General features: G+C 33.0%; 95 protein-coding genes, 1 pseudogene and 1 riboswitch (1 of these 97 cut by a window edge). Of the genes and pseudogenes, 23 read left to right on the top strand and 73 right to left on the bottom strand.

The features are described 5' to 3' along the window. Positions 1-127 precede the first annotated feature (127 nt). The 3 genes from EHE19_RS05965 to EHE19_RS05955 all read right to left on the bottom strand — a co-directional run bounded on the left by EHE19_RS05965 (position 128) and on the right by EHE19_RS05955 (position 4,539). Entirely contained in the window at positions 128-898 is a 771-nt protein-coding gene (locus tag EHE19_RS05965) for a TIGR00266 family protein (protein WP_137698244.1), read from the bottom strand. A gap of 452 nt (positions 899-1,350) precedes the next feature. Then, positions 1,351-2,370, bottom strand: a complete 1,020-nt coding sequence (gene pdxA / locus EHE19_RS05960; protein ID WP_137698243.1) for a 4-hydroxythreonine-4-phosphate dehydrogenase PdxA — start codon at positions 2,368-2,370, stop codon at positions 1,351-1,353. Positions 2,371-2,844: 474 nt separating this feature from the next. Further along, entirely contained in the window at positions 2,845-4,539 is a 1,695-nt protein-coding gene (locus EHE19_RS05955) for a DUF262 domain-containing protein (protein ID WP_137698242.1), read from the bottom strand. A gap of 326 nt (positions 4,540-4,865) precedes the next feature. On the opposite strand from EHE19_RS05955, the gene EHE19_RS05950 reads away from it, so the two are divergent. The 3 genes from EHE19_RS05950 to EHE19_RS05940 are packed head-to-tail and all read left to right on the top strand — an operon-like array spanning position 4,866 to position 8,129. Next, on the top strand, positions 4,866-5,249 hold the full coding sequence (locus EHE19_RS05950; RefSeq protein ID WP_137698241.1) for a GntR family transcriptional regulator: 384 nt from the start codon (positions 4,866-4,868) through the stop codon (positions 5,247-5,249). Continuing rightward, on the top strand, positions 5,246-6,145 hold the full coding sequence (locus EHE19_RS05945; RefSeq protein ID WP_137698240.1) for an ABC transporter ATP-binding protein: 900 nt from the start codon (positions 5,246-5,248) through the stop codon (positions 6,143-6,145). The genes EHE19_RS05950 and EHE19_RS05945 overlap by 4 nt, the downstream gene beginning before the upstream one ends. Next, on the top strand, positions 6,120-8,129 hold the full coding sequence (locus tag EHE19_RS05940) for a DUF6449 domain-containing protein (RefSeq protein ID WP_190530486.1): 2,010 nt from the start codon (positions 6,120-6,122) through the stop codon (positions 8,127-8,129). Before EHE19_RS05945 ends, EHE19_RS05940 begins: the two co-directional genes overlap by 26 nt. A 207-nt stretch (positions 8,130-8,336) precedes the next feature. On the opposite strand, the gene EHE19_RS05935 is transcribed toward EHE19_RS05940, so the two are convergent. The 3 genes from EHE19_RS05935 to EHE19_RS05925 are packed head-to-tail and all read right to left on the bottom strand — an operon-like array spanning position 8,337 to position 10,298. Next, positions 8,337-9,071, bottom strand: a complete 735-nt coding sequence (locus EHE19_RS05935; protein ID WP_137698239.1) for a hypothetical protein — start codon at positions 9,069-9,071, stop codon at positions 8,337-8,339. Between the two features lie 10 nt (positions 9,072-9,081). Further along, the gene (locus EHE19_RS05930) at positions 9,082-9,933 is read right to left on the bottom strand and encodes an ABC transporter ATP-binding protein (RefSeq protein WP_137698238.1); all 852 of its coding nucleotides are present in this window, start codon (positions 9,931-9,933) and stop codon (positions 9,082-9,084) included. Next, on the bottom strand, positions 9,930-10,298 hold the full coding sequence (locus EHE19_RS05925) for a GntR family transcriptional regulator (RefSeq protein ID WP_137698237.1): 369 nt from the start codon (positions 10,296-10,298) through the stop codon (positions 9,930-9,932). The genes EHE19_RS05930 and EHE19_RS05925 overlap by 4 nt, the downstream gene beginning before the upstream one ends. A 571-nt stretch (positions 10,299-10,869) precedes the next feature. On the opposite strand from EHE19_RS05925, the gene EHE19_RS05920 reads away from it, so the two are divergent. Beyond that, a complete protein-coding gene (locus EHE19_RS05920; RefSeq protein ID WP_137698236.1) occupies positions 10,870-11,865 on the top strand; it encodes a zinc dependent phospholipase C family protein in 996 nt (331 codons plus the stop codon). Positions 11,866-11,981: 116 nt separating this feature from the next. On the opposite strand, the gene pfkA is transcribed toward EHE19_RS05920, so the two are convergent. Next, entirely contained in the window at positions 11,982-12,956 is a 975-nt protein-coding gene (gene pfkA, locus EHE19_RS05915) for a 6-phosphofructokinase (RefSeq protein WP_483313999.1), read from the bottom strand. Between the two features lie 251 nt (positions 12,957-13,207). Further along, a complete protein-coding gene (locus EHE19_RS05910; RefSeq protein ID WP_137698234.1) occupies positions 13,208-14,104 on the bottom strand; it encodes a phosphatidylserine decarboxylase in 897 nt (298 codons plus the stop codon). A 1,055-nt stretch (positions 14,105-15,159) separates the two neighbouring features. Here EHE19_RS05910 and EHE19_RS05905 point away from each other — a divergent pair. Then, positions 15,160-16,566: a stalk domain-containing protein gene (locus EHE19_RS05905; RefSeq protein WP_137698233.1), complete on the top strand. Its 1,407-nt coding sequence runs from the start codon at positions 15,160-15,162 to the stop codon at positions 16,564-16,566. Positions 16,567-16,789: 223 nt separating this feature from the next. Here EHE19_RS05905 and EHE19_RS05900 read toward each other — a convergent pair whose 3' ends face one another. The 4 genes from EHE19_RS05900 to hcp all read right to left on the bottom strand — a co-directional run bounded on the left by EHE19_RS05900 (position 16,790) and on the right by hcp (position 21,364). Further along, positions 16,790-17,464 carry an RloB family protein gene (locus EHE19_RS05900; RefSeq protein WP_137698232.1) on the bottom strand — a complete coding sequence of 225 codons (675 nt, stop codon included), beginning with the start codon at positions 17,462-17,464 and terminating at the stop codon, positions 16,790-16,792. Next, complete coding sequence (locus tag EHE19_RS05895; RefSeq protein ID WP_137698231.1) at positions 17,461-18,708, bottom strand: AAA family ATPase; 1,248 nt, start codon at positions 18,706-18,708, stop codon at positions 17,461-17,463. The genes EHE19_RS05900 and EHE19_RS05895 overlap by 4 nt, the downstream gene beginning before the upstream one ends. 316 nt (positions 18,709-19,024) lie before the next feature. Next, on the bottom strand, positions 19,025-19,339 hold the full coding sequence (locus EHE19_RS05890; RefSeq protein WP_137698230.1) for a hypothetical protein: 315 nt from the start codon (positions 19,337-19,339) through the stop codon (positions 19,025-19,027). A gap of 195 nt (positions 19,340-19,534) precedes the next feature. Next, positions 19,535-21,364, bottom strand: coding sequence for a hydroxylamine reductase (gene hcp / locus EHE19_RS05885; protein WP_137698229.1), 1,830 nt, complete (start codon positions 21,362-21,364; stop codon positions 19,535-19,537). Between the two features lie 208 nt (positions 21,365-21,572). Between hcp and EHE19_RS05880 the strand changes: the two genes are divergently transcribed. The 4 genes from EHE19_RS05880 (at position 21,573) to EHE19_RS05865 (ending at position 26,915) form a co-directional block, all read left to right on the top strand. Then, the gene (locus EHE19_RS05880) at positions 21,573-22,262 is read left to right on the top strand and encodes a Crp/Fnr family transcriptional regulator (RefSeq protein WP_137698228.1); all 690 of its coding nucleotides are present in this window, start codon (positions 21,573-21,575) and stop codon (positions 22,260-22,262) included. 633 nt (positions 22,263-22,895) lie between these two features. Beyond that, positions 22,896-24,656, top strand: a complete 1,761-nt coding sequence (locus EHE19_RS05875; protein WP_137698227.1) for a hypothetical protein — start codon at positions 22,896-22,898, stop codon at positions 24,654-24,656. Positions 24,657-24,749: 93 nt separating this feature from the next. Further along, positions 24,750-25,184: an acyl-CoA thioesterase gene (locus EHE19_RS05870; protein WP_137698226.1), complete on the top strand. Its 435-nt coding sequence runs from the start codon at positions 24,750-24,752 to the stop codon at positions 25,182-25,184. A gap of 276 nt (positions 25,185-25,460) precedes the next feature. Then, positions 25,461-26,915, top strand: a complete 1,455-nt coding sequence (locus tag EHE19_RS05865) for a condensation domain-containing protein (protein ID WP_137698225.1) — start codon at positions 25,461-25,463, stop codon at positions 26,913-26,915. Positions 26,916-27,392: 477 nt separating this feature from the next. Here EHE19_RS05865 and EHE19_RS05860 read toward each other — a convergent pair whose 3' ends face one another. The 4 genes from EHE19_RS05860 to EHE19_RS05845 all read right to left on the bottom strand — a co-directional run bounded on the left by EHE19_RS05860 (position 27,393) and on the right by EHE19_RS05845 (position 31,145). Continuing rightward, the gene (locus tag EHE19_RS05860; RefSeq protein ID WP_137698224.1) at positions 27,393-28,154 is read right to left on the bottom strand and encodes an SDR family NAD(P)-dependent oxidoreductase; all 762 of its coding nucleotides are present in this window, start codon (positions 28,152-28,154) and stop codon (positions 27,393-27,395) included. Continuing rightward, positions 28,151-29,206: a 3-oxoacyl-ACP synthase III family protein gene (locus tag EHE19_RS05855; RefSeq protein WP_137698223.1), complete on the bottom strand. Its 1,056-nt coding sequence runs from the start codon at positions 29,204-29,206 to the stop codon at positions 28,151-28,153. Before EHE19_RS05855 ends, EHE19_RS05860 begins: the two co-directional genes overlap by 4 nt. Positions 29,207-29,217: 11 nt before the next feature. Next, positions 29,218-29,436 carry a phosphopantetheine-binding protein gene (locus EHE19_RS05850; RefSeq protein ID WP_137698222.1) on the bottom strand — a complete coding sequence of 73 codons (219 nt, stop codon included), beginning with the start codon at positions 29,434-29,436 and terminating at the stop codon, positions 29,218-29,220. A 245-nt stretch (positions 29,437-29,681) separates the two neighbouring features. After that, positions 29,682-31,145, bottom strand: coding sequence for a condensation domain-containing protein (locus tag EHE19_RS05845; RefSeq protein ID WP_137698221.1), 1,464 nt, complete (start codon positions 31,143-31,145; stop codon positions 29,682-29,684). Positions 31,146-31,576: 431 nt separating this feature from the next. Here EHE19_RS05845 and EHE19_RS05840 point away from each other — a divergent pair, with 431 nt between their 5' ends. Further along, positions 31,577-32,191 carry a class I adenylate-forming enzyme family protein gene (locus tag EHE19_RS05840; protein WP_171003607.1) on the top strand — a complete coding sequence of 205 codons (615 nt, stop codon included), beginning with the start codon at positions 31,577-31,579 and terminating at the stop codon, positions 32,189-32,191. A gap of 180 nt (positions 32,192-32,371) precedes the next feature. Here the strand turns inward: EHE19_RS05840 and EHE19_RS05835 are convergent, their stop codons facing one another. The 5 genes from EHE19_RS05835 to EHE19_RS05815 form a co-directional block, all read right to left on the bottom strand. Beyond that, complete coding sequence (locus EHE19_RS05835) at positions 32,372-33,943, bottom strand: condensation domain-containing protein (RefSeq protein WP_244648341.1); 1,572 nt, start codon at positions 33,941-33,943, stop codon at positions 32,372-32,374. Between the two features lie 272 nt (positions 33,944-34,215). Beyond that, positions 34,216-35,157, bottom strand: coding sequence for a transketolase family protein (locus EHE19_RS05830; RefSeq protein ID WP_137698219.1), 942 nt, complete (start codon positions 35,155-35,157; stop codon positions 34,216-34,218). After that, entirely contained in the window at positions 35,145-35,981 is an 837-nt protein-coding gene (locus EHE19_RS05825) for a transketolase (RefSeq protein WP_137698218.1), read from the bottom strand. Before EHE19_RS05825 ends, EHE19_RS05830 begins: the two co-directional genes overlap by 13 nt. A 368-nt stretch (positions 35,982-36,349) precedes the next feature. Then, complete coding sequence (locus tag EHE19_RS05820; protein WP_137698217.1) at positions 36,350-36,763, bottom strand: VOC family protein; 414 nt, start codon at positions 36,761-36,763, stop codon at positions 36,350-36,352. A 213-nt stretch (positions 36,764-36,976) separates the two neighbouring features. Then, positions 36,977-37,861 carry a DMT family transporter gene (locus EHE19_RS05815; RefSeq protein WP_137698216.1) on the bottom strand — a complete coding sequence of 295 codons (885 nt, stop codon included), beginning with the start codon at positions 37,859-37,861 and terminating at the stop codon, positions 36,977-36,979. A 525-nt stretch (positions 37,862-38,386) separates the two neighbouring features. On the opposite strand from EHE19_RS05815, the pseudogene EHE19_RS05810 reads away from it, so the two are divergent. Continuing rightward, positions 38,387-38,521: pseudogene (locus EHE19_RS05810) on the top strand (IS3 family transposase); the annotation flags it as partial. A gap of 110 nt (positions 38,522-38,631) precedes the next feature. On the opposite strand, the gene EHE19_RS05805 reads toward EHE19_RS05810, so the two are convergent. From EHE19_RS05805 to EHE19_RS05755, 11 genes are all read right to left on the bottom strand, one after another. Next, positions 38,632-41,169: a class I SAM-dependent methyltransferase gene (locus EHE19_RS05805; protein ID WP_137698215.1), complete on the bottom strand. Its 2,538-nt coding sequence runs from the start codon at positions 41,167-41,169 to the stop codon at positions 38,632-38,634. A gap of 11 nt (positions 41,170-41,180) precedes the next feature. Further along, a complete protein-coding gene (locus EHE19_RS05800) occupies positions 41,181-42,098 on the bottom strand; it encodes an FkbM family methyltransferase (protein WP_137698214.1) in 918 nt (305 codons plus the stop codon). Between the two features lie 429 nt (positions 42,099-42,527). Beyond that, complete coding sequence (locus EHE19_RS05795; RefSeq protein ID WP_137698213.1) at positions 42,528-43,883, bottom strand: effector binding domain-containing protein; 1,356 nt, start codon at positions 43,881-43,883, stop codon at positions 42,528-42,530. Between the two features lie 124 nt (positions 43,884-44,007). Next, a complete protein-coding gene (locus tag EHE19_RS05790) occupies positions 44,008-44,463 on the bottom strand; it encodes a hypothetical protein (RefSeq protein ID WP_137698212.1) in 456 nt (151 codons plus the stop codon). Positions 44,464-44,543: 80 nt separating this feature from the next. Continuing rightward, on the bottom strand, positions 44,544-44,708 hold the full coding sequence (locus EHE19_RS05785) for a hypothetical protein (protein ID WP_171003606.1): 165 nt from the start codon (positions 44,706-44,708) through the stop codon (positions 44,544-44,546). After that, the gene (locus EHE19_RS05780) at positions 44,674-44,928 is read right to left on the bottom strand and encodes a hypothetical protein (RefSeq protein ID WP_137698211.1); all 255 of its coding nucleotides are present in this window, start codon (positions 44,926-44,928) and stop codon (positions 44,674-44,676) included. The genes EHE19_RS05785 and EHE19_RS05780 overlap by 35 nt, the downstream gene beginning before the upstream one ends. Positions 44,929-45,296: 368 nt before the next feature. Further along, positions 45,297-46,070 (bottom strand): response regulator transcription factor, encoded by a 774-nt coding sequence (locus EHE19_RS05775; protein WP_137698210.1) that lies wholly within the window; start codon positions 46,068-46,070, stop codon positions 45,297-45,299. Next, positions 46,063-47,787 carry a cache domain-containing sensor histidine kinase gene (locus EHE19_RS05770; protein WP_137698209.1) on the bottom strand — a complete coding sequence of 575 codons (1,725 nt, stop codon included), beginning with the start codon at positions 47,785-47,787 and terminating at the stop codon, positions 46,063-46,065. The genes EHE19_RS05775 and EHE19_RS05770 overlap by 8 nt, the downstream gene beginning before the upstream one ends. 95 nt (positions 47,788-47,882) lie before the next feature. Next, positions 47,883-49,538: an ABC transporter permease gene (locus EHE19_RS05765; RefSeq protein WP_137698208.1), complete on the bottom strand. Its 1,656-nt coding sequence runs from the start codon at positions 49,536-49,538 to the stop codon at positions 47,883-47,885. Further along, entirely contained in the window at positions 49,535-50,638 is a 1,104-nt protein-coding gene (locus EHE19_RS05760) for an ABC transporter ATP-binding protein (RefSeq protein WP_137698207.1), read from the bottom strand. Before EHE19_RS05760 ends, EHE19_RS05765 begins: the two co-directional genes overlap by 4 nt. Positions 50,639-50,894: 256 nt before the next feature. Next, the gene (locus EHE19_RS05755) at positions 50,895-51,983 is read right to left on the bottom strand and encodes an extracellular solute-binding protein (protein WP_137698206.1); all 1,089 of its coding nucleotides are present in this window, start codon (positions 51,981-51,983) and stop codon (positions 50,895-50,897) included. 326 nt (positions 51,984-52,309) lie between these two features. Between EHE19_RS05755 and deoC the strand changes: the two genes are divergently transcribed. Beyond that, positions 52,310-52,978 carry a deoxyribose-phosphate aldolase gene (gene deoC / locus EHE19_RS05750; protein ID WP_137698205.1) on the top strand — a complete coding sequence of 223 codons (669 nt, stop codon included), beginning with the start codon at positions 52,310-52,312 and terminating at the stop codon, positions 52,976-52,978. 87 nt (positions 52,979-53,065) lie between these two features. Beyond that, complete coding sequence (locus tag EHE19_RS05745; protein ID WP_137698204.1) at positions 53,066-54,256, top strand: phosphopentomutase; 1,191 nt, start codon at positions 53,066-53,068, stop codon at positions 54,254-54,256. Positions 54,257-54,503: 247 nt separating this feature from the next. Here EHE19_RS05745 and EHE19_RS20045 read toward each other — a convergent pair whose 3' ends face one another. From EHE19_RS20045 to EHE19_RS05725, 4 genes are all read right to left on the bottom strand, one after another. Continuing rightward, positions 54,504-54,947, bottom strand: a complete 444-nt coding sequence (locus EHE19_RS20045; RefSeq protein WP_342343341.1) for a Fic family protein — start codon at positions 54,945-54,947, stop codon at positions 54,504-54,506. Next, entirely contained in the window at positions 54,947-55,123 is a 177-nt protein-coding gene (locus tag EHE19_RS20040) for a hypothetical protein (RefSeq protein ID WP_342343340.1), read from the bottom strand. The genes EHE19_RS20045 and EHE19_RS20040 overlap by 1 nt, the downstream gene beginning before the upstream one ends. A 780-nt stretch (positions 55,124-55,903) precedes the next feature. Then, positions 55,904-58,948 carry a type III restriction-modification system endonuclease gene (locus EHE19_RS05730; protein ID WP_137698203.1) on the bottom strand — a complete coding sequence of 1,015 codons (3,045 nt, stop codon included), beginning with the start codon at positions 58,946-58,948 and terminating at the stop codon, positions 55,904-55,906. 18 nt (positions 58,949-58,966) lie between these two features. Then, positions 58,967-59,569 (bottom strand): restriction endonuclease, encoded by a 603-nt coding sequence (locus EHE19_RS05725; RefSeq protein WP_205314728.1) that lies wholly within the window; start codon positions 59,567-59,569, stop codon positions 58,967-58,969. Between the two features lie 111 nt (positions 59,570-59,680). On the opposite strand from EHE19_RS05725, the gene istA reads away from it, so the two are divergent. Then, positions 59,681-60,973, top strand: a complete 1,293-nt coding sequence (gene istA, locus EHE19_RS05720; protein WP_190530273.1) for an IS21 family transposase — start codon at positions 59,681-59,683, stop codon at positions 60,971-60,973. Continuing rightward, entirely contained in the window at positions 60,966-61,718 is a 753-nt protein-coding gene (gene istB, locus EHE19_RS05715) for an IS21-like element helper ATPase IstB (protein ID WP_190530271.1), read from the top strand. Before istA ends, istB begins: the two co-directional genes overlap by 8 nt. A gap of 46 nt (positions 61,719-61,764) precedes the next feature. Here the strand turns inward: istB and EHE19_RS05710 are convergent, their stop codons facing one another. From EHE19_RS05710 to EHE19_RS05650, 13 genes are all read right to left on the bottom strand, one after another. Continuing rightward, positions 61,765-63,060, bottom strand: coding sequence for a site-specific DNA-methyltransferase (locus EHE19_RS05710; protein ID WP_137699064.1), 1,296 nt, complete (start codon positions 63,058-63,060; stop codon positions 61,765-61,767). Further along, on the bottom strand, positions 63,053-64,858 hold the full coding sequence (locus EHE19_RS05705) for a hypothetical protein (RefSeq protein WP_137699065.1): 1,806 nt from the start codon (positions 64,856-64,858) through the stop codon (positions 63,053-63,055). Before EHE19_RS05705 ends, EHE19_RS05710 begins: the two co-directional genes overlap by 8 nt. 15 nt (positions 64,859-64,873) lie before the next feature. After that, the gene (locus EHE19_RS05700; RefSeq protein ID WP_137699066.1) at positions 64,874-65,545 is read right to left on the bottom strand and encodes a DUF4391 domain-containing protein; all 672 of its coding nucleotides are present in this window, start codon (positions 65,543-65,545) and stop codon (positions 64,874-64,876) included. Between the two features lie 10 nt (positions 65,546-65,555). Next, positions 65,556-68,780 carry a helicase-related protein gene (locus tag EHE19_RS05695; protein WP_137699067.1) on the bottom strand — a complete coding sequence of 1,075 codons (3,225 nt, stop codon included), beginning with the start codon at positions 68,778-68,780 and terminating at the stop codon, positions 65,556-65,558. A gap of 17 nt (positions 68,781-68,797) precedes the next feature. Further along, positions 68,798-69,067, bottom strand: a complete 270-nt coding sequence (locus tag EHE19_RS05690; RefSeq protein ID WP_244648339.1) for a DNA-binding protein — start codon at positions 69,065-69,067, stop codon at positions 68,798-68,800. Between the two features lie 385 nt (positions 69,068-69,452). Then, positions 69,453-70,001, bottom strand: coding sequence for an NADH peroxidase (locus EHE19_RS05685; RefSeq protein WP_137699068.1), 549 nt, complete (start codon positions 69,999-70,001; stop codon positions 69,453-69,455). A gap of 785 nt (positions 70,002-70,786) precedes the next feature. After that, on the bottom strand, positions 70,787-72,064 hold the full coding sequence (locus EHE19_RS05680) for a DUF445 domain-containing protein (RefSeq protein ID WP_137699069.1): 1,278 nt from the start codon (positions 72,062-72,064) through the stop codon (positions 70,787-70,789). A gap of 175 nt (positions 72,065-72,239) precedes the next feature. Further along, complete coding sequence (yihA, locus tag EHE19_RS05675) at positions 72,240-72,905, bottom strand: ribosome biogenesis GTP-binding protein YihA/YsxC (RefSeq protein ID WP_137699070.1); 666 nt, start codon at positions 72,903-72,905, stop codon at positions 72,240-72,242. Positions 72,906-73,517: 612 nt separating this feature from the next. Further along, positions 73,518-74,483 (bottom strand): ABC transporter permease, encoded by a 966-nt coding sequence (locus tag EHE19_RS05670; protein WP_137699071.1) that lies wholly within the window; start codon positions 74,481-74,483, stop codon positions 73,518-73,520. 193 nt (positions 74,484-74,676) lie between these two features. Then, entirely contained in the window at positions 74,677-75,861 is a 1,185-nt protein-coding gene (locus tag EHE19_RS05665; protein ID WP_137699072.1) for an ABC transporter permease, read from the bottom strand. Further along, a complete protein-coding gene (locus EHE19_RS05660; protein ID WP_137699073.1) occupies positions 75,851-77,398 on the bottom strand; it encodes an ABC transporter ATP-binding protein in 1,548 nt (515 codons plus the stop codon). Before EHE19_RS05660 ends, EHE19_RS05665 begins: the two co-directional genes overlap by 11 nt. Before the next feature lie 419 nt (positions 77,399-77,817). Continuing rightward, a complete protein-coding gene (locus EHE19_RS05655) occupies positions 77,818-78,957 on the bottom strand; it encodes a BMP family lipoprotein (RefSeq protein WP_137699074.1) in 1,140 nt (379 codons plus the stop codon). Positions 78,958-79,191: 234 nt separating this feature from the next. Continuing rightward, the gene (locus EHE19_RS05650) at positions 79,192-81,024 is read right to left on the bottom strand and encodes an AMP-dependent synthetase/ligase (protein ID WP_137699075.1); all 1,833 of its coding nucleotides are present in this window, start codon (positions 81,022-81,024) and stop codon (positions 79,192-79,194) included. 649 nt (positions 81,025-81,673) lie between these two features. Between EHE19_RS05650 and trhA the strand changes: the two genes are divergently transcribed. Continuing rightward, on the top strand, positions 81,674-82,318 hold the full coding sequence (gene trhA / locus EHE19_RS05645; protein WP_137699076.1) for a PAQR family membrane homeostasis protein TrhA: 645 nt from the start codon (positions 81,674-81,676) through the stop codon (positions 82,316-82,318). Positions 82,319-82,350: 32 nt separating this feature from the next. On the opposite strand, the gene rbr is transcribed toward trhA, so the two are convergent. The 4 genes from rbr to EHE19_RS05625 form a co-directional block, all read right to left on the bottom strand. Continuing rightward, entirely contained in the window at positions 82,351-82,926 is a 576-nt protein-coding gene (gene rbr, locus EHE19_RS05640; RefSeq protein ID WP_137699077.1) for a rubrerythrin, read from the bottom strand. A 327-nt stretch (positions 82,927-83,253) separates the two neighbouring features. Next, positions 83,254-84,015, bottom strand: a complete 762-nt coding sequence (locus EHE19_RS05635) for an amino acid ABC transporter ATP-binding protein (RefSeq protein ID WP_137699078.1) — start codon at positions 84,013-84,015, stop codon at positions 83,254-83,256. A gap of 58 nt (positions 84,016-84,073) precedes the next feature. Beyond that, the gene (locus EHE19_RS05630) at positions 84,074-84,706 is read right to left on the bottom strand and encodes an amino acid ABC transporter permease (protein WP_137699079.1); all 633 of its coding nucleotides are present in this window, start codon (positions 84,704-84,706) and stop codon (positions 84,074-84,076) included. A gap of 248 nt (positions 84,707-84,954) precedes the next feature. Then, a complete protein-coding gene (locus tag EHE19_RS05625; protein ID WP_137699080.1) occupies positions 84,955-85,782 on the bottom strand; it encodes an amino acid ABC transporter substrate-binding protein in 828 nt (275 codons plus the stop codon). Positions 85,783-86,068: 286 nt separating this feature from the next. Between EHE19_RS05625 and EHE19_RS05620 the strand changes: the two genes are divergently transcribed. From EHE19_RS05620 to EHE19_RS05605, 4 genes are all read left to right on the top strand, one after another. Beyond that, a complete protein-coding gene (locus EHE19_RS05620) occupies positions 86,069-87,136 on the top strand; it encodes a M23 family metallopeptidase (RefSeq protein WP_244648338.1) in 1,068 nt (355 codons plus the stop codon). A gap of 333 nt (positions 87,137-87,469) precedes the next feature. After that, complete coding sequence (locus EHE19_RS05615; protein WP_244648337.1) at positions 87,470-88,285, top strand: polysaccharide deacetylase family protein; 816 nt, start codon at positions 87,470-87,472, stop codon at positions 88,283-88,285. 535 nt (positions 88,286-88,820) lie between these two features. Beyond that, positions 88,821-89,138 carry a hypothetical protein gene (locus tag EHE19_RS05610; RefSeq protein ID WP_137699082.1) on the top strand — a complete coding sequence of 106 codons (318 nt, stop codon included), beginning with the start codon at positions 88,821-88,823 and terminating at the stop codon, positions 89,136-89,138. A gap of 19 nt (positions 89,139-89,157) precedes the next feature. Next, positions 89,158-89,631: a GNAT family N-acetyltransferase gene (locus tag EHE19_RS05605; RefSeq protein WP_137699083.1), complete on the top strand. Its 474-nt coding sequence runs from the start codon at positions 89,158-89,160 to the stop codon at positions 89,629-89,631. Between the two features lie 186 nt (positions 89,632-89,817). Here the strand turns inward: EHE19_RS05605 and EHE19_RS05600 are convergent, their stop codons facing one another. The 5 genes from EHE19_RS05600 to EHE19_RS05580 form a co-directional block, all read right to left on the bottom strand. Next, the gene (locus EHE19_RS05600; RefSeq protein WP_137699084.1) at positions 89,818-90,636 is read right to left on the bottom strand and encodes a MetQ/NlpA family ABC transporter substrate-binding protein; all 819 of its coding nucleotides are present in this window, start codon (positions 90,634-90,636) and stop codon (positions 89,818-89,820) included. 57 nt (positions 90,637-90,693) lie between these two features. Further along, positions 90,694-91,353, bottom strand: coding sequence for a methionine ABC transporter permease (locus EHE19_RS05595; protein WP_137699085.1), 660 nt, complete (start codon positions 91,351-91,353; stop codon positions 90,694-90,696). Beyond that, complete coding sequence (locus EHE19_RS05590) at positions 91,343-92,362, bottom strand: methionine ABC transporter ATP-binding protein (protein WP_244648336.1); 1,020 nt, start codon at positions 92,360-92,362, stop codon at positions 91,343-91,345. The genes EHE19_RS05595 and EHE19_RS05590 overlap by 11 nt, the downstream gene beginning before the upstream one ends. Before the next feature lie 329 nt (positions 92,363-92,691). Next, a complete protein-coding gene (gene larE, locus EHE19_RS05585; protein WP_137699087.1) occupies positions 92,692-93,519 on the bottom strand; it encodes an ATP-dependent sacrificial sulfur transferase LarE in 828 nt (275 codons plus the stop codon). Between the two features lie 215 nt (positions 93,520-93,734). After that, positions 93,735-94,412: an MBL fold metallo-hydrolase gene (locus EHE19_RS05580; RefSeq protein WP_137699088.1), complete on the bottom strand. Its 678-nt coding sequence runs from the start codon at positions 94,410-94,412 to the stop codon at positions 93,735-93,737. A 507-nt stretch (positions 94,413-94,919) separates the two neighbouring features. Between EHE19_RS05580 and EHE19_RS05575 the strand changes: the two genes are divergently transcribed. Beyond that, on the top strand, positions 94,920-95,144 hold the full coding sequence (locus tag EHE19_RS05575; protein WP_137699089.1) for a hypothetical protein: 225 nt from the start codon (positions 94,920-94,922) through the stop codon (positions 95,142-95,144). 111 nt (positions 95,145-95,255) lie between these two features. Here the strand turns inward: EHE19_RS05575 and EHE19_RS05570 are convergent, their stop codons facing one another. From EHE19_RS05570 to fba, 12 genes are all read right to left on the bottom strand, one after another. Further along, a complete protein-coding gene (locus EHE19_RS05570) occupies positions 95,256-95,657 on the bottom strand; it encodes an IS66 family transposase (RefSeq protein WP_483313996.1) in 402 nt (133 codons plus the stop codon). A 71-nt stretch (positions 95,658-95,728) separates the two neighbouring features. Then, a complete protein-coding gene (gene tnpB, locus EHE19_RS05565; RefSeq protein ID WP_137699309.1) occupies positions 95,729-96,082 on the bottom strand; it encodes an IS66 family insertion sequence element accessory protein TnpB in 354 nt (117 codons plus the stop codon). Next, the gene (tnpA, locus tag EHE19_RS05560; protein WP_190530278.1) at positions 96,076-96,411 is read right to left on the bottom strand and encodes an IS66 family insertion sequence element accessory protein TnpA; all 336 of its coding nucleotides are present in this window, start codon (positions 96,409-96,411) and stop codon (positions 96,076-96,078) included. Before tnpA ends, tnpB begins: the two co-directional genes overlap by 7 nt. A 325-nt stretch (positions 96,412-96,736) precedes the next feature. Further along, on the bottom strand, positions 96,737-97,528 hold the full coding sequence (locus tag EHE19_RS05555; RefSeq protein WP_137698449.1) for a DUF3226 domain-containing protein: 792 nt from the start codon (positions 97,526-97,528) through the stop codon (positions 96,737-96,739). A 3-nt stretch (positions 97,529-97,531) separates the two neighbouring features. Continuing rightward, positions 97,532-98,596 carry an AAA family ATPase gene (locus EHE19_RS05550; RefSeq protein ID WP_137698448.1) on the bottom strand — a complete coding sequence of 355 codons (1,065 nt, stop codon included), beginning with the start codon at positions 98,594-98,596 and terminating at the stop codon, positions 97,532-97,534. Positions 98,597-98,817: 221 nt separating this feature from the next. Beyond that, positions 98,818-100,515, bottom strand: a complete 1,698-nt coding sequence (locus EHE19_RS05545) for a vWA domain-containing protein (RefSeq protein ID WP_137698447.1) — start codon at positions 100,513-100,515, stop codon at positions 98,818-98,820. A gap of 421 nt (positions 100,516-100,936) precedes the next feature. Beyond that, the gene (locus EHE19_RS05540) at positions 100,937-101,680 is read right to left on the bottom strand and encodes a hypothetical protein (protein ID WP_137698446.1); all 744 of its coding nucleotides are present in this window, start codon (positions 101,678-101,680) and stop codon (positions 100,937-100,939) included. A gap of 363 nt (positions 101,681-102,043) precedes the next feature. Beyond that, the gene (locus EHE19_RS05535) at positions 102,044-104,632 is read right to left on the bottom strand and encodes a glycoside hydrolase family 44 protein (protein ID WP_137698456.1); all 2,589 of its coding nucleotides are present in this window, start codon (positions 104,630-104,632) and stop codon (positions 102,044-102,046) included. A 297-nt stretch (positions 104,633-104,929) separates the two neighbouring features. Then, positions 104,930-105,529, bottom strand: coding sequence for a TetR/AcrR family transcriptional regulator (locus tag EHE19_RS05530; RefSeq protein ID WP_244648335.1), 600 nt, complete (start codon positions 105,527-105,529; stop codon positions 104,930-104,932). Between the two features lie 114 nt (positions 105,530-105,643). Then, on the bottom strand, positions 105,644-106,156 hold the full coding sequence (locus EHE19_RS05525; protein ID WP_137698445.1) for an HD domain-containing protein: 513 nt from the start codon (positions 106,154-106,156) through the stop codon (positions 105,644-105,646). Further along, positions 106,107-106,829 carry a putative ABC transporter permease gene (locus tag EHE19_RS05520; protein ID WP_137698444.1) on the bottom strand — a complete coding sequence of 241 codons (723 nt, stop codon included), beginning with the start codon at positions 106,827-106,829 and terminating at the stop codon, positions 106,107-106,109. The genes EHE19_RS05525 and EHE19_RS05520 overlap by 50 nt, the downstream gene beginning before the upstream one ends. A gap of 435 nt (positions 106,830-107,264) precedes the next feature. After that, positions 107,265-108,200 carry a class II fructose-1,6-bisphosphate aldolase gene (gene fba / locus EHE19_RS05515; protein ID WP_137698443.1) on the bottom strand — a complete coding sequence of 312 codons (936 nt, stop codon included), beginning with the start codon at positions 108,198-108,200 and terminating at the stop codon, positions 107,265-107,267. Positions 108,201-108,501: 301 nt separating this feature from the next. Between fba and EHE19_RS05510 the strand changes: the two genes are divergently transcribed. Both EHE19_RS05510 and pflB read left to right on the top strand, forming a co-directional pair. Beyond that, the gene (locus tag EHE19_RS05510; RefSeq protein ID WP_137698442.1) at positions 108,502-109,749 is read left to right on the top strand and encodes a 6-phosphofructokinase; all 1,248 of its coding nucleotides are present in this window, start codon (positions 108,502-108,504) and stop codon (positions 109,747-109,749) included. 188 nt (positions 109,750-109,937) lie between these two features. Next, positions 109,938-110,017: riboswitch (ZMP/ZTP riboswitch) on the top strand. Positions 110,018-110,101: 84 nt separating this feature from the next. Beyond that, positions 110,102-112,327, top strand: a complete 2,226-nt coding sequence (pflB, locus tag EHE19_RS05505) for a formate C-acetyltransferase (RefSeq protein WP_137698441.1) — start codon at positions 110,102-110,104, stop codon at positions 112,325-112,327. Between the two features lie 140 nt (positions 112,328-112,467). Here the strand turns inward: pflB and EHE19_RS05500 are convergent, their stop codons facing one another. From EHE19_RS05500 to EHE19_RS05490, 3 genes are all read right to left on the bottom strand, one after another. Further along, positions 112,468-113,040 (bottom strand): nitroreductase family protein, encoded by a 573-nt coding sequence (locus tag EHE19_RS05500; protein ID WP_137698440.1) that lies wholly within the window; start codon positions 113,038-113,040, stop codon positions 112,468-112,470. 916 nt (positions 113,041-113,956) lie between these two features. Further along, on the bottom strand, positions 113,957-114,784 hold the full coding sequence (locus EHE19_RS05495; RefSeq protein ID WP_137698439.1) for an ABC transporter substrate-binding protein: 828 nt from the start codon (positions 114,782-114,784) through the stop codon (positions 113,957-113,959). Between the two features lie 210 nt (positions 114,785-114,994). Continuing rightward, positions 114,995-115,343 carry the 3' portion of a hypothetical protein gene (locus tag EHE19_RS05490; protein WP_137698438.1) on the bottom strand. The gene runs 167 nt beyond the window's last position, so only the last 349 of its 516 coding nucleotides appear in the window; the start codon falls outside the window, past its right edge — the gene reads right to left on this strand; it ends in the stop codon at positions 114,995-114,997.

Here is a 115,343-nt window from a genome sequence, read left to right as displayed (position 1 = left end):
ACTGGCGTTGTGCTAATTTTATAATGAGTCATACAGATAGTTTTAAAGTACTCAATTACATATAATTCCGTACATACTTATCTAAATGGGCTACTTCCAAGATATTTGTTTAATTTGTAAAAGTACATTAATATTTATTGTCTCCTCCGAACAGACCTCCAAGTATTCCTCCGCCAATTCCTCCAACACCTGATTGCTGTTCACGGCGTACAGAACTTGCTGATGTCAGCCTGTCTGCAAGCCTTGCTAGTGGTAAACTCTGTAGATAAACAGTTCCTGGGCCTGTCATCTTTGCAAGGAATACTCCTTCACCACCAAACAATGCATTCTTGAAACCTCCTACAAACTGAATATCATAATCCACTGTCGGTGAAAATGCAACTAAACAGCCTGTATCAACCTTCAAAGTTTGACCTGGCATAAGATCTTTTCGAATAATGGTACCTCCTGCATGAATAAAAGCCATTCCATCACCAACTAATTTTTGAAGAATAAATCCTTCTCCTCCAAAGAAGCCTGCACCCAGTTTCCTGGTAAAAGCAACTTCAACCTCCACTCCATTTGCACAGCACAGGAAAGCATCCTTTTGACACAAAAAGCTTCCACCAACACTGGCTAAATCAATAGGGATTATCTTTCCAGGATAAGGTGCTGAAAATGCTACATGCTCTTTTTGTGTACCCGTATTGTAAAAGGTAGTGATAAAAAAGCTTTCTCCTGTAAGCATTCTTTTGAAGCCTTTAAGTGCGCCACCCTGTGTTGATGTTTGCATCACTATATTTTGGTCAGTGTACATCATTGCACCAGCTTCTGCCCTAACACCTTCCGAGGGATCCAATTCAATCTCAACAATCTGCATATCATCCCCGATTATTTTGTAATCAATTACGTCTCCCATTTTAACCTCCTACGCCAACTTATGGCAAAATATATTGAATTTTTCGCGTAAAACCTCTGCTTTTCAAAGGCACGCATTTTTATTTTTTTATTACTTAACCCTACAAATTTAAACGTACATATTTACTGCACAATATAGAAAAACTTTGTAAATATCATGTATCCGAAAAGCGCTGTAGTTACTAAAAAATGTTTATCTAGCTGATGCTTTTATTAATCCTGCAAATTTTTTAGCATTCAAAAAATAACATCTCAAAAAGCATATATATTAATAATATACGAAAGAATTTAATTACTGTCTGTATTTTTTTAACAAAATGTAGACATTGTTGCACAACAAGGAATAATATAATCAACAGTAAGTTGCTTAATGGTACTTCCCGTGCATTATAATCTATGCGGTTCAAATTGCGTTTACTGTTCTTAATTACAATAAGATACCGGACTAATATATTATTTTTTTTCTCTCTTTACCCATCTTGAATATGATTCTGAATATTTTCCAGCCAATAAAATTGCCTCAACCATGCTTACCTCACTAGCAATGCCCTTACCTGCTATATCATATGCAGTTCCATGATCTACAGATGTCCTCAAAAACGGCAGCCCAAGCGTAATAGCAATTGTTCTTTCAAAATCCAGAGTCTTAGTTGCAATGTGTCCCTGGTCATGATAGAGAGAAAGTACAGAATTATACCTTCCCATTAATGCTAAATGGAATACTGAGTCAGCTCCTACAGGGCCTTCTACTTTATACCCTTGTTCCTTGGCAGCTAATACAGCAGGTTTAATAATTTCATCATCCTCTGTTCCAAACAGGCCATTATCTCCGCTATGAGGATTAAGTCCTGCCACAGCCATCGTGCCTTCATTTACACCGAGACTTCTTAAGGCTTCAGTACACCTGTCTATGTAGTCAAGTAATCTTTCCACGCTCACCATATCACATGCTTGCTTTAGTGATACATGCCGGGTAAGAAAAAATACTCGCATTCCTCTCACTTCAAACATTGTCAGGGGATCCTTTGTATTTGTAAGTCCTGCAAGTATTTCGGTATGCCCAATAAAGTCAACATCAGCAGCCTTTAATGCAGGCTTGTTTATTGGTGTAGTTGCAATAGACGTTATTTCATCAGAAAGCGCCATTTCAACACTTGTTTTAATATATTCATAGGCAGCACGTCCATTTTGTGCCTGAACAGTGCCGTATTCAAATTGTTCAACATCAATGTTATTTAAATCAATAATGTTTATTGTATTTTTGTTATAAATTCCTTTTTTAGCAGATGTAATTATGTTCATTTTTGAATCTGCATTACATATTTGAGCAGCTTTTTTTATTATGTTAGCATCGCCAATCACAAGGGGATTACATGTCTCATATATTTTTTCGTCTTTTAATGCCTTTACAATTATTTCAGGGCCGATACCTGCCGGGTCTCCCATAGGTATTCCAATAATAGGTTTTGTCATATATTTCTCCATTCCGCAAGCTTATTTTGGGTTGTAAAATTGACTAAACTTTATTTTTTATTATATCATTGATGTTTATATTTCAGAATTGTTATTACCTTTTTCGGTACTGTATTTAAATAAAATCAAAAAAAGCATTAAGCACTAACTTAACACCTTTATTGACTAATCCTGATTCAATTCATATTATGTTGATTGTTTTCTCAGTTTTATAAAAAAATACACTTCATTAAGGATTTATTTTTAATTAATTTTTGTGTTTCATAAAATGTAATTCATTAGCTTTAACAACGATTCTATCCTTACAATAGCTTCTTTTATATAAATCATTACTCCAACATATTTCACTACTACTCTTATAAAGATCCCCTTAAACATTTTTAATTATGATAGGCCTAGGCAAGTATATATTATCTCATTATGTTATATGTATCAAAAAACAAAATATGCCTGCCTAGTATCAAACTTTTGCTATTAGCTATAATATATATCTAATATTCTATTTAATTGTTTTACTTGTCTTGATTGAATTGATGAATGATTCCATATGGAATAATCTTTAATTTCTCTTGTTATCTCAAAATCAGTAATTCCATTTGAATAATATTTTATAATTTTTTCTTTAAAATCAATATTATTAGCAGCAGAATTCTTTTTTCTGCTGAGTAGAACCAAATTACCTAATTTATGTGTAAGTTCATTTCTCGAATTAGAATCAAAGGTTCTTGTCCATTCACTATCTTCTTTTGGATTTTGAGGTAAAACGTGTTCTACACTAACAGTACCTTTATAACATTTATTTATATTACTATTTTCACACAAATATAAATCTAGCCTTAATAAAATATATTTACAAAACTTCATTTTATAAAAAAGGCTATCGTTTAATAATCTTTGTACTTCATTCTTATAATCATTCAAATCAAAAACATCATCATTAAATACTTCTTTAGCATTCTTACTCTTTTCTATGACTTGAAGTATTCTATTTGTTTCTACTATTCGTTTAGTTGTAGTTATTCCTATAATCCAATTAATGACATAGGACTTTTCAAGAATTATTAGAAAGTTGTATAAATTACTTTCTTCTGGATATTTAAGTGCAAAACTTATAAAAGCTACCATCCAATCTGAAAAAGGAATGAAATCACGCATTATTGAAATTAAATTATAAAATTTAACTTCAATATTTGTAGATATCCCAATATTGGCATTAAGAATCCGCTCTTTATAAATGTTCGCAACTTCATCTAGATACTGTATATATTCTTCTCCAGGTTCCATAATACCATTAAAAATCATTTGATTATATTCATCCACAATATTTTTTCTAGGCTTTTCTTTTATAAGTATTGTCCTTATAAACCCAATTAATTTATCTAATTCATCCCTGCCTAAGTCTTCCTCAATCTGTTCCCAAGACATTTGATATCTCTTCCTATTATTTTCTTTAACTGCAGATAAGTTTGCACTTTTCAGTAAATCACTTGTTGCTAAAGGCATACCTCTGTCATTAAGGACTGAAAAAAGTCTGAAAGCAGATGTAAAATTACCAGTTTTTACATAAACCAAAACACAATTGTTAAGAATATATTTTATCATATTACTTAACAATTTTTGATTTACAGCTCCATCGATATAGAATTTATTTCTAAACACCTCTATAGCAGTCACAATCCTTTGTTGTGGCTCTGATAAATTATTCTTTATAGTAGCCTTCTTCGTTCCTTCTTCCTCTAATACATACTTTCTAAAAAAATCTTTTTCCCTATCTCTTACATGTATTCGTACTTCTTCCTTCGTTCCCATATATTCATTTTCTTTTTGATATATTTTTTCTTGTAATGTTGCTTTAGCCTGTGTACTATTTGTTAAATCTCTCATAACTGCTAAAAGTATAGTTATTGTAGTTAGCCTTTGCTGTCCATCAACAATATCATATATTCCACTTCCATCTAGATTTATTTCATTAACCTGCAAAATAACACTACCTAAAAAATAATTATCCTCTTCACTTTCTAATGACTCCTTTATATCTTCAAACAATTGATCAAAATTGTCATTCTCCCATGAAAATTGTCTTTGATACTCAGGTACCCTAAATAAAAACTTAGAGTCAAATAAATCCTTAACTAGTATCTCTTTAGCTTCAATTTTATTATCGAGCAAAATATCATCTCCCTTTGTACCATATTTATTTTCTTTCAATATATAACATAATTATATCCATATGCTTATTTATATGTTTAATTCTTCAAAATATTTTAAATTCCTCTATAATTGTTATTATTTATTTTAATTTTGTTGATTTTCATTGCTAGTCTTTAATTTATATTTTTTGATTACTTTCTTAAAAATTTTTATTAGTGGGTGTAATAAATTAACATCTTATTTTAATAATTAAGTATATTGACATCCCCATCATTTGGCATTATACTAATACTGTACTAAGTGTACTATTACTATTAATACAGTTAAAAATTAAGGAGGTGCCTATGATTCAATTAGATTTCAAAGACTCTAACCCTTTATACGAACAGATAAAGGATAAGATTAAGGAATTGATTATCAGCGGTGCTGTCAAGCCAAATGAAAAAATTCCATCTGTACGAGAGCTTGCGCAAATGCTTACAATCAATCCCAACACAATTCAAAAAGCATACAAAGAATTGGAAGTTGAAGGCTGTATCTATTCCATAAAAGGAAAAGGCAACTTTATTGCCCCACTCGATAAAACTTCTGTAGAAACACGACGAAACGAACTATTTGCACAACTGGTCAAAACAACTGAAGAACTGATATACCTTTTAACCACTGAACAAACTGTTATTAATGTAATACATGATACTTACGCAAAAAAGGAGGCATCAAAAAAATGATAGATGTTAAATCACTAAGCAAGTCATTTGGCGATTTTAAAGCTTTAGACCAACTTGATATACATATCAAGGAAGGCTCTGTGTACGGGCTTCTCGGGCCAAATGGCTCAGGTAAAACTACACTTATAAAGCATTTAGTCGGTATATACAAAAATGAATCAGGTACCATTACCATAGATGATAAATCTGTATTTGATAACCCTGAAACAAAAGCAAAAATTGTTTATATATCTGATGACCTATTTTATTTTTCTCAATACAGTATAAAGGAAATGGCAAACTTCTACGCAAGCATGTATCCCACATGGAGCTGGGAAAGATTCAATACCTTGAAGCAGGTATTTCCTATTGATATTAAGAGAAGAGTGACAAAACTTTCAAAGGGAATGCAAAAGCAGGTTGCCTTCTGGCTAGGAATCTCTGCTAAACCAAAGGTTATGATTCTCGACGAACCTGTAGATGGCCTTGACCCTGTTATGAGAAAAAAGGTTTGGAATCTGGTTTTACAGGATGTTGCTGAATATGGCACTACTGTATTAGTTTCATCTCATAACTTACGTGAATTAGAAGATGTTTGTGATCATGTTGGAATCCTATATAAGGGTAAAATGATGGTTGAACGAGAGCTTGACAATATGAAATCTGACATTCATAAAATACAGGTAGCCTACACAGGTGATGCTCCGGCAGATATTTTTAAGGATGCCGAAATTTTACATCATACTAAAAGTGGAAGTGTGTCGCAATTCATTGTTAGAGGCAGCAAAGAAAGCATTCTTTCAAGAGTTAAATCAACTAATCCAGTAATTATGGATATTCTCCCACTTTCTCTTGAAGAAATATTTATTTACGAATTAGGGGGTAAAGGCTATGAAATTGAAAACATCCTCATTTAAAAAGGGATTAATAATAAGCGATATTAAAAGATTTTGGTGGGTTAGTGTTTTATACGCTTTAGCACTATTTTTTGTAATGCCCTTCAATCATTATATTCAGCACATAAATGATAATAATAATTCTCAATGGCTTAAGGATTCTATTGAAAGAGAACTACTTTTTAATGGAGGCTCAAGTCAAGTTTTCCTTCTTGTAGTACCAATTGCTATTGGGGCCTTAGTTTTCAGATATATGCAAAAAAATCGTCAAGTATCCCTATATCATAGCTTACCATTAACAAGAACAGCTCTATATTTTAACAGTATTTTATCTGCAATAATTTTATTTGCTGCACCAGTATTTTTAAATACAATAATAATGCTGCTGATGAATTGCTTTAGCTCACTGTCAGACATTTATTCTGTTGCACTGATATTCATCTGGTTAGGTTATACGCTTCTCTTTGGTATTATGTTTTTAGCCATGTCCGTATTTGTAGGAATGTTTACAGGCAGTTCTATTGCACAGCTGGCTTTTGTCTATATACTTAATCTGCTTCCTTTGTACTTATCAGAATTTGTAAGAGTAAATCTTCGTGGCATGCTATACGGATTTGATACTTATTCAAACAGAAATTTTTACTATGATATGCCAATGTTCAGAATGTTTAACATAGATGATTATGAATCCTCTCAGCTTGTGATAACAATTGTTTACATTGTTGTTACTATAGCATTACTTATTGGCGGACTATATGCCTTTAAAGTCAGAAGACCAGAGACTGCTGGAGATATAATTACTTTTAGACCTATTAGACCAATATTTATTTATGGCTTTGTTACATGCGCAACTCTTTTTGGTGGAGCTTACTTTTTAGGAATAGGAAATGAAAAGTTTTCATTTGCAGTTGTAGGGTATTTTATAAGTTCGCTAATTGCATATGTTGTAGTTCAAATGTTAACAAACAAATCCTTTAAGATTTTACACACCTATAAGGGATATTTAGGATTCGCACTGGCTTTAGTATTATTGATATTAGGTGTACATTTTGATGTTATAGGCTATGTTAACAAGATTCCAAATCCAGACGAAATTGAAGAAACATATATCGGATACAATATTTATTGGTTTGAACACAAGGATGATCCAGACTTTAATGAAAACAATTATGGTAATAGTGATACAACTCTTTATAAAGATATAAAAAACATTGAAAACGTTACAAAATTGCATCAATATGTCCTTGACAACAGAAATAACAATGGAAACAATCAGTACATCGCATATAAGCTGAAAAACGGCAAAAGATTAATTAGAAGATATTCAATAGATACTATCACTCATGCTTCAGTTCTTGCTCCAATTTATGAAAGTGATGAATACAAAGAAAATAGATTCCCTATACTTTATCAGGAAGCTGAAGATATAAAATATATAGAATTAAACGACCGACGCGCAGCTAAAAATCCACTTATTGTTTCAGATAAAACTCAGCTAGAAGGATTTAAAACAGCTATTAGAAAGGATATTAAAACTTTAGATTATAAGGATTTGATATCATCTCCAAATGAAATAATCACTATAACTATTATTGATACAAAGAATAAAAATATTACTTACGCACTGAGATCAGATTATACAAATACTATTGATTGGTTGAAAAAAGAAGGCCTTTATGATCAAATAATTATAAAACCAGAAGATATAGAATATATTACCCTTCAGTCAATGGATTATAAATATGATTATACATTTAATTCTTACGTAAAAGTGGAAAGTATAGAGTCATCCACTGCTATTGAAATAACTGACAAGGCACTAATCAAAGAAATTTTAGAATATCCTACTGACGAGGTATATAAAGACAGTTCTTCGTCATATTTGGTTATACTCAAGGGTAGTTTAAACCATCACTATTATGATTATGTAGTAACCTTTGGCGATAATATTTCCAAGGAATTACAAAGCTATTTGGATAAGATAAAGCCTTTAGAAGAAAAATAGTTAGCATCTAAGTATACTAACGTGATAGTTTAATAGTCAGATATTTTAGAGTTGTGAAATTAATAAAGTACCAGTTGTTATATCCTGCAAAGTAATGCGCCCCCATAAGTTAAAGTTTTAGTCCTAACTTATGGGGGGCTGTTCAAAGGATTAAACATCTGGTACTTTTTTAATAACTTAACTTTCTTATACTGCAGCATTTTTGTTTTACTCTTTCACAGGTGCCTTTCTAACCAACAAATATGATAATCCTGCCACTATAGCAATTTCTAATACAATAATTATTACATTCACAATAGGATTACCATTTCCATCTATCAAAAATTTTATTGCAGCTGTAAATTCATTAATATATCCAATCTTATATAAATAACTAGCTAACATTGGAAAACCAATTATAAAAAAAGACGGTACACCAACAGATACAATTATTTTTAGTATCTTAGACATTCTATAATATAAAGTAGTAATTAAATATCCTATAACAAATGCTAGTAAATTAACTGTTGCATTCCATAAAAAGCTCATTATCGTAATTAGAAATTGAGAAGATTCCACTGTAAATTGATTAAAAAGTTGATAAAACATTGGACGATAATTCATAAATATATTTATTATATTTGTAGATGCAGTATCAATGAAAGCCATCCCTGCAGATATAATAACTGAACTAATGAGAAATCCATAAAACTGAGTTTTTCTGGTTATTCCATTAGTGGATAAATACAAGTAAATTTGCTTGAAGGAGTTTAAGCCGCACACAAACAAGAAAATTGCAGAAGCCTCAGCTCCACTAACAAAACCGCTAGTGCCAATTCTTACAAGTCCAGTTTGCCGCATAAAAATAAGTAAACCCATTAATGCAGCTATAACAATATAATAAACCATTACCCCATATCTTATATCATAAAGATTATACTTAACTACAGATTTTAGTCTCATTTTATACCTCCTAAGAATTCGTCATATAAATAAACAATTTTTGTAAATCTAATTTTGATATTTCCAATCCTTCAGGAACACTGTTTTGATCAAGCTTTTCCATGAGGTAAGCAGTTTTTAGCCCTCCAAGTACATCAGTTCCTAATACATTTTTCCCAGCTATAAATTTATCAACTGCAGCCGCCCCACCTGAAACACAAAAGCCTTTTGAAAGTATGCTTTCAACTGAGTCATTCATAATTATCTTCCCATTTTTCAGAACTATTGCATTCTCTATTATATCTGCAGCTTCTTCAATCAAATGTGTTGAAATAATTATTGTTCTAGGGTTTTCACTGTAACTTTGAATGAGTTCTTTGTAAAATAAATCTCTATGGTTGGCATCAAGGCCAAGTACAGGTTCATCTAACAAAATAACTGGTGCATTACAGGATAATGAAATAATAATCTTAAAAATGGATTTATATCCTGTTGAAAGAGATTTTATCTTTTTATTAGTTTTTAGTAAAAACTTCTCACTCAAAGCTTCTGCATAATTAATATCAAAATCCGGATAAAATTCTTTACCCCACCTAAAAGCACTTTTTACAGTCATTGAATCTGGATAGAAGTTTTTTTCAGTCATATAATAAATTTTTGATAAGGGCTTATCATTTTCTATCACATTATCACCATCTACCAATATTTCTCCCTCTGTAGGAAAAATCTTGTTTGTTATAAGATTTAGTAATGTGGTCTTTCCTGCACCATTTCTTCCTAATAGCCCGTATATTTTGTTTTTCTCCAAAGTTATAGATACATCTTCAAGAGCAGCTATATCTCCAAATTTCTTCGTAATATTTTTTATCTCTATATAACTCATTTATCAAACCCTCTTTCTATCATTTTTATTATATCTTCCTTAGATATAGAAAGCTTTTTAGCTTCAGAAATTAGTGTATTAATGTATGAATCAAAAAAAGTTACTTTTCTCTTGTCTAGAATTTTTTCCTTTGCTCCTGTTGCTACAAACATACCTAACCCCCTCTTCTTATATACAATACCCTCATCAACCAATAAGTTTATTCCCTTCAGCGCCGTTGCAGGATTAATCTTGTAATTTACAGAAATCTCAGTTGTAGATGGAATCTGTGTTTCCTCATCATATACTCCTGAAAGTACAGCATCCTCTATCCCTTCAGCTAACTGGATATAAATTGGCTTATCTTTATCAAAATCTATTTTCAAAATATCACCTCCACATTTTTATTCAAAAACATTATATGTGTTAATTGGCCATTTGGTTAATTACTTATGTAACTAACTATATAACTAATTAAGTCCATTGTCAATAGTCTTTAATAATTTTGAACCAGCTAATGCATTATCAATTGCTTTAGGATTTGATTTAGTATCGCATAAAGAAACGGAAATTGATGAAACTAAAACAAACTAGAAAAGAAGCAAAATTAAGTATATAGTTTTTAAGCAGCCAAAGCAGATGAGAAACATAAACACACCTAAATATCCGCATGTACTTATTTAACACTTAAAATATTAAGTCAACTTTCTAATATAAGTATGTAACTGCAATTTCCCACTGTAATATATGAAAACAAGTTGTTCTATTTATTCTATTGTAAAAACAGTATTTAGTGGAATATTTTGGTCAAATTATAGATATAGTAATATTTAGCTGATATAATAAATGTATTTAGACATAATAAATATAATAAACTTATGGAAAAATAAAATAGTATATTTTAACGTTAAGTTAAACTATGCTAAGGAGTATTTCTCTAATTATAGGAGGGCACATATGCCAAATATAGTAACTCATTACCTTTGTGGGTTAGAGGCTATTAAAAATATAGAAAGTAAAAAATGCAAAGAGCTTATTGGCAAATTTCAAAATGTATTTAACTTAGGAACTCAAGGCCCTGATATAATGTTTTTCCATGAAGTTTGGCCCTGGCGCAAAAAAAACTTTCCCTCTAATATTGGACACATTTTGCATACTACAAAAGTAAATTTATTTTTCAAGGCAATTATTGAATATATACTTAAGCAAAATGAATATACCAAAAGTCTGCTAACTGTATATTTTATGGGTTTCTTATGCCATAACTGCATGGATAGCCTAGGCCATCCATATATTTATTACAGATCAGGTTTCAAAACGCATCTAAATACAAATGAAAATCTGTTTATTTGCTATCATAGAAAATTTGAAACCTCTATTGATGTATTAATGTGCGACATGCTTCTAAATAAGAAAGTTCATGAAATAAATCCTTACAAGCTTATTGATGTGGCCCCTACAGAACGGAATATAATTAGCGAAATGTACGAAAGCGCTATTAAATCAGTTTATGATATTCAAATTCCAAAAAAGGAAATTGTCAAAGCCATTAAAGACATGATTTTTGTAGAAAAGCTATGTAAGGACACCCATGGGATAAAGCTAAAAGCAATTGGATTATTAGACTCTATAATATATGGATTTCCTCTTTATTCAAGTATTATCTTTCCCCTGAAGCTAACTGACGGACTTGATTATTTGAATCTTGAGAATTCAGAATGGTGTATGCCCCATGACGAAAATATAAAAAGCAGACTCTCATTTATTGATCTTTTCAATGAAGCATACCAAAGGACTCAGAGATTCTGCGATGTCTTATACTCTGCTATATTTAATAATACTTCTAGCATATCATATGCTTTAAAACTATTTGGAAATACTTCCTATCTCTCAGGAGTAGATTGCAATATTTCTGCCCCATTTAAATATCAGAATTTAATTTTTAAAAATTAGAAATAAAAGAATTTAGAAATCCACATTTTAGCATAATAAAACACCCTTAATAAAGATATACTACCTAGCTAAAGCATATCTTTATTAAGGGTTATTAGTTTTGTACATAATCTTAATTAAATAGATAAAATTTCAACTAATCTAAGCATTTCATGGTCAATATCCTTAGTCATTGAAAGAGCCTCATCTATATCTATATCAACAATTTTAGCTTTTTCAACACACATTACTCTATTATATACGCCATCCTTAAGCAGTTCAACTGCCTTTACTCCCATGGCACTAGCCATTACCCTGTCTCTGATTGATGGACTTCCACCTCTTTGAATATAACCAAGTACTGTACCTCTAGTCTCTATACCAGTAAGGTCTTCTACCTTCTTTGCCAATTCAAGAGCTCCACCAATTTTCTCAGCAACACCTTCTGCCAAGATTATAATATAGTTTTTCTTACCGTTATTACGTCCTTGAACTATTCTCCTAATAATATCCTTATCAAAATCGAACTGTTTTTCTGGAAGTAAAATTACTTCTGCACCTCCAGCAACACCTACATTCAGTGCTATGTGACCAGCATGTCTGCCCATAACCTCTAGCACACTACATCTTTCATGTGAATATGCAGTATCCCTGATTTTATCAAGTGCATCCTGAACTGTATTCATTGCAGTGTCATAGCCAATTGTATATTCAGTGCTGGCTATATCATTGTCAATAGTGCCAGGAAGCCCCATGACCTTCATTCCATATTTGCTGAAATCTCTAGCTCCTCTATAGGAACCATCTCCACCAATTACAACAAGAGCATCTAATCCAAAGGCTCTTGACAGCGACATTGCCTTTTGCATACCCTCATCTGTAGTAAATTCTTTGCACCTAGCAGTCTGCAATATTGTCCCGCCACGGTGAACTATATCAGAAACACTTCTGGCGTTCATTTCAAAAATATCACCACTGATTAAACCATTGTAGCCTTTTCTTATTCCAAACATTTTAATTCCATAATATATTCCAGTTCTAACAACTGCTCGAATAGCAGCATTCATACCGGGTGCATCTCCGCCGCTGGTTAAAACTCCGATTGATTTTATTTCGCTCATAACAACCTCCATAACCCTTACTTACATCAACAAATTTTATATTCGTAATGTCTCAATCAAATTATATAAATGCTGCATCTCCGTTGAAGCCGCATAAGCAACATAGTTTATCTATATTGCATTTTTAAATACAAAGCCTTTGTATATTAAATCCAACTGAATTTATTATAAACCAATATAAAACTATTAACAACAAAAAATCAACCTATTTCTAGAGCACAAAATTTGTATAATTTGTATAGTTAACTGTTTGAGTATTTTTTCCCGATAGCTTCACCAGCTGAAACTTTTGTTTCAAAACCATTACTTGTCTGATTTATGATATCCATATCTATCACAATTTTATCCTTCTTAAAAAACAGAAGAATTGTTGAACCACCAAACTTAAAATACCCTTTTTCCTCTCCCCTTATTACTCTAGAGTCAGGAACGTAAGTCTGAACTATTGAGCCAACAGAAGTTGCTCCTACTTCAACATATAAAACTTCACCAAAGTTGTCCGTCTTGAATATGCTATATTCTCTCTTGTTTCTGCAGAATAACTCTGGGATTTTCCTAAGGGCCACAGGGTTAACAGAATAGTATTCACCCTTAATCCTTTTTGTACTGCTGCAAACACCGCTGTCAAAAAAGTGAAATCTATGATAGTCTACTGGGCAAAGCCTCAAAATCATATATGCTCCGCCGTCATATTCTTTTGCTAAATTTTCATCAAGCAGCAAGTCTGAAAGACTATAACTCATACCCTTTATTTGTATAATATCTTTATAGTCAATGTTATTCCATGCCTGTAATCGTCCATCACCCGGTGATAAAAGTTCATTTTCTGGCTTGTCAAAGCTTCTAGCTACAGGCTTTAATTTTCTTGAAAAGAAATCATTGAAACTGCTATAGTCATCAAGCTTATTTTCACATTCCTCTAAATCAATTGAGAAGTTCTTTGCAAATTTTCCTATACTTCTCTTGCTCAACCTTAGATCACAGAAGAAGCCTGTTAGTGCAGAATATATTTTTCTCTTCACTAACAATTCAAGGCCTACTTTGCCTGCCTTTGATGTGTATAAGGCATTAAGGAGTGCGCCTCCTGCCACATTTTCAGTTTCGTATTCTCCTGTTTTTCTATTATATATTTTAATCATATATCTCCTAAATAATTCTGTTTGACTTTTTAAATACACGCGTTGTGCTAATTATTATGAACAGAGTTTGCAGATAAACTACTTTGCTTATACTGGTACGCGAGTACAACTTAGATAAATGGGGTACTTGGTTAAAGATATTTGTTTGAATATGTTGGTGAAGAATAGTTAATTCTACCGTAAAACCTACACGATGTAAGTTTTAGCGAAACAATGAAGCATGGATGCTGAACGTGAGCAACGGTATAATTAAATATGATGAACCAATACAAATTCAACAAATATCTTGGGAGTAGCCCATTTATCTAAGTTAGTGCGGAAGTACCAGTAAATAGTACTATAATTTACTCTGCAAGGTTTATAAAATAATTAACACAACCATTTAAATTCGTATATAACTAAACAATATATTTTTGTTATCAATATATATGCAATTATAAATTTCTCTAAACCATTTTTCAATATATTTTCTTATGCTTATATTTCTCCTTTCAAATTTAGTTTAGCCATTATGTATTATGCTTTTACAATTTACTTTGTCTATAATTAATATTAAATCTTATAATATAATTCCAAAATAATTCATTTAATTAATACTCTTGTGTTTCCACTTTTATGCACCAACATAATCATTGTTGTCCATTTCACACACTTAGCAACCTACACGATTAGCAACATTCCCTAAAATATAAGCATTTACGACACTTATTCTTTTTATATATACAGGATATAACAGAAATTATTTCTAAAAATCGTGGAGATTATATATTAAATAGTATATAATCGAATTGTAAATATTCTGTTTTAAAGTAAATAATCAGCTTTTTAAGTTGAAAATTGCATGTATTATAGCATTGCAAATGAAAAGCTAAACAATTAAGAATTAGTTGGTAAAAGCTTATGTTTTTTGTGGCTAAAATTCACCATGTAAACGCCAGCTATAGTTTCTGATTATTTCAACAGCAAGCCTTTTATACGTTTGAACAGTGACAAGCATTTCATGCGGGAATGTTGAAGCAATCAGGATATTACTATTTTTTTTGGAGGAGGCTAAAATGAAAAACAAATCCTTGATAGCAATGGGCTTAGCAATTTTGTTAGCAGGAGGTTCTGTAATTTCTTCCTATGCTGCAGTCAAAAGTGATGAGGTAATTTTACTTAACATTGGTAAGCCAAATATGTTGGTTAGCGGAATTGAAACAGCTATTGACACAGATACTAAAGTTACTCCTGTATTGGTTAATAACACTACTTTAGTCCCCATACGTGCAATAATTGAAGCCTTTGGCGGACAAGTCAGCTGGGACAGCAAAAGTAAAAAAGTAACTATTACATACAATAAAAATAAAGTTGAGTTATGGCTTAATAACACATCGGCTGTTGTAAATGGTAAAAAAGTAACAACAACTATAGCACCAAAAGAGATTAACGGAAGAACTATGGTACCTTTAAAATTTGTTTCAGAAAATCTTGGTTTATGCGTAAACTGGGAAGGCACTACTAAGTCAATTTCTATAGGCTCACCTACTGATTATGTAGCTAGTTTTGGCAGTGAGAAAATTAATAAAGCTGAATTTTATATTTACTTAAGCAACGCTAAAAACTATCTAAAAAATTATATGGCTCAGTATGCAGGAACACTAACCATAGAAGAAAATATATGGGATACAGTGATAAACAATAAAACAGCTGCAACCTTAGCTAAAGAAATGGCTCTTGATTATTCAAAAGAGCATGCAATCTTTTTAGCAAGAGCTAAAGCAAATAATACTGTTTTAACTTCTGAGGAACTTTCAAAAATTGATAACTCAATAGAACAAATTATTATGCAGGAGGGCAGTAAAGAAGCCTCAGAGAAAAGCTTAAAGGAATTTTATGGTGTTAGCTTAGCAGAGTACTCTCAATTCTTAAAGGATTATGAATTGGCCAACAAAAATTTACAGGCAGAATTACGTAATCTTCCAATATCAGATGATGAGATTTTAAAGGCCTATGAAAGTAATAAAGCAGGCTATGATAAGGTTACTGTAAAGCATATTTTATTTATGGCTGATTCAAGTAAAAGTGCTGAAGAACACGAAACAATTAAGAAAAAGGCTGAAGATATTTTACACAAGGTAAATGCTGGAGAAGATTTTGCTTCTCTTGCAAAGGAGTATTCAGAAGATCCAGGTTCTAAGAATACTGGCGGAGAATATACCTTTGGCAGAGGTGAAATGGTAAAGGAATTTGAGGATTGGTCTTTCCAAGCTAAAGAAGGCGATACCGGTATTATAAAAACCTCTTATGGATATCATATTATGAAATTTGTAAAAAGAAGCACTTTTGAAGATGTAAAGGAATCTATCCGCACACAACTCATAAATAATGCGGCTGACTTATATATTGATAAGCTAGTTACAGAATCAAAGTATGTTGTTGTTAAAAACAATAGTGTTTATGAATCAATTGAAGTGAAATAGATAGAATATCATTAAAAGGTTGTTGCAAAGCAAGAAATACTCTATATCTACAAGCTAACGGCTTGCTTAAATAGTGTTCAATTGCTATTTCTAGCAATATGTCAGCGGTATATAGAAATTGATTTGCAGCAACCATTTGTTATTTATTGGTAGTTATAATTCAAAGTTCATTTATATTTTATGGTATTTTTTTGTGGTTTTAACTCAAAGTTCAATCATATTCTTAAAGATATTTCTGCAATTCCTCCACCAGTTCATATACCCTTGTAGCTGGGCATCTCTTTGATGGAGGTAAATCATTATATGATTCATACTGACGCCTGGCTCGCTTAATGGCGATATTAGTTTTGTCCATTAATAAATCATATATGTTTTTAAGATTCTTTTCATACCCACATTTTTGTCTTAGAATTTTACGATAATGTTCTCGTCCATTGTTTACCTCTAACTCTTGAAAGTGCAAGACAAACCATAGTTCAATACATTCATTTGACCAAGCTACTCTATATTGTCTATTATCTTTTTTGTCTTCAGCGCTATACTGTGTATTGTCAAAATCATCAAGAGGGAAATCATCTTTATCATACATTAACCATACTACAGCAGCTTGAGGGAAATCACTCTCAACTACTTTCCTTGCATATTTTAACAAGCCTCTTGTATTTCTTCCTGTCCCTTTGACAATTATCCTATCTCCTGATGATAAATCCGAAAATTTTGAATTAATTGCTTTTGCCAATCCTGAAATGTAGTTAGGTTCAGTCTCTTTCCCTTCGCTAACAATGTATATGTAAGGCGGAGGATCATCAAGCAATTCTTTTTTCCGTTTCTGCATTTTTGCATTAATTCTTTCTTGATTTTTCTTTTGTTCACTTGCCTTTATTGGTTTGAGGCTCATTCTTTTGTCCCCCAATCCAAAATTTTTCTTATATATGGGTCTGCCCCATAACGACCTTCAAGATATTGCTTTCCATAAACCTCATCATTTTTAGGTTTTTGACCGTTTTCCTTTTTAAATGAAATAAGAGAATATAATTTTGATGCGTTTTGAGGGTTTAAGGCACAAAACCAAATCTCATCCCTTCTAAATACCTCTGGAATCATTGTTGTAATATCGTGAGAGGTAAGCAATAGCTGTGCTCCTTTTTTATTACTCTTTGGATCTGTAAACAATTCAATAATATATCTAAGCAATTTAGGATGTAATTTTGCATCTAATTCATCTGCAACCATTAAAGTTCCTTCATCCAAACAGTCCAAAATCTTAGCTAAACAGCTAAAAAGCTTTCTTGTTCCACTTGACTCTTCTTCAAAAAGAATTTCATAAGTTTCTCCATTTTCAAGTGTATGCTTGGTATATATTTTTTCAATATTTCCATCACTATCCTTCTCAATACGAAAGTCTGAAATGTTTATATCCATTTTTTTTAACATTTGAAACATCAGTGATCTATCCTTATTAGTCTTTGGAATGATTATTTGCCGGTCTTTAATAGGGTTATCATAATCTACGAAATTTATATTCATAAACCAAGAAACAGCTTCATCAACTGACTCAATATCATAGTTTATAGCCACATGTGAAATCAATGGCATAGTATTATTAACTTTTTCAACTGCTATACCCTCTAAATCTTCACCTAAAACGCACTCATTTTCCGAACGTTCAAATATAATTGATGCGTCCTTTTCTCCAACAATTTGCATATAAAGGTTTTCTTTAATAATCTTATTCTGCAAAATAGAAAGTTGATATTTATATTGCTTGTTTTTTGTTCGAAACAAAATATCAAACGCTATAGGTGTATATTGACACTTTGAATCAAATTTATGATATTTATTTTTAAAATCAATATCTGAGAACTTTTTTATAATTGCATCATTTGTAGAATCATTTTCATACATTTGCGATATAATTATCTTCTTTAGTACAAAAGCCCTTAAGTAGCCTAAAGCTTCTAAGACAGTTGATTTACCTCCACCATTTGGTCCATAAATCGCAATAACTGGTAAGAACTTTTCTCCATCAATTTTATCAATAATTATGCTGTCAAGGTTATCCTTAATTGATTCAGCTGTAAAGTCCAAAAAAGCCTCTTTTTTGAATGATTTAAAATTTGAAAATAAAAATTGACTTAACAAAGTATTAGCCTCCAGATATAATTTGAGATTTTTTCTCCATTTTTAATATATTATATCCATATTACTAAATATATATTTAAATTTCAATAAATTCTTGAGATATTTCCTCAATTTTATATCGAATTGCATTTTATCCTGTTCAAGAGTATATGCACTATTACAAAATTATAAAGTCATGTCCGCATAAAGAACATATATTATTTGTTACGCAATAAAAGACTCTCTACCTAGAATTAATCTAATTAGAGAGTCATCTTTGCTATTTAAATATGTCTATGGCGCTATAGTAATATATAATTCATTTATATACTTCTCATTAACTATGCCTTAATATTAACTTATGAATATCTATAAAAACATCTAATTTGTCAGATGATGAATGCTTTCCTATCTCAATAGACGTTACATCTTCTTTACCATATATATCTGCAAGATCAAATTCTAGTACAATATGAACTTCGTCATTAATAGTTGGATATAGACCTATTCCCTTTTCAAATTGAGCATTTCCAATCTTTTCCCCAACTAAATTAACAGTTAAATATCTTGACCCAACATTTATTTTCAATTCATTATCAACTAACTTAGAGGGTGTATTACTTACTGAAGAAACAAGTCCATAAGATATCACATTTCCATTTGGTATTTTAACAAATGTCCCAATTTGTCCAATTTTATAGACACGCCCCTCAATTATTGGGCTACTTGTTTAATGTTCATCTAATTCAAAATGAAAGACTCCCCACTTAGTATAAATCTAATTAGAGAGTCTCCATAAAAATACTTATTATTTTAAGTATATTATCAATTCATATTTGTCTGTTTCTTAGTTTAACTTTTTTAGCAGTTCCTCAACATCCAACCCATGCACTCTGCAAGCATCTTCTAATGATTCAGCTTGTGATGAAGGGCAGCCTAGACAATGCATTCCTGCTTCTATTAATACTTTTGCATTATCAGGATTTGCTTTTAAAATATCGCCAATTATCATATCTTTTGTAATAGCAGTCTTTTCCTCACCGCCTAAAAACATTTTGATATCATCTTCTACATTTGTTATTCCGCCAATTCCAAAGTTATCAACTAACACCTTCGCCACATTTGGTGAAAGGAATGCTGGTAAAGTTGGTCCTAAGTGAATATTCTTTACTCCCAAGTATAGAAGTGAAAGAAGAACGATAACAGCCTTTTGTTCATACCATGCAATGTTGAAAGCGATAGGCAGCTTATTAATATCATCAAGTCCAAATACTTCCTTAAGTTTAAGTGCTATTACTGCCAAGGAGTATGAATCATTACATTGTCCTGCATCAAGTACTCTTGGTATTCCGTTAATGTCTCCAAGTTCCAGCTTGTTATACTTATATTTTGCACAACCTGCAGTCATTATTACAGTATCTTTTGGAAGTGCTTTTGCAAAGTCAGTGTAGTAGTTTCTAGCCTTTTGACGTCCATCACAGCCCGCCATTACAAAGAATTTCTTGATAGCACCTGATTTTACTGCATCTACAACCTTGTCAGCCAATGCTAAAACCTGATTATGAGCAAAGCCTCCAATGATTTCTCCTTCTTCTATTTGTGTAGGTGTTGGACAGTTTTTCGCCATTTCTATTAATGCAGAGAAATCTTTATGACCACTCTCGTCCTTTCCTATATGAGTACATCCAGTGAAGCCTGCTGAGCCTGTTGTAAATAATCTTGCTTTATATGACTCCTTTGGAGGTACAATACAGTTTGTTGTCATAAGAATTGGTCCATTAAAGCTTTCAAACTCTTCTTTTTGCTTCCACCATGCATTTCCATAGTTACCTACAAAATTGCTGTACTTCTTGAATTTTGGATAGTAGTGAGCTGGCAGCATTTCTGAATGAGTATATACATCAACTCCTGTGCCCTGTGTTTGTTCAAGCAGCTGTTCTAAGTCCTTCAAGTCATGTCCGGAAATTAAGATACCTGGGTTTTTACCTACACCAATATTAACTTTTGTAATTTCAGGATTGCCATAGGTTGAAGTATTTGCAGTATCTAGAAGTGCCATACCATCCACACCAGTTTTTCCTGTTTCTAATGTAAGTGCTACTAAATCATCGGCACTTAAGCTATCATCTAAAGTTGCAGCCAATGCCTTCTGCATAAATGCATTTATTGCATCGTCGTCATAACCTAATTCGTTAGCATGTTTCATATAAGCTGCCAAGCCTTTATTTCCATATATAATAAGTTCTCTAAGGCTTCGTACATCTTCATTTCCTGTTGCAAGAACTCCAACTGTTTCAGCTTTTGCATCTAGTTCCTCTTTTGTAGTACCATTCCACAATGCCGCTAGATGCAAGCTTTCCTTATTAGTTACTTTATTCAATAGAGTTTCTTTGATTTTTAAAGTATCTAGCACTCTTTGATAAATTACATCATTATCGAAGTTGGCATTTGTAATTGTTGTGAAAAGGTTTAGTGTAATGTGATGATTTACTTCTGGTGAAACACTTTCTCCCTGATTTCTTAGTGCAGTTGTAACAACACTTAAGCCTTTTGTAACATAAATCAATAAATCCTGAGTTTTAGCAAGTTCTGGTGACTTTCCACATACACCCACATTGGTACATCCTGTGCAGCCTGCAGTTTCTTGACATTGATAACAAAACATTTTATTTTCCATAATAACCTATCTCCTTTATATTTTTATTGTAGTTGTTTTTTTTTTGCTTGATTTGATATGCTTAGTATAATAGAATAAGTTATATTATGATGTAGCTATAGATACAAATAATAAAAAATTAGAACAAATTAACAATTTTTTTGGAGGTGAACTTGATTCTCATTTTTACATTAATAAAGTTTAAGTAGAATGGGAACAGCCTATAAATATGGAGAATTATGCTTCTATATTATCAAAATGTACATTATTTAAGGGCATTGCAAATGAAGATCTGGAGCAATTGTTAACCTGTCTAGGTTCATATACAAAGAACTACAAGAATGATGAATATGTTTTCTTCGCAGGAAATGAAATTAATCATATAGGAATAATTTTATCAGGTCAAGCAGAAATTATTAAAGAAAACCTTGCTGGTAACCGTCATATAATGGCTTTTCTAAGCCCTTCTCAGATTTTTGGTGAGGGAATTGTTTGTACTTTAAAACGCATATCTCCTGTTACTATCAGAGTTAAAGAAGATTCAAAAATTCTATTTATTCCATATGAGAGAATTACCAAGAGCTGTAGCAATTCCTGCAACTTTCACATTCAGATAATTCAGAATATGATGATTATTCTTGGTCAAAAAAATTATACTCTGAACACTAAAATTGAACTTCTTACTCTAAAAGGCATGAGAGAAAAAATTGCAGCTTACCTTTTAAATGAAGCTAAAGAAAAAAATAGCATGAGTTTTCAGATTACTCCTAATAGAAATGAACTAGCTGAATTTCTCAATGTCTCCCGAACCTCTATGTGTCGCGAACTTGCAAAAATGAAGGAAGAAAATATTCTCGACTACTATCAAAATTCTTTTAAGATTCTGTCCATTGAAGCTTTGAAGGAGTGTTTAACTTAAATAGAAGTTGCACAAAATGGGGTTGCTGCACTCGCGTAGTTTTTGTCAAAAAGTTATCAGTATACATAAATTTTTGATTTGCAGCAGTCCCTTATTCTTTCTACTACTAATTTTGAGTTTACATAAACGCTTCTGTAGCTTTCACACATTCATCCATTGATAGCAGCTCATTGTCCAACGTATATCTGGACTTTTCATACTAAAGTTAAATTATGCACAATGAATGATTAGATTAGCCAAATCTGCTAATTTAATCATTCATTTTTTTATTTCCTCTGTCTTCCTAATTGTAACACTTGAGTATATTATTCATATACTGTTATTGTAGGTCTGCCTAATTTTGAGTTTAAGAACTTTTTAATATATAACGAGGCTTAAATGTACCCCTCTTCTATTAGTGTCGGGTACTGTTTTGGTTTTCTAGACGGTGAGAATATATTACGCCTCGTAAAAACGCTACTATTGTAGTGAAATTCTTCAAGATGTATTGATTTTTTCTGCAATGGAGTAATTTCATTTTAATCTAGGCACTATATTGGGTTAGTATATGTGAAGTTTATAAAAAAGAAGAAGGAGCATGTCCATTCCATTTCTTTAATAAATTCACTGTTATGAGGAGGCTGGATAATATTTATGGATACTAGAAATAAAACTAGTGCTGCTGATAATACCAATCCTTTTGAAATTCTATCTAATTTTTATAAAGACTTTAATATCATAGATGCTGAGTTTTATAAAAACAATATAGAAGCTTTCAGTAAGTATCGGGAAAACATTTTTGAAAATATTATGAAATACTATGATAATTTATTTATGATAATTAATGAATTGGTCCAACTAAACAAAAACACTTTTCATGCCTCATGCTCTAAAGGAAATAACTTTTTTACTTCAGAAGCAACCTCAAATGAGGATATATCTGCTTTTGGGAAAAATTTATCCGATGCAGATGAAGAAGAGTTTATACCCTCTATTGAGGACCAATCTTCCGATATAGATGAAGCTTCCGAGGATGATAGCGACGAAAACCTTGATATATTTCCTGCAAGCGGACATGATGTATTAAACCATCTTTCTCAGATTAACATGCCTTTTTTACAAATTCAGGCCATATTAAATCTTGACGGTAGATTGAGTTTAGAGAAAATAAATAAAGCAATAAGACTATCTCTCGATGTAGAGCCAGTCTTTGGCTGCAAATTTGTTGAAGGTCACCCACCCTTTTGGAAACGATTAGATAACCTTGACCAAATAACTTTTTGCTCAATTGAAGAGACAGATAATCCAGATGAAGCTGTTAAATTATTCATACAGAAACCATTAAATGTTGATAGTGATGCTAACATAAAAGCTAAACTAATTCCTTTAAAAGACCATGATATATTAGCTTTGAAAATTAATAATGCATGCTGTGATGGAACCTATGCAAAGGAATATATACAGCTTTTGTCAAATATATACTCCTGTATCGAGCAAAAGGGTGTTGATTTTAAAGCTGAATCCCGTATAGACACTATGGTAAATGAAAGTGCATTATATGAAGAATTAGGTAAAGCGCACCCTGAACTTAATTGGAATCAAATGTTGGATTTCCCTAAAACCATGTGGGCCTTCCCCTGGAGAAACAGCGGAAGAGATGAGATTCGTTATGCTATTAACAGAATTACTCATACCAGCTTGGATTCACTCAAACAATATGGTAAGTCCAGAGGCGCAACATTAAATGATTTAATATTGACCTCATTTTATAGGGCAATGTTTAAATTATCTAAGCCAATATATGGTATTCCAATGGATATCACCTTTAAAACAGACCTTCGAAGCTACATCGACGATAATAGAAGCCGATTAGCAAGAAATTTTACTGGAAGCTTTATAACTAGTATAGCCAAAATTTCAAATGAATCCTTTGAAGGCACTTTATCTAGGGTTGTAAGAGCTCAAGCTGACGTAAGAGCTCAAACCGAAAACTCCACACATCGTATCTCAAATAGCAGCAGACCAACTGGTATTAGTGGTGCTGTCGGTGAAGAATATCTCGGAAAGACTTGTTATTCCTATTTAATTAATTATTCTGAGCGACTTTCTAAATATTCTGAAATTTATAGAAGTCAGCCTTATTATGTTGGAAATATATGCTTTCCTGAATTTTATGATCTAGGAAGCCTATCAAGTGCATTAATTAAATTTGGAGATACTATCGTGTCCGATGCATATTTATTGCCTCCTGCTATACGCGCTCCAGGATTCATGCTTTTTTCCAATTCATATAACGATGTATTAACATTATCAATAGGCTATTACAAGGATTCTGTCAGTCATAAGGATATGGAAAGTCTTTTAAATGCAATTGAAAAAGAACTTCTACGAGCATGTTCCTGTGAGAAAGATTAATCTTAAGATAATACTTAACTTGCAAACATAGAGTTTAAGGTGCGAAAAAGCAAACCTAATACCTTTTGAACAGGAGGTGTACAGTCCATAACCATGATAAGTAGAACTTCCTTTTTAGTTAGCTTTTTTGATGTAGACTTAATGGGTATAGTACATCATACAGTTTATCCTAAATGGTTTCAAACTGGTAGGAGAGATTTTTTGGTTAAAGCAGGTATACCCCATTCAAAGTTCAATTCTTTGGGATTATATCTTCCTCTTTCACATTTAGAGTGTAAATATAAAAGCCCTGCAAGATTCGGATATGAGATAAGTGTAACGACCTGTATTACCTTCGTCTCGTGCGTGAAGATTATGTTTGAATATAAAGTGCAAAACAACATAGACGGAAAGCTTTTAGCAACAGGTACTACTGTACATGGGTGGACAGATATAAATGTTAATCCAATTAATATAGAAAAAAACGCACCTGATATTTATTCATTACTTCAGACACTAGTTGTTGACAAAAATAAAATTAACATTTAAGACCATTTAAAGCCACTAAAAATCATTTAAAAATAATTTAAGGCACATTTTTAGCCTAGAACATGAGAACGCAAAGTTACATGTCGTACATTTATAATCTTTGCATTTTTGAGTAATTTTCTGAAGCAACAGTACATTTTCAAGCCACATAAACACAGTGGCTTTGATTGTGTATCTAAAATAGTACTATAAAAAAGATAGCATACCTCAAAGGGAGCAAAGGTTATCAAAAAAGCTTTCCTAAACTTTGCTCTAAAATGAGGCTTGGAGGTTAATATGAATGATCTGTTCAAATACAATATAGATTTTTATAACAAAACCGTTGATAGCATAGCTAATTATTATAAATATTGTGGTAAAATGTTTGAAAATTTTATGTCTGCTTACAATTTCCCTAATAGGGCAACAGAAACTAAAGGCACTTTTCCTGCTAATGGTCATGACATTTATAATTATGTAGCACGTTACAACACCTCTAATCTCCAAATTCAAGCAATTTTAAAATTAGACGGAAAAGTAGATTTGTATAAATTAAAGCAGGCAGTAAAATTATCAATAGAGACAGAACCTGTTTTTAAATGCCGATTTATAGAAGATACTAAACCCTATTGGAAGCCTTTAGATAATATCGGAATAATCAAGTTCCTTTCACTTGAGGAAACTAACGATATAGACCAATCCATATCAAATTTTATTCAAAGTACTTTTGACATAGATAATGATCCTATGTTGAATATTAAACTAATGCGCTGCGAGGACTATGATGTTATTGGTTTAAAAATAAATCATGCTTGCTGTGACGGTTTAGGCACTTTGGAGTATATTCAATTGCTTTCTGACATATACAATAAAATCGAGCATGATAATGGAGCTTATATACCTGTGCCCAGAATCGCAGGCAGAAAGGATCAAGATAGATTGTTCTCAGAACTAGGAATTACAAATCAAGATTCATTATTTTTACCAGGGTCTGACATATCCATACCTATGTGGTCATTTCCCTGGGAATCGTGCAGTTCAAACATAGCACGTATGTCTATTCTCAGATTTCCACATGGCTATATTGATGTAATAAATAAATGTTCCAAAAGCAAAGGGGTAACAGTTAATGATTTCATTCTAACTGCATACTATAGGGCTATGCTTAAAATGGGCCAACCAATTTATGGACTTCCTATGGAAATCCCAATTACAGTTGACTTACGCCGTTACCTGCCTAACCACAAAACGCAGGCAATAAGGAATTTTTCTGGTTCAGTAAGTACCAAACTCACAATGACGATGAACGAGCCATTCAATGAAACCTTACAGAGAGTTTCTGATGTGATGAAGGAAATTAAGCAAGGATATCCTGGACTCCAAAGTGCTCTTGGTCTTGAACGTATAGAAAAGCTGAAATATCAAGAAACACTTGCTTATTATCAAGCTTGGCAGGAAACTAAGAATTCGCAAAAATATTGTCCTATTTATTGTGGTGATAAATGCGTTCCTACCCTATCTAATTTAGGCTGTATCTCAAAATCACTAATTAAGTTTGGCAGTCGGTCTGTAATAGATTGCTATCTTCTGCCTCCAGCTATCCGTGCACCAGGCCTTTTATTGATGGCATGCACCTATAATTCTGTTTTAACACTTGCTGCAGGATATTATAAAGGTACAGTCAGCAAAGAAAATATTGATATGCTGCTTAATAAAATTAAGGATGAACTTATTGATGGATGTGAATATTAATCCTGTTTAATGGAATATAAAGCAAAAAGCAGTTGCAAAACAACATTTTATGTATACCGATAACTTATTAAAAATTGTATTCGAGTGTATTATATATCTAATTGCGAAACTCGGTAGAAATTGATGCTAGAAATAGTAGGTGGAGAACAAATATTGCAGCCGACACAGCGGAAGTCAGTAGCTGTGAGTATTAACCCGAGACAGGATGCCTTGTGTTATACGGTCGGCGGAAGTGCTTGTTCTGCACCGTAATTATTTCGGCATCAATTTCGGGAGCGAGCAATAGATAATACTGCACGGGAGTACTATTTAATCAGTTTACTATTGATATATACTATTTCTTTTTTAGTAAAACTAGGGCATACAGAAAATGCTGTTTTACAATCCTTCTAATATATTAATCAGCATTTCTCAAACAAAAAAGACATGCAACCCAACATGTCTTTTTTATTTCAAAATAATTATGTGTAACAGTTCCTAATGCGCTAAGTATCCACCATCAACCACCATAGACGTACCTGTAATGAATTTTGCTGCATCGCTGAGCAAAAAAGCCGCTGCTCCAGCAACATCATAAGTGCTGCCCAAGCCCATAATCTGTCTTTTCTTTAAGTCTGCTTCAAAATTATTATTGTTGACAATTTCAACTAAGCCGTCATATATTTGAGTTTTAATCATACTAGGTGCAATAGAGTTTATTCTTATATTTCTTGGCGCCAGTTCAACTGCCATTGCTCTTATTGCACTATCAACTGCTCCCTTGCTTGCACAATATGCAGATAGACCTCTAGCCCCAACTCTGCTGGAAATAGAGGATATTGCCACTATGCTGCCTCCATTATCGTTATACTTTCGCTTTGTAAAATGCTTTACAAGCTCCATAAAGGCATAAAAATTAATTGTCATGATATTCATTAAATCTTCAAGCTTTAAGTACTGTATAGGAACTGTGCGGGATATTCCTGCTGAATGAACAATTCCATTAAGCTTTTTATCTCCGCTGAATATGTTATCAAACATTCCTTCAATGTCTTTTAAATTGTTTAAATCAATTATATAATAGGAATGATTACCAGGCTCCAACTCATTATAAGTCTCTTTAAGCTTTTCTTCATTTCTGGCAACCATAATAATGTTAGCTCCAAGTTTGCTTAAATATATAGAAATACCCCTTCCTATACCTGATGAAGCTCCAGTAACCAATATATTCTTACCGCTTAATTCCATAGGGTTTATCAATTTTCATCATCCCCATTAAAATAATAATTAGTATAAATCATTGGAAGACATATAGACTTTTTCATCTCCAAATATATTCCTCCATAGGATAATCCTACACCAAAGCCACACATTACAAGCTTTATACTATCCTCAGATGTATCTTCTCCCAAAGCATCAACAAGGGTCAGCGGAATGGACTCACCACTTGTGTTTCCATATCTGTCAATAGAGATAGGCACCTTTCCCAGAGGAATACCCAGCTTATTAGATAAATGCTTAATAATAAATAAATTTGCTTGATGGAATACAAACATATCCACATTATTTTTATCTATAGAGTATTGCGTCATAAAATCAGATAAACCCTTTTGTACATCAGTTATTGTAAAGTTAAAAATGTCAGAACCATTCATAGCCAATTCGTAATCTGATGATTTCATGTTTGTTTTACTTCTGCTTCTTGCATGACCAGCTGGAACCATTATGCATTTATAACCGCTGCCCTTTGTCTTTAAGAAATATTTAATCTCCTTTCCCTCCGACCTTTCCAGAGCCGTTGCAGTTCCACCATCACCAAAAATCATTGCAGTTCCGCTGTCCTTAGGATTTATTCCATAATTACTGGTATCACCAACAAGCAGAAGAACCCTATTAATATTCTGAGTTGAAATCATGGTCGCTGCCTGCCATATTCCATATACATACGCAGAGCATCCAAGATTTATATCAAAAGCAATACAATCTTCACTTAGTCCAAGTCTGTATTGAAGAACACATGCAGTTGCAGGTACAGCATAATCAGGAGTTTGGGTAATCAGAATCAAAGCATCAATTGATGAAGGATCCCAACCCAACCTTTCCATAAGATTTTTAGCTGCAACATAACATAAATCTGAGGTACACTGCTCATCAGCTGCTACGTGTCTTGTTTTTATACCTGTCATATTTATAAATTTTTTTACTTTATCCTCTCCAAATACGGAAGCATACGTTTCATTCCTTATAATTTTCTCAGGCACTGCACATGCTATACCTTTAATTTCAACATTTCTTATTATCCCGTCAGCCAACTATTTGCACCTCATTCCATTCTATCAATTATATCCTTTACGGTTTTGAACTTTTTAATTTCTTCAGTTTTAACATCCTTACCAAAAACACTGTCAAACATAGCAATAACAGATATAACCGCCATAGAATCCCATTCACCTATACTATTTAATTCTGTAGTTTCCTTTAAGGTATCTTTTTCAACAAGTAGCAATTCCTCTAATAAATTAATCTTCTCTTTAACTGTCATACTAACCTCCACTCCCACTTTAGAAATAAAAATAATATTATAGTAGCAGATTATCTACCCTACCACTTTAATCAAGATAAATTAGTACTGCCATCTGAGCTTTGGAGAAAACCTGCTTATATAGAAAGCCTCGGCTTATGAACTCAAGCTCTGATTTGTATTGCCAAAGCTTTTTTTGTTATGCAAACTATACTTTGGTTATGTTTACTTTTATAATATATTCTTATTTATGGAAATGTGTGAACTCAATAACTGCAACTTTGAATCAATTCATCCCTAATTTTATTTAGGAGTTTCTCAATATTAGTTCTTTGAACTGAGGGCTTATAATAACCTATTGACAAAGAAATTATTTCATTATAGGTGCTAGCCACAATTAATATTCCAGGTGCGCGTATAGCTGGAGGAAAACAATACAAATCGTTTACAGTGTTTTCTCCGAATTTAATTAAAGACTTTGACACATAACCAATATTCGATAATACTGGTGAACACCTATTTAATACAAAAAAAGGATTCTGTGCAATCAAGTCCATAATTTGAGATAACGCATTAAAATAAGCACATATTTGGTGAAAATTCATTTTTTCAAGATACTCTACTCTTATTGCATTTAATAAGCTAGGATGTCTATTTTTAAAATTTTTTGTAGCTTCCATAACTCTAGATAATGTTTCTTCAAATAATTCATTAGCTTTTCTGCTTATTTTTAATGTAATTCCACTTGAAAAATTCCTTATTGCTTGTGCTTTTTTATCAGGGAGATACCTGCGTAAATCAGTCGTAATAGCAACATCCATTGGTATACCAAATGGAGGCTTTGATATATCAAACATCGCCCTATAAATTGCTGTAAGCAGCAAGTCATTAATTGTTGCACCTTTTGCTTTAGCATAAGTATTTAATATGTCCAAAAAGCCATGAGGAAGGCTACATGTAATAAAACCTGTATCCCCTATTTTGATATTGTTCCACGGAAATTTCCATGTAGTTAAAGGTATTTGTTGCAGGAGGGTATATGAATCCATAGGATTAAATTTACTAAGTGTGCTTAATAAATTGTTGTGATCTTTTCTGTCCCTCATACTTGGTTTAGAAACAAAATCATCCTCCTCATTGGTTATGCGGGTATAAATATTTGAAAGTAGTTTAATATATTCCTTTGCACCAACTCCATCACAGCACACATGGTTAATTTTCAAGCCTAAAGTATCATAATTTTCAGAACGAATTAGTTCTATCATAATCATTGGGTCTTTATCCATATCCATTGGGCTTTCTAAAAATTTCTGAATGCTCTCTTCAGGATTATCTGTCTCCTTCAGTGTACAAAACTTAATATTATCAATATCCTCGAACGGCTTCCAATGAGGCGGATTACTATTAACAAATCTACATCCAAAAACCGGCTCCACATCAAATGATAATCTTACAGCTCTTTCAAGCCTTTCAAAATTTAATTTACCATCGAGCTTCATAATTATTTGAATCTGAAAGCTTGCCATACCATACTTAGCGAGATAATTATATATATCATACCCATTGGCTGGTATAGTTTCTGGATTATTAATTGTACAATTGTATGCTGGTATATAAAATTTGATATAGTTCTTATACATCTCTTTAATGTTCTCAAAATAATTAGATATGGCTTCTTGAAACTTTGGAAATTCAGTTTTAGTGTTATTGCTTTGCGTTTTGTTTTCCATCTCTATCTCTCCAAATAAAAAATTTTCTGCTAATTCGTAGCTGATAACTATAATTATTCAATCCCATATTATGTATCCTTTAATATATCTGTTACAATATCAGCTCTTAATTATAAATAGCACATGCCTGTATTTGGTACAAGAGCGCAAAATATATACCTTTCATTAAGAACCAAAAAGTACTGTGGTTTTCATAAATTTTGTAGCGCAATTTTTATAATAGCAGAATATATTGTTATGTAGACATAAGGAGCCTATTGTAACAAAGTCTATTATATTTCTCCAACTTCAATAGCTCCTTTGCAGACTAGGTTACTAAAATTTACATTGCGTATACTTTTCATAGCAGCTTTGTAAACAATATTCAAAATATTAATATAACCCAAAGGAGAATATTATTATGGCAGAAAAAGTACATAACACAATATATGATGTTCTGGACAATACCAAATACCGAAGCTAGAATAATTGATAAGGATACTGGTGCTGACAGTCAGGAAGGGCAATTGGGAGAACTAATTATCCGTAGTCCCAATTGTATGCTTGGATATTACAAGAAGGAGTATGAAACAAGTCAAGCTTTAGATAAAGATGGCTGGTTACATACTGGTGATTTAGCAAGTAAAACTACTGATGGCTTCATTAAAATTGATGGAAGAATAAAAGATATTATTATAAGGGGTGGCGAAAACATCTCACCTACTGAAATCGAAGTAGCTATGTGTGAAGTAGATGGTGTCTTTGATGCAAAAGTTGTAGGAGTATATGATGAGGTTATGGGTGAAAAAATTGCTGCTGCTATAATAAGCAACTCCAATGTGGAAGATTTATGTCAACAAATAGAAACAACCCTAGAAAACAAAATCTCTAGAAATAAGATGCCCGAATACTACTTTAAAGTCGATTCTTATCCAGTTAATTCAAATGGTAAAGTGGTTAAAAATGAATTAAAAAAAATAGTACATAGATTAATAGCTGAAAATAAATTCAAAGAGCGAGAAAGCTGTTTGCATAATAGCAAGAGAAAATACAGGTTATATCAATAACCACAAATACATACTAGCGAAGAAAAAACAATCGTGGTACTTATTCGTGTCGTTTTAAAACAATAAAGCTTGCTGAAAAATTTTGAACATATATGAATACACGCTTTAGTAATTTCACTTAATCCATATATTCATTCAGCAAGCTTTTAACTAACTAATTCATGCAACCATTTTTTCTCTTTATTGTATTGGTGAACATCCTTCTATCAGTTCATCTCTAATTTTATTAAGAAGACCATCCATATCAGATTTCTTAACTGAGGGCTTATAATATCCTACCGCTAATGAAATTATTCCGTTATAGGTGCTAGCAACAAGCAAAATTCCAGGTGCTCGGACTGTAGGTGGTAAAATATAAGCATCAGTTACTGTATTCTGACCAAATTTAAGTAATTCTCTTGATATAAAACCAACATTTGAAAGTGTAATGGCACATCTGTTGAAATTAACATAAGGATTTTTTGTCGCTAAATTTATAATTTGAGATAATGCCTTAAAAGCAGAACTGATTGGGTCAAAATCTATCTTTTCAATTATTTCTAAGCATTTTACTGTCATATAACTAGGGTGCCTGTTTTTAATATCTTTAGTTTGAATCATTACTCTAGACAAAGTGCTCTCAAATGATTCATTAGGTCTCCTATCTATTTTCAAAGTTACCCCACTTGAAAAATTTCTTATAGCCTCGGCCTTATTATCAGGAAGATACTTTCTAAGGTCAATGGTAATAGGGACATCCATTGGTATGCCATAAGGCGGTTTTGCTATTTCAAACATAGCTCTGTAAACAGCAGTCAGGATTAAATCATTGATTGATGCTCCTTTACTTTTTGCATAAGTGTTAAAAGTATCTAGGGAACCATAAGGAAGTTTGCATATTGAAAACCCTAAATCACCTGTTTGTAGATTCCTCCATGGAAACCTCCATGTAGTTAATGGTATTTGTGAAAGCGGGTTCCAATTTGTATTTGGATTACATTTACTAAGTGCATCTAATAATCTTTTATGGTCCTCCATACTGCTTACTCGTATATCGGAAGAAAAGCTATTGTCACCACTATCAATACTAGAATAAATGTCTGACAAAAGCCGAATATACTCTTTGGCCCCAGCTCCATCACAGCAAACGTGATTTATTTTTATCCCTAGAATATCACTTGCATCAGAACGTATAAGTTTTACAATAACCATTGGGTCCTTCATCATGTCCATAGGACTTTCTGAGAAACTCTGAATAGCTTCATCAGTATTATTTGTCTCTTCTATAGTGCAAAATTCAATGTTATCAATATCTTCATACCGTTTCCAATATAGCTGTTTGCTTTCAATAATATGGCACCCAAAAACTGGCTCTACATCAACCGATATCCTTACCGCTTTTACCAAATTATTAAAATCTAATCTGCCATCTAGCTTCATTATGGCTTGAATTTGGGAGCTTGCCAAATCATATTTGGCGACATAATTGCATTTATCATATGCATTAACTGGTATAGCATTAGGTATACTTCTCTCATATTTATTTTTACAATCATCATTTAGTTCTTTTATGCTATCCTCCACGACTGCCCTTTGGCACAATAAACAATTAAATATTCGTGGAGGCACACTGCCATTATTACTACTGCATCTAGACTCACTTAAGCCATTATGTCTAGAAAACATCTTTTTTATAGCCTCATAATAATTGGATAAAAACTGTGGGGACTTTGAGGATTCAGCTTTTGTGTTATGATACAATTTATTACCCATATCTATTCTCCACACTATATTTTTGAATTATTTTGACTAGAATATATGCTGGAATATATCATGATAGTCAAATAATATTATATATTATGTAATCTAGAGGATAACTGTTACTTTGTAAATATTATGTAAATCTAATTATAAAAATAGCACCCCAAATGCTATTTTGTGAAAAGTACCCCCTTCGCTGGATTTTATCCAATAAAGGGGGTACTTTTCAGTGTTTAAACATTAGAGTGCATATAAAATGTTTTTTTATTTGTCAGTTTTCATTGTTATGCTAAGAAGTCCTTTATCTTCTTATAGATTCCTTCTGCATCAAGACCATATTTTGCAAGTAGTTCTTTAGCAGGACCTGACTCGCCAAATACGTCATTTATACCAATTTTCAATACCTTTGTAGGTACATTGGCAGCCAAGCAATCGCATACAGCACTGCCCAATCCACCTATAACAGAGTGCTCTTCTACTGTTACAATTTTGCCTGTTTCTTTTGCTGCCTTAATTATTAATTCTTCATCTAATGGCTTAATTGTATGAATGTTAATCACTCTTGCCTCTATTCCCTCAGCTGCTAATTTTTCAGCTGCAACTAAGCTTTCATAAACCTCAAGACCTGTTGCAATTATAGTCAAGTCTTTTCCTTCTCTTAATACAATACCTTTTCCAAGTTCAAACTTATAATCAGGATTATCATTAATTACAGGAACTGCTAATCTTCCAAATCTCAGATAAACAGGTCCTTCGTGATGATAAGCAGCCTCAACTGCTGCCTTTGCCTCTATATCATCAGATGGATTAATAACAGTCATTCCAGGTATTACCCTCATTAATGCAATATCTTCATTACACTGATGAGAAGCACCATCTTCTCCAACTGAAATACCTGCATGAGTAGCACCTATTTTAACATTTAAATGCGGATAACCAATGGAATTACGTACCTGTTCAAAGGAACGCCCTGCTGCAAACATTGCAAAGGTACTAATAAATGGAACCTTGCCCGCTGCAGCTAATCCAGCTCCAATTCCTGTCATGTTTGCTTCTGCAATACCGCAATCTATATGACGTTCAGGGAATACCTTCATAAATGTATCTGTTTTAGTTGCACCAGCAAGGTCAGCATCTAAAACCACTAAATTATCATATTTGGCTCCTAATTCAGCCAATGCTTTTCCATAACTTTCTCTTGTAGCAATCTTCTTTATTTCTGGCATAGTTCTTCACCTGCTTTCTCCAATTCTTTCATTGCAATTTCATATTCCTCATCATTTGGAGCCTTACCATGCCAGCTAGCCTTGTTTTGCATAAATGAAACACCTTTTCCTTTAATACTTTTTGCAATAATAACTGATGGCATGCCTTTTGTCTCTCTAGCCTCTTTAAAAGCTGCTTCTAAGGAATCAAAATCATTTGCATCTGCATTAATTACATGAAAATTAAAGGCTTCAAATTTCTTATCAATAGGATATGGTGAACAAACATCACTAATGCAGCCATCTATTTGTAAATTGTTATTATCAACAATTACTACTAAGTTGTCTAGCTTTCTGTGTCCAGCAAACATTGCAGCTTCCCAAATCTGGCCTTCCTGAAGTTCTCCGTCTCCTGTGAGGGCATATACACGGTAACTCTTGTTATCCATTTTTGCAGAAAGCGCCATTCCAACTGCTACTGAAAGGCCTTGTCCCAATGAACCACTTGACATGTCTACTCCCGGAATGTGCTTCATGTCAGGATGTCCTTGAAGATAAGAACCAACATGACGTAAAGTTTTAAGATCCTCTACTGGGAAAAATCCCCTATTTGCTAATGTGGAATAAAGCCCTGGAGCCACGTGACCTTTTGATAAAACAAAGCGATCTCTATCTTCTTTTTTAGGATTCTTGGGGTCAATATTCATTTCTTTAAAATATAGATATGTAAAAATATCTGCTGCTGACAAAGAACCACCGGGATGTCCGCTCTTTGCATTATACACTGCTGTTACAATTCCTTTTCGGATTTCATTTGCCATTTTTTGCAATTCTAATTTTTCCATATGTATGTCCATGTTCATTTTACATAAAATATAAGTATGACATGAACTTGGCACCTCCTATAAAAGTATTTTCATTTATTTCCATTTTCGTTACTCGTCAATGGTTTTAGTATAATAATATTATTATATAATGTCAAACAATAAATATAGTAAAAATTAAGAATTTATTAGTAAAAATTAAGTTAATTTTCAGCTTATTATATTTGCATAGTCTATAAGTGTTTAATTTAACAATTGTTTGTTGCAAAATAAAGCAGGCACCACTTTGTTTCATATATTATTATTCAGAAAATAAAGAAATAGGGAAATTGAAAAAATGGTCTTAAACTTATAAGACCATTTCAAATAACTTTATGAATAACAAATTCTCAGCCCTCGTAGCTGAACTGCCATCCTATTCCGAATTTATCTATCAAGAAACCATAACATTTACTCCAGAAGGTTTCCTGAAGTTCCATTTGTACCGTTCCACCTATTTTTAGCTTATTGAATATTTCTTTGATTTCATCAGTATTCTTACTGCTTATAATTAGGTTAATGTTGTTTCCTAAAGTAAAGGGCATACCCTGCGGAACATCGGAAAACATGATTTTACTTCCTTTAATATCGAGGAAGGTGTGCATAACAAGATTTTTGGTATCTTCAGAGCCCGGCATTTCTGGATTAGATGGAGCATCACCAAAAGTCATAATTTTTTGTTTTTCTACTCCGAACACTTCTGAATAGAAGTCTACAGCTTCGCGGCAATTTCCTCTAAAGTTGAGATATACATTTATAGCCATTTTCTATACTCCTTTTACTAATGTTATTCTGACATAAATCTTCATTCTTATTTTCCCAATATCCTTTATAATTATGTCAAGTAACATACCATTTAACGTCCTACGTCTCATTTGGGCATAAAAAATTAGAAAGCAATTAATGGATAACCTATGCTTCACACATGTACCAACAATATAACAAAGTCAATATTTCTACTCATACTCCTTCGTACATCAATTCTTTTTGAATACTTTATCAAGTTTTAATTCTGATATTAAAGTACCGAGTAAAATAAGTACGCAGCCTATAAGTGTATGCAGCGATATTTTTTCTGCTATGCTTTGAGAATTAGGTATTAAAATGAAAAATATAAATCCAAAAACAGGCTCAAGGGTAAAAATCAATGCAGCTCTAGTAGGTGATGTGAATTTTTGTACTACAGTTTGTCCGGTATAAGCTAGTGCTGTACCTAGTACACCTGTTACAAAAATTGTAATAACAATATTAAGGTTTATTGTGAATGGCTTAAAGTCTATATAAATCCATGAACCTATACTTAGTATTGCTGAAAAAACAACTTGTAATACTCCCAACAGAACTGGATCTTCATTATTTGTGAATTTATCAATAAATATAATTTGCATTGTAACACATACGGCACAAAAAAGAGTTAATACCTCACCTATATTCACCCTGAAATTTAAACCGCCTGAAACAAAAAATAAGCCTATAAGAGCAAAGGCTACCCCTATAACAGAACTCCTAGAAGGTTTCTTTTTTAAGAGTATAGACGAAACTATAGGAACCATAACTACACTAAGACTTGTGATAAATGCAGAGTTAGGTGCAGTAGTATAATTTAGCCCTATCACCTGTAAAGCTAAAGAGCCAAATAGCATCAGCCCGATAACAAACCCCTTTAATATTGATGCTTTACTTAATTCTTTTAGCTTCTTATGAAATATAATTAATAATATAATTGCAGCAGTAGAAAACCTCAAAGCAAGGAATGCAAATGTAGGTATATCGTCTAAGATATTTTTCATTAAGGTGAATGTTGAACCCCAAACAGCTGTAATAAATATCAAAAATAAATCTGCTTTTAATTGTTTTGTCACTTTGTCACAACGCTTTCATTTTCAATTTATAGAGCCCATATTAATATGTGATGATTGAGTTTATTATAGTATAATTCTTTGTATTATTCTATATTTTATAGGGTTATCAAAAATAATCAAGGATCAGCCGCTATTAAATCATTGTTCAGCAAAAAGCTTATGCTTTACAGAAAAATTTAAATCATACATGAATACTGATTTTGAGGTCTCATTAACACAAAAATTTTGTATAATGAAAACTTCAAGAGAAGTCAATACTAATCTAATATAAATAAGTAAATTGATTAAGTATTTTGAAGGTTTCAAATCCTATTATTCTTTTATGGATGATAAAAAAGAGATAAAAAATTATGACGAAATTAAATCCTGAACCAATAAAAGCCCCGTAGGGCTCTTATTGGAAAAATTATAGAAAAAAAGAAAAAAAGAATCTTGCTTCTATAATATACCATATTTTGTATTTTTTATCCAGTGTTAATTAATTTTTAATAAATTTATTAAAAAATTCTAAACGTTGTAAAATGAAAACATGTATCTATAGAATTTTTTATTAAAGAAATTGATTCCTATCTCCGTTGGTATAATGAAGATAGAATTAAAATATCTTTGGGTGGGATAAGCCCACTTCAATATAGGCGTAGTCTAAGAATAGCAGCTTAGTCCAAGAAAACGTCCCCACCCCCAGGCCATATCAGAATTTACTTTTTCATTTAATCCTACAGTTTAGAGAGAATATTTAAGCACTGATTAATATAACTTTCAGCACCATTCTATATTTTCTTTTTAACAACAAACATACAATCTTGAATATCGAATTTTCTATGAACCATCCTTAACTTTTTTAATATAAAAAAGTTAAAATATTTATCTCTTAAGCAAAGCTTGTCTATTAAACAATGTTTCGGTTTAAAAGAATGATAAACTTTATCCTCTTTTACCCAAAAACCTTCTTTCTTTAACTTTTTCTTTAAATTGCTGATTACAAACCTATGTGTAGGCAATATTTGCAGTCCATCTACTTGATTTGTGCATAGATTATTAAAGGTCAATCCTGATATATTATTATATTTTTTATCCCTGTATGCACAATATTTTCCACCACTATCATTTATAGTCCTAATGATGTAGTTTGGAAGCTCTGCGAATTTTCCTTCTTTTTTTCTTTCCATTTCTATCTTCCAAACTTTGTTTCTAAAAAGGGGCTTTAATACAATATCCTCTTCATTCCATAATTTAAATGGAAATTTATTATGGTCTACAATAGATAATTTTTCTTTATTCGGTAGTTCAGAAAAATTACGTTCTGTCATAAATATTCTAATCCAATCACTATCATATCTTGCAAAATAGCAAACCTCACCATTATATTCAATAAACCATCCATCTATTATTTCTGAATCTACAACAAAATCTGGATTATGTTCTACATCTTTAAAAAAAGTATCCCTCACTGAAGATGGAACCTGTTTCATTAGTAATACTTCTTTATTTTCGATTTCAACTTCAACTGTGTCCTCACTATTAAGAATAAGTGAATAATAAGCTTCTGTTTTATATATTGATGCAATACTCTTATCAGAATCATTTATAATTTTCCAAATAAATTTATCCTTTTCACATTTCAACCTAAAATTTTTATTGTACTTTGGTATAAATTCCAAAAACTCTATAGGAATTTGATTTTCTTTTAATAAATCATTATGTACACCATGTGCTTTTATCACTTTATTAACTTTTTTAACATTGTAATGGTTATTATTATAAAAAACCATAACATTTATATGGTTTTTGAAATCACAAATCAACCAATATTCTGACAATATATTGCTACTGATTATTGATTTTTCTGAAATTTGCTTAGAATATGGGTTATAATTTTTAAGACATTCGTTTATTACTTTAAAAATTCGTTTAGAATTTTTATCAAAAAAGTCTTGGGCATACTTAATATCAATAGAGCATACTAAACCTCTATCAAACACTCTTTTATATGCTCGTATATTATTTTGCCCTTCATAAATTTCAAAAAGTATATCATCACTTGCTTTTTTAGTTACTTTCCAATATCCTGAATTATCATTATACCTTGAAAGCACTGTTTGAAATGTATCGAAATTAGGAGCATTTCTGAAATACAGATCTAGTTTTTCAACATTTCCAACCTTTTTACTTTTCAAGAAATCACCTTTTTTTAGCTTGACAATATCAAATTCGAGCCCTTCAACAACAAATTCCTCTTTATTAGATTTTGAGATAGGGAATAATAAAAAAAGAACTCCATCAGAAATTAACATATTAAGGATTATTCTATAAAAGCAATTTGCTACATCTGTACTAATATGTTGTATAACATGAGAGCAAATTATTACATCAAAATAAATTTCAAGCCCACATCTTACACATTCATCCAAATCTTTAAACTTTTCAAAAGAATTTTCTATGCTTTTAATATTGCACCCAGGTACTGCTTTTTTAATATTATCTTCAGCTTCAGACAATCTTTTTTTATCAGAATCTATTATGCAAACAAAATCGCCTTCTTTGCACAAAGCCGATGCTACTCGCCCAGTTCCTGTTCCAATATCTAAAATATTTAAAGAATTATAATTTTGATTTCCCCGAATTTTTCGCATTTTATCAACATGCTTTTTCATTTTTTCGTTAATCCAATAATCTGATTTTTCCCAGTATCCTAAATCAGGTTCATAATTGATAATATCTCTCTTTAATTTGCTATCATTTGTATCTGCATATGAACGATTTTTAGCATCTATCTCCAATTTTATATTTACTATATTTTCCACTAATTCATTATATATTTTTTTTAAACTACTTAGTGATTCATTATTAGTTGTGTCTCTATTTTTCAACAACTGGTACAATTCATTTACAAATGCACTCAATTGAATCCTGTTTTCTTTATAATGTAACCATTTTATGCACAGTTCATATAGATAAGTATCCGCAGGACGTTCCCTAAAAATCCAGTCGATAGCTCTACAGAAGTCTTTTATTGCATTTTTAACATTTCGATTTTGAACATTTTCTTCAAGGCATTTTAAAAGAAATTCTGGCTTTTCCAAGGAATCGCTTCTTTTATCTTTATTTAATAATCTAACAATTAGCAAAGCAATAATAATTATTACAATAGCAACACTACCTATTACCTTATATATACTATTTGAAATAATAGTTGTTACCACAAATCCTAAAGCACTAATTATTGCAATAATACATTTATCAAGAATATTATTGAAAAGCTTATCTACAAAATTTTTAGAAAGCTTATTATAATCAAGTTTAGGCATAAGACTACTCCTTATTTAATATAATATGCAAATAAGACAAAGCCTGTTTGAATTATTCTATAATCAGGACATATATCAAGAATTTTTCTTTTGATCACTTCCTTATCATCATCCAAATGATAAGTCGCTATAGCCATTTGAGGTTTAAATTTCTGTATTGTATATTTTGCTCCATCTATTAATAGCCTTTCTGCACCTTCAATATCTGCTTTTATGAAATCAATTCTGGGAATATGGTTTGTAGCAACCCAATTATCTATAGATATACATTTAACAGTCTCAAAATGACCCTTTCTATCTATATTAATACTTGCTGAAAGTAAGTTATCTCTGTTTACAGATAAAGAAGTTTCACATTCATGTGAACTTACAGCAAAATTATAAATGCTTATATTTCCTTCTAAAGAATTAAGTTTACAATTTTGATTGAGATAATTTAAAAATACAGCCTGCGGCTCAAAAGCATAGACTTTTGCCCCCTTTTTAGCTGCTAAAATAGAGAACATCCCCATGTTAGCTCCAGCATCTATTACAATATCATTAGCATTTACTTGAACTTCTTCAATTTCATATGGTCCTTCATTATAAAAATAGAATTTTGGTTCATCTTGAATATTTTCTCTCAATGTTTCATTTTGTAATCTATAAAAATTGTCTTTTAAAAAAATATCCAAACACATACCAACAACAGCCTCTATTAACTTTTCTTCTGTTTTAATAAATAGAAGATCATCAAAGATATAATGGTTTAAATTTTCCTTAAGCCCAACGTATGATTTAAGAGTATCAATTCTTAATGCCTTTAATTCTTTCTTGGCACCAACAAAATCATAAAATAGATACTTAGCCTGTAGTACTGAAAAATGATTTCTTTTTTTTAAGAAATAAACAATAGCTTTCAACAAGTTTTTAGCTATTTCTTTATTCATTCTAAAACTTCCTCACAATACTATATTCACTTTGCACAATATTATGGTTTGATTACATAGAATTGTACCTATCTCAAAGGTAAAATTTATTTTATCAGCCTCTATTTTTGTACAATTAGGTATCTATTCTCTACTCTTCCTCTATTTTCCTTCTATTTTTTAATTATTTTATTCACTTCCAACTAACTATCCTAAAAAGTTAAACCACTCATAAATTTAGTTAAATTTTAAGTCTTTCCTAGAGAATGACCTCATAGAAGTCAAAACCCATTATCACTTGAAACAGGAATAAATTCAATTAAATATATTTAAAAGCATCAAATATCAAAAAATAAAAAAATACAACCCCCAATATCAATTTAAACGGTTAGCTGATAATGAGAATTGTATTATTTATATCATTTTATATTGGCTATGATCATAACGTCCTTATACTCTTAACTTTATAGGCATATGTAGTAACATTTCAGTGTCCATTTCAATTACTGGCTTGTCAATCATGTATTCTTCAAAAAACCACCAGTCCCCAATGGAATATTCTGAGTTTTTTGAAATCCAGTAAATAAATTCACTCCAAGCCCCACCATTATATTTGAATTTTGTTTTTATAACGGCATAGTGACCGCCATTAAATTGCTCTAATTCAATATTTTCATCATTAGCTGCAAAATCCTTATCAACTGTCACATGTATTTTATAGAAAAAATCTTCCTGACCCATCCTATCATGATTATAATAAGCAAAAAATCTATGCTTTTTACCATCCTTGAACAAGCCTTGCTTCTTTGCCCAATTCAAAAAGTACTTGCGCCCTTTTTCAATAGCATCCTTACCAGTAACTTTATATGAAGCTGTCCACATTGGTTCTACATCAACAAAAGTCTTTGTAGTATCTACCTCTCCCCTCTCCACAATTGGCATATATAAATCTACTCCACCAACGTGATTAAACTCATCATCAAAACCCAAATGTTCCTCTAGCCACTGATGTCCACCAAAAGCATATTTACTATCTTGAAGCCAATTTTGAAAGCGTTGCCACGCCTTCATTATTTCTTCACCTACATCGCAATTCCCATCTCGCTTAATTCCAGTAACAGCATAAAGGCCACCCTCTAAAACCTTAGTTTTGACATTCTCATCAACTACTTGAATTGAGTCATTTATTGTAACACAAACCTCATACCCATACTCTGTCTGTGTTGGGGATGTCGGACTTGGGTTGTTATAACCAAATATTCTTAAACCATCTTTCTCCATATCCAATCCACTATTTTTCAGCCATTCACTAACAACCTTAAATGCGCCATTTTCAGGATTTGTTCCATAATAACAGTAATACGCCACTCTTACTGGCTCAAGCTTCTTCAGCACCTTAATATCCGGATACTTTTCAAGCAATTCACTATCCTGAATCTCAAAATATTTATCCAAAACACTCATCCTTTTAAAACTAAATTCTGTCTGCTGATATCTCCACTCACTAGGCAAAAATCTTGTGATACGTTTAAATGCTCTTGAAAATGAGTCCTGACTATCAAAATCATATTTAACAGCAATATCCATAATTCTAATATCACTGCTACGTAGTTCTGAAGCTGCGAGGCTAATTCTCCGTAGCCTTATATACTCCTTTACAGAATAGCCTACAAGAGCAAAAAATATCCTGTAGTAGTTTGACTGTGACATAAAGGCTTCCCTGGCAGCCTGATTTAAGTCAATTTTATTTTCGATATTGCTTTCAATGTAATCAATAGATTTTTGTATTCGTTCATAATAGTTCATAAAGAAGCGCTCCTATAATATCTTAAGATAGAAATATAGTAGCATATGTGTTTTAGAATTGTCCGACTTTTTTTCTAATTAGTTTGATATTTAAGAATATAAGTTTAATATCTATTATAGAATACTATTTGAAATACTTTACCGAATAAACTAAATCCACAATTAATGTACTAAGCCATTGGATAGTAAGAAGCATAAACATTGTTTCAATCGCATAGTTTGGATCGCTTAAAATTAGAATTAAAGCTACAGGTAGTATTAGGACTGTAATTGTAAAGGCTACTATCAAGCTTCGTGCTAAAATATTAACCTGATACTCATCATATTTTTTCTTTCCAAATAAAATTAACATTATAATTACAATAGTCAAAATAATTATTACATAGCCAAAATATTTCATATTGCCATTGGCTATGAACTCTGACCACATGTTCCAAAACCAACTATTTAGTGTATTAGGATGCGATATAAGTCTATTAAATTCAATATGATTTGATGTAAAAATAAACAAAAACGCATATAATGCAGAAATCATAGATATATAAAACACATTCATTTTTGGATTTTTTAATAATGTCATTTTCGTTCACTCTCCTTAAAATTAAATATTTCTTACCTAAGTCAATTATACTTTTTTTCTTCAATAGAAAATGTTACTTGTCAATTTCCCTCTGTAAATAATCCACTTGTAACAAAGGTTCCATAAAGTGAGTATTTGCCAATTTCTGTTTGAGGAATATCAAATACATATTCATCATAATGAACTGTACTGTCACTATCAGCATTCTCACTAAAACTTAACAGTATAAATACATTGAGTTTCACTTCCGCTCTTATCCCTAAGGAAAAAGTATCCATGGTTATCCTTCGTCAAATTATTTACAACATACATCTGGTCTATCAGATTTATTCTGCTAGTTTTTTCTATTCCTTTTGAAAACTTTTTAAAGACATCACTGGAATTTGCTTTTTTATCACTGATAAATCTATATATTTCAGTTGCTGTTACACCAGTAAGTCCCCACAGACTAAACATATCAACCATATCATATTACTCCTTTTTAGCTTTCACTTAAAATACTTCTTATTCTACAAAATCAAATACAAATAGACACATTTCATACTTTATATGTAAAATATTATAATTACTGTTATTATAATTCTACAAACTATAAACGTCCACAAAAAGTTTTAATCTGTATCATTGTTTAATTGATCCCTTCAAGACCATATGAGTACTAACAAAAAATTAAGAGCTGTTTTTTGTAGCTCCTGTGCCTTTTGTTTTATTAATTTATCTGTTCTAATCGTTTTAATATTTTACTTTAATGCCTATATGATATTTGATTAACCATTGTTCACATAACATAAAATATGGGCGCCACCCTTCTATACAAAGAGCAGTCTATCAAATTAGTTATTCTCTATGAAACGAGCTGGAGAACTACCAGTATATTTTTTAAAAACCTTTATAAAATATTTATAATCAGAAAAGCCAACCATTTCTGCAATTTCATAAATTTTATGCACATTTTCTCTTAACAAATCAACTGCTTTTTGAATGCGGTATCTGTTTAAATAATCATTAAATGTATACCCTGTTTCTTCCTTAAATTTTACGTTTAAATATGTGCAAGATGCTTTACATTTCTCACTAATATCAGAAAGAACCAGTCGTGTAGAATAATTATTATGAATTTCTTGAATCATTAAATCTACATAACGATTTCCTGTTTTTTTCTCTTCAAATTCTAAAATTCCATACTTTTTCTTTTCCACATCAATTTGGCGAATTGCATTCTGAATTTTCGTATCAGTATTTCTCTTGGCTTGAATTTTCCGAATGGCCTCATACAGTTTGGAATAATCAACTGGCTTTAGCAGGTATTCTGAAACACCCAAGCTAATTCCTCTTCTTGCATATTCAAATTCTCCATAGCCAGATACTATTATAGCATCATATCTGTTTTCTCTAATACTTTTTTCCAACATTTCCAAGCCACCCATTACTGGCATATTCATATCTACAATAACAATGTCTGGCTGGAGTTGTTTAATTTTCTCCAAACCTTCTTGCCCATTTGCTGCTTCACCTACTACAATACAATCAACCTCTTGCCAATTAGGCATAAACATTAAGCCTTTCCGCATAATATCTTCATCTTCTACAATCAATACCTTATACATTGTCGTTCCTCTCATTTATTGGAAGGATAATTGTTACCAATGTCCCTTTTCCGTAGGTACTTTCTATTTTTAACCCGTAGGGTTGTCCATATAGCAGTCGGACAACTCGGTGAGAATTATACATTCCAATGTGCTCTTTCGACACATCTTCTTTTTCTAAATCTTCTATTAATCTATCCAGTATTTCTGATTCTATTCCCGTTCCATTATCCTGTACAATAAGCTTGAAGCAATCATCTTCAATAAAAGCAGTAATCTTTACATGAATAGAATCAACATTCTTCATACCATGTTTTAATGAATTTTCTACAATTGGCTGAATCACTAATTTGGGAACTTTAAAATCTAAAAGTTCTTTCGGGATGTCAATGCTATATGTCAAGCGACGATTATAACGCATCTTTTGTAATAATAAATAATCCTTCACATACTCAATGTCCGTCTTAAGAGGTACAATAGTATCGCCATAATATATGTTATAACGCATAATATTAGCAAAGGACATAATCATCTCAGAAGCTTTTTTAGCATCAATCAAAACCTGATAACGAAGAGTTTCTAATACATTAAAAACAAAATGAGGATTAATCTGCTCTTCCAGCTGTTTTATTTCCATTACTCTTTTTCTTTCTATTAATTCACTGTTCTTTTTTTGAAGTTCTTCACGTTGCAGCACCATTTGCCGGAAAGTATCATGTAGTTCCTGAAATTCTTCAAAAACATGCGGACGTAGTGAGTATTCCATATTACCTTTTCCCATATTTATAACAGCATTCCTAAGTTCGTCTATCGCATATAAGTTCTTATTAGTAATTAGTACAGCTAAAGGTTTGAGCATTATGAGCATTATCAATCCAACAACTATAAGAAACAAAATAGCATACCGAAAAAGACTGAGTTGAAAATTTATAGAAACCAATGTATAAAGATATAATTCACTATAACTAATAGGATTCCTTATTATGAGATAATATTTTCCATTAATATTGGTAGTAGTAGATTGTTTTTTTTCAAATTGAGAGTTTACAACAGTATATTTTCCCATGAAACTCTCACTTTGCCTTCCAATAGAAAAAATCAAGTTATTATATTGGTCGGTAAGAATCACATCATCTAAGTTGTATTTGTATACAGATTGATATATTTCTTCATCGAGCAAGTCAAAGAACAAAAAACCAACTACTTTTCCTCCGTCCATAATCGTACGGCTTAATATCAAATCTCCTGTCTGACTATAGGAATAATTCAGCCCACTTGGAACAATAAATATTTTTTCAGGCCCATTGAGCATATGTTTAATTAAACTTTTACTAAGAAAGCTTTGCAAAAATATATTTTGATTATCTTTATAAAGATTTGAGGAAACTATGTTTCCTTGTAAGTCTACAAGAATAAATAACCCACCAATTTCCCTTGAATTAGAAAAATCATAGAGCATGCGATTAGCTTTCACAGTCTGTTCATTTGATTGCTGCTTACATACATTAATTATATTATAATCAGTAGCAAAAGCACTTAATCCTTCCTTGTATTTTTCTATTTCCTGATTTAATACCTTTGCAATTTTTGTATTATTTCTCTGGCTTTCTACTCTGGTAAGCCATATCATATTAATGATCAGAAATGCAAAAACTAATATAAAAAGCAATAATATAATAGAAAACATATAGCGGAAAATTGATTTCTGTACATATCTTCTATATCCATTGGCAGCCATATAGAATCCTCTCTAATCTTAAAAATATTTAGCAAAAATAACAATATATCATAGCTTTCACTATGATATATTGTTATTTGATAAATTTATTTTACTTATACACTAATATCATTGTTTCCTGATACCTTAAAGAATATTAGCAATGATACAATACTGGTAATTGTCAAAATGGTTGAATATGCAGCTGCATTTCCAAAATTACTACGGATAACTTCTGCATAAATTGCTACTGTCAAAGTCTGAGTTCTACTAGTATATAGAATAATAGAAGAACTTAACTCACTAATAAGAGTAATCCAACTCATAATTGCACCAGATAGCACACCTGCCATCATCATAGGTACCGTAATCTTTATAAAGGATTTCATCTCTGTAGTTCCTAAGCTGACTGCAGCCTCTTCGATACTTGGACTAATCTGTCCGATAATAGCTGTACTAGAACGAATTGTATAAGGCATTCTTCTGATACACAAAGAAATAATAATAATTGTTGCTGTACCGCTTAAAAGCAATGGATTTTTATTAAATGCATATAGAAATGAAATACCTAATACCGATCCCGGTATAATATAAGGGAACATGGTCAAGGTGTCTAGTATGGATGTTAAGAATGACGGCTTTCTTACAGTCAAATACGATACTAATACTCCTATAACCACAACTAAAAGTATTGCAATCAATCCAAATTTATATGTGTTGATTATTGTAATAGCATTCTTTGGCATCAAGATGTTCTTATAATTTTGTAAAGTAAATTGTCCGGTATAAGAAGCACCTCTTGTCTCTAAGAAAGAAGTAACCATTACTGTTAACTGCGGTAAAATTGCAACTAGAACAACCGCATATACAAAAAAGTGAGCAAGGATGTTACGGACCCCAGTTGCATTTTCTGCTTCCATCGGTTTTAGAGCTGACATAGAATATGTTAGACGATTTCCGATGAATTTTTGTAAGAAGAACATAATTAATGTAATTGCAATTACAATAACACAAAGTGCAGCAGCAAAATGAGCATCCGTATTTACTTCGCCCATAAACTGGCTATAGAGCAATACTGGGAATGTCTTATAACCCTCTCCAATTAGCATTGGTGTACCAAAGTCGGAAAATACACGCATGAAAACCAACAAGGAACTGGCTAATAAAGTTGGAGTTACTAAAGGAACTATAATTCTCCATACTCTTTGAAATACAGTACAACCAAGACTTTCAGCCGCTTCATTTAAAGAATTATCTAAGTTTTTCAATGCACCTGAGACATACATATAAACTAATGGGAAGGATTGCAAGGAGAAAACAAGTACAATACCTGCAAATCCATAAATACCGCCTAATTGTACATGAAATATAGAATTTAAAATTCTTGTTATAAATCCGTTTCTTCCAAGGAGCTGTACCCATGCATAAGCTCCAATAAATGGAGGTGACAGATATGATATAACAATGAGGATATTTAAATACTTGCTTCCTTTAATCTTTACGCTTCTTAGTACATAAGCCATAATCAGTCCTAATACAGCTGACACTAAGGTAGAAGCAATTGTAACCTTAAAACTATTAATCAATGTACTCCAATAAAACTTCTTTGAGAAAAATTTTGCAAAATAAGCAAAACTTATACTTCCATCTTCCATTATAATACTCTTATACAAAATAAGCACAATTGGAAAAACTACAAAAATTATAAATAAGCCTAATATAGCAAAGGTTATGAGTAGCCATATACTTAATGGTTTTTTGCCTGACTTCATAAACGAACCTCCCTATCTATAAAGGTCTTAGAGCCATCAGCACTAAATACATTTACCTTTTGTACCTGTAATTTTAAATGTATTTTAGATCCGTTTGGAATCAATTCCCCTAAATCTGAATTTTGTATAACCTCCATCTCTTGTCCTTCATTTGTTACAACAAAATAGTGAGTTGCGACTCCCAAGAAAACACTGTTTTTTACTGTAACCGGAATACCTTCTTGTGTCTCTTTATTTATAATAAATTCTTCCGGACGAACAGATACCTTAACAGGAATATTAGAACCAGTGTCTTTTTTAATATTATTCATCTGGAATTTATAGTTGCCAATTCGAACAATGCTATTTCCATTATCATTGCTATCAATCACTCCATTCATTATATTGGAAAGACCAATAAATGTAGAAACAAACGTATTAGCTGGACGCTGATAAATTTGTTTAGGAGTATCAATTTGTTGAATCACTCCACCATTCATAACTGCAATTCGATCAGATACGGCCAATGCTTCCTCCTGATCGTGAGTTACATAAACAGTCGTAATTCCCATTTGTTGCTGAATTTGTTTTATTGCATTACGCATTTCAATACGCAATTTTGCATCAAGGTTAGAAAGAGGCTCATCCATTAAAAGAACTTCTGGATGAATTACAATGGCTCTTGCCAAAGCAATACGTTGCTGTTGACCACCGGACAAATTTTGCGGCTTACGATCTTTCAAATGGTCGATTTTAACTATCTTTAATATTTCATCTACTTTTTTCTCAATCTCATCTTTAGAAACTTTTCTGTTCTTTAATCCAAATGCAATATTATCTTTAACTGTCATATGCGGAAATATTGCATAATTTTGAAAGACCATTCCCATATTTCTCTTATTGGTAGGAATATCATTAATTACTTTTCCGTCAACCTTTATTTGTCCGCCTTCAATTGAATTAAATCCAATTATCATTCGAAGTAATGTAGTTTTTCCACAACCAGATGGGCCAAGTAATGTAAAAAATTCTCCTGGTTTTACATCTAATGATAATCCATCGATAACGGTATCTTTACCAAATCTTTTGACGACTTTTTCTATATTAATTGCTACACTCATTATTGACACTCCTTTTAGTCAAATTCATTTACTAAATTTTTTATTGTGTCACCTTTTGACCCACCATACTATTTGTCAATCTATCAATCTGTAACAGGATATTAAACGAAGTAAGATCAATTGACACGCAATTTAAATTCAAAATAGCCTGATTTTAAATGTTAAGGGCCACTTAAATATTGTCATTCAATTTTATATCGACAAAGCTTTTTAAGTGGCCATGTTTTACTAACTAAATAAATCTATTTAATTCGAATTATTCCATGGAAGATTCCAGAACCTCACTGAATTTACTTGTAATGTTTACTTTATTATTTGCAACCCATCCTTCATCATAGTTATTAAATAACTTAATCCTGGATTGAGGTGTCATGTAATCTGCTAGTGTTGCATTCTTTCTAAGAGGACGAACTGTTAATTCGCTACCTACTTTATTTTGAATTTGTTCAGATAACATGAAGTCTACAAACTTCTTTGCGTTTTCAGGATGTTTACAGTTTTTTAATATCTGTACAGATTCTCCTGGGAAAATAGTTCCTTCTTCTGGGAACACTACCTCAACAGATGCGCCTTCTTTTACATAGTTAGCTGCAGGGTCCTCCCATGTAAGACCTACTATATATTCGCCTTCTGCTACACCTTTATATACCTGACTGGAACTATTGCTCATTTTACCATCAAGATTTTTTAAGAATTGGTCTACATAGTTCCAAGCACTGTCTGACATTGGATCATTGTTATCACCCATAGCATATAACATAGCTACCAATGATTGGAATGCTGAACTAGAATTTACCGGATCACCAAAAGCAATTTTCCCTTTTAACTTAGGATTTAATAAATCTTTAAACCCTTTGATTTCAATGTCACCCTTTAAATTAGTATTAACAATCAAAACAGGTGGATCTGAAAATGCTGGTGAGAAATATCCAGTAGTATTCTGAAATCCTTCAAGCATATTTGAATCTTCTGGGGATACATACTGCATAAATAAATCGGAAGATGATTCAAGCATAGTACGATCTGCTACCCAAAAAATATCACCTAGCGGATTTTCTTTTTCTGATTCAGCTCGCTTTAGCAGCTCACCTGTACCAGCAGTTACTAACTCAACTTTGATTCCAGTATCTCTTTCAAAATCTGAAATTACAGCTTTATTTAGCACCTCACTTCTCGCTGTATATACGACTAATACATTATCTTCTTTACTACCACCTTGTTGCTGTTGGGTATTATTTTGAGATGTATCTGTATTGTTATCTGTTGATTCATTTGCACATCCGATCATGGATATTGCCATTACTGCTACTAACATTAGTGCCATCCATCTTTTTTTAAATCTCATAATAATTACTCCTCCTTAAATTTTTTTGTGAACCTCGTGTCTATGCTCTTATATTATCTCCTACTGTAATTTTAATAAATCCCACTATTGAACAAAAAGGTAGAAAATAAAAAAGAATTTTGTCGTTTTTCATATACAATGTGTATCGTAGCCAGTTTCGTACGCTGTTATTGTTATTGTCATTGGCTTTGGTCTAAAGGATTTGGAAAAACAAGCATAAAATCATCAATATCTAGGGTATTCTATATCATGCTATATTGAATAATAATAACTAAATACAAAATTTTACGCTGAAAGTTAATTCGGGAAGAAAGGAAAAAAATTCTATGAATAAACAAGATATATTATCCCATGTAGACCACACATTGTTGCTACAAACTGCCACATGGCCAGAAATTAGAGCTCTTTGTGACGATGCCATCAAATATAAAACAGCTTCAGTTTGCATCCCTCCCTGCTATGTGGCCCGTACAAAAGAATATGTAGGTGACCGCTTGGCTATCTGCACCGTTATAGGTTTTCCAAATGGCAACATGACCACTGCTGCCAAAGTTTTTGAAACCAGTGATGCTATTGCTAACGGTGCTGATGAAATCGATATGGTTATCAATATTGGTACCCTGAAAAACAAAGAATATACTTATGTACTTGAAGAAATTAAAGCTATTAAGCAAGCCTGTGGTAACCATATTCTGAAGGTCATAATTGAAACCTGCCTTCTCACTGAAGAGGAAAAAATTACCATGTGTGATTTAATAACCAAATCTGGGGCAGACTATATTAAAACTAGTACTGGATTTTCCAATGCTGGCGCCACCCTTGAGGATATTGCCTTGTTCGCGAAGCACGTTGGACCCAATGTCAAAATAAAGGCTGCTGGTGGCATTGCCAATTTTAATGATGCCGAAAAATTTATCAATCTGGGTGCCGACCGTCTGGGAACAAGTCGTCTGGTAAAACTCATGAAATCCCAACCTGTTGATGGTTTGTATTAATGGGTTTGTATTAATGGGCTTGTATTAATGGGCTTGTATTAATGGGCTTGTAATCATCAAATTTTACTTTTTAAGGAGAGGCTTACTATGAAAAAATATAGACGTATTATAACCATTGTTCTCGATTCTTTAGGTATTGGTGCAATGAAGGATTCTCCTGATTATGGTGATGTAGGTGTAGATACTCTAGGCCATATTGTAGAAGTCATGGGCGGACTTAATATTCCCAATCTGCAAAAGTTAGGTCTAGCCAATTTGCATTCACTCACCAATGTGCCACCTGTAAATAGTCCCCTTGGCTATTATTGTTCACTCAGGGAAATAAGTAACGGAAAGGATACCATGACTGGTCATTGGGAATTAATGGGTCTGAGAGTAGATACACCTTTTCAAACTTTTACTGAAACTGGATTCCCTCCAGAGCTAATTTCCGAGCTGGAAGCACGCACAGGTCATCGTGTCATTGGAAACAAGAGTGCTTCTGGTACAGAAATCATTGAGGAGTTGGGCGAAGAGCATATCGCCACTGGTGCTATGATTGTGTATACATCTGCAGATTCGGTACTGCAAATCTGCTGTAACGAGGAAACCTTTGGCCTGCAGGAGCTATACCGATGCTGCGAAATTGCCCGTGAACTGACTTTACGTGACGAATGGAAGGTGGGCCGCGTTATAGCCAGACCTTTTGTAGGAAAAAAGCGGGGCGAATTTCGCCGAACTAGCAACCGCCACGATTATGCGCTCAAACCCTTTGGATCAACTGTTTTAAACGCCTTAAAAGATAAAGGTTTTGACGTAATTTCAGTTGGCAAAATTAAGGATATCTTCGATGGTGAGGGCATCACTGCTGCCTACAAATCTCAAAGTTCCGTTCACGGTATGGAGCAAACCATCGACATTGCTCGTACAGACTTTTACGGCTTTTGCTTTGTTAATCTGGTGGACTTTGATGCTCTTTGGGGTCACCGCAGAAATCCGAAAGGATATGGCGAGGAGATTGAGAAATTTGATGTCAAATTAGGTGAACTGCTGCCTTTGCTAAAAAATGACGATTTGCTGATACTCACCGCTGACCACGGCAATGACCCAACCTATACAGGCACTGACCACACCCGTGAAAAGGTTCCTTTCCTAGCCTATTCACCATCTATGACTGGTTTTGGCCCTTTGCCTGAGCAGGAAACCTTCGCTGTTATAGGTGCTACAATCGCCGATAACTTCGGCGTGTCAATGCCAAAAAACACAATAGGCACATCCCTGCTACATTTGTTGCAGTAAAATGGCATCACTGCTGCATCTATTTCAGTAACATGGCATTCAAACTGCAAAGCATACTTTGTTATAGCATATGCTTGCATTATGCCCATAACATACTAAAGAAAGCATAAAATTGAGAGTTGCAAGAATTGAGCAAGAAAGTTTTATATATCTCAAAGAGATCTTTCACTACAGCATTAAAGGTCTGAAAGTATATTAAAATACTTTCAGACCTTGTTCATTTATAAGGGAAATTAGAAGCATATCATTATTTCACCTTGAAAACCAAAAATACACATAAGCATCTGAATTCGTCAATGTAATTTTGAATCTCTGACTCTACATTTTCTGCTAATGGAAGTATCATTTCATATGGGTCATTTTTTGTGTGATAACTTGTAAAGCAAGAATAATACCGTTTTCTGTCACTGTACTTTATATTTATTGGAGGATAGCCCTGCTTCATTAACTCTAGATTTAATACAAGCCTGCCTGTCCTGCCATTTCCGTCAATAAAAGGATGTATTGCTTCAAAATCAAGGTGAAATTTTGCTACTCTTTCTATTATGTGACCTAAACTGTCCTGACTATAGGCACTTATCAACTCCTCCATTTTTAAAGGAACCAAATAAGGTTGCGGAGGTGTATGCTCTGCTCCCATTATCATTACAGGTACTCGCCTATATACACCTCTGTTTTCTCTTTGATCCATTAGGACAAGACTGTGAATGTGTCTTTAATTACTTTCTCCGATATATTCTCTTTTTCCTTAACAAATTCTTCTATATATGAAAAGGCCTCTTTGTGACTAATTACCTCCAAATGTTCTCTAAGGGACTTTTCACCAATTGTTATCCCCTCATTTAATATTAATGCCGTTTCCTGCAATGTAAGTGTATTTCCTTCAATTGCATTTGAGTTATATGTGAAATTTATTAGGAACTCTTACTTAAGGCGCTTTACTTCTCCCTTTGTAAGCGGCCTGTAGCTATTAAGCTCATTTAATAAAGCATCTATTCCTTTTAATTTTCTTATTAACTCTCCCATTTAAGAGTCCCTCCTAAAAAGCTTCTTATATAGGATGATATATTATTTCATTTCAATATTGCCTATCACTCTAAACCCCTCAATCGAAAAAGCAAAGGTACTATTAAAGACTTCATATGTGTTGGGCTGCCGAGGTCGGATCGGCAGCCACTATTTTCACATTAGAATTATTCCTTTAGTGTATAAAGTCGTTCTGCGTATTCTTCTGTATTTAATTTACAGTCTATAATATCTTTGGCATTTTCACATATTCCTAACATTTGTCCATCCACTAAACAAACCCCAGTAAATCGGTCACTTTTTTTGCAAATAGAATACCCGCGAATAGTTTTCCCCCTGAATTTCATATTTTCATAGCACTTATTCCACAATATTTTACTGCTTGGTACCCATTTCGCCAAAAATAGATGATCTATCCGTCTCTCCAGCAAAGGTCTCTATTAAGTTGATTTTTTCATTTCCTTTTATGTGTTTAATTCCTGCAGTTTCTAAACTGCATACTCAGTTTGCTATTGATGGAAAATTATGGTCAATTGCTTGGACTAAGTTGAAACATTGCTGTAACATAAAAAAGGGGGACCTGCTTTGTTGTAAACAGTTCCCCTTGAAATAAAGCCAATTTTAATTCATTAATTTATTCATCAAGCTTTCATAGCTATCAATGACATCATATTTAACATTGCCTGAACTGATAGCTTTGAAATGCTCTCTGGCACAATGGATTTTCGCATCCTCAATCATTCTAAGCTGCATGGATGACATAGAACCTTTTGTTTCTGCGACAAAATAAATATGTTTTACTTTCCCTTCATAAAATGCAATTGCCCAATCGGGATTATATTTGCCAACAGGCGTATTGATATAAAACCCTTTTGGCAATTTGACATATACCGCGACTTCAGTACTCGTATCCAGTTCCTTTGCAAAATCACGCTCATTTGTGCTGTCATAAAGGATATGATCATAAAGATGTTTGTTTGCAACCATTGCATTTACGCCCAGCTGACCTTTCAGCGTCGGTTCAGTGAAAATAGTTGTGTCATATACAGCATCGAGCTTGTTGTAGGTAATATGCTGAATAATGACCGTCGCCTTTTGTTCATTGATAAGGTTGCTGGCCTTGATAATAAATTCCTCTGGGTTATCCTTAAACTGCTCAAAGACGGCTTTCTCAATACCCTTTAAAATCTTCGCTACTGTTACTCTTGTCAGGTCCGTCTCAGCTACTATTTTACCTATTAGGTCATATCTTACGCTTGAATTTGAAGTTATTTGTGCCTTATAAGCATCTCCCTGTTCCTTTACAAATGAAGACCCTTTCTGTAAATCCTCTTTGGACTTTATACTGTTCATTTCGCCGGATTCAATCTTATAATAAATCTTAGAAACCCGAAGGTCTTTATTCAATGCTGCTATTGACTTGCTTATAAGTTCTTCGGTGTCAAAATCAACAACATAAGCACTGCGGACATTAATTTGTTCCCACAGCTTTTTGAATTCCGGCAGTCCGAGCTTTGATTTATCAAGTCGCAATTCTACATTGTTTGCCCGAGCATTTTCTGGCTGCATAGCGCGACTGTCATAAATGGAATCAAGTATAGCGATAACGTCTGCTGCACTGTCAGCAACTTCATCAGCAACCTCAATGGCATTATTCTTCTTATCCTCATAATACTTATCGGTAAGTACCCCTTTCTTGACATAACCATTCTCAACCAGGCTGTCGTAAATAGCTTGCGCCATATCTACATCAATGACTTGCTCGTTACCATTTGTATCTTTTATTACCTTGTTTCTGAACAGATCAATTGTTACCTTAACAGGTCTATCTGCAACTGCTTCAGCGATTTCAGATTGCAATCCTTTTGCAAAACTGTCATAACTCTCGTTAGCAATAACTGTTAGCACATTTATATTATGAACATCTTCACCCAGGAGGTTAGTATCCATACGCTCACCCAATTGGTTAACAGAAAGACGTAGGCCGCGCCCAACCTCTTGACGTTTACGAACTTCGCTACCGCTTTGTTTCAAGGTGCATATTTGAAATACATTAGGGTTATCCCACCCTTCACGTAATGCAGAGTGAGAGAAGATAAAACGCACAGGCTCCTTACGGTCAAGAAGGCGTTCTTTGTTTTTCATAATAAGATCATACGCATCGGTATCGTCTGACGTACGTTCTTTTTTATCACCAATCTTACTATCTACTAAGCGATTACTCTTTTTGTCAATTGAAAAATAACCTGCATGAGTTTCCTCTGCTGTAATAGAATTAAGGTAATTTATATAGTCCTCATTCCCAAGCTCAAGTTGCATATTTTCAACGATCTGCTTATATTCTTCTTCAAATATGTCGGCATAAGAACCATTATAGGCCTGTCCTGCATCGTTATATTGCTTATACTTTGCAACCTCGTCAATAAAAAACAATGATAAGACTTTAATGCCCTTGTAGAATAATTGCCGCTCTCGTTGGATATGGGAGAGGATTGTTTCGCGTATTTGAATTCGCCGGAGCTGTTCTTCACTCACTGCCCCTATAACGTCACCGGCAAATAGTTTAATACCATTTGTGAACTCAATACTGGAATCTCTTCCGTCTATACGCATGACAGTGAAACCATTCTTGTACTCGTCAAGCTCACCAGAATTCTCGTATAGCTTGTACCCCTCACCAACGGTACGTACTACCTTTCGGATGCCCTTCGTTCCTTTACAATCAAATTCAATTGTTGCAGTAGGGTTGCCTTTGGATAGATTAATGCTTTCCAAATATACATAGCTTTCCGTTGCAGTGCTTCCACTAACAGATATACCCTTTACAGCAATTTTCTTTACTAACTTCTTGTTGTACGCTTCCATAGCATCAAGACGGTAAACCATGTTGTATACGCTATCCTTTTTATGGGTAGCAGAATAGCGAATGGTAATTAGAGGATTAAACTCCTTCAACCGTTCTTTTGTTGCCGTACCCTCAACAGACTGGGGCTCGTCTATAATAAGGATAGGGTTTGTTTTCGCTATAATATCAATCGGACGTCGGCTTCTGAACTCATCCAATTTCATATATATGCGTCGAGCGTCCTTGCCCTTTGCGTTGAAAGCCTGTGAATTAATTATCATCACATTGATAGAGCTATCCGAAGCGAAGCGGTCGATCTCTGTGAGCTGTGAGGAATTATATATGAAAAACCTTATCTTCTTACCATACTCCTCAGCAAAGTGGTCCTGAGTAATCTGGAAAGACTTGTACACACCCTCACGGATGGCTACACTCGGAACAACTACTATGAACTTGCTCCAGCCATACCTTTTGTTAAGTTCATACATAGTTTTTATATAAGTATAAGTTTTGCCAACGCCAGTTTCCATTTCTATAGTTAGATTGTATCGTCCTTCAAGCTTCTTTGATGGTTCAATCTGATAAGTGCGTTGTACTTTGTTCAGATTTTCAAGAATAATATTATCATTCAGTTCAGGCACAATGCGATGATTGTTCCAACCAGTGAAGTCTTGCTCTTCGGTTAGGCTCATCTGGCCACTTTGAGAAAAGCCCCTATCCATCATATATGTTGGTGTTAAATAGGGCTGTCCTATAAAGACATCACAGACTGCTTTCGCAGCATCAGCCTGAAACTTCTGGTGTTTAAATTTTAGTTTCATCGTGGCTCTCCTTTCTGCTTATAGCACCTTCACACTGGTATTAGGTGCAATCAGCTTGAAGATTTCCTCTACGTTTATCTTCGCTGGAGAGCTCGCGAAGCTACTGTCACGAAAAACAGCACGCAGAGGCTGACGCTTGGCAATTTCAAGAACCACATTTTCTGGAACATTCTCTGCAAAACATGCAATAAGATCACCATCATTATATGTATGAATTGTCACACCGTTGATTTCCTCACTGGTATAGGGCATTGAAAGTGGAAGACCCCATTCCAACAGACAGCCAAAAAGTAAATCAAGTTCAGTTCGATCTTCTTTAATGTTACTGGTCAGATGATCCAACATTGCTTGATTATATTCAGCTGCGCTGTAATAGACATCCTTCATGTTGGAAGAATCAAGTTTAAATACACGGAAACCTATGTCGAGATTTTGAGCCGTAAGTCCAGCTTCCTCTATTATTTTTTCGCCAGCACGACGGATACGTTCTTTTGCAATTTCTGAAAGCTTGTGCTTTACGCCAAGGGTATCACATAATTTAATAGCATTCGCAAGTATTGTTTTCTTATCATTAGAGGCCTTAGCATAGCTTTCATCAAGGTCTTCAGGTAATTGAATCATAATGAACTTACGTCTACCACCGTCTATAAAGTTATAATTAATAATGTACAAATAATATTAAATAAAAATGTACAAATGGTATGATTACAGGGTACAAAAGGAGATACCCTAATGATTATCAAAAGTAGTATCATAACAGATTTAAATATTCAAACTGTCAAGGATCTTTATAAGTTAAAACCATTTATGGAGGACACAACATTGAAGGTTAATAAAAGCCAGATCGCAAGGGAACTTGATGTCGATAGGCGTACAGTTGATAAATACATTAATGGCTTTCATAAGGCCAAATCCAGAGAATGCGTGAATTGTATCACTGCTTACTATGACATTATCGCAGAGCTTCTATCTGATAACAGCCAGCAGATATTTTATTACAGAAGAGTTTTATGGCAATACCTAGTAGACAATCATTCTTATGAAGGGTCTTATGTGAATTTCTGCTACTATCTAAGAAAATATCCTGAACTAGACTCATATTTCAAAAAAAGCAGACCTTCAAACGCAAATAACGTAACCATACGTTATGAAACAGGAATGGGTCAACAAGCACAACTAGACTGGAAAGAGTCTATACGATTTACTCTTTCAACAGGTGAAATAATAGAAGTAAACATATTTGTATTATTGCTGTCATACTCACGTTTTAGAGTATACAGGGTATCTCTATCAAAAACACAGGACATATTATTTTCATTCCTTGATGATGCGTTTAACACGTTTGGAGGTGTTCCAAGTGAGATTGTCACCGATAATATGAAAACAGTTATGGATGAGCCAAGAACAGAGTATACAGAAGGGAAAATAAATATAAAATTTAAGCAGTTTGCGGATGATTATGGTTTTAAGGTGCACCCTTGTATTGCAGGAAGACCAAGAACAAAAGCCAAAGTAGAAGCACCAATGAAACTACTTGATGAGATAAGAGCCTACAATGGAAAACTTGATTACAAGGAACTTAATGAGTTGGTCACACGAATAAATAACAGAGTAAACATGCAGGTAAATCAAGGTACAGGTCGTATTCCATTAATGTATTTCAACAAGGAAAAAGCTTTCTTAGGAAGCTTACCAGCCGATACCATAAGAAAGCCTTATCAAATAACTCCACATAAAGTAAAAGTAAATTCATCCAGCATGTTCAACCATAATGAATGCCAGTATTCTGTACCACCAGAATACATTGGAAAAACTCTTACTTTACAAGTGTATGATGGTTACATACATGTTTATTATAACATGGAATTAATAACTATCCATACCCTTAGTAAAAAGAAACTAAATTATTTTACAGAACACTATACTGCTATAGCAAGAAAATCGCATGCATTTAAGGAAGAAAATATAAATGAGCGGGCAAAAGAAAACTTACAGGTTATAGGAGAAGTATATAGTTATGAATAACAGTACATACAACCAGCTATGCCGGAACATGGAAATTCTTGGTCTTGGGCAAATGGTAATTCATCTTGATGAAATATCTAATTTTGTGACATCCAACAATCTTTCGTTTACAGAAGGACTACTGAGACTTAGTAATTACGAAGTTGATTTTAAGGAGGCCAAAGCATCTAGATCTATGATTAAAGCAGCAGCATTTCCTTTTGTAAAGGAATTGAAAGATTATGATTTCAATTTTCAGCCGTCAGTAAATCAGCAAGAAATACAAGAACTTTGCACGCTTGGTTTTCTTGAAAGAAATGAGAATATAGTATTTCTTGGTCCAAGTGGTGTTGGAAAGACTCATCTGGCAACATCAATAGGAATAGCTGCAGCAAAGAAACGTACTAGCACATATTTTATCAAATGTCATGATTTATTGCAGCAACTAAAGAAAGCAAAACTGGAAAACAGACTTGATGTAAGACTCAGACACTTCTGCCATTACAGACTACTTATCATTGATGAACTTGGCTACTTACCCATTGATAAAGAAGATTCTAATATGTTTTTTCAGCTTATAGATATGAGATATGAGAGAAAAAGTACCATTCTTACAACAAACATGAATTTCAACGAATGGGATGGTGTATTCTATGACGCAGTTGTAGCCAATGCAATACTTGACAGGGTATTGCACCATGCACATGTAATATCTATATCTGGAAAGTCATACAGATTAAAGGATCATATGAAGCAAGGAGAATAGTTGTACATAATTATTTAATACTTTTTATACATTTTTCCTTGACAGTTTATACACCGTCCTCAGAGTTAAGCTGCATTACTGCATCAGCGGTTGTTCCTGATCCACTGAAAAAATCCAATATGATAGCATCTTTATTATCTTGTACTAAACTAATGATATATTTGATCAGACGGACGGGCTTAGGAGTGTCAAAAACGTTTTCTGGTAGAAGCTTTAATAGCTCGTATTTCGCCTGCCTGTTATGTCCTGTTTTTTCTAAATCAATCCACAAGGAAGAAGGTGGTAAACCTTCCATATCACAAAGGTATGTTCTTCGTCTTATACTCCTTCCATCTTCAGTAAAGCGTATTTCGCCTGTTTTCATTTTTTCTTCTAATGTTTCTTTTGACCACCTCCATCCGTTTTTTGGTGGCTTTATTACTATTCCTTGGGGGGAAACAATATCGTAAACAAGATTCTCCCGATAATTGGGAGAATTAAGTGGATTGCCATCAAACCAAGGCCCTCGCGGATCATTATCAGGGTTTTTAAAATGTGTACGCTTACTATCATCGCTCTGTTTTTGTGGTTGCCATAATGGTTGTTTTGAATATATTAACGTATCATTATGGTCATTGGAAAATTGCTTCGCATCATTATTACTGTTGTCAGAAGACCTCCAAATCGCGGAACAAACAAAGCAACTCTCGCCAAAAACTTCATCACATATTTTCTTTAGGTTTGCCTGCTCATTACTGTCTATAGAAATAAAAATAACACCATCACTTGAAAGTAAATTTCTCGCAAGGATAAGCCTCGAAAAAATCATTGAACACCAATCTGAATGAAATCGCCCGTTACTTTCACTATTTTGGAATAGACGGTTTTCGTTTTCATCGAATAATCCTTTTGCTTCCATATAATCATCCACATCTATATCAAACGAATCTCTATATATGAAATCATGACCTGTGTTATAAGGAGGATCTATGTATATAAGCTTTACCTTTCCGAGATAACTTTCCTGCAATAGCTTTAAAACATCAAGGTTATCTCCCTCAATATAAAGGTTCTGAGTGGTGTCCCAATTCTTACTTTCTTCCTTGCAAGGGCGCAAAGTTTTGCGGATAGGCTTTCCTGCTTCAGCCATAGCAGCCTTTTTACCTACCCAAGTAAACTCATATGCTTCATCACCATCCAATACATCAGAACTCAGAATTTGCCGCAACATGTCAAAATTAATTGCTTTTTTAAGCTTGCCGTTTTCATCACGAGATTCAGTAATCACATTAGGGAATAATTTCCCAATTTTCTCAATATTCTCACTTGTTAAGTCTAAAGACTCCATTCGCATTTTATTCATTAGTCTTCCTGTCCTCCTTTGTTTTTTTCCAAAACATATAAATAGGGTAGTTTTTAAAGTTATTCTGAAGCTCTGGCTCTAACCTTTCAAAATGAAGCTCAGCAGCAGGTTGATTGTCAAGTAATAAGTAAGTACCGACAAGAATATCTTCTCGCACAGACCCACTTTCAATGATTGAATATAACTCTTTTAATTCTTTCACTGAAAACTCACGTTCCCTCTTTATAATTTGCAGATAATTAAGCTGACGTATTTCGTAAGGAGTTTCATTGTCGTCGGACAATAGCCATTCTGCAATCATATGTGAATACCGTAGCAAACGTTGATCTTCTGGCTTTTTCTCATCATAAGCAAGTAGCATATTTAACAAGAGTTGCGTAACTTGCCCACAATAAATCTCAGAACATGGCACTGAAGTGATAGCCCTAAAAAGGGCATCGTAATCGATGTTGCTTAGTGTAATAAAGTTTTCCTTGCTTAATAGTACATACACCGAAGATTTTATTTCATTTCCGTTCTCATCAGTTGCCCGAAAATCTAATGGGGAGTCAAAAAAACTGTATAGCCAATGAAGTCCGCTATCTGCGTCTTTGCTAAAACTTAACATTATCTTCAAATTTGCAACTGTCAAATGACCAAAAGGTGGAGAATCAGGTAGGACATTGATTGAAACAGGTTTTTGTTCATCAAAAGCAACAACTAACATATTTAAGTTCTGTAAATCATTTTCGGTTAAGTTGTCGCAATCCAATTCTTCTGATACTTTCAGTTGTGTCAATACTTTTTTAATTCTCCGTAGTTGCTGAAGATGAATTTTTCTATCCTCAATTTGAAAGCTGTCAACTTCCTCCTTCTTTGATGATGATAATGAGATTTCTACTCCATTAATAGAAAACGAGCCACTTTCAATAGCATCTATTATAAAGCTCTCATCAGTTATTCTTTCAGAAAGATTTCCTGCAAGAGTAAAGTTGAATTTGCCAATATGATTTCTGGTGTCAATGATATATACCGAACTTTTCCCAAAATGGAACTCACTAACGCCATCCTTCTTGTGTACTAAACTGTATTGATCATAGTACTTGGTGCCATTACACATTACAGGGGCTCTTAGGACAGCACTTGCCATTTCTATGCTGGATATGTGTTCGATTGGAACAGTTATCCCATGATTAAGCGTCGCATACAGGTAAAAGCCATGTTTGAACATATAGCCAAACGGCTCTGTAAGTTTACGATTGATATCTGTAAACCCAAAGTTTAATTCCTTTAGGCCTCCAGATTTGACTACTTCATCATATGAGATTATATCTGCACCTATTGTGGTAAGTTGCTTTTTTCTATCTCTGACAAAATTTAAGAATATATTTGAAATATCAGCTTTATTTGTAGGAAAAGCAGATAATGAAATATTCTTTGTTTTCTGATTTCCGATATCTTTTAAAAGTCGCTTTAATACAAATGGAAGCAAATTGGCATAATATATTTTACAATCTCCATCATCGTTTATATATACAACAAAATATACAGTCCCACACTCTGTCAAGTAGTTACGTAAATCGGCCACACGAACAGTGTAAGAGATTGTTTCATTTAAAAAGTTATTATCAAGATGACCTTTAACCTGTACTGGAACTCTACCTAATAGTTCATCGACTTTTTTTGAACTTCGGGAGTATGTATATATAGCACCATCCCACGATGGTTCCTTGTCGCCGTCATTAATAAACGGAGCCAAATAATCTGTTTTGGAAATTTGTCGGACAATTTCTGCTGTCGCTACTTTTTCAATATCCATTTATAGCACCCCCTTTTATTTTAACTGAGACAGTTCTTGTTTCAACTTTTTTAACTCACCATTAAGTTGTACTCGAATATTGAATTGCTTTTCCCTATTGATCTTCGTCTCCAGCACCGCTATTTGATTCATTAGCTTCTGACGCTTTTCATCTCTTTCTATAGCTTCTTTCAAATCAATTGTTGTTTTGCCTGTATTCTCAATCGCACTTAGCAACCGTTCTCCAGCAATCTGTCGAATAAAGTTATCATATACAGCATCAACATTGAGACCATCTAGTTTTAAATTAAGTTGATCTGGTTTTACCCAATCCGTGTGGTAATAGCTATTAACCTTGAATACCCCTTGCTTTGTATGACTCTGTTCTTTGTATCCTATCCAAGCTTGGTAAAGGCCATTAAACGACAAAAGAAATAATATATGATATGGTATTTCTCTATCTATAAGCTGTAACACACGAGTATCCAGACCCTGCTGATTTAATCTAAGTTCAAACACTTCCAACTCAGTAACATTTTCTCCGGCGCCAATGTTCATTGTAGTCGCAGCAATTTTATTGCGCCAGTATATTACTGATATTTGCTCGATAAATATCCGCTTAATTTCAGGTGTTACTGAAAGATTTTCATAAAACTTCTGTTTAGGTATTCTTCTGTTAAATGCAGTTGAAGAAGGAAGCTCAAGCATCTAACACACCTCACTTTACTACGATAAAGCATATCAATTCAAAGTCATCAAGCCCTGTAATATTTGAAAGAAGAGCCGTAGTACCCCCTTGGTGAAATAGGCTGTCTATATCACTTTCTTCTTTGACATCAATAATAGAATTGATCGCTTCTCCTAATAGTTCGGAATACTTTGACATATCACGCCCGTCTTTTGTTTCACTATTAACTAATTTACATAGCTTAACATCAGGCTCAGTCTTACCACGGCAGAGATAGCGCATTGTATCAAGCATTTGCTTTGGTGAGAGATGATCGCAAACAACATCACCATTCTCTGAAATATACACCATATAGAAAGGATGCAATCTATTCTGATTATCGATATTTATACCACCATCTATATTCTTAAGGACATAGATAACACCAGCAGGGTATTCTTCTGTTGTAGCTACAACAGCATTCATACCATGTGGAGCCTTCTCAATATCAGGATGATGCTTAATATATTCAAGTAAATCAAGGCGAAATTCATTAAGCCCCAAGTCCATTATTGAAATACCGGAAGACATATCTTCAATATCAACAACTTCTTCTTGAAGCCTTTCTAATTGCGCTTTACGGTATTCAAGATCTCCTTGTTCCTCAGCATTAATAAGGTCGTCATCGCCAGTGGAAGTCATTACTGAAATCTTCATCCTGGTTTCAACTCTGCTTTTAAGGTTTATATAGTCGTCCAATGTCAAATCTGGCCAGAAATTAACAAGCTGTATCACTTTGTTTTTGCTTCCTATACGGTCAATACGTCCAAAACGCTGAATAATGCGGACGGGGTTCCAGTGAATATCGTAGTTTACACAATAGTCACAGTCCTGCAAATTCTGACCTTCTGAGATACAGTCGGTAGCAATTAATATATCAATTTCGTCCTTGTTATTAGGCATTAGCAGATGCTTGTCCTTTGAAATCGGAGAAAAGCAGGTAAGTGCTGTGTTAAGATCAGCACGAAGCTTTGGCACTGTTGTTTTGCCATCAACCGAGCCTGTTATGACTGCAGTATTTAGGTCAAAATACATTTTTACATATTTGCTGACATTAGCATATAAATATTCTGCTGTATCCGAAAATGCAGTAAATATGAGAACCTTTTTGTTCCCGTCATTTATGGGGTTTTCAATCTTCCTGCGTATAACTTCAAACAGTTTTTGCAGTTTCATATCATGGTCAGGTGTAATATCCTCTATCATTAATGAAAGTAATTCAAGAGTATCCTTATCTGCTTGTAGTTCTTTTCGCCATGATATGTAGTCCATATCGGCAAGGTCTATTCTGACTTTCTTACCAACCGAGAAGAAGTCCATATTTTGATCATCAAAATCATAATCTTCAGTCTCTTCAATTTCAGTCAGATCAAGTACATATCCGCCATTCGTGTAATTATCAATTGCATTAATCGTATTCCTAATAAACTCCAGGATTCTTTTTACTGTCAGATTAAAAGCAAATACAGAGCTTTCTAATCTCTTCAATAGGTTAATGCTCATCAAACGGCGAATACCTTGTTCCCGCCCAGCTTGGTTAATATTTTTGGATGTATCTACATATTTGTCAAGCTTGCTGGGAAACACGTAATCTGTAGGCGTGTAAATATGTAGATTGAGCTGCATAAGCAGGTCATATATCTGATTGTAATTTATTGCTCCATTCAAATCGGTAAGGCTTGGCCTGAGAGATATTGGTTTCAATCTTTCTGGAAATTGACCTATATCTGAGGTGTTATAATACTTTTGAATATGCTTTCTTGACCTCGCAATTGTTACGCTGTCTAACACTTCAAAAAAATCAAAGTTGAGCATACGTAACAAAACAGCTGTTGTCCTGCTTTCCGGGGGCAACTTGCTCCATGTATTAAATACCCTCTGTGCATTTCGGAATATCTCATCAATGGAGTGCGTTGTATTAAGTTTCTCATCAATTATGCTTGTATCACCTTCGTATGCCAGCTGTAGCTGATTACGCAAATCATAAAAACGATTATTAACAGGTGTAGCTGACAGCATAAGAACTTTGGTCTTTACGCCTGTACGAATTACCTTGTTTAAAAGTTTAAGATATCGGTTTTCCCGCATGCCATCAGGTCCGGAATACTCGCCACCATTGCGGAAATTGTGAGATTCATCAATTACAACAAGATCATAATTACCCCAATTTAGGCGATTAAGATCTAGCCCGTTTGACTTACCCGAATCTCTGGATAAATCAGTATGGTATAAAACATCATAATTTAAGCGGTCAGCAGCAATTGGATTATTTACGTAGTTATCTTTATATGTATTCCAGTTATCAGCCAGTTTTTTAGGGCATAGTACTAAAACCGTCTTATTGCGATTCTCGTAGTATTTTATAACCGCAAGTGCAGTAAAAGTCTTACCCAAACCAACGCTGTCAGCTAGAATACAGCCATTGTATTTTTCAAGCTTATTTATGATTGCAAGTGCAGCATCTTTCTGAAAGTTATATAGCTTTCCCCAAATCTTGCTTTCCTTGAAACCAGTCGCTTCATTAGGCAATACATCCTCGGAAACATCCTCTAAAAACTCATTAAAAATATTGTAAAGTGTTATAAAATAAATGAAGTCAGGAGAGTTCTCGCGATAAGCTACGGTTATGCTATCAAGAACTTCATCAGTTACATCCTGCAACTTGGAAGTATCTTTCCATACTGTATCAAACAATCGTATAAACTCATCGCTATGAGGCGACTCAAATTTTGTAATCATGTTGTATGTATTGTTACCGCGCTCACAGCCAATATCAACGGTTGTAAATCCATTAAGGGGCATATATGTTACAACATTGCTTCCTGTTTCAACATTCATAAACCCGCCCATATTTTCACTGGTAACATTTGATTTAAATGTAACCTTGCGCCGTATCCAATCAGCGCATTCTTTAGCAATAGCTTTTTGTGACAATTCATTCCTGAGCTTAATTTCAAATTCTGTGCCGTATAGGCTACGCTCGCGGGATAGGCGCGGGATATAAAATTCGCGTCTTTCTTTTTTTGCTTTTTCAGTGGTAAAAGCCTGTGACGTGAAAACAAACCGCAATTCGTCAATTCCTTCAAGCTGTTTTTTCAGCTCTTTATAAGCATATATAGAAAAGCAAGCAGCAGCAATTGATAGACGACTATTCTTCTTTATTTCATTTTCCATATCGTCTTTGACAATTTTATTTATGTTATCAAATACAATCACCGGTTTCCCCTCCAAAATTAATAATCAAAACTTTTATCCGATTCTCCTACTTTGTAGCCTTCGTTAATTTCATTGTTATCCTTTTTACCGCGATACTTCTTTGAAAAACCAATATATTCACCGCTCTTGATCCTTGCGTCGGCAGGTTTCTCTGCATTCATCGGAATAAGCCATTCCCGGCCTATTCGCTCAACACCATGTATGCGGTTTTCCTTACATAACACTTGGACGCGTTTTACTGTAATGCCCCATTTTTCTGCTGCTTGAGCAGCTGAAATATAATCCACGGTATGACCTCCCCATGCTTTATACTAATAAAGCCCTACAATTGCGTAGGGCTTAGCCTCTAATGTGATATGCTTATATCCCTTTGATAAAAGAGGTTCAAGCTACTATGCATAACAATTTACTAATTATTGCAATGATTATATACCTTTAAACGAATAAAATCAATACAGAAACCATTTTAATTATTTTCAATCTATTCAGTGCAATAAAAAAAACGATGATTTTCCCACCGTTTTCCCACCAAAAATAAATATACATTTTAATAAACAAAAATATAAAAAAATACAATTCTTAAAATCAGTTTCGTGAACTAAAGCTGTAAGCCTTATTTTTCAACGATTTGCTGATAATGAGAATTGTATTTTTTCATATCATTTTATATTTTTATTCACCAAAATATCTCTTCAAAAGTCCTCTGAAACCTGCTCCATGTCTTGCTTCGTCCTTGCACATTTCATGCACAGTGTCATGGATTGCATCATAGTTGAGCTGCTTTGCTTTTGTAGCAAGGTCTTTCTTTCCTTGGCAAGCACCATGCTCAGCTTCTGCTCTCAATTGAAGGTTCTTCTTTGTATCTGGGAAAACAACCTCTCCTAAAAGTTCTGCAAACTTTGCAGCATGTTCAGCTTCTTCCCAAGCAGCTAGCTTATAGAAAGCACCGATTTCAGGATATCCTTCACGCTCAGCCTGTCTCGCCATAGCAAGGTACATTCCTACTTCAGTACATTCTCCCATAAAATTAGCTCTTAATCCTTCTAAAACTTCTGCATCAACGCCTTGAGCAACACCAATTCTGTGTTCATCAGCAAAAGCAGCTGAAGCTTCTTTCTGTTCAACAAATTTTTCCTTTGCAGCCTTACACTGAGGGCAATTATCTGGAGCTGTATCTCCTGTATGAACATATCCACAAACTGAACAAACAAATTTTTTCATAATACCAAAATCCTCCTATAATTTATATAATTTTATGTACTTTAATGTTTTCTCAGCCGCTAACTAAATGGTTTAGCAGCGACAGTAATATATATACCACGGAGGAAAAGTTTAAAACAAATTAATTTTAAAAAGTGCTATTTTTGCTATTTTGAAAATAAACCCTTGAAAAATGAGACACTTTGAGTTTAGCAATATTAATCGCTATAGTTAATTTAGAAAATTTAACTCGTTGTACTAGTTTATATTAAACTGAGTTTGTAGATAACTACTTATTCCTTATACTGGTACGCGAGTACAACTTAGATAAATGGGTTACTTGGTTAAAGATATTTGCTTAAATTTGTAAGTGAAGAATAATAGTTGATTCTACTGAGTGCTGTTGCAAAACAAAAAATAATATATATATCAAAAGTAAACTGCTCAAATAGTACTCCCATGCAATATATATCTATGGCTCGCTCACGAAATTGACTCTAAAATAATTAAGGTGAAGAACAAGCACTTCCACCGAACGTTTAACCAAGACACCTTGTCTCGGGTTAATACTCACAGCTATTTTTTTTCGCTGTGTCGGCTACAATACTTGTTGTTCACCTACTATTTCTAGCTTCAATTTCTAACCAAGCTTAGCAACTAGATATATTTTTCTACTTAGTAATATTTTTTGCAATAAGACATCAGTATACAGCTACTTTTACTTTACATCAGCCCCACAAAACAATGAAGCATATATGTTTAGTGTATTCGGCGCCATAAATAACTAAAATGAACCAACATTTAGCTTAAAACAACACTGTCAGCAAATGAATAGCTAACCCAGCTAAACCACCTATTACTGTACCGTTAATTCGAATGTACTGCAAGTCAGCTCCAACCTGTACTTCAAGCTTGTCAACCATGCTCTTAGTTTCCCAGCTGTCCATTGTATCATAAATAAGGTCACCAACCTTATTCCCATATTGAGAAACAATACCCTCAATAGTATCAATTATCGCGCTATCAACGCTGTCTTGAAGCCTATTGTTTTCAGAAATTATTAATACAAGCTTATCCAATATTGCACTTACTCTTTCGGTTAACCTTTCTTCATCAGTCATTATAGAATTTTTGAAATCAAGCACAACATCAACTAGCTTATTCTGAAGTTCACCATATAGTTCAGAATTAATTATCTGCTCTTTTAGCAGTTCTCCTTTGCTAATCAGTTCCTGTGAATTTTCCATATCCTCAATGAGCTTTGGAAGTGCCGATAACAAAAGCTTATTTACCTCAACCTCTTCATTTGTATCAATTTCCTCAGCTTGTGTATACAAAAATTCTAAAATCTTTCTATAGACAAGATCACCAATAAAAGGCATTGTTAAGGTTTTGTTTATTCCTCCCAAAACAAGCATAGTTTTATCTTTATTCTCTCCAATATAATTATATGTAGAATTCAAAAGACCTTTAACAATTGGTTTATGATGTCCCCCTTCAAGTATTGGCTTCAAAATAGTAGCCAGCATAGGATATAATTTTACAGCTTCAATTTTTCTATCAATCTGCTGCTTCACAAGTTCTGAAACCTTAGTATCATCATCAACTGAATCAACTATTTCAGGAAGCTTATTGGAAATGGCTTTTGCAATAGAACTCTTGTTTTGTTGAATATAACCAAATATCTTTTCAGAAATACTAACCTTATCCAACTTTGCTTTAATGATTTCAGGAGTGAAAAAATTTGATACAACAAAATTAGATAATGCTTTTGCAATCCTCTGCTTGTTATTCTGAATAATGGCAGTATGTGGTATGATTTTTAAGCCTAAAGGATGCTTAAATATAGCAACCACTGCAAACCAATCTGCAAGTGCTCCCACCATTGAAGCCTCAGCAAATGCGGCTACAGATGAAAAAAATAAACCTCTATCCTCATATCTTCTGAACACAATAAAAACAATTGCCATAAATACCAGCAGAGACGTTGCGATAATTCTCATGCTTCTCAGCTTTTTTCTCAGTTTTTCTTCTTCTTTTTTATAATCATTTTTATAATCACTTTTATAATCATTCTTATCCATAATCACTGCTCCATAACCGTACTGTTTTGAGTAACTACTCTGCTGGCTCCTCAATTTCTATTTGTTCCTCTATATCTTCAGCTAATTCGGAATCATCCAGCTTGTCCAGTTCCACTAGTTCATCAATTTCTTGTGCTGTCTCTGTTTGCTTGCTATTTACCTTTTGAGCTGATTCTCACCCTTGACCGGTTTTGTCTGCACCTTCTTTTTTTACATCTCCCGCTGCTGATTGCTCTACAGCTGTTTCATCCCCAAACAAACTTCTGCCTATCTCCTCAAGAACTTCCTCTCTACCTGTTCTTTTCTCAGAGGAAAAAGGTATAATTTTAGTTGATTTATCCAACTGAAGCACCTTTCTGATATCATTGAGCCTGATATTTATTTGGGATCGGGTTATTTTATCAGCCTTCGTAGCAACAATAATTGAATTCATTCCATATCCCTTAATCCATTGATACATTACTATATCGTCTTTGCTGGGTGAATGTCTGATATCCACAAGCATTACTACTAACTTAAGTTGATTTTGTCTTCTTGAATACAAATAGGTTTCAATTATTTTTTCCCAAGAAGCCTTCATTTCCTTTGATACATTTGCAAAGCCATAGCCTGGCAAATCTACTAAGTAAAAATTACCATTTACAGCAAAAAAATTAATTTGTCTTGTTTTGCCCGGCGTTTGACCCACTCTTGCAAGATTTTTTCTATTTAACAAGGTATTAATTATTGAGGACTTTCCCACATTTGATCTGCCCACAAAAGCAACCTCTGGAAACCCTGTAACCGGATATTGATTTGGCTTTACAGCTGTAATTTCATGTTCTGCATTTTTTATTATCATATCGCTGTTCCTTTCATATTTTTAAATGTTAATGTATTTACAAATGCTAATTTAGCTCGTTATGCTAATTATTTTGAAATAAGTTTGACGGTATAATTAATTATTCTGAACCAATACTAATTCAACAAATATCTTGTAAGTACACATTTAGATAAGTTTGTACGGAAGTACAAGTATACTCAGTACTATTATGTTACCCTTAGTGTTACTTGTACGGAAGCATAACAGTACTATTATTTTTACCCACAAGGTTAATAAATAATTAGCGTTAAGCGTTAATTAATCTAAACAAAATACAACACATTCGCTATTTTCAAACACCACTCTTATAATCTATTTTGTCCATTTTATATCTATTATCTATAGCTATTATATTATAACAAATATACTTTATCTAACAATATATAACAATATTTTATACATCATATTTCAGCTTTGGGCAAATAAAAACCTTATATATGAAAAACCAAAATTGCTGATAATACCTACTCATTTTCATATAAAATTCATTCCCATACCAGTCAATAAATATACTCTCATAAAAAAGCAAACGCTACAAGCCTTATAAGTACCAGACTGTAGCGCTACAAAACCATTATATAAGTAAAATGTCTATCTTAACCCCTTATCATAAGGTATGCCCTCTGCTTTAGGCGCTCTTGACCTTTTCGATGTAAACGCAAGTACAACCATAGTTGCGATATATGGAAGCATCTTATAAAAAGTACTATTTATATTCAATGCCGACAAAAATGGAATTAGCGAAACAGAATAAGCTATGGTTCTCAGAAATGCAAAGAACAAAGCTGCAAACATTATTTTAATTGGCTTCCATTGTCCGAATATCATTACTGCAAGTGCAAGAAATCCAAATCCTGCAACACCTGTATGACCATTTGCATTGCCATTCATTACACCTACTGCGTAGAAAAATCCTCCAGTGCCGCCAAGTATTCCAGAAATACCCACACCAGCATGGCGCATAAAATAAACATTTATACCAACCGAGTCAGCTGCATGAGGATGTTCACCACATGCACGAAGGCGCAAGCCAAACTTTGTTTTATAAAACACAATAGTGGATATAATAAGTGCGACAATTCCTATATACACAGTAATATAAGTATTTTGGAACAACATTTTACCAATAACAGGTATGTCACCTAGTACAGGAACTTTTTTAATGTAAAAATTCACATCCGTTGTTATACCGTCACTGTTAAAAAACATTTTAGAAAATAGAAGTATAATAGCTGGAATCAGCATATTAAGAGCTGTTCCACTAATTGTCTGGTCTGCTTTCAAATTTACAGCCGCAATTGACAACAGCATCGAATAAATAAAGCCTCCAACTGCTGCAATAATCATACCGATAAGCAGCATTAACTGCGCATTAATTGCAGTATCCTGTATAAAGAAAACACATAAGCAGCCAAAAAATGCACCAAATAACATTATACCTTCCAGCGCTATATTAATTACACCACTGCGTTCACTGAACATACCGCCCAGTGCCACCAATAGTAAAGGGATGGCAACCGGAAGCGTATTTTGTATTAAATAATATAAAGTATCCATAATCATACCCTAGCATAATAATTTATTACTCAACTTTTCCAGTAAAGAATCTGCAAACACAGCAACAAATAGTCTAAGCAATTTTTTTATTATTAATTGTTTCTTATATCAATACCTATTTGGTAAAGTTGAGTTTATTATTTGATTATCACTAAGGATTTGCTCCCTCCTTTTAATATTTATTTTTTCAGCCTTACGCCTCTCCCTTTCTATCACCACTTATGGCCTCATCTGCTTCAGAATTGCCAACTAAGTTTGTATTCTTACGTTTATTATCACGACGCTTTTTAAATACTTTAGCTACTGTTGCATTCATAATCATTGCAAATGCTGAAAAATAAATAGTTACCGCAATTACAACATCAATTATTTCAGGCTTATAGCCGCACAAACTTGCAAGTGTTCCTCCACGCTGTATGTAGGAGATAAACAGTGCAGAAAAAATAATTCCTATAGGGTTAGAGCTTCCAAGCAAAGCAACTGCAATACCATTAAAACCATTTGCGGCAATTACACTAACTGGCTCATAAGTCATGCTGCTGCCAGCAATTGTGGATGGCGCCAATATAGCAAATGCTCCTCCAAGTCCTGACATAGCCCCTGCAATTACCATTGTAAGTATTATATTTCGCTTTCCATTCATTCCTGCATAAATGCTTGCATGCTTGTTATAGCCTGTAGCTTTTAATTCATAACCAAATATTGTTTTATTTAAAACTATATATAGGATAATTGCAAAAGCAATTCCAATAAAAATTGCTACATTTACACCAGAATTTTTAATTCCCAAAGTAGGAATCTGTGCTGACTGAGGAAGATATGCTGTTCTGGTCTTTGATGATATATACATTGTAGAATTACTCTGTACAAGCATGTCCACCAGATACATTCCTATATAGTTAAACATAATTGAAGTAATAACCTCATTTACATTTAATAACGCTTTTAGTATACCTGGTATAAAGCCCCATATCAAACCGCCAACCATTCCTGCTATTATACAAACAACCCAATGTATACTATCAGGCAAGTCCCACATAAAACCAACATATAATGCAAAAAACATACCCATTGTATATTGGCCTGATGCCCCTATATTAAACAATCCCATTTTGAATGCAAATCCTACAGAAAGACCAGTCATTAAAATAGGTGTTGCAAAATAGAACACATCTCCAATTCTATTGAGCCCTCCAAATAGAACCGTCTGAAAGCCCGCAATTGAGTTAGCTGGACTTGCTATTAGCATAATAATAAATCCAAAAATAAGTCCCATCAAAATAGCAAGTAATGCAGCTGTAAATGCTGAAAAGCCTTTGCTGTTTGTCAATTTCTTTAAATTAAACGCTTTTGAGGAAGAAACAGTATTATTCTGCATTTTTTACCTCCTTTGATGTATTACGTTTTGCTCCTGACATGTAGAGTCCAAGTTCTTGAACTGAAACTTCTTTTGGATTAAGTTCACCAACTATTTCTCCTTCATACATTACAAGAATGCGGTCACTTACATTCATAACCTCTTCAATTTCAAGAGATACTAATAATACTGCTTTTCCAGCATCACGTATTGCAATGAGCTGCTTATGAATGTATTCAATAGCCCCTACATCCAAACCTCGTGTTGGTTGAACTGCAACAAGTAATTCATGCTCTTTGTCAATTTCACGAGCAATAATTGCTTTTTGTTGATTTCCGCCAGACATACTGCGAGTAATAGTAATTGGGCCTTGTCCGCTTCGTACATCATATTGATCTATAAGTTTTTCAGCATAGGAGCGTACTTCATTTCTTTTAATAAACTTGAAATGCTGAAATTGAGGTTTCCAATAACTCTGAAGTACAAAATTTTCTTCTAATGAATAATCAAGTACCAAACCATGCTTATGTCTATCTTCAGGTATATGGCTCATACCTGCTTGTGAACGAGCACGAATACTTGACTTTGTGATATCCTTGCCGCAAAGAGTTATTGAGCCAGAGGATAGCTTTTCAAGACCAGTAAGTGCAGAAACAAACTGTGTCTGGCCATTTCCCTCAATTCCTGCAAGACAGACTATTTCGCCTGCCCTAACATCAAAAGAGACATTCTTAACAACAGTTCCTTTATGTGACTTGGACTGAACTGAAGCATTTTTGACTGAAAGAACAACCTTACCAGGTTTTGCATCTCTTTTTTCAACCTTAAAGGTTATGTCTCTCCCAACCATCATCCTTGAAAGTTCTTCCTTAGTAGTATCTTTGATGTTCACAGTTCCAATACATTTGCCTTTTCTCAATACCGTGCATCTATCTGCAACAGCCATAATCTCGTTTAATTTGTGAGTTATGAATAAAATTGACTTTCCTTCTTTTGCAAAGCCTTTCATTATTGACATAAGTTCATCAATTTCTTGGGGCGTTAAAACTGCAGTAGGTTCATCAAAAATTAAGATATCATTTTCACGGTACAGCATTTTTAGTATTTCTACACGCTGCTGCATGCCAACGGAAATTTTCTCAATTAGTGCATCAGGAGTTACCTTTAGCCTGTATTGTTCGCTAAGCTTTAGAATTTTTTCTTTTGCAGCTTTTCTCTGCAAAAATCCCATTTTGTTAGGCTCAATTCCTAAAATAATATTGTCAAGAACAGTAAAGTTCTCAACAAGCTTAAAATGCTGATGAACCATACCAATTCCCAGAGCATTTGCATCATTTGGATTATTTATTTTTACAGGTTTTCCATTTTTCTTTATTTCGCCTTTTTCCGCCTGATACAAACCAAAAAGCACACTCATAAGAGTTGACTTCCCTGCACCGTTTTCTCCAAGCAGAGCATGAATTTCGCCCTTCTTCAATTGCAGTGTAATATTATCATTTGCAATAATGCCAGGGAATTCTTTTGTAATATTAAGCATTTCAATAATATATTCTTCCATAATCCCCTCTACCTATAATAGTTTTTTATCTAATAGTTTTTTATCAGAATACAATTTCTTTTACTTATGTAAATCCTTGTTAATTCTGATTTTAATCAATATATATTAGTTATGGTTCAATTTAAATTTACCTGATATTTACTGGACATGAACTTCATAAATATATGGAATTCAGATTCTAAGAATTATTTTATAATTCAAATGTATTATATATTATAGAAGGGAAAGGCTGTTTCCTTTCCCTTCTATTAATCGGCACTTTTTTACGACTAGCTTAATATAAAATTTTAATACGTCAGCGGCATTTAAACTCGGCATAAGTATTCTTAGCACCTAAATTCTAAAGTTGTGCCGCTATTTATAGACACATATAAATTTTTGCCTCGTTTTTAATGGCTCAGACTAATATATTTTATTTATTATCTTACTGTAACAGTAACCTTTTTCAAATTGAGGCTTGAAACAAGTTCATCAGCTGTTGCAACACCTGTTGGATCTGCTACATTTATTGAACGAATAATTTTTACTGAACCATCAGTAAGTGATTTATATAACGCATCATAATCAGCTTTTTTGAAAGTTTTAAATCTATCAAAAGCGTCAGCCTTTTCATCTCCAATTACAACTGTAGGAAGACCTATGCTGTTGTTTGAAGCATTTAAATATGTTGTTTTTCCTGCATAAGCTGACCAATTGTTGTTTTTGTATATAGCCTCAAGAACTTGCTTAACAGAACCACCGAGACTCTTCATTGCAGAAGTAATAACTGTTTCACTGTCGTATCTTTGGTCAGTATCAACACCAATAACCTTTTTTCCTGCTTCAGTAGCAGCTGCCATAACACTCTTACCTACAGAACCTCCGCAAGCAAATATTACTTCAGTGCCTTCTTGATACATTGTTTTAGCTGTAGCCTTATTTGTATCAGTTTCAGCAAAGTCACCTGTATAGTGATAAATTACTGATATTGAGCCATCTTCAAGTCCTAATTTTGTAGCAGCTGCCTCAGCTCCCTGCAAATATCCATATCCATAGGCTTGAACAGCAGGAACAGCCATACCTCCCATAAAGCCTAGCTTTTTGTATCCATCTGCAACTGCAGCATAACCAGCAAGATAACCAGGCTCTTCTTCAGAGTATTTAATACTTGCTACATTTTCTTTTGAATCAATATCAAAGCTGCCAGCAGCATGTGGTTCACCGTCTAAAAGTATGAATTTAACATCAGGATACTTTGTTTGTGCTTCATAAACGGGAACCTCAAACAAATAACCAGGCGTTACAACTACTTTTGCACCACCAGTAACAGCTAAATCAATAGCAGCAAGGTAACCTGCATCTGAATCTTCTTCAGGTTTATAATACTTATGAGTAATATTGTTCTCTCTTGCAAATTCAACTACGCCTTCCCATGAACCTTGATTAAAGGACTTATCATCTATATTTCCTTTGTCAGTAATAAGCGCAATTTCAAATCCTCCACCTGCTGTACCTCCACAACCAACTAACATAGTACATACAAAAGTAAGCGCCAACACTATTGCCAGTATTTTCTTCATAAAAAATTCCTCCTATTATTTAGTTTATTTTAAACTATGCTTATTTTAACATTCTTTTTAGTAAATATAAACATACATTTCCCTTTACATAAAATTTTTTATATTATGGGTGTTTATAATATTTAAAATGACTTTAATAATTAGTTTACTTAAAATTGCTTTCTAATTTACTATAAGGACTTAAGTATTGATAAAACATAGATAGTATAGTCAACATTAAGTAACCGAAAAAAATCAAATAATATTATCAATATTTGTTCCGTTAATTTTTCTCATATTAGTGTTTAATTTAACTTGCAAATCTGTTATTTTATTATATTCTACTGGTCTTTTTATTTTCAAAGTAGTAGTCTTTACCAGTTCCTCATAGCTGATAACAAAGTATCTGATTATTTTATATTGAGGCATTCCTTGATTTATATTTTTTATTTCCCTCTGAAGTATGTCTGCAAGTTCCGTATCACTAGGTACATTTCCCAGCTTTTCTTTTAACTTACTCTTATCAAGCACCAATTTTGCACAAACTTGAATATCTCCATCAGGTGCTGTATTCCCCCATACATACGATTCCTTTACTCCGGCAATATTATTCAGCAACATTTCATATTCCTCTGGAAATGCTTTCTTACCATTGTTAAGAACAATCATTGACTTAGCTCTGCCAGTTATAGTGATAAAGCCTTCATCATCTATAAAACCTAAATCTCCAGTATGAAACCAGCCTTCACTGTCTATTGCTTCCTCTGTTGCATTATCATCTTGGTAATACCCCATCATAACATTTGAACCTCTGGTAATAATTTCACCCATTCCATTTTCATCTGGATTGTCTATAGCTACCTCTATCCCCTTCATTGGCTGCCCAATGGTACCCGGTTTATTATAAAAATCATTATTTAAAGCAACCACAGGTGATGTTTCAGTTAATCCATAGCCCTGAATTACATTTAATCCCAGCATACCAAAGCCATTCACAACATCCTTATCAATTGGAGCAGCACCTGTAACTGCAATCCTTAAGTTCGGTCCTATTTGTGCCAGAATTTTCTTGAAAATTATTCTGCGTAAATCTATTTTTACTTTCAGCAATGCATTAGATAATTTTCCTAATCTTCTTACTATTTTTTCTCTGCCAGATTTTTTTATACCTTCTTGTACCTTTTTGTATATTGCCTCAAGAATTGCAGGCACTACAACAAGAGCAGTAACATTAAATTCTTTCAGATTTTTTGCTATATACTTTATACCTTCACTGTAGGCAATACATACTCCATTGTTTATCATAAAAGCCATTCCTGCTGAAAGTTCAAAAGTATGATGCAATGGCAAAATGGATAAATGCACATCTGAAGGATATACCTTAATCATCGATTTAATAGCGCTTACATTAGTGCATATGTTTCTCTGATTGAGCTTTACTCCTTTTGCAATACTTGTAGTACCAGAAGTAAAAAGCAAAAGCGATAACTCTTCAGGATTTATTTCTGTATCAACAAAGCTATTATCTCCTTTTTCCAGTAGTTCTTTGCCTATTTTAATCAGTGTTTGTATATCTGAAAAAATAGAAGGATAGCCTTGTTCAAGCTTGTCCATACAAATAAATTGTTTTATATTTATATTCTTTTTAGAAAGTTCAAGCATCTCTTTATTAAAATGACTACTGTAGAATATTGCATCAACCTCTCCTCTGTTTATTAGGTTTTCTATTTCAACTTGAGGAAGATGCTTATCCAATGGAACTGCAACACCTGTTCCATTTACTATAGAAAAAAAGCTCAATGCCCATTCATATCTATTCTCACTAATCAACGCAATCCTTTTGTTCTTCAAGCCTAAATGGTGTAATGCAGTACCAAGTGCATTTATTTCATTGCCAAATTCAATATAGTTTTTTTCAATAATAGCATTATCTCTTTTAAATTTAAACGCAGTTTTGTTTTGAAACTTTTTTATACTATTTTGAATTAACTTTTTAAAGCTATCAACCTGAGTACATTCATAATAGCCTAAACCTGTTACAGTTTTTCTGCCATTTTTATTTGATAATGTAACTCCTTTTTTATTCATATATCGTTCTCCTAAATATTTATCTAATTAATTTTTTCAAATCTGGCAATCTATGTTTTATTATAGTATTCTAAGTTTAAATAAGTGGCTTTAGCTAAATAATCTATATACTAAAGACGATTTTAAAATTATTATAAAATAAACAATTGAATTACATATAATTTATTTATCAGTAGGATAACAACTCTAACAAAACTCATAATTAGAGCAGTTAAAAATATCATTCTTTTTTATTATCAGGTCATAAATATTATAAAACTATATTTTTTTATTATCAAGCACAACAAATAACAGGATTTTACATTATGCACATTCCATCTTTCATTAATATGACAAAAAATCCAAACACATATTGCTATCCTAATGGACTTTATGCAAAATACAGATATAAATACAATTATAATATAGAATTTAAATCATTAATATAATAAAAACAAAAAATTTAGACTAAAGTCATACACTTTAGCCTATACATATATTATGAATTAAAACTCCGCTCATTATTTATATACTCGCAAAATGAAATTTTCCGACTGGTACATTTTCTTACCTAATTTTCTTGAATACAATGGTTATTAGTGGTAAATTAATAAATAGGCATAATATAATAGACATCGTTTTCAAATTATATATTTTCAGGAGGTTATAAATGTCTAACAAAATCATAGAATTGAGTTTTGGCGAAGAACTGGCTAATGCTCTAACACATGGCATACCTGCACTCCTTGTGTTGTTCTCCTTCCCTTTTGTAATAATAACAGCATATACAAAAGGTACACTTATAGATGTGGCAAGTGTGACTATCTTTGGAATATGTATTTTTCTAATGTTTTTAATGTCAACCATATACCATATTATGGAACACAATACTATACACAAACAAGTTATGCGTATAATGGATCATATTTTTATTTATGTGGCAATAGCTGGAACATATACTCCAATAGCTGCTTCTGTTATTGGTGGGTGGCAGGCTGCTGTACTATTGTCTATTCAATGGGCAATGGTCTTATTTGGAATTCTGTATAAATCTCTCTCTAAAAAATCCATACCTAAAATATCCTTATTGATTTACTTAATTATGGGCTGGAGTATTGTAATTTTTATGCCTTTATTCTTCCAAAAGGCAAATTCCACTTTATTTTGGCTGATTCTTGCTGGTGGTGTTTTTTATTCTGTAGGTGCTGCAATTTATGCTAAGAAAGGATTTAAATATCATCATATGGTGTGGCATATATTTGTTTTCTTGGGTGTATTAACTCATTACATTGGAATTTGCTTTTATATGTATTAAAAGGGACTGTTTTGCCCCTTTTGTATTTCAGTTTAATTTTTAACCTCAAACCATCCCTGCGGATGCTTACAAACTGGACATATCATAGGAGCATCAGTGCCTTGATGTATGTGTCCGCAGTTTGTACATAACCACTGAACTGGTTGCGCTTTATGATATAAGGTCTGCTGTTCCAATTCAGTCTTCAACTGATTAAATTTTTGCTCATGCTCTTTTTCTATTCTTGCTATCATTCTAAAAGCAGCTTCTACTTCAGGGAAGTTTTCTTGTTTAGCAACATCTGCAAACAATGGATAAATGGTGGAGTGCTCTTCCTTTTCTCCTTCGGCTGCTGCCTTTAAATTTGAAAGAGTATCTCCAAGTTCAAATGGATATCCAGCATCTACATTTACATTACTTTTACCCATACCATCTACCAAAAGGTCATAAAATACCTTTGCATGAGCCAGTTCATTACCAGCAATCAATAAAAACTGCTGTTCAAGGGCTCTATGACCTTCGTGTTTTGCATATTCAGCATAAAATGTATACCTGTTTCTTGCCTGTGATTCACCTGCAAACGCTCTTGCAAGGTTTTCAGAAGTCTTTGTTCCTGCTAGTTTTCCCATAAAAAATGTCCATGTCCCACATTCTTCACAACACTATATGGCTGAAATGACATGGACTCGGCACCTCCTTTAAATGTATTAATAATTTCCGTCTGCCTTATCCTCTATCTACTTGTCGTAAGGACTTGGCATCCACCAACAATCAGTAAATACAAAAATCATATGGATTATTTTGCCCATAATACGGATATTAATACAACTTATATAATAATTGTCTAAAATATATCAACAATTTACCAACCTTTTCAGTTGAATAGTCATATTGCAGGTGCCTAAACTTATTATTTAGATTGGTTAAAATAATTAATAATTAGTTGTTGGTATAAATCATTTTTCAAATCCCTTTATAAACAGCTTCGTTCTCTCGTTAACGGGATTAGAAAAAACCTCCTCTGGTGTTCCTTCTTCCACGATAACACCATTATCCATAAAGATAACTCTGTCTGCCACTTCTCTAGCAAAGTTCATTTCGTGAGTTACTACTACCATAGTCATGTGTTCTTGAGCCAGCTTTCTTATTACCTTTAAAACCTCTAAGGTTAACTCAGGATCTAGCGCAGAGGTAGGCTCATCAAAGAACAAAACATCTGGATTCAGCGCAAGCGCCCTTGCTATAGCAACCCTTTGGCATTGCCCGCCTGACAGATTACAGGGATATGCATTTGCTTTATCTTCAAGACCCATCTTTACCAAAAGTTCATGTGCAATTTTATTGGCTTCTTCTTTGTTAATACCCGCAACACTTACAGGTGCCTCAGTTATATTCTTTAAAACACTATAATGGGGAAACAAATTAAAGTTTTGAAAAACCAGTCCTATTTTCAGGCGTATTTTTCTTAAACTTTTCCTATCGGCATAAATTGCTCTCCCTGCTTCATTTGTTGAAACCATTATTTCATCTTCAACTGTTATTTTACCCGAATCAATCTTTTCAAGCAGATTTATACATCTTAGAAGCGTACTTTTTCCAGAGCCAGATGGGCCAATTATGGCAACTACTTCTCCCTTTTTTACTTCAAAGGATATTCCCTTCAAAACTTTATTTCCATCAAAACTCTTACATATATCTGATGCTTCTATCATTTTCATAGTTAACCTCCATACCAATTTTCAGTACGAAAATGGTCTAATAAATTATCTTGAAAGCCTATCTATAATAATTTAGCTTTTTCTCTGCAAATGCAAAAAGCTTAGCTACAATTAAATTCATTACATAATAGAAAGCTCCTGCTATAAACAAAGGCCTAACAGATAGTATTCTACTAGCTTCAGTCTGTGCAGCTTTAAACATTTCAGCAATGCCTATTACAGTTACTAAAGCAGTATCCTTAACTAAAGTTATTACCTCATTACTAATTGCAGGCAAAATTCTCTTCACTACCTGTGGAAGTATTATTTTAAAAAACACCTGCATCTTGGTAAAGCCTAAAACCTCTCCTGCTTCATATTGTCCCTTTGGTATAGAATCAATTCCGCCTCTATATATTTCAGCAAAGTATGCTGCATAGTTGAGAACTAATGCAAGTACCGCTGCTGAAAATCTGTCAAACGTTCTATTAAAAATATAATATGGACCAAAGTACACTACAACCAATTGGAGCATTAGAGGCGTGCCTCTCATAATGGAAATATATATGCTGGTAATTCCACTAACTATTATGTTTTTAGATCTTCTGCCCAAAGAAATAATGAGACCTAAAGGAAGTGCAAAAATTAAAGTTAGAACAAAAAGTTCTATAGAAACAAGCATTCCCTCAAATAAAAGCCAAAACAGCTTCACACACAAATCCCCTCTCATAAATACAAGTTCTCATTTTAAAGAGGCTGTTACAGTAGCACTTCTTCGCCACAATATCTCGTACTTGGTTATTCTTACCTAGTAAATATAATGGAGTAAAATGCTATCGTCAACAACCTCTTAACAAGAACTCTTAGTTAATTAATTTTAACATATTCTTAACTCTTATTGTATTCAGTCTAACCTAAATAAATTATACTGGAAAGCTTAATTAGTATATTTTCTATAAATTACTTACCGATTGTTGAAATGTCTTTACCAAACCATTTCTCTGATATCTTAGTAATAGTACCGTCTGCTGCCATTTCCTTAAGAGTATCGTTAATTTTAGTCATAAGCTGTACATCATTTTTTCTGAATCCTATTCCATATTCCTCAGCTGCCAAGCCTTCATCTAAGACCCTATATTTTTCGCCTTTCATTTGTATAAAGTATCTTGCTACTATTTCATCCATTAGTACAGCATCAACATTTCCAGTCTGTAAATCCATCATACATAAAGTGTTATCTTTTAACTCCACAACCTCCTTAAGTGAGGCCTTGAAATCCTCTTTGCTTTCTAATGCAATTTTAGCACTTGACCCTGCCTGTAGAGCAATAGACTTTCCTGCTAAGTCTTCTTTTGTTTGATAGCTTGAGTCTGCCATTACCACAAGTACTTGCTGGTTATTCATATATGGATCAGAAAACAATACTACTTTCTTTAAAGTGTCTGTTATCGTCATACCATTCCAAATACAATCAATATTGCCTGTGTTAAGTTCTTGATCCTTTGTATCCCAGTTAATTGGCTGAAGCTTCAATTCTATACCTAAACGAGAAGCTACTTCCTTTGCAAGGTCAATATCATATCCTACAATTTCATTATTATCGTCTCTGTAACCCATAGGAGGGAAGCTGTCGTCCAAACCAAGTACAAGCTCACCTTTTTCCTTTATTTCATCCCAAGACTTGTCTGCACCATTTGAACCTGCCTTATCTGTATTTCCGCAACCTGCAAATAAAAATGCTACCGCCATTACCCCTGATAAAACCTTTACTAATAAACTCTTTTTCACACTATATCCATCCCTTCAAAAATAAATATTATTTGTCAAATTATGCCCACATTCAATATACATTGTCGTTTATTCTGTCTATATGTATTTTACTTCATAACTTTATTAAAGTAAATCGTTAATTTAATAATATTTTAAATCGATCAACTATAAAGAACCAATACAAATTCAACAAATAAATTATTTTCCATTTCAATTTACTACTTTCTAGGATATATTAAGTTTTTTCAGCATAGATTTTATAGTGTCTTGGTTTTTGTTTCATACATATTGAGAGGTGAAAAAATTGTTCAAACCGATAAATATTAATAAACGTATATTTAAGATTTTAATTGCATTTGTGTTGATAATCTCTCTAATTACAGTCTCAGCTGCTACTTTTTACAAATTTCAAACATCACAAGCTATTAAAGTAGCAACTAATCCAAATACTGATAAAAAGTTTATTAAATGGGTAGAATTCAATGCCTCCTACGCTGCTATGGAAAAAGCCTTAAGCTTGGATGTCAAATCCCATGATAAACCTGTTCAATTACACTGGGTTGAACTTTTAGCATATCTAGCTACTAAGTATGGCGGGGATTTTAAGAAATATAAAGCAAAAGACATGGATGAATTGGTTGAAAAGCTGAACAATGGTGAAACAATAGAACAATTAACTTCTAAAATGAAATATTACAATTACTATTATGAAGCATATGATGCAATTCTTGGAAACTTTGTAGGTGAGTATGATATCCAGGTAAAGGACCCAAATAACAGCGAGAATAAGCAATGGGTAAAAAAATATGGTCTCAAGAGTTTCTCTCCAATTGCAAAAGGATATAGCTTCAGTCATTATGATGACTTTGGTACCGGTCGTACTTTTGGGTATAAGCGAAAGCATCTTGGTAATGACTTAATGGGTTCTATTGGAACTCCTATAATAGCAGTTGAATCAGGAATTGTAGAAGTAATGGGTTGGAATATGTATGGTGGCTGGAGAATAGGAATTCGAAGCTTTGATCAAAAGAGATACTATTATTATGCCCATTTAAGAAAAGATAGACCCTTTCACTCTGATATGTATGAAGGAAAAATAGTTAGAGCCGGTGATGTTATCGGCTATCTTGGAATGACAGGCTACAGCACTCGTGAAAATGTAAACAATATCACAACACCTCATTTACATTTTGGTATGCAAATTATTTTTGATGAATCCCAAAAAGAGGGTGTCAACGAAATATGGATTGATGTTTATAATATAGTTAATCTTCTGCAAAAAAATCGTTCCGCTGTTATTAAAGACGATGAAACCAGAGATTACTACAGAGTATATGACATTATTGAGCCAAATAGCGGATATGATTTTTAGTTAACTGTTTAAATTTAACATTACTTACCCACATTTTCGTTTACATACTCAATATTCACATATAATAATTTATTTAACTTTCATCGTATACTGCTGCCACATTTGATATTACTAAACTTAAGCAGTATATTTTTCTGCGAAGTTTGAGTAATGTATTTATATTTAAACTAAAAACAAGTATTTATGGTTTGTTATTTTGAGGCTCAGTTATATTGAACTATTGTGAGGTGTGAGTCAATGATTGTAATTATAAACAAAAAAGCACGACTTTATATTTCTTTAGCTTTTATTAGTCTAATAGTCGTTCTTTCTTCTTTTGGAGTATATTTTTCAATGTCAAAAACTGTTTTTAATGAAACGGAAGCAGAATCCATCACTGAAGATGGCATACGTGTTCCTATAATTATGTACCATAGTATTATGAAAAAATCACCTGAGTTAGGTAAATATGTTATAACGCCTGCCGAATTTGAAAACGACCTTATTTATCTAAAAAATCACGGCTATAGTACAATAAATATGACAGATTTAATTAACTATGTACATAATGATGGAGAACTTCCTGCAAAGCCTGTAATAATAACTTTTGACGATGGAAATCTGAACAACTACATTTATGGTAAGCCTCTTCTAGAAAAATATCAAATGAAAGCAGTAATATCCATAGTTGGTATATATAGCGATCAATTTTCAAGTACATATGCTTCAACTCCACCTCCAACAAGCAATCCTGATTATGCTTATGCATCATGGGATCAAATTAAGGAAATGAGTAATTCTGGTTATTTTGAAATACAAAATCATACTTATAATCTTCACTCAACTGAAAAAAGAAAGGGTGCCCAACGTTTAAAAGGTGAACCTTTAGAGGTTTATACAAATGTTTTAACCTCAGATATTGGTATGCTTCAGGATAAGCTTGCTGAGGTTACAGGTATCAGACCTAATACTTTTACCTATCCATTTGGAAGTATAAGCAAAGAATCTACGGATATTTTAAAAAAATTAGGATTTAAGGCTACGCTATCCTGTGCCGGAGGAGTTAACATAATAAATAAAAATAAAGAAGACGTCCTCTTCAGACTAAAGCGAAATAACCGTCCTCACGGAAAATCTTCTGAAAGTTTTTTTAAAAATATCTGTCCATAGATACCACTTTTTTAATAATAGGTGTATAATAGTTGAAGTCAATTACTATCAGCATAAAGTCTAATGCTATTTGTTAGTTTGAGTTTATATACTAGTTTGAAAGCAACTTCGTATGAACCAGTTGCTTTTTCAAACAACAAAAGAGGCTATTGCAAAACAATAAATAGTATAGTCAATAGTAAACTGCTTAATATTGTAGTCTCGTGCAGTCTAATCTATAGCTGATTCCGTAATTGATGCGTAATCAATTATAGTGAAGAACAAGTACTTACGCCGACCTTATAACACAAGATATTTTGTCTTGATATAATACTCAATTGCTTAGTTTTGATGTATCGGCTTACAATATGTGTTATTCGCTGATTATTTCTAGCATTATTTTCTAATAAACTTTGTTATTAGATATATATTACCGTTTACTATTTTATATAGCGAGACATCGCTATACATAAAATATTGTTTTTCAGCAGTCCTTCTTGTCAGTGATTGGCTGTAATAGAAAAAATAAATTATAATATATTAGGAGATGAATTTTATGAGCATATTTGAAGCACTAATGCTTATTTGCTTTGGAGCTGCGTGGCCAATACAGCTATATAAGTCTTATACATCAAGAAGAACAGCAGGAAAAAGTGTAGTTTTTTCATATGTAGTTATATTTGGTTATTTGGCAGGAATTACACATAAGATACTTTATAGCAGGGATATTGTATTGGGCTTATACATTCTAAACCTTATTATGGTTTCAATTGATATGGGTTTATATTATAGAAATAAGCGCTTTGAACAAATTGAAGCAATAAAAGCAAATGAAGAAATAAAATCAGAAGAAATAAAATCAAAAACAGCTTAAATTTAATCTGGAGTAACCAATGAATAATTTAAAATTGAGCAGAATTGAAGATAAAGATATTCCTATATTAGAAAAATGGCTAAATAAAGATTATATAATCAAATGGTATGAGGAACCTGAAGCTTGGCTTTACGAAGTGAAAGAACGCTTTAATGAATTTAGTTTTGTAAGTCATTACATAGTGACTCTAAATGATAAACCTATCGGTTTTTGCCAATACTACACCTGTTTAGATGCGGGCGAAGATTGGTATGGAGATATTCCGCTTGATGGCACCTACAGCATTGATTACTTAATTGGAGAAGAAGAATATCTAGGTAAGGGCTTTGGAAAATCAATAGTTTATTTACTTACTCAAAAAATATTCTATATAAGCAATGCTAAAAGAATAATCGTAAAACCAGAAGATGAAAACAAAGCTTCTTGTAATACTCTTTTAAGTAATGGTTTTGTCTATGACCAAAGAAACATGCTATATTTAAAAGAAAGATAAAATTATTAGCAGGCTAGTACATTTGAGTTCTAGCCTGCCGTTAACTTTGCACACATACTAATTTTTTATTACTATTTTTGTTACTAAAGGGAGTGTCTCAAATCAAGAAATAATAATAGCTAACTGCTTAAAATAATGCTCCCGTAAAAAACCCACTATAGATTGCTGTTGAAGTAATTTCAGCTTTTAGAACAATGGAACAACAGAACCACTATATTTCTCTTCAATAAATTTCTTAACTTTTTCACTCTTTAATGCCTCAACTAATGCTTTAATTTCCTCTTTATTTTCATCACCCTTGCGTACAGCTATGATATTTGCATAAGTCTGTGCTGCAACCGATTCAGCTTCTTCCTTTGCCAATGCATCCTTAGCTGCATTATATCCTGCTTGCAACGCATAATTTCCATTGATTACAGCCAAATCAACATCTGCCAAAGCTCTTGCAAGCTGTTCTGCCGCTAATTCCTTGATTTTAATATTTTTAGGATTCTCAGTAATGTCTTTAACAGTTGCATTTAAGCCTGCATTTGAATTAACTTTTATTAGTCCAATTGATTCAAGCAATAAAAGTGCTCTAGCTTCATTTGTTGTATCATTTGGTACTGCAATAGTTGCGCCATCAGCTAAAGCATCTAACGCTTTTGTTTTACCTGGATATACTCCAAGCGGCTCATAGTGTACTTGTGCTGCTGCTACAAGATCTGTTTTATTTTCAGTATTGTAATTATCTAAATAAGGCTGATGTTGAAAGAAGTTTGCATCTAAACTCTTATCTACTAAAGCTGGGTTAAGTTGAGCATAATCTGAAAACTCCTTAATATCCAGTTCAATTCCCTTATCTTTAAGATCATTTTGAACTTCTCTTAATATCTCAGCATGTGGTGACGCTGTTGCCCCTATTACTAGTTTGTTATCTTTTTCGGATTTTGCTCCGCAGCCTGCCAAAACTCCTGACACTGCAAATATTAAAGCAAGTGATAATACTAATACTTTTTTACTCATTTTTATGTCCCCCTTTATTGTTTTATTTTGGTTATTTATATTAAAAATTTTTTAACTTTACTTTCTTTTATCCTTCTTCTTAGCAATTTTAGTACCAATATCCTGCGATACTTGAACAATTATTACAAGTATTGCTACCGTTACGATCATAATGCCATATTCATATCTGTGATATCCATAGCGTATAGCAATATCTCCTAGTCCACCGCCACCTACAAAACCAGCCATTGCACTATAACTCAATATTGTAGTAGTAGCAATAGCTGCTCCCATTATTAACGATGGAACTGCTTCTGGTATCATTACCTTTGTAATTATCTGAAAAGGACTGCAACCCATTGAAACAGCTGCCTCTATAACTCCCTTTTCAACCTCCTGAATAGAAGACTCAACTAGCCTAGCAATAAATGGTGCAGAAGCAATAACCAATGGAACCACTGTTGCTGTAGACCCTATCGATGTTCCTATAATAAATCTGGTAAATGGTATTACTGCAACTAATAATATTAGAAACGGTACTGAACGAACTATATTTACAATAAAATTTAAAACCTTATTAAGCTTAGGTAATGGAGAAATTCCGTTACTTTGGCTTGTAACCAGCAATACTCCTAATGGGAGGCCTATTATATATGCAAAAAACGTTGAAACAAAAGTCATATAAATTGTTTCAAGTAAACCCATTAAAATCATAGTTATTGTCCCGCTATCCCACATATTCAATTACCTCCTCTACAGATAAATTCTGAGATTTTAGATATCGTATTATTTGCTCTGATGCAACGTCATCTTGTGGTAATTGGAGAACTAGCTGCCCAAATGCCTTCCCATCAATATCCTTCATATCGGCAAAAAGAATATTTACTTGTGCTTTACATTCTAAAATCATTCTAGATATTACTGGATCAAATGAAGAACTTCCTTCAAAAACAATTCTGCAACATCGCTTTCCCAAAAAGTGTTCATTCTTCTTTCCTTCTGGATACACCAGTCTTTGAGCAGATAATGTTTTAGGATGGGCAAAAACCTCTGAAACTCTTCCCTGTTCAGCTATGACACTATCGTCAATAATTGCAACATGTGAGCATATTTGTTCAATAACACTCATTTCATGGGTAATTATCACAATTGTAATTCCAAGCCTTCTATTAATATCCTTAAGCAACTCTAATATAGATCTTGTAGTTGTCGGATCTAGTGCTGAAGTGGCCTCATCACATAATAAAACCTTTGGATTAGTAGCTAATGCCCTAGCTATTGCTATTCGTTGCTTTTGCCCGCCAGATAATTGAGAGGGATAAGAACCTGCCTTATCTGCAAGACCTACAATTTCAAGTAATTCCTTTGCACGCTTCTTGGCATCTTTTTTCTTAACACCAGCTATTTCAAGTGGAAAAGTTATATTTTCTTCCGCTGTTCTCTGCATGAGTAAATTAAACTGCTGAAAAATCATTCCCATTGATTGTCTGACTTTTCGAAGTTCTTTCTCATTTAGTTTTGATAAATCTTTTCCATCAACAATTATGCTACCACTTGTAGGCTTTTCAATATAATTAATACAGCGTACTAAAGTACTTTTTCCGGCTCCGCTCATTCCAATAATTCCAAAAATATCGCCTTTATCAATTGAGAGTTCAATATTCCGTAGAGCCTCTACTTGTTTGTCTTTAGTATAAAATATTTTTGTTAAGCCTTTTATTTCAATTATTGGCTTGGAATTTTCCATAATGACCTCCATAAGTTCTCAACACCATATTAACGACGGTATTTGGCTCATTTAAAACAAATATTTGTTATATCAGTATATATAAATAATTATATCGAGTTTTCAATTAAGTTATGTATCATATAATTCATATATGAATTGTATGGATTTCATTGTTTTTTATAGTATAATACACCAAATATCCATTGTCAATACATTTAATTAATCTTACCATTTTAATTACCAATAAATGTAACTATAAATTAAAAACAAGACAGCCCAAATATGTGAATATTTAAAGCCGTCCCTTTCAATGCATTTACATACTTCTATATGCAATTTTTATTTGACTAGTTATTGATTTTTTTATCCTCTGTCAGTCCTTCATTAAGGCTCCCAGTTCTATATCCCTTTAAATCCAGTGTTGTATACATAAATCCAATATTTTTAAACTCTTCATATATTTTTTCTCTTATTTCAGAAGCTATTATTTTTTCAAACTGGTCTTGACTGATTTCAATTCTAGCAATATCTTTATGAAATCTAACTCTTACTTGTTTAAATCCTAAATCAAGTAAAAGCTGCTCCGCCCTATCAATCATTCTAAGTCTCTCATGGGTAATTTTTTCTCCATAAGGGAACCTTGAAGACAGGCATGCAAAGGCTTGTTTATTCCATGATTTAAGCCCCAACTCCTTTGATAGCAGTCTAATTTCTTCCTTAGTCAACTCTGCATCCTTCAATGGACTCAACACACCATGTTCGCTTACTGCCTTCATACCAGGTCTGAAGTCACCTAAATCGTCAACATTTGAACCTTCTAAAATGTAATGTACACCTTCTTCTTTAGCAATTTCCTTTATTTTTTCATAGAGTTCATTTTTACAAAGGTAGCACCTATTGACAGGATTGTCTGAAAAGCCTTCTACCTCCAGTTCTTCTGAAACAATAATCCTATGTTTAATTGAGTAGCTTTTTGCAAACTCTATAGCCTCATTAAGTTCTCTTTCAGGATACGTTGAAGAATGTGCCGTTATAGCAACCACATCATTACCTAACACATCAGCTGCAACCTTTAAAAGAAAACAGGAATCTACACCTCCTGAAAAGGCAATAGCTACTCTTTGAAAAGATTTTATATTACTTTTTAACTTTTCTAGTTTTTCGTAAATGGTCATATACATCCCGCCCACCTTTTGCTATAATTTACCACGTATCTATATTATATACGTTCTATTCTAACCATTTATACGGCAAATATCAAACCGTAATATTTAATATATTTGTAGAATAAAGGAAAGCTTCAGTTGGATTCTTTTCTCCTTCTGAAGCCTCAATCAATTGTATTGTTTCGATAATTATAGAAATAAACAAAACATAATATCTATTACAGCTATTTAAAATTAAATATACCTCTAATATTTTTTCTGTTTCTAAATTCAACAAACTTTTTTTTATTATCAAAACTTAAATATGCATTTATAAACCCCAAATACCCAAATGGCTTACCTGGTTCAACACCATATGAATGTCCCGGAAATATAAGAATATCCCCCGCTAATAAACTTTTTAATTTTTGAATACTATCATACATATTTTCTGCAGATGCCCCATTTCCATAGCAAAGCCCACAGCCCTCTGAAAACAGAGTATCTCCAGTAAATATGCAATTTTCTAACAAATAGCACATTCCTCCTGCAGTATGTCCAGCCGTTAGTATACAAGATACTTTTGTCTTATTAACATAAATCTCATCAAAATCATTCAAACCATGCAAATTCCCGCACCTAAAACCATAATAATTAATCTCTTTTTCTGACATATATACATTTGCATTATATCTTTTTACTAATGCATTAGCTAAATTTGTGTGATCTTCATGGGAATGAGTAAGCAAAATAGTTGTTAACATGGCATTTTCTTCATTCAGCTTGTTTATAATTTTATCAATTTCCCAAGCAGGATCCACAACTATTGCTTTCTTACTCTCATTATCCACAACTATGTAGGAGTAATTTATCATATTTAAAAAATGTGTTTTTACTTTAAAAGTACTGTAGCTAAGCTCCATATTTAAAACCTTTATCCCATATCTTTTTTTATATTATAGCATAAATAAATCTAAAAAATTAACTCAAACTTCGCACTCATAGAATTATCAATGGTCTATTGCCAATATAATTGCTATTAATAAAAATCTTTTGATTGAGTAAGTATATTTATAACAAAAACTTAACATTATAATGCTGTATCCTTAATGTTGAACAATTACAATAGTAAATATTAGTATACAAACTTCGCAATAAAAAATATACTGTATAAAGCCTATTAGTATAATGTATAGTATCAATATCAAATGAAAAGTCTAATTATTTGATAGATGAGTTTACCGAACAATAACCCATTTGGTAAACCTGAGCATAGCCCGGCTATTCATTCGATAGTTGGATTAAAAATAATTGTATCGATTTACTGCTGAGAAAAGCTTGCTTAAATAAAAAATTTTATTGTGTAAAAGCGCAAAGTGCTTTTACAGTGTGTTAAAATCTATAAAATATAGCACTCGGGAGGTTTTATTATGAAAAACAATCTAGAAATCTCAATATTAGGGAGTGACTTTGGATACATTTTTGAAAGCATTGAAGACTTTCTTGATGACATAGATGAAATTGAGGACTTCGATGAAGTAGATGATATTGATGATATTGATGATGTGGATGATATAAACCATTTTGACGGCATCAATGATATTGACAATTTAAATGCCTTTGATTTTGAGAATAAAAAAGACATGGTTAAATAAGCGGCAGCAATCAGCTACCACCTATTTTAATAATTGTTAATTTTCTTGCTGACTTTTATTCAGTCTGCTGTAATTACGTAAGCGTCAAATAGAAAAGCACCTTGACAAAACCTATCGAGCAGCACTATTACATGATTCTGGCACGTTAGATGGAAGTAAAAGTTCAAGTGCATTAATATTATTGTGAATATCCCAATTGGGAGCATTTTTGAAAATATACACAAGATAAGCATAAGGATTTAAGCCGTTCTCTTTTGCGGTCTCTATGATACTGAAAATTACAGCACTTGCCTTGGCCCCACGAGGTGTATTTGCAAAAAGGAAGTTTTTTCTGTCTATCACAAACGGCTTGATGGAACGCTCAGCACGGTTGTTGCTAATTTCTAGTCTGCCGTCAAGAAGATAACGCTCCAGATATCTACGTTGTTTAATCATATAATGAACTGCCTGTCCCAAACTGGTTTTGGGTGCAGGATTTAAAGATTTTAGCCACGCAAAAAATTCGTCAATCAAAGGCTTTGCCAGTTCCTATTATATCATGAAAATCCATGAAAATCCATAGTTTCAGCTGTTTTACTCTGTTTTTATATAGCGGTGTTTGCTCTTATTTCCTGTCGCTTTAACTTTTGTGTGAGACGTGGACTTCCTAACAAGTATTCCATTTCTTCAGATGTAAGCATCATAGTTTGCTCATCTCCTGCTAATGGCCATTTGAAATGCCCTTTTTCCAATCGCTTAAAGTGCAGCCAAAAGCCATCCCCATCCCATTCTAAAATTTTTAATCTATCTCGATTACGATTACAAAATACAAATAGCGCCCTACCAAACGGATCAAGTCTAAAACTACCTTCGACTATTGCCGCTAGTCCGTTTATTGACTTACGCATATCTGTATATCCACAGGCAAGATATATTCGTTTGTCTCTTGTATTTAACATAGTTTCAACACCTTGCAGACACGTATAAATGCCGCTTCATTAAAGTCTACAGGTACAATAACTGTAAAGCCGTTAATTTCTACTTGTATTTCAGTATCTGTTGCTAAGGATGTCACTTCTGCCCATTTAGTTTCAACCTTTGTTTTTCTATTCCGACGAGAATTTTGCTCAGAAAGAAGACCAGCTTTCTTTAACCTACTAATCTTATCTGACATTGTAGAAAGATTAATATTATTCTCTGCACACCACGCTTTCAGTGTTTGACCACTCATGCGTTGCTGTTCATATAATTTAATCCATTCCTCATTAGTTCGTTTAACTGAGCCCATATACTCATACCCCCTTGGGCTCAGTTTATCATCCCAATACTATCATGTGTAGGTGTCCATTGGTTTGACGCTTACCTATATGTGCTGGATATTTACCAATAGAAAAGTACTCAGCTTCCTATTGATAAGCTTAAAGACATGAAAATCAACTGGGAAAGTAGGGCTATTTAAAAGAATTTAAGCATACTAGGTTTCAGCAGCTTGTAAACTATAATTTTATAGAATTTATGTGATATGAGTCTTTCTTTGATTAGATATGAAAATGCTCTATAAAATAGAAGTTAATCTATTCTAAAGAGCATAAAAGTTTATACCAATAACTTATTTATGTAAGTTTACTTTTAATAAAATTATACAAATTATAGTACTCGGGTATCTCTAATAATTCTTTTTCAAATTTAGAACTTATTATTTCGTCTTTTATGGTATATCTCATTGGTCTATCTGGTTTTAAAACAGAAGATATAAAACCAAACTGAACTTTATCCGCATAAAAAGATTGAACCTCATCGTTTGTAGCCCAATATTTTTTTCTTATATCTGAATAGCCTTCAGCTAATAATTGTTCTCTAAATGTATTCGTCAAATCAAAAAGACTAGAAAAATTAATTTTAGAACAATCTAATAATAACTTCTCTATTGCACCCTGTCCTTCTTGAGGAATGAAGTTCATATAGCATTGTACTTCATTATTTTCATATGTAATTGTTTCACCATTTAAACTAATATTATTATTTGCAAATTCTTTACGAAAATAACTTATTAATTCACTTTTGTTCTTTGTGTCAGTATCAGTAATAATTATAAAACCTTTAAAGTCTTGAAGTATTTCGGATATCGATAATATTTCTAATAAATTACTAACAGTCTTTGCTATTTTTGAACATCCATTGGCTTGCTTAACTGCTAAATTAATATTATTTTTATAATAGAAACTAGGTGAATCTTTCTTCTGTAATTCACCAATTTCATTTGGATATTTTCCTACCATTCTTTGAAATATGTTTGGTAAATCATTATACTTAAAATATAAAGTATATCCTAAAAATTTCTCTAAAATACTTTCTACAGTAGCACAATCCGTAAAACCTTCTGTCACAATTATATAGTATTTCATTATTTACCTCACATCAAAACCAATTTCATTCCTTAATTGGATTAGTTTTTCACCACTATATCTTTTCAATTTTGTATCTTTTTTATTTGACATTAGATGATAGAAAGCTGTATCATTCAAACTATCTTGGCAATTATTTAAAATAACATCTATTGCCTCTAAACTGTGTGTTGTCAAAAACAACTGCACGTTGTTATTTTTGCATACTTGCAATAATCTTGTAATAAACTGACTCAAAGCTTCGCTATGAATTCCAGCCTCAATCTCATCTATTAAAAATATACCGTTTTTACATAAAAGTGCAGAAGTAGCAATAAAAAAAGCTTTATACATTCCATTTCCATAATCATTTAGCGAAAGTGGCTCATTATATCCTTTTTTAAAAATCTTGATTACTCTGTTCTTGCTAATAACCTCAAAATTATCTACATCCCTATCAAATATTCTTAAAACATCAATAAGTTCAGCTCTTCTATTACTATCAAGTACTTCATCTACCGTCTGTAACAATCGTTTTGATCTGTCAAATCTCGAAAAGGAGACAAATTGACAAGGAATTTTATAATCTAGCTTACACTCTTTTGGACTTCCAAGAATAACTTGATAGCCATCCTCTCCTTCTTCAAACCTGATAAAAAAGCTTTCATTTAAATCATCTTTATCTTTTATTTCTTTGTCATTACAAGCATTATATAAAAATTTCAAAGTGAAATCTTCAAAAACCTGAGTCGAATCTTTATAATTCTTTATTCGTTTTGCTGATTCATATTGTACATGTGTATGAATTTTATTACCATTATTTCGTAGTTTAGATTCAAGACAAATTATGGCTTCTTTCCCAAGAGTAAACATTCTTTTAAATAAATCTACAGAAAAAATTTGATATCTCGAAACTAATGTATCAACTAATAAATCTACATCATCAAATAAACCTGATAAAATTATAGCTTCAAGTACAGATGTTTTCCCACTATTGTTTTGCCCAACAAAAACATTAATATCTTTTAGGTCGTTAAAATTAATATCCTGTAACCCTCTATACAGACCTATATGAAAACTTTCCAGCATTTTATATTCCTCCAAAAGAAGTACATTTGTTAATTAAGTATATTATATTGTAACCCAAAAAACAACAAGTTAATTCTTAACTCAAAAACAGTCCGCATAATTATCACTATCACCAAATCTGCTTTTTCTGATTTATACACATCACTAATATCTATAAATAACTCTTGCACTTTTGAGTCTCAAAAGTGCACCAAGTAAGCACAAATTATACCTTCGAGTTTTTACATCTGTGCATTAAACAAACTACCAAGTTTATAGACAACATCCTCAGAGTCAGCATTAATATTTGCCGCTTCATTAATTTGTGAAAGAGTTTCCAATGCTTTTATATTTGCATTATAGCCTATTGTGTAAATTGGAATTTTAAAAGCTTTGAGTATGTCAATAACATCATCTAGAGAATGGCCATAATTTGTTTCTCCATCACTTAAAACAAAAAGCATTAATTTTGCATTAGGGTTCTTTGCTTTTTCCTCAATTAGCATTTTTGAAGCTACAACAATAGCATCAAACATAGCAGTACTTCCATTTGCAGTCAAATCAGTTACTGCTCCTGTAAATAAGGATCTCTGATTCAGGTCAAACTTAGCAATTGGCAGATTGATATTTACATCTGTAGAAAACGATACAAGCCCGATTGAAGTATCCTTAAGTATATACTGAGAACCGCTTAAAAGAGATTTCTTCAAATTATTTAATGGAACTCCATTCATGCTGCCTGATATATCTGCTACAAAAACAGCTGCAATATCATTATTAACATCCTTTTTTTCCTTCCATAGGCTCTGTGCCTTTGAAATAACATCTCCTGTAGCCGTATTTATTTCAGGTATGTAATCATCTAACTGATTAAATCCATACTCTGCAGCAAGCTTTTGGGATTTTTCTGACTTACAGAATTCTATAAACTTATTCAGTATTTCTTTTTTCTCAGCCGATATATCTCCAATAATATACATAGGGCTGTCATGTCTTACTCCAAATGGAGTAAATATGTAATCAGAATTTAATTCTGGAGTATTCATAAAGGTTTGGTATTCCAGTATGAATCCATCAAGTACTCCAGACTGTGCTGACTCCCTCATTTGTAAGGTTGTATAAGCAACAAAAGGAATATTTGTCTGAAACTTTTCAAAACCTTGAATAGCCTTAACACTTAATAACTCCTTGCTGTCAAATGTACTTAAGGTCGAAATCAAGAAATTCAAGCCAGTAGAACTTGCAAAAGGGTTGGTATACCCCATAGCAATTTCATTTGCTGCAACTGCATCGGTAATAGTTTTTAGGTTTACTGCTCCATATTTCTTTATCATTTCATCAGACTTGTCTCTTGAAAGCAAAACACCTGCAACATTCCCAGCAAGTCTTTTTTCAACCAGCGTTACCTTTGTTCCTTTTGCCTTCATCATTTCGCCCCATAGTTCATTAGAAGGAGTAAATGCATCAGGAAGATATTTGCCTGAAACAATATAATCCATTCCCTGCCCTGAAGCAATTCCTCTTATTCTTACCGAAACTGGCTCCCCATTTATTTCTATGTTAGCATCATTAAAAGCCTTTGCTGTTTCAACTAGCCAACCATCCTTTTTCTCTCCTGCTTTTTCTGTAGAAGAAAATATTTCGATATATTTGTTTGTTGTATTGTCAACCTGAGGAGGATACTTTGATATATCAGGTAAAGACTCTTTTACATCTACAGGTTCAAGATTCACCTGCGCCTTTCTAGGTGTAATAGTATTAACCGTAATGTCTTCGTATAGTTTATTTAGGGTTTCCATTGCGTTTTCAGTTGAAACAACTTTAGCACTTTTACCCATGTTCTTTGTTAATGAAATTCCCCCATAAATAATTCCAAAAACTAATGCAGATATTACAACTAAAACTCCAAAAACCTTTATGGACTTTTTATTTCCTCCCATAAATTAAATCCTCTCCTTTATATAATTTAAATTAATTACTCTTCATTCCCACACTAAAATCTTATATTTACAACGAAACGATAATATGTCTCATATGTCTAGAAAAACAATTATCAATATAGCTTTCAAGCGGTGAATATGTCCCCTGCTTCGCTTACAAACTCGAAAATAAAGTATGTACTAACAATCTAACAATGTGCATTTTCGAGCCACAAAAACCGCAAGTGGTTTTTTGACTATGCACGATTCATCGAATAAATTTACTATGAATCTAGGCATTATAACGAGTCCAGATAATTTCCTCCACTTCTATAAATGGCGAACATCTCTTTGATTTTCAGTTGGTCAAAATATCTCTTGCCTTGCTTACATTCCGACTATGTTATAAAATTTTTCTACAATCGAAAAATTATATTTGAACTTAGACATTGTAGTACTTTGATTTTTTTATTAGTTCATCTATTGCCCTAATCTCATTCATATTATCTATTTCACCAATTTCCAAACAATCAAAATTTGAAATTTCAAGTAGAAGCGCATCTAGCTTAAGCAGTATTTCTTCGTTATCTGACATAGCATTCTTTATGTAAGTGATATATTCATTGTAAATGCTTAATTTAGATTCAATATATTTTGATGAAAATTTCTTTCTGTTTTCGCTGCTGCTTATTCTTTCGTAATCTTCTTCATCAAAAGCATATATTTTGTTTAGTATACTTTTGATATTAGTAAAAAAAACGTATTCAACATCGTTAATAGTCCCATTAAATCTTTCAAAAACAGTGTCTATTACATTAAACTTTTGTAAAAGTACATTCCGTATTTTTTCTTTCTTCTTAGAAATACTTTCAGCCTGTTCGAGCATTATAGAAATATCATTTGCAAAAATTCTCTTGCCACTTGCCTGTTTTAGCGCGAGTATACAGTCCTCAGAGTTTGTAATTTCTTTTATTTGAATTATTCTGTTTTTTTGCGTAATCAGCATGTAGTTCCCATAAAAAAATATTACAACACTCATAAATATTGCTGTACCGCCTATTGCAGCGTGCAGAGGATTTGACCCTCCCATTTGTATATTTAAAAGACCAGGAGAAAAAAGCGCAATGTTTAATAAAGCTATACCAATATTTAATAATGTTAATTTCAATATCTTTTTCGTATTCACACTGTACCACTCTCCTTAATATATAGTTTTGTAAAAAATCAATTGTTGTCAGGTAAATAAATGTTATTTATTAGAATACTAAATAAGATAGAAAGTGATTATAAAGTTACCCTATTTTATATAGGAAATAGTATTACTTATTTCATTACTTAGCAATTTTATCATATAGCGAAAATAAATACCATATCCATATATGTTTTGTTTAGTTTTATTTCGGTTCCATGTAAAGAGTTTAGGTAGTACATCAAACCGAAATTTGCAACCCCTATAATACAAAAAAGCTGCTTCAAAACTTATGCTTTGAAACAGCTTTTTATTAATAACTGTGTTTAATTAATAATCAATTTCTTTCATTTGTAAATTCTACCAATCAATAGAATCAACATAAACTGTAAAGCTACCTTCTTCTAAAGTCTCAATCTGAATACCAAACTGCTGCTGTACTAAGTCAGGACTTGATGTAGGAGAAAGTGTTACAGTAAATTCGTTCCAATCACCCTTCTTCATTTGATCGTATCCTGCCCATGATGAATTCCATTCGATAGTATCCCATGTAGGATCATGAGGCATTACATAAGGCTGAATAGATTTAATTGGAGCATTTTCAGGTACCCAAATTCTGAATGTCATTGATTTACCAGGAGTCAAAACTGGTGTATCGCTATTTACAACTATATCTGCTTTTCCTGTTGGTGCACAAGTAACATCCCATTTTAATGAATGCGCACCTTTAAATGCTTTTTCAGAAGTAACTGACATTTGTGATATAGAAGCGTCATTAGTTGTTATTCCTTGTAACGTTCCATCTTCGAAGTTAATATCAGAATTATCTCCTGTTGCTGTTGTTATAATAACTGTATCAGTTGTACTATTAGATAGTCCATATTCATCAGTAACAGTCAACTTAATAGTATATGTTCCTGGAGCTTTATATTTATGTGAAACAATCTTTCCACTACCTTCTGTTTTGTCACCGAAATCCCATGAATAAATGTAAACCTTTCCATCAGGATCACTAGATGCGGAACCATCACATGTTACATCATCACCAGTAAATGCTTCTTTAGGTGATACTGTAAATGCAGCTACTGGAGCATTGTTTTCCTCCTGCTCTACAGGTTCTTCAGGTCCAATAACAGTTATAATTCTAAGCAAATATTGCTTTAATATTGCAAAGTCAATAGCATCAACTGCATTATCACCATTTAAGTCTGCTACTTTATTATAAGGTGCTTCTGGATCAAGTAAAGAGATCTTCAAACGAGCAAAGTCTATTGAATCAATATCTCCATCTCCGTTAATATCTCCATATTTGATTGTACTGCCACTGCCATTTGTATCAAGAACAATATGACATACTGTTAATGCAGGAACAGTGTATGTTAATTTGTTATTAGAAATATTAGTTATAGGAGCTCTTTCATAGATATTTGAGCTGCCTCTGTCAAAAGCATATACTTTTGCTGACTTATAGCTTTCATCACTAGCTATATTAAAGTTAACATCTACTGATTCATTATAATTCTTGTTTATCATAATTACATGTAGCTTTGAATCGTCATCTGCATCAACTGATGCGTATACAGAAGTGTTTTCAACATCTGATGTCTCAGCCTTAACTTTTGTATCACCATAAGTTGAGCCTTTTCCATCATAATTTGTATAGATGTTAAAGCCTGCAGCAGTATAGCTTCCGCCACCCCAAACTGTAGCAAGGTATACACCATATTTACCAAATATACCTAAAACATCTGCCTGAGCAATACCACCTGTTATATGCTCATCTCCACCAAATGAATACTCAGTGAATGCAAGCTTAGTTCCAGGGTTATATCTATCAATTGAATTTTGAACATTTGGTAATAAAGGAAGTTTGTCACTGCACCATGTTGCTATCCAGCTATCTTCCAAATATGTAGAATCCCACAATGTTCTTGGAGCTTGAAGACGTGCTTTGTTACAGTCAGTATTGGCAATATTCTCGCCAAAGCATATTCTATCTCCGCCGCCTCTAGCTTCTGGATACCAGTGTAAGTCAAGTACATCAACTAGTCTCTTACCTTCTGTATCTGATGCCTTTTTCACGCTATCAAGATAATAATCTAAAAACCAATTATAGCCATTCTTAACTGATTCCCAGTCAACTGCATCTTGGAATGTATTATATGCTGCAAATCCATAAGCTACAAGTCCAAATGTCTCTGCATATGGATCAACACTTTTTACTGCTTTAGCAAGATTTATATTTTTATCTACAATTTCTTCACATGTTGCTGCATTAGGATGAATTCTAGCATGTGTACTAGACCACAATGCAGGTTCATTGTCAAGTGCATAACCTTTTATTCCTGTTGCTGTAGAAGCATTTCCAAACTTGTTTACTAAGAAGTTTACGTATTCATCCATATAAACGTAGTCATCAGTTAAGTCAGGTGTAGTCGATAGAGGAGCACCCTTAGTAAACTTAACCTCTTTCCACCTAGCTGATGGTGCAACATCCGCTGGTGAAACTGTACCATTTTTGTCTGCTGAAACATATCCTGCTGCCTGTAAAGTAACAAGAGAATAATCTTCACCAGCAGCTAGATTCTTTTCATGGAAATCACTTGCAACTATACCAGGTTCGTTCCACTTTGCTTTAGGTATGTTTCCATTTTCCAACAAATAAGTATCACTTGAGTGCTGCCAATCACTTCCCGCATTTGAGAAGTTGTTTTCCCAATTGTACCCTGTTTGTCTGTTACCTCCAAGTCTTTTTGCTGTTAGCTTTGCATTGTTGAATTCCCAATTTCCCCCATAAATGTACGGACTAATTGCTGCTCTTTCTGCGTTAGTATCAATTGTAACATTTACTTGGCTGACCGAAGCAGCAAAACTGATACCATTTGGGAGCATTGATGTTAAAACCAAAGCTGAGCTAATAATTAATGCTCCAATTTTCCTTCTGTTCATAATCATTTGCGCATCTCCTTTTTTATTAATTTATTAATTTACCCCCTGCAGTAAACAAAGTTTCAACAAAATCTCTTTTACTGCAAATTAATACATTTTTATTATAAATCTAAAAACATTTATAGTCAATTTATTGTATTAATTCCAAGCAGATACACTCTTTTTGTCATTTATTGCAAATGAGTATGCGCAAATTTCTCACTAAAGCAAATAACAGTTTGACGAATGAAAATATAAAGCATTAATTAATTATCCTGTAACAATAGACAATATATGTGCTAAAGTTGATTAATTATTCTAATTAAAAAACACTTCTATTGCAGATAATGAATCAATTATGTCATTATCCCCATTAGCAAGCATCACCTGAGCTGAAGTACCAAACAGTGCGCCGAATACTATTCTTGACAATGTCTCAGTAGAATAGCTTTTATCTTTATCTTTTTGTTCAAAGCCAATAAATATATATTTTTCAATTAAAGCAGTTATATTATTGACAAGATTGTTAAGAAGTTCTTTTAATGGAGCAGACCAAAGAGACATACTTGTTAAATCAAAAAGAATTCTAAATAATCCAGAGTCTTTCCTCATTGTTTTTTGAAAATACCCTATTAATGACATTATCCTTTCCTTTTCTGATTTGCCTTTTGCTAAGGTATCTTCAATTTCATTAATATACTTTTGAGCTAGCGTTTTTACTACTTCTACGAATAATCCTTCTTTATTTTTATAATAATAGTTTAGCTGACTTAATACTACACCTGCTTCATCTGCAATATTGCGTAAGGATACATTTGCATAACCTTTTGAAGATATGCATTTAAATGCAGCATTAAGAATTTTTTTAGATTGGTTCAAATTTTCAGTTTGGTCCATGCTTTGAACTTCTTTATCCATATTTTCCTCCAAGTTTATAAAATAATAATTAACAACTGAAACTTATCACACAAAAAATATTGTGCGGTAGAACTATTAATGTTTTTTATCAAAATAATAGCTTGAGAATTAAGCCTACTTTACCAGTAATTTCAAAACGTTAGTACTAAACCCAATTTTCAAAATTTCCATTAATGCACAATATTTATCTACAAATGCAACAACAAATGATTCCTTATATTTAGGCAGTCTTATTGTTAAAGGCCACATGTGCTTAACAATAATATCTTTTTCCAAATCATTTAAATTAAAGTTTTCATTTGCATTTTTTAATGCTGTATATGGGTGAGTAAATCCATGTAATCCTCTCTCCTGCTTTGCTTTATGCCAATCATATAAGAAAAAATCATGGAGTAAGCCTCCCCTTGCTGCCGAAGAATAATCAAGTTTCAACCTTTTGCAAACTAAAAAACTTATATATGACACGTAAATACTATGTTCTAAACACGTTACATTACTATGTTGTATAAAATTATCCATAAGATTTATTTTTGTATTCTCTGTCAGTTCGCAAATGCAGCTTTTATATTCTTCAAAACTACTGGAATCTACTTCTAAGTTCAGTTTTGATTTTAACAATTCTATCATTTATGATACTCCTTATATTATGGTTAACAAGACCAGCATTTAAAATCAGCAAGTTAGGAAAGGCTATAAAAAATCTTTTATATTTCAAAATATATTGATAATATTTATTAATTGATATACTAGAGTAATTTAAAATAACCTTTCTTAAACTTAATGCATCTATTACTGATTTTCTTGTATCTATCATCACATAGATAAGAAATAGCAAAGCCATAGTTCCTTTTGTTGTTACTGGTATTAAATAAACTATTTGGGTAACAACAGGATGCACAATCTGTACTAATAAAATTGCAAGCAGACCCCATAATATAGAATATTTGATGCAGATATATCCCTTAATATGTGCAGCATTATCGCTGTAATCCCACCATTTGCAGTTGAATATCTTCTCTAATAAAGCTCCTGTAATATATTCTAACACTGTAACTAAAAAAATTGATAACAATATATTTACAAATAATGATGCAGCATGATTCTCAATAGCAACACTAAGCCATTTTGATGATTGAATTATCAGTATAGCTCCAAAGCCGTAAATAGGACAGAAAAAGCCTGATAAAAAGCCCCTGTTTACAAACTTTTTTTCTTTAAAGCTAGCAAATACAGTTTCCATAATCCATCCTAAAAAAGAGTAAATTATAAAATACAATAGTAAATCCAAATAAGTATTCATCATTAACCCCCTTAAGTATTAATTCGGACGTTTGTATTAATTGTAGCATTATTAATCTATTCAATCAACCATTATGAAACGTACTATAACGTAGTATATTAATATTAGATAATATCAGTTAAATTTATATAAGTCTAACGCTCGCTAACCACAAAAAATTTCAGTTTACAATTCTATCTCAACTTTTGACATTGAACCAAAATTTCAATCTGCTGTTCTGCCTCAACTTTTGACATAGAAACCAAATTTTCAGCTTTCAGTTCTACCCCAACTATTGGCATAGAAGTAAAATTTCAATCTGCTGTTCTGCCTCAACTTTTGACATTGAACCAAAATTTCAGTTTACAATTCAGCACCAACTATTGACATAGAAGCAAAAAACAGCTTCTGACATTACTGCTCAGAAGCTGTTTTTAATCAAATATTGTTTATTTATTAAGCCTTACCATCGCAGCCAAGAACATTAACAATCTTATTCTTAACAAGTTCTTTAATAGCTGCTCTAGCTGGTGAAAGGTATTGTCTTGGGTCAAAGTGACTTGGATTTTCAGCAAAGTACTTTCTGATTGAACCAGTCATAGCAAGTCTTAAGTCTGAGTCAATGTTGATTTTACATACAGCCATTGAAGCAGCTTTTCTGAGCATATCTTCTGGAATACCAATAGCGTCTGGCATTTTCCCGCCATTGTTGTTAATCATTTCAACAAACTCAGGAATAACTGATGAAGCTCCGTGAAGAACTATTGGGAAGTTTGGAAGTCTTTGTTCAATCTTTTCCAAGATATCAAATCTTAACTGTGGTTTTTGTCCTGGCTTAAACTTATATGCACCATGGCTTGTACCAATTGCAATAGCAAGTGAATCAACACCAGTCTTAGTAACGAATTCCTCAACCTGTGCAGGGTCAGTGTAAGCAGCATCAGCATCTGATACATTTACATCATCTTCGATACCAGCAAGTCTTCCCAACTCACCTTCTACAACTACGCCTCTTTCATGAGCGTAATCAACAACCTTCTTTGTTAGCGCTATATTGTCTTCGAATGAATGGTGTGAACCATCTATCATTACTGAAGTAAATCCACCATCAATACATGACTTACATAACTCAAAAGTATCACCATGGTCTAAGTGTAAGCAGATAGGAAGGTTAGTTTCGATGATTGCTGCTTCTACCAATTTCATTAAATAAGTGTGATTTGCATACTTTCTAGCTCCTGAAGAAACTTGAAGAATAAGTGGTGCATTAACTTCTTTTGCTGCTTCAGTAATACCTTGTACTATCTCCATGTTATTAACATTGAAAGCTCCGATAGCGTATCCGCCTTCATAAGCCTTTTTAAACATTTCTGTTGAAGTAACTAATGCCATTTTAAGCGCTCCTTTAAATATTATTTTACCTTTTTATAAAAATTTACTGCTTGTCATTATTATTAATTTAACAGCAATAAGGTAATTCAAAATTTGCTACTACTATTTTATGCAAAATTAGGCTTAAAATCAAGGAAAATTTTGATATATTTTTGTCAAACATTAGAAAGCATAATTGATTTTTATTACTGCTTATGATATATTTTAGTTTGGTTGCGTATGATAATATTAATCTCTAATTTGGGGATTGATAAAACAACGTATAAGTTAAAAATTAATATATATATAGGAGGCTATTATAATGACAGTTTTAAAAGGTGCTGCTATTTTTGGGCAGTCAGGTGGACCAACTTCAGTAATTAACGCTAGTGCTGCTGGAGTATTCCAAGAAGCATTAAAGCAAGAAGCTATAACAGCAGTATATGGTGCAGCTCACGGTATCAAGGGTATCCTTGATGAACAATTCTATGACATGAGCAAAGAAGATCCTTATGAACTTGAGTTATTAAAGACTACTCCTTCTTCTGCTCTTGGTTCAGTTCGTTACAAGCTAAAATCAGCAGAAGAAGACGAAACTGATTATAAGAGAATTGTTGAAGTATTCAAGAAATATAACATCAGATATTTCTTCTACAACGGCGGAAATGACTCAATGGATACTTGTAACAAAGTTAGCAAGTACATGCAAAAGGTTGGCTATGAATGTAGAGTAATGGGAGTTCCAAAGACTATAGACAACGATCTTTTTGGAACAGATCACTGCCCTGGTTTCGCAAGTGCTGCTAAATATATCGCTACTTCAACTATGGAAGTATACCATGATGCAAGAGTTTATAACACTGGTATGATAACAATACTAGAATGTATGGGTAGAAATGCTGGTTGGTTAACTGCTGCTACTGCATTAGCTTCATATAAGGGACAAGGTCCTGACCTAATCTATCTACCAGAAGTTGAGTTTGATATGGATCAATTCTTGGCAGATTGCACAGCTATATACAAGAAGAACGGTAACTGTATCGTTGCTGTATCAGAAGGTATCAAAGACAAAAATGGCAAGTATATTTCTGAATACGGTTCAGATTTAGCTAAGCAAAAAGACTCCTTCGGACATGCTCAATTAGGTGGTCTTGCTGCTACTTTAGCTAATATCGTTAAGGAAAAGACTGGCGCTAAGGTTCGTGGAATAGAGTTCAGCTTACTTCAGAGATGTGCTGCTCACTGTGGTTCTTTAAACGATGTTAATGAATCCTATATGTCAGGACAGATGGCAGTTAGATATGCTGTTGAAGGTATGACTGACAAGATGGTTGGCTTCAAGAGAGCAGAAGGTTCAGAATATAAGTGTGAAATAGCACTCTTAAACCTAACTGATGTTGCAAACACAGAGAAGAAAGTTCCAAGAGAATGGATTAACGAAGCTGGTAACGGTCTAAATCAACAATTTATTGATTATGCATTACCATTAATTCAAGGTGAATCTGCTCCTCCAATGGAAAATGGCTTACCAAGATTTGCTAAGCTAAAGAAAGTTTTAGCAACAAAATAATAAGCAGTAATCTAAACTCCGAATTTTGAGTTAATCGATAAATTTATAAGTCACTAGATAGGTTTCTAACTTGTCTAGTGACTTTTTAATAAAAAATCATGTTTTACTTGTTTAAAAAATATATAATTTTTTACCATTGACTTATTCAATTTTTATTTTTATACTAATACTATAATAACTTGATAAAAAAACTGTTATACAACTGGCGGAAGTGGAGATTACCACATGGGAGTATAACTTTTAAAAGCCGGCCGCCTGGGCACCAATATTGCCCAGGTGGCTTTTATTTTGCATGTTACAAAATAAATTCCCTTGGCAAATGAAATAATATCTTTTTAGGGAGGCAAAAAACATGAATCTAAATATCACTGATTTTAAGCCAGGAAAATGGCAAAATTCTATTGATGTTCAAGACTTTATTCAGACAAATTATTCACCCTATGATGGAGATGCTAGCTTTCTTGTTGGTTCAAGTTTTAAAACAAAATATCTTTGGAACTCTTGCAAAAGCCTCTTGGTAGAAGAACATTTAAAAGGCGGTATTCTAGATATAGATACTTCAACTGTATCTGGTATAACAAGCCATAAGCCAGGATATATAGATGAAGCTTATGAAGTAATAAAAGGTTTACAAACTGATGCACCTTTAAAAAGGGCCTTAGTTCCAAATACAGGATATAGAATGACCAAGCAAGCTTGTCAAGAGTTTGGTGTTTCACCTGCTCCTGAAATTGACAATGCTTTTAAAAATATTAAAACCCATAACGATGGCGTTTTTAGTGCATACTCAGAAGAAATGCGCAAAGCTAGAAAAAGCGGAATTATCACTGGCTTGCCCGATGCTTACGGAAGAGGCAGAATAATTGGTGACTACAGAAGAGTTGCTTTATATGGCATTGACATATTAATAGAAGAAAAGAAAAAGGATCTAGCTGCTATCTCAACTGAAATGAGTGAAGAAATAATAAGACTTAGACAAGAAGTCAGCGACCAAATAGCTTCATTGAATGATCTCGCAGTAATGGGAAGTTCCTACGGCTTTGATTTGAGACGTCCAGCTGCTAATGCTTTTGAAGCTATTCAATGGACTTACCTTGCATTTTTGGGTGCTATGAAAGAAACTAATGGTGCAGCAAATTCTTTAGGCAGACTCAATACATTTTTTGATATTTATATAGAAAAAGATATTAAAAATAATATTTTAACTGAACTAGATGCTCAGGAATTAATTGACCAGTTTGTTATAAAGCTTAGATTAATAAGGCATTTAAGGACAAAATCATATAATGAACTTTTTGCAGGCGATCCAGTATGGCTAACTGAGTCAATAGGCGGAATGAGTTCTGATGGAAGGCATATGGTTACAAAGACTTCCTATAGGTTCTTGCAGACTCTAAATAATCTTGGTGCTGCTCCAGAGCCAAACCTTACTATTTTATGGTCAACAAAGCTGCCTGAGCCATTTAAGCAGTTCTGTTCAAAAATGTCTATAAAAACAAGTGCAATTCAATATGAAAATGATGATTTAATGCAGCCTTTATATGGTGATGACTACGGTATTGCCTGCTGTGTATCTGCAATGCGATTAGGAAAGGATATGCAGTTTTTTGGTGCAAGATGTAATCTTGCTAAGCTTCTGCTATTATCTCTGAACGGCGGAAAAGACGAAATATCGGGTACACAGGTTGCACCTGAAATTGAACCTTATGAAGGAGAATACCTTGAATACGACAAAGTAATGAGCAATTTTCTAAAGATGCAGGATTGGCTTACAGGCCTGTATGTAAATACAATGAACGTAATTCATTATATGCATGACAAATACGCATATGAACGCCTTATGATGGCTTTGCACGATACTGATGTAAACAGGCTAATGGCCTTTGGTATTTCTGGTCTTTCTGTATTTGTTGATTCTCTTAGTGCAATAAAGCATTCAAGAGTGAAAGTAATTAGAGATGAAAGAGGCATTATTACAGACTTTGAAACTGAACTTCCATATCCTCAGTTTGGCAATAATGATGATAGAGTTGACAGCATTGCAAAAGAAGTTGTTGAAAGCTTTTATAACAGTTTAAAGTCACATCCTACTTACCGTAATGCAACACATACGCTGTCAGTATTAACAATAACCTCAAATGTTGTATATGGAAAAAAGACTGGTGCTACACCAGACGGCAGAAAAAAAGGTGAGCCATTTGCACCAGGAGCCAATCCTATGCACAACAGAGATAAATCAGGAATATTGGCCCTGCTTAGTTCTGTTGCAAAAATACCTTACAACAGCTGCCGTGATGGTATTTCGCTAACAGCCTCAATTATACCTGCTGCATTAGGCAAAGATGAAGATACAAAAATCAGAAATTTGGCAGCAATAATTGATGGTTATATGATGAGCAGCGGCCACCACATAAATGTAAATGTTCTTGACAAAGCAACACTAGAAAATGCTATGGCAGAGCCGCTTAAATATAGTTCGCTTACTGTAAGAGTATCAGGCTACGCAGTACACTTTATCAAATTGACCCGTGAACAGCAGCTAGAAGTAATTTCTAGGACTTTCCACGAAGCAATGTGATAAGCCAGCCTAACATTAAAACAATTTTAATTCATTATCTAAAATATAGTAAAACTCCTTCTGGTTAAGAATTTAATATTAACCAAAAGGAGTTTTCAAGCATTATCGAATAATTTATTTTAATACATCTATTTTAGTATTTATTTTACTATCTTTACTCTCTTTGAAATATCTTCTGCTGGCTTTGGTTCAGGCTGTGCCCCAATTCCACCAAAAGGCATCTGTGCATTTAGTATATAGCTGTCTGGTAAATCAAACATTTTTTTAACCATTTCATCAATTACTGGATTATAGTGCTGAAGTGAAGCACCAATCCCTAATTCTCTCAAACCACTCCATATGCTTATTTGAAGCATTCCAGAGGATTGAGAAGCCCACTCTGGAAACCTGTCTGCATATATCGAATATTGCTCCTGCAAGCCTTTGACAACATTTTGGTCGTAAAAATAAAGTATTGTTCCGTAACCATTTTTAAAACTATCTATTTTTTCTCTTGCAACCATCCCTTCGAATGTATCATAAATATTATCCCATAGCTTATCTTGCTTTTCCCCTGTTACAACAATAACTCTTGAACTCTTCATATTAAATGAATCGGGAACTAATTCGGTAGCCTGTTTAACTAGGTCAAATACCTTTATTTCATCTACAGGTAATTGTTTATTAATATTGTAATAAGTTCTTCTTTCCTTTAATGAATCCAAAATTTTCATAATCTCGTCTCCTTCTTTAAACTATAGTATCATTTTATGCTATTAATATTCCCCTAAAAACTCCAAAGGATTTATAGTTTATGCAACTTATAAAATCAAATCTAATATATAATAAATTCTTTCGAACATTATCTAAAATTGAATATACTTCTTAAGCCTAATATCATATGTGGAAGCATTATCATATAAAAGTAATTTTTTCATATAATAAATTGATTGCTATACAACTAGCCATTATCTTGAGCATAGCTTACTTTTCATCTGAAATTTGAGTTAGTAATTCAACTTTCCATTGATAAGTTTAACTGATAAGTTTAACACCTACGATTTTTCAACTGTGAAAGTTGAATTACTAACTTATAGTATTCTAGTTTCTCCATTATAAGTTTTTTCATTATAATATATAATTTACCCTATTTTAGATAAATAAAACTCTCTTTTATAATTATTTCTTTTCAACTAAAAGAAAGAGTTTTTGATGTGAAAATAACAGTAAACGCCTTTTATAATTATTTTTGTTTAACTAAAAGCCTAACGGTTTTTACAATATTAAATCGTATAATTGAATGTACAAAATGCAAGGAGAACTAATAAATTAATTGAGTAAATTACCATCAAGCTAATTATCCAGTAATATTGGCCAATAGATGGGTTTGAAGCTTTCACCTCCGTAAGAATAATCCTCGAAAGCGCAAGGTGATATGAGACAATAGTTAAGTTTGAAGGTTACTCACACCAACACTGTTAAAAATCAGCTATAGATTTTTACATCACAAACTGCTAAGCCAATGTTTTTACGTAAATAAAAAGCCCATAATATTATATAAATATTATGAGCCATTTTACACTCCATATCACCTTTAAGAAATTTTATATCCCAACACTGTTTAATAAGCCATCTTGAGTGCTTCAACTTTTATTCAACATACTCACCAATCAATTTATAAGCTCTTTGTGATGTCATCCAGCCTACAAATTGATCAGCCGCTACTTTATTAACACCTTTTACTTTGTCAGGATTTATAGTTAAAATAGTATATTTACTATTTAAATCATCAGCAGTGTCCATTACAATCTGTAAGTCTATATAGTCTTTAACTGACGAGTATGTAGTCCTATTTGCAAGTGTATATGCATTCTCATTATTAGCTAAATAAATTACTGTTTCAAGGTCTTTATCCTTTGAACTGTACCAGTCTCCTTCTGGTGTTATATTATTTGCCTGCCAAAGCTTCATTTCCTTTTTATTAACTATAGAATCTTTTTCTGCCGAATAAAATAGTGACTTGCTGTCTGCAATCTTCTTGAAAGCTTCCGCAGCACTACCTTTAAGGCTTGATATTCCCGCAGGATCATTTGCAGGCCCTAAAATAACAAAGTAGTTACTTGGAAGTTCGATTCTATTTAAGCCATAGCCATCAGATACAAATTTCTCTTCTAAATTTTTATCATTTATCAGAAGTACATCTGCCTCTCCAGCTTCACCTGATTTTATTGTCTGTTCAGCATCATTAGATATGACTTTTATGCTTAGTCCAGTTTCTTCTTTAATGATTGGAGACAAGTAGTCCAATAACCCCGAATCATCTATAGGTGTAGTTGTTCCAATAACCAACTCAGAACTTTTTGCTTTTCCATTATCTCCAACACATGCTGTTAAAGATAGCATAAAAACTGAAATAATTGAAACAAAAACCCCCACTTTTCTCAACAAATTACTGCTTTTTTTTGAACATGTTAACATTTAGCTCCCCCTTTTCAAAATAAAGGCAAGTCCATTGTTAAGCTTCTAATGATTTTTTATTATTTGAATATTAATATTTGAATTTTAACATTATAAGCTTTAGTGTATTGTGCATGCCTCTAAAGTGATATAAAAATGTTATTAGTACAAATATTTTCATCAATATTATACATTAGGTTAGCATGTCAAATCTAGCCCTTGTTCGACTTATTATTCCATAGTAAATATCTGCTGCATGTTTTCTTTGTCAACCAAGCCATAGTCCCTAATTATATATTCGTATTCTTTGCCTTTTTCACTCTTCCACCTTATCATTTCAGAAGGTATTCCCTCAGGCAAGTTTGTTTGTATATATACAGTTTTATTATCCAGACTGCTATATTTAGCTTTTAATCCCTTTTCTAAAAACTCATTTTTATCAGCGTCAAATTCTACCTCAATATATTCAAATTCCTTAACCTTACCTTGAATAATTACTTCAACAAAGTCATTTTTTAATTCACGTTCTATTTTTATAGCATTTTTATCACTAAAGCCTGCAGGCTCTTCATAGTAGCAA

It is taken from the genome of Ruminiclostridium herbifermentans, assembly GCF_005473905.2.
Lineage (GTDB): Bacteria > Bacillota > Clostridia > Acetivibrionales > DSM-1351 > Ruminiclostridium > Ruminiclostridium herbifermentans.
This window is presented reverse-complemented; position numbering and strand designations above follow the sequence as displayed.

Excerpts from the sequence above, each read along its gene's own strand:
- EHE19_RS05965 (WP_137698244.1), bottom strand. The coding sequence starts at position 898 with ATGGGAGACGTAATTGATTACAAAATAATCGGGGATGATATGCAGATT.
- pdxA (WP_137698243.1), bottom strand. The coding sequence starts at position 2,370 with ATGACAAAACCTATTATTGGAATACCTATGGGAGACCCGGCAGGTATC.
- EHE19_RS05950 (WP_137698241.1), top strand. The coding sequence starts at position 4,866 with ATGATTCAATTAGATTTCAAAGACTCTAACCCTTTATACGAACAGATA.
- EHE19_RS05945 (WP_137698240.1), top strand. The coding sequence starts at position 5,246 with ATGATAGATGTTAAATCACTAAGCAAGTCATTTGGCGATTTTAAAGCT.
- EHE19_RS05940 (WP_190530486.1), top strand. The coding sequence starts at position 6,120 with ATGAAATTGAAAACATCCTCATTTAAAAAGGGATTAATAATAAGCGAT.
- EHE19_RS05935 (WP_137698239.1), bottom strand. The coding sequence starts at position 9,071 with ATGAGACTAAAATCTGTAGTTAAGTATAATCTTTATGATATAAGATAT.
- EHE19_RS05930 (WP_137698238.1), bottom strand. The coding sequence starts at position 9,933 with ATGAGTTATATAGAGATAAAAAATATTACGAAGAAATTTGGAGATATA.
- EHE19_RS05920 (WP_137698236.1), top strand. The coding sequence starts at position 10,870 with ATGCCAAATATAGTAACTCATTACCTTTGTGGGTTAGAGGCTATTAAA.
- EHE19_RS05910 (WP_137698234.1), bottom strand. The coding sequence starts at position 14,104 with ATGATTAAAATATATAATAGAAAAACAGGAGAATACGAAACTGAAAAT.
- EHE19_RS05905 (WP_137698233.1), top strand. The coding sequence starts at position 15,160 with ATGAAAAACAAATCCTTGATAGCAATGGGCTTAGCAATTTTGTTAGCA.
- EHE19_RS05900 (WP_137698232.1), bottom strand. The coding sequence starts at position 17,464 with ATGAGCCTCAAACCAATAAAGGCAAGTGAACAAAAGAAAAATCAAGAA.
- hcp (WP_137698229.1), bottom strand. The coding sequence starts at position 21,364 with ATGGAAAATAAAATGTTTTGTTATCAATGTCAAGAAACTGCAGGCTGC.
- EHE19_RS05880 (WP_137698228.1), top strand. The coding sequence starts at position 21,573 with ATGGAGAATTATGCTTCTATATTATCAAAATGTACATTATTTAAGGGC.
- EHE19_RS05875 (WP_137698227.1), top strand. The coding sequence starts at position 22,896 with ATGGATACTAGAAATAAAACTAGTGCTGCTGATAATACCAATCCTTTT.
- EHE19_RS05870 (WP_137698226.1), top strand. The coding sequence starts at position 24,750 with ATGATAAGTAGAACTTCCTTTTTAGTTAGCTTTTTTGATGTAGACTTA.
- EHE19_RS05865 (WP_137698225.1), top strand. The coding sequence starts at position 25,461 with ATGAATGATCTGTTCAAATACAATATAGATTTTTATAACAAAACCGTT.
- EHE19_RS05850 (WP_137698222.1), bottom strand. The coding sequence starts at position 29,436 with ATGACAGTTAAAGAGAAGATTAATTTATTAGAGGAATTGCTACTTGTT.
- EHE19_RS05845 (WP_137698221.1), bottom strand. The coding sequence starts at position 31,145 with ATGGAAAACAAAACGCAAAGCAATAACACTAAAACTGAATTTCCAAAG.
- EHE19_RS05840 (WP_171003607.1), top strand. The coding sequence starts at position 31,577 with ATGTTCTGGACAATACCAAATACCGAAGCTAGAATAATTGATAAGGAT.
- EHE19_RS05835 (WP_244648341.1), bottom strand. The coding sequence starts at position 33,943 with ATGGGTAATAAATTGTATCATAACACAAAAGCTGAATCCTCAAAGTCC.
- EHE19_RS05830 (WP_137698219.1), bottom strand. The coding sequence starts at position 35,157 with ATGCCAGAAATAAAGAAGATTGCTACAAGAGAAAGTTATGGAAAAGCA.
- EHE19_RS05825 (WP_137698218.1), bottom strand. The coding sequence starts at position 35,981 with ATGGAAAAATTAGAATTGCAAAAAATGGCAAATGAAATCCGAAAAGGA.
- EHE19_RS05820 (WP_137698217.1), bottom strand. The coding sequence starts at position 36,763 with ATGGCTATAAATGTATATCTCAACTTTAGAGGAAATTGCCGCGAAGCT.
- EHE19_RS05805 (WP_137698215.1), bottom strand. The coding sequence starts at position 41,169 with ATGCCTAAACTTGATTATAATAAGCTTTCTAAAAATTTTGTAGATAAG.
- EHE19_RS05800 (WP_137698214.1), bottom strand. The coding sequence starts at position 42,098 with ATGAATAAAGAAATAGCTAAAAACTTGTTGAAAGCTATTGTTTATTTC.
- EHE19_RS05795 (WP_137698213.1), bottom strand. The coding sequence starts at position 43,883 with ATGAACTATTATGAACGAATACAAAAATCTATTGATTACATTGAAAGC.
- EHE19_RS05790 (WP_137698212.1), bottom strand. The coding sequence starts at position 44,463 with ATGACATTATTAAAAAATCCAAAAATGAATGTGTTTTATATATCTATG.
- EHE19_RS05780 (WP_137698211.1), bottom strand. The coding sequence starts at position 44,928 with ATGGTTGATATGTTTAGTCTGTGGGGACTTACTGGTGTAACAGCAACT.
- EHE19_RS05775 (WP_137698210.1), bottom strand. The coding sequence starts at position 46,070 with ATGTATAAGGTATTGATTGTAGAAGATGAAGATATTATGCGGAAAGGC.
- EHE19_RS05770 (WP_137698209.1), bottom strand. The coding sequence starts at position 47,787 with ATGGCTGCCAATGGATATAGAAGATATGTACAGAAATCAATTTTCCGC.
- EHE19_RS05765 (WP_137698208.1), bottom strand. The coding sequence starts at position 49,538 with ATGAAGTCAGGCAAAAAACCATTAAGTATATGGCTACTCATAACCTTT.
- EHE19_RS05760 (WP_137698207.1), bottom strand. The coding sequence starts at position 50,638 with ATGAGTGTAGCAATTAATATAGAAAAAGTCGTCAAAAGATTTGGTAAA.
- EHE19_RS05755 (WP_137698206.1), bottom strand. The coding sequence starts at position 51,983 with ATGAGATTTAAAAAAAGATGGATGGCACTAATGTTAGTAGCAGTAATG.
- deoC (WP_137698205.1), top strand. The coding sequence starts at position 52,310 with ATGAATAAACAAGATATATTATCCCATGTAGACCACACATTGTTGCTA.
- EHE19_RS05745 (WP_137698204.1), top strand. The coding sequence starts at position 53,066 with ATGAAAAAATATAGACGTATTATAACCATTGTTCTCGATTCTTTAGGT.
- EHE19_RS20045 (WP_342343341.1), bottom strand. The coding sequence starts at position 54,947 with ATGGATCAAAGAGAAAACAGAGGTGTATATAGGCGAGTACCTGTAATG.
- EHE19_RS05730 (WP_137698203.1), bottom strand. The coding sequence starts at position 58,948 with ATGAAACTAAAATTTAAACACCAGAAGTTTCAGGCTGATGCTGCGAAA.
- EHE19_RS05725 (WP_205314728.1), bottom strand. The coding sequence starts at position 59,569 with ATGATTCAATTACCTGAAGACCTTGATGAAAGCTATGCTAAGGCCTCT.
- istA (WP_190530273.1), top strand. The coding sequence starts at position 59,681 with ATGATTATCAAAAGTAGTATCATAACAGATTTAAATATTCAAACTGTC.
- istB (WP_190530271.1), top strand. The coding sequence starts at position 60,966 with ATGAATAACAGTACATACAACCAGCTATGCCGGAACATGGAAATTCTT.
- EHE19_RS05710 (WP_137699064.1), bottom strand. The coding sequence starts at position 63,060 with ATGAATAAAATGCGAATGGAGTCTTTAGACTTAACAAGTGAGAATATT.
- EHE19_RS05705 (WP_137699065.1), bottom strand. The coding sequence starts at position 64,858 with ATGGATATTGAAAAAGTAGCGACAGCAGAAATTGTCCGACAAATTTCC.
- EHE19_RS05700 (WP_137699066.1), bottom strand. The coding sequence starts at position 65,545 with ATGCTTGAGCTTCCTTCTTCAACTGCATTTAACAGAAGAATACCTAAA.
- EHE19_RS05685 (WP_137699068.1), bottom strand. The coding sequence starts at position 70,001 with ATGAAAAAATTTGTTTGTTCAGTTTGTGGATATGTTCATACAGGAGAT.
- EHE19_RS05680 (WP_137699069.1), bottom strand. The coding sequence starts at position 72,064 with ATGGATAAGAATGATTATAAAAGTGATTATAAAAATGATTATAAAAAA.
- yihA (WP_137699070.1), bottom strand. The coding sequence starts at position 72,905 with ATGATAATAAAAAATGCAGAACATGAAATTACAGCTGTAAAGCCAAAT.
- EHE19_RS05670 (WP_137699071.1), bottom strand. The coding sequence starts at position 74,483 with ATGGATACTTTATATTATTTAATACAAAATACGCTTCCGGTTGCCATC.
- EHE19_RS05665 (WP_137699072.1), bottom strand. The coding sequence starts at position 75,861 with ATGCAGAATAATACTGTTTCTTCCTCAAAAGCGTTTAATTTAAAGAAA.
- EHE19_RS05660 (WP_137699073.1), bottom strand. The coding sequence starts at position 77,398 with ATGGAAGAATATATTATTGAAATGCTTAATATTACAAAAGAATTCCCT.
- EHE19_RS05655 (WP_137699074.1), bottom strand. The coding sequence starts at position 78,957 with ATGAAGAAAATACTGGCAATAGTGTTGGCGCTTACTTTTGTATGTACT.
- EHE19_RS05650 (WP_137699075.1), bottom strand. The coding sequence starts at position 81,024 with ATGAATAAAAAAGGAGTTACATTATCAAATAAAAATGGCAGAAAAACT.
- trhA (WP_137699076.1), top strand. The coding sequence starts at position 81,674 with ATGTCTAACAAAATCATAGAATTGAGTTTTGGCGAAGAACTGGCTAAT.
- rbr (WP_137699077.1), bottom strand. The coding sequence starts at position 82,926 with ATGGGAAAACTAGCAGGAACAAAGACTTCTGAAAACCTTGCAAGAGCG.
- EHE19_RS05635 (WP_137699078.1), bottom strand. The coding sequence starts at position 84,015 with ATGAAAATGATAGAAGCATCAGATATATGTAAGAGTTTTGATGGAAAT.
- EHE19_RS05615 (WP_244648337.1), top strand. The coding sequence starts at position 87,470 with ATGTCAAAAACTGTTTTTAATGAAACGGAAGCAGAATCCATCACTGAA.
- EHE19_RS05610 (WP_137699082.1), top strand. The coding sequence starts at position 88,821 with ATGAGCATATTTGAAGCACTAATGCTTATTTGCTTTGGAGCTGCGTGG.
- EHE19_RS05605 (WP_137699083.1), top strand. The coding sequence starts at position 89,158 with ATGAATAATTTAAAATTGAGCAGAATTGAAGATAAAGATATTCCTATA.
- EHE19_RS05600 (WP_137699084.1), bottom strand. The coding sequence starts at position 90,636 with ATGAGTAAAAAAGTATTAGTATTATCACTTGCTTTAATATTTGCAGTG.
- EHE19_RS05595 (WP_137699085.1), bottom strand. The coding sequence starts at position 91,353 with ATGTGGGATAGCGGGACAATAACTATGATTTTAATGGGTTTACTTGAA.
- EHE19_RS05590 (WP_244648336.1), bottom strand. The coding sequence starts at position 92,362 with ATGGAAAATTCCAAGCCAATAATTGAAATAAAAGGCTTAACAAAAATA.
- larE (WP_137699087.1), bottom strand. The coding sequence starts at position 93,519 with ATGACCATTTACGAAAAACTAGAAAAGTTAAAAAGTAATATAAAATCT.
- EHE19_RS05580 (WP_137699088.1), bottom strand. The coding sequence starts at position 94,412 with ATGGAGCTTAGCTACAGTACTTTTAAAGTAAAAACACATTTTTTAAAT.
- EHE19_RS05575 (WP_137699089.1), top strand. The coding sequence starts at position 94,920 with ATGAAAAACAATCTAGAAATCTCAATATTAGGGAGTGACTTTGGATAC.
- tnpB (WP_137699309.1), bottom strand. The coding sequence starts at position 96,082 with ATGTTAAATACAAGAGACAAACGAATATATCTTGCCTGTGGATATACA.
- tnpA (WP_190530278.1), bottom strand. The coding sequence starts at position 96,411 with ATGGGCTCAGTTAAACGAACTAATGAGGAATGGATTAAATTATATGAA.
- EHE19_RS05555 (WP_137698449.1), bottom strand. The coding sequence starts at position 97,528 with ATGAAATACTATATAATTGTGACAGAAGGTTTTACGGATTGTGCTACT.
- EHE19_RS05550 (WP_137698448.1), bottom strand. The coding sequence starts at position 98,596 with ATGCTGGAAAGTTTTCATATAGGTCTGTATAGAGGGTTACAGGATATT.
- EHE19_RS05545 (WP_137698447.1), bottom strand. The coding sequence starts at position 100,515 with ATGGGAGGAAATAAAAAGTCCATAAAGGTTTTTGGAGTTTTAGTTGTA.
- EHE19_RS05535 (WP_137698456.1), bottom strand. The coding sequence starts at position 104,632 with ATGAACAGAAGGAAAATTGGAGCATTAATTATTAGCTCAGCTTTGGTT.
- EHE19_RS05530 (WP_244648335.1), bottom strand. The coding sequence starts at position 105,529 with ATGGATAAAGAAGTTCAAAGCATGGACCAAACTGAAAATTTGAACCAA.
- EHE19_RS05525 (WP_137698445.1), bottom strand. The coding sequence starts at position 106,156 with ATGATAGAATTGTTAAAATCAAAACTGAACTTAGAAGTAGATTCCAGT.
- EHE19_RS05520 (WP_137698444.1), bottom strand. The coding sequence starts at position 106,829 with ATGAATACTTATTTGGATTTACTATTGTATTTTATAATTTACTCTTTT.
- fba (WP_137698443.1), bottom strand. The coding sequence starts at position 108,200 with ATGGCATTAGTTACTTCAACAGAAATGTTTAAAAAGGCTTATGAAGGC.
- EHE19_RS05510 (WP_137698442.1), top strand. The coding sequence starts at position 108,502 with ATGACAGTTTTAAAAGGTGCTGCTATTTTTGGGCAGTCAGGTGGACCA.
- pflB (WP_137698441.1), top strand. The coding sequence starts at position 110,102 with ATGAATCTAAATATCACTGATTTTAAGCCAGGAAAATGGCAAAATTCT.
- EHE19_RS05500 (WP_137698440.1), bottom strand. The coding sequence starts at position 113,040 with ATGAAAATTTTGGATTCATTAAAGGAAAGAAGAACTTATTACAATATT.
- EHE19_RS05495 (WP_137698439.1), bottom strand. The coding sequence starts at position 114,784 with ATGTTAACATGTTCAAAAAAAAGCAGTAATTTGTTGAGAAAAGTGGGG.